This window comes from Variovorax sp. GW821-FHT09D07 (assembly GCF_059416345.1).
In genome coordinates this window covers 283,510-392,685 of record NZ_JBWKOY010000005.1, presented here as the reverse complement: position 1 = coordinate 392,685, position 109,176 = coordinate 283,510, and the positions used below count along the sequence as shown (strand labels likewise).

At 67.6% G+C, this 109,176-nt stretch carries 108 protein-coding genes and 5 tRNA genes (2 of these 113 cut by a window edge); 69 read left to right on the top strand and 44 right to left on the bottom strand.

What is annotated here, in order from left to right; genetic code table 11:
- Positions 1-2,169, top strand: the 3' portion of a protein-coding gene (locus AC07OX_RS20615) for a DUF349 domain-containing protein (protein ID WP_495261713.1). The gene continues 672 nt to the left of window position 1, outside the view; the window shows 2,169 of its 2,841 coding nt (coding positions 673-2,841); its start codon lies off the left edge, out of view; it ends in the stop codon at positions 2,167-2,169.
- 73 nt (positions 2,170-2,242) lie between these two features.
- On the opposite strand, the gene AC07OX_RS20610 is transcribed toward AC07OX_RS20615, so the two are convergent.
- The 6 genes from AC07OX_RS20610 to AC07OX_RS20585 form a co-directional block, all read right to left on the bottom strand.
- The gene (locus tag AC07OX_RS20610) at positions 2,243-2,536 is read right to left on the bottom strand and encodes a GYD domain-containing protein (RefSeq protein ID WP_070060413.1); all 294 of its coding nucleotides are present in this window, start codon (positions 2,534-2,536) and stop codon (positions 2,243-2,245) included.
- A 231-nt stretch (positions 2,537-2,767) separates the two neighbouring features.
- On the bottom strand, positions 2,768-3,559 hold the full coding sequence (locus tag AC07OX_RS20605) for a M90 family metallopeptidase (RefSeq protein WP_495261712.1): 792 nt from the start codon (positions 3,557-3,559) through the stop codon (positions 2,768-2,770).
- Positions 3,560-3,573: 14 nt separating this feature from the next.
- Entirely contained in the window at positions 3,574-4,350 is a 777-nt protein-coding gene (locus tag AC07OX_RS20600; RefSeq protein ID WP_495261711.1) for a UDP-2,3-diacylglucosamine diphosphatase, read from the bottom strand.
- 25 nt (positions 4,351-4,375) lie between these two features.
- A complete protein-coding gene (locus AC07OX_RS20595; RefSeq protein ID WP_070060416.1) occupies positions 4,376-4,888 on the bottom strand; it encodes a peptidylprolyl isomerase in 513 nt (170 codons plus the stop codon).
- Positions 4,889-4,915: 27 nt separating this feature from the next.
- Entirely contained in the window at positions 4,916-5,512 is a 597-nt protein-coding gene (locus AC07OX_RS20590) for a peptidylprolyl isomerase (RefSeq protein WP_082818298.1), read from the bottom strand.
- A gap of 97 nt (positions 5,513-5,609) precedes the next feature.
- Complete coding sequence (locus AC07OX_RS20585) at positions 5,610-6,200, bottom strand: tetratricopeptide repeat protein (RefSeq protein ID WP_062480948.1); 591 nt, start codon at positions 6,198-6,200, stop codon at positions 5,610-5,612.
- 196 nt (positions 6,201-6,396) lie between these two features.
- Here AC07OX_RS20585 and cysS point away from each other — a divergent pair, with 196 nt between their 5' ends.
- From cysS to AC07OX_RS20555, 6 genes are all read left to right on the top strand, one after another.
- Positions 6,397-7,773 (top strand): cysteine--tRNA ligase, encoded by a 1,377-nt coding sequence (gene cysS, locus AC07OX_RS20580; protein ID WP_495261710.1) that lies wholly within the window; start codon positions 6,397-6,399, stop codon positions 7,771-7,773.
- Positions 7,770-8,441 carry a DNA-3-methyladenine glycosylase family protein gene (locus tag AC07OX_RS20575; RefSeq protein ID WP_095745035.1) on the top strand — a complete coding sequence of 224 codons (672 nt, stop codon included), beginning with the start codon at positions 7,770-7,772 and terminating at the stop codon, positions 8,439-8,441. Before cysS ends, AC07OX_RS20575 begins: the two co-directional genes overlap by 4 nt.
- Positions 8,442-8,598: 157 nt before the next feature.
- Positions 8,599-9,579: an acetyl-CoA carboxylase carboxyltransferase subunit alpha gene (locus AC07OX_RS20570; protein WP_056582036.1), complete on the top strand. Its 981-nt coding sequence runs from the start codon at positions 8,599-8,601 to the stop codon at positions 9,577-9,579.
- A 20-nt stretch (positions 9,580-9,599) separates the two neighbouring features.
- On the top strand, positions 9,600-10,577 hold the full coding sequence (tilS, locus tag AC07OX_RS20565; protein WP_495261709.1) for a tRNA lysidine(34) synthetase TilS: 978 nt from the start codon (positions 9,600-9,602) through the stop codon (positions 10,575-10,577).
- Between the two features lie 55 nt (positions 10,578-10,632).
- Entirely contained in the window at positions 10,633-11,901 is a 1,269-nt protein-coding gene (locus AC07OX_RS20560) for an aspartate kinase (RefSeq protein ID WP_495261708.1), read from the top strand.
- Positions 11,902-11,928: 27 nt separating this feature from the next.
- Positions 11,929-12,021 (top strand) — tRNA-Ser (locus tag AC07OX_RS20555).
- Here the strand turns inward: AC07OX_RS20555 and AC07OX_RS20550 are convergent.
- Positions 11,989-12,369: a hypothetical protein gene (locus tag AC07OX_RS20550; RefSeq protein ID WP_495261707.1), complete on the bottom strand. Its 381-nt coding sequence runs from the start codon at positions 12,367-12,369 to the stop codon at positions 11,989-11,991. The two genes, AC07OX_RS20555 and AC07OX_RS20550, sit on opposite strands and share 33 nt — an antisense overlap.
- 922 nt (positions 12,370-13,291) lie before the next feature.
- On the opposite strand from AC07OX_RS20550, the gene AC07OX_RS20545 reads away from it, so the two are divergent.
- From AC07OX_RS20545 to AC07OX_RS20510, 8 genes are all read left to right on the top strand, one after another.
- Positions 13,292-13,615 carry a hypothetical protein gene (locus AC07OX_RS20545; RefSeq protein WP_495261706.1) on the top strand — a complete coding sequence of 108 codons (324 nt, stop codon included), beginning with the start codon at positions 13,292-13,294 and terminating at the stop codon, positions 13,613-13,615.
- Positions 13,615-13,788, top strand: coding sequence for a hypothetical protein (locus AC07OX_RS20540; RefSeq protein ID WP_495261705.1), 174 nt, complete (start codon positions 13,615-13,617; stop codon positions 13,786-13,788). Before AC07OX_RS20545 ends, AC07OX_RS20540 begins: the two co-directional genes overlap by 1 nt.
- A 333-nt stretch (positions 13,789-14,121) precedes the next feature.
- Positions 14,122-14,334 carry a hypothetical protein gene (locus AC07OX_RS20535; protein WP_495261703.1) on the top strand — a complete coding sequence of 71 codons (213 nt, stop codon included), beginning with the start codon at positions 14,122-14,124 and terminating at the stop codon, positions 14,332-14,334.
- 100 nt (positions 14,335-14,434) lie between these two features.
- Positions 14,435-14,671 (top strand): hypothetical protein, encoded by a 237-nt coding sequence (locus tag AC07OX_RS20530; protein ID WP_495261702.1) that lies wholly within the window; start codon positions 14,435-14,437, stop codon positions 14,669-14,671.
- A gap of 533 nt (positions 14,672-15,204) precedes the next feature.
- Positions 15,205-16,233: a hypothetical protein gene (locus AC07OX_RS20525; protein ID WP_495261701.1), complete on the top strand. Its 1,029-nt coding sequence runs from the start codon at positions 15,205-15,207 to the stop codon at positions 16,231-16,233.
- 1 nt (position 16,234) lies between these two features.
- On the top strand, positions 16,235-16,570 hold the full coding sequence (locus AC07OX_RS20520) for a DUF2523 family protein (RefSeq protein WP_495261700.1): 336 nt from the start codon (positions 16,235-16,237) through the stop codon (positions 16,568-16,570).
- Complete coding sequence (locus AC07OX_RS20515; RefSeq protein WP_495261699.1) at positions 16,567-17,949, top strand: zonular occludens toxin domain-containing protein; 1,383 nt, start codon at positions 16,567-16,569, stop codon at positions 17,947-17,949. The genes AC07OX_RS20520 and AC07OX_RS20515 overlap by 4 nt, the downstream gene beginning before the upstream one ends.
- 699 nt (positions 17,950-18,648) lie before the next feature.
- Positions 18,649-19,596 (top strand): rolling circle replication-associated protein, encoded by a 948-nt coding sequence (locus AC07OX_RS20510; RefSeq protein WP_495261698.1) that lies wholly within the window; start codon positions 18,649-18,651, stop codon positions 19,594-19,596.
- A gap of 174 nt (positions 19,597-19,770) precedes the next feature.
- On the opposite strand, the gene AC07OX_RS20505 is transcribed toward AC07OX_RS20510, so the two are convergent.
- Positions 19,771-20,175, bottom strand: coding sequence for a hypothetical protein (locus tag AC07OX_RS20505; protein ID WP_495261697.1), 405 nt, complete (start codon positions 20,173-20,175; stop codon positions 19,771-19,773).
- A 137-nt stretch (positions 20,176-20,312) separates the two neighbouring features.
- Between AC07OX_RS20505 and AC07OX_RS20500 the strand changes: the two genes are divergently transcribed.
- Positions 20,313-20,906 carry a recombinase family protein gene (locus AC07OX_RS20500; protein ID WP_495261696.1) on the top strand — a complete coding sequence of 198 codons (594 nt, stop codon included), beginning with the start codon at positions 20,313-20,315 and terminating at the stop codon, positions 20,904-20,906.
- 144 nt (positions 20,907-21,050) lie between these two features.
- Here the strand turns inward: AC07OX_RS20500 and AC07OX_RS20495 are convergent, their stop codons facing one another.
- The 5 genes from AC07OX_RS20495 to AC07OX_RS20475 form a co-directional block, all read right to left on the bottom strand.
- Positions 21,051-21,272: a hypothetical protein gene (locus AC07OX_RS20495; RefSeq protein WP_095745044.1), complete on the bottom strand. Its 222-nt coding sequence runs from the start codon at positions 21,270-21,272 to the stop codon at positions 21,051-21,053.
- A 30-nt stretch (positions 21,273-21,302) separates the two neighbouring features.
- Positions 21,303-21,578, bottom strand: a complete 276-nt coding sequence (locus tag AC07OX_RS20490; protein ID WP_495261695.1) for a hypothetical protein — start codon at positions 21,576-21,578, stop codon at positions 21,303-21,305.
- A gap of 130 nt (positions 21,579-21,708) precedes the next feature.
- On the bottom strand, positions 21,709-22,242 hold the full coding sequence (locus AC07OX_RS20485; protein WP_095745045.1) for a nucleoside 2-deoxyribosyltransferase: 534 nt from the start codon (positions 22,240-22,242) through the stop codon (positions 21,709-21,711).
- 59 nt (positions 22,243-22,301) lie between these two features.
- A complete protein-coding gene (locus AC07OX_RS20480; protein ID WP_495261694.1) occupies positions 22,302-22,739 on the bottom strand; it encodes a hypothetical protein in 438 nt (145 codons plus the stop codon).
- A gap of 138 nt (positions 22,740-22,877) precedes the next feature.
- A complete protein-coding gene (locus tag AC07OX_RS20475) occupies positions 22,878-23,087 on the bottom strand; it encodes a hypothetical protein (protein WP_139705507.1) in 210 nt (69 codons plus the stop codon).
- 185 nt (positions 23,088-23,272) lie between these two features.
- On the opposite strand from AC07OX_RS20475, the gene AC07OX_RS20470 reads away from it, so the two are divergent.
- Together AC07OX_RS20470 and AC07OX_RS20465 are read left to right on the top strand one after the other, a co-directional pair.
- Entirely contained in the window at positions 23,273-24,001 is a 729-nt protein-coding gene (locus tag AC07OX_RS20470; protein WP_495261693.1) for a LuxR C-terminal-related transcriptional regulator, read from the top strand.
- 65 nt (positions 24,002-24,066) lie between these two features.
- Complete coding sequence (locus AC07OX_RS20465) at positions 24,067-25,860, top strand: sensor histidine kinase (RefSeq protein WP_495261692.1); 1,794 nt, start codon at positions 24,067-24,069, stop codon at positions 25,858-25,860.
- Positions 25,861-25,878: 18 nt separating this feature from the next.
- On the opposite strand, the gene AC07OX_RS20460 is transcribed toward AC07OX_RS20465, so the two are convergent.
- A complete protein-coding gene (locus tag AC07OX_RS20460; protein ID WP_495261691.1) occupies positions 25,879-26,808 on the bottom strand; it encodes a LysR family transcriptional regulator in 930 nt (309 codons plus the stop codon).
- Positions 26,809-26,912: 104 nt separating this feature from the next.
- On the opposite strand from AC07OX_RS20460, the gene AC07OX_RS20455 reads away from it, so the two are divergent.
- The 9 genes from AC07OX_RS20455 (at position 26,913) to AC07OX_RS20415 (ending at position 34,113) form a co-directional block, all read left to right on the top strand.
- Positions 26,913-27,908, top strand: a complete 996-nt coding sequence (locus AC07OX_RS20455; protein WP_495261690.1) for a Bug family tripartite tricarboxylate transporter substrate binding protein — start codon at positions 26,913-26,915, stop codon at positions 27,906-27,908.
- 61 nt (positions 27,909-27,969) lie between these two features.
- Positions 27,970-29,190 carry a helix-turn-helix domain-containing protein gene (locus AC07OX_RS20450; RefSeq protein ID WP_495261689.1) on the top strand — a complete coding sequence of 407 codons (1,221 nt, stop codon included), beginning with the start codon at positions 27,970-27,972 and terminating at the stop codon, positions 29,188-29,190.
- Between the two features lie 46 nt (positions 29,191-29,236).
- Positions 29,237-29,935, top strand: a complete 699-nt coding sequence (locus tag AC07OX_RS20445) for a Vgb family protein (protein WP_495261688.1) — start codon at positions 29,237-29,239, stop codon at positions 29,933-29,935.
- A gap of 26 nt (positions 29,936-29,961) precedes the next feature.
- Complete coding sequence (locus AC07OX_RS20440; protein ID WP_495261687.1) at positions 29,962-30,720, top strand: DUF899 domain-containing protein; 759 nt, start codon at positions 29,962-29,964, stop codon at positions 30,718-30,720.
- A gap of 38 nt (positions 30,721-30,758) precedes the next feature.
- Positions 30,759-31,325: a hypothetical protein gene (locus AC07OX_RS20435; protein WP_495261686.1), complete on the top strand. Its 567-nt coding sequence runs from the start codon at positions 30,759-30,761 to the stop codon at positions 31,323-31,325.
- 104 nt (positions 31,326-31,429) lie between these two features.
- Positions 31,430-32,500, top strand: a complete 1,071-nt coding sequence (locus tag AC07OX_RS20430; protein WP_495261685.1) for a putative FMN-dependent luciferase-like monooxygenase — start codon at positions 31,430-31,432, stop codon at positions 32,498-32,500.
- A gap of 15 nt (positions 32,501-32,515) precedes the next feature.
- Complete coding sequence (locus tag AC07OX_RS20425) at positions 32,516-33,139, top strand: CMD domain protein (protein WP_495261684.1); 624 nt, start codon at positions 32,516-32,518, stop codon at positions 33,137-33,139.
- 7 nt (positions 33,140-33,146) lie between these two features.
- Positions 33,147-33,758, top strand: coding sequence for an alkylhydroperoxidase domain protein (locus AC07OX_RS20420; protein WP_495261683.1), 612 nt, complete (start codon positions 33,147-33,149; stop codon positions 33,756-33,758).
- 94 nt (positions 33,759-33,852) lie between these two features.
- Entirely contained in the window at positions 33,853-34,113 is a 261-nt protein-coding gene (locus tag AC07OX_RS20415; RefSeq protein WP_495261682.1) for a hypothetical protein, read from the top strand.
- Here AC07OX_RS20415 and AC07OX_RS20410 read toward each other — a convergent pair whose 3' ends face one another.
- Entirely contained in the window at positions 34,114-34,812 is a 699-nt protein-coding gene (locus AC07OX_RS20410; protein WP_495261681.1) for a TetR/AcrR family transcriptional regulator, read from the bottom strand. It abuts the gene before it with no gap.
- Between the two features lie 198 nt (positions 34,813-35,010).
- Between AC07OX_RS20410 and AC07OX_RS20405 the strand changes: the two genes are divergently transcribed.
- The 3 genes from AC07OX_RS20405 to AC07OX_RS20395 are packed head-to-tail and all read left to right on the top strand — an operon-like array spanning position 35,011 to position 39,708.
- Entirely contained in the window at positions 35,011-37,380 is a 2,370-nt protein-coding gene (locus AC07OX_RS20405; protein ID WP_495261680.1) for an FAD-dependent monooxygenase, read from the top strand.
- 24 nt (positions 37,381-37,404) lie between these two features.
- The gene (locus AC07OX_RS20400; protein ID WP_495261679.1) at positions 37,405-38,355 is read left to right on the top strand and encodes a fumarylacetoacetate hydrolase family protein; all 951 of its coding nucleotides are present in this window, start codon (positions 37,405-37,407) and stop codon (positions 38,353-38,355) included.
- Between the two features lie 39 nt (positions 38,356-38,394).
- The gene (locus AC07OX_RS20395) at positions 38,395-39,708 is read left to right on the top strand and encodes an OmpP1/FadL family transporter (RefSeq protein ID WP_495261678.1); all 1,314 of its coding nucleotides are present in this window, start codon (positions 38,395-38,397) and stop codon (positions 39,706-39,708) included.
- A gap of 10 nt (positions 39,709-39,718) precedes the next feature.
- Here the strand turns inward: AC07OX_RS20395 and AC07OX_RS20390 are convergent, their stop codons facing one another.
- The 3 genes from AC07OX_RS20390 to AC07OX_RS20380 all read right to left on the bottom strand — a co-directional run bounded on the left by AC07OX_RS20390 (position 39,719) and on the right by AC07OX_RS20380 (position 42,018).
- Positions 39,719-40,453, bottom strand: a complete 735-nt coding sequence (locus AC07OX_RS20390) for an AP2 domain-containing protein (RefSeq protein WP_495261677.1) — start codon at positions 40,451-40,453, stop codon at positions 39,719-39,721.
- 42 nt (positions 40,454-40,495) lie between these two features.
- The gene (locus AC07OX_RS20385; protein WP_095745057.1) at positions 40,496-41,206 is read right to left on the bottom strand and encodes a Crp/Fnr family transcriptional regulator; all 711 of its coding nucleotides are present in this window, start codon (positions 41,204-41,206) and stop codon (positions 40,496-40,498) included.
- A gap of 158 nt (positions 41,207-41,364) precedes the next feature.
- Positions 41,365-42,018, bottom strand: coding sequence for a hypothetical protein (locus AC07OX_RS20380; protein ID WP_495261676.1), 654 nt, complete (start codon positions 42,016-42,018; stop codon positions 41,365-41,367).
- A gap of 383 nt (positions 42,019-42,401) precedes the next feature.
- On the opposite strand from AC07OX_RS20380, the gene AC07OX_RS20375 reads away from it, so the two are divergent.
- Positions 42,402-43,427, top strand: coding sequence for an AraC family transcriptional regulator (locus tag AC07OX_RS20375; RefSeq protein WP_157755034.1), 1,026 nt, complete (start codon positions 42,402-42,404; stop codon positions 43,425-43,427).
- Positions 43,428-43,718: 291 nt separating this feature from the next.
- Complete coding sequence (locus tag AC07OX_RS20370; protein ID WP_495261675.1) at positions 43,719-44,507, top strand: winged helix-turn-helix transcriptional regulator; 789 nt, start codon at positions 43,719-43,721, stop codon at positions 44,505-44,507.
- 8 nt (positions 44,508-44,515) lie between these two features.
- Here AC07OX_RS20370 and AC07OX_RS20365 read toward each other — a convergent pair whose 3' ends face one another.
- Positions 44,516-44,875, bottom strand: a complete 360-nt coding sequence (locus tag AC07OX_RS20365) for a c-type cytochrome (RefSeq protein ID WP_495261674.1) — start codon at positions 44,873-44,875, stop codon at positions 44,516-44,518.
- 173 nt (positions 44,876-45,048) lie between these two features.
- On the opposite strand from AC07OX_RS20365, the gene AC07OX_RS20360 reads away from it, so the two are divergent.
- Positions 45,049-45,729 (top strand): hypothetical protein, encoded by a 681-nt coding sequence (locus AC07OX_RS20360; protein WP_062481152.1) that lies wholly within the window; start codon positions 45,049-45,051, stop codon positions 45,727-45,729.
- A gap of 16 nt (positions 45,730-45,745) precedes the next feature.
- On the opposite strand, the gene AC07OX_RS20355 is transcribed toward AC07OX_RS20360, so the two are convergent.
- The 4 genes from AC07OX_RS20355 to AC07OX_RS20340 are packed head-to-tail and all read right to left on the bottom strand — an operon-like array spanning position 45,746 to position 49,207.
- The gene (locus tag AC07OX_RS20355) at positions 45,746-46,552 is read right to left on the bottom strand and encodes a PPK2 family polyphosphate kinase (protein WP_495261673.1); all 807 of its coding nucleotides are present in this window, start codon (positions 46,550-46,552) and stop codon (positions 45,746-45,748) included.
- A gap of 48 nt (positions 46,553-46,600) precedes the next feature.
- Positions 46,601-47,068: an RNA-binding S4 domain-containing protein gene (locus AC07OX_RS20350; RefSeq protein WP_062481157.1), complete on the bottom strand. Its 468-nt coding sequence runs from the start codon at positions 47,066-47,068 to the stop codon at positions 46,601-46,603.
- 19 nt (positions 47,069-47,087) lie between these two features.
- A complete protein-coding gene (locus tag AC07OX_RS20345; RefSeq protein WP_495261672.1) occupies positions 47,088-48,506 on the bottom strand; it encodes a sensor histidine kinase in 1,419 nt (472 codons plus the stop codon).
- A gap of 20 nt (positions 48,507-48,526) precedes the next feature.
- Positions 48,527-49,207 (bottom strand): response regulator transcription factor, encoded by a 681-nt coding sequence (locus AC07OX_RS20340; protein ID WP_487847105.1) that lies wholly within the window; start codon positions 49,205-49,207, stop codon positions 48,527-48,529.
- A 132-nt stretch (positions 49,208-49,339) separates the two neighbouring features.
- On the opposite strand from AC07OX_RS20340, the gene AC07OX_RS20335 reads away from it, so the two are divergent.
- The 4 genes from AC07OX_RS20335 (at position 49,340) to AC07OX_RS20320 (ending at position 53,075) form a co-directional block, all read left to right on the top strand.
- Positions 49,340-50,299, top strand: coding sequence for a Bug family tripartite tricarboxylate transporter substrate binding protein (locus tag AC07OX_RS20335; RefSeq protein ID WP_070060440.1), 960 nt, complete (start codon positions 49,340-49,342; stop codon positions 50,297-50,299).
- Positions 50,300-50,441: 142 nt separating this feature from the next.
- Positions 50,442-50,993: a tripartite tricarboxylate transporter TctB family protein gene (locus tag AC07OX_RS20330; protein WP_495261671.1), complete on the top strand. Its 552-nt coding sequence runs from the start codon at positions 50,442-50,444 to the stop codon at positions 50,991-50,993.
- Positions 50,994-51,008: 15 nt separating this feature from the next.
- Positions 51,009-52,532, top strand: coding sequence for a tripartite tricarboxylate transporter permease (locus tag AC07OX_RS20325; RefSeq protein ID WP_095745061.1), 1,524 nt, complete (start codon positions 51,009-51,011; stop codon positions 52,530-52,532).
- A 207-nt stretch (positions 52,533-52,739) separates the two neighbouring features.
- Complete coding sequence (locus AC07OX_RS20320) at positions 52,740-53,075, top strand: DMT family transporter (RefSeq protein WP_369632617.1); 336 nt, start codon at positions 52,740-52,742, stop codon at positions 53,073-53,075.
- 30 nt (positions 53,076-53,105) lie between these two features.
- Here the strand turns inward: AC07OX_RS20320 and AC07OX_RS20315 are convergent, their stop codons facing one another.
- Genes AC07OX_RS20315 through AC07OX_RS20300 form a run of 4 tightly spaced genes read right to left on the bottom strand, consistent with a single transcriptional unit; the run spans position 53,106 to position 59,639 of the window.
- Positions 53,106-56,216, bottom strand: coding sequence for an efflux RND transporter permease subunit (locus AC07OX_RS20315; RefSeq protein WP_495261670.1), 3,111 nt, complete (start codon positions 56,214-56,216; stop codon positions 53,106-53,108).
- A 20-nt stretch (positions 56,217-56,236) separates the two neighbouring features.
- Positions 56,237-57,424 carry an efflux RND transporter periplasmic adaptor subunit gene (locus AC07OX_RS20310; RefSeq protein WP_495261669.1) on the bottom strand — a complete coding sequence of 396 codons (1,188 nt, stop codon included), beginning with the start codon at positions 57,422-57,424 and terminating at the stop codon, positions 56,237-56,239.
- On the bottom strand, positions 57,421-58,914 hold the full coding sequence (locus tag AC07OX_RS20305; RefSeq protein ID WP_495261668.1) for an efflux transporter outer membrane subunit: 1,494 nt from the start codon (positions 58,912-58,914) through the stop codon (positions 57,421-57,423). The genes AC07OX_RS20310 and AC07OX_RS20305 overlap by 4 nt, the downstream gene beginning before the upstream one ends.
- Positions 58,911-59,639: a TetR/AcrR family transcriptional regulator gene (locus AC07OX_RS20300; RefSeq protein ID WP_307693801.1), complete on the bottom strand. Its 729-nt coding sequence runs from the start codon at positions 59,637-59,639 to the stop codon at positions 58,911-58,913. The genes AC07OX_RS20305 and AC07OX_RS20300 overlap by 4 nt, the downstream gene beginning before the upstream one ends.
- 128 nt (positions 59,640-59,767) lie before the next feature.
- Between AC07OX_RS20300 and AC07OX_RS20295 the strand changes: the two genes are divergently transcribed.
- From AC07OX_RS20295 to AC07OX_RS20250, 10 genes are all read left to right on the top strand, one after another.
- A complete protein-coding gene (locus AC07OX_RS20295) occupies positions 59,768-61,309 on the top strand; it encodes a sigma-54 interaction domain-containing protein (protein WP_062475896.1) in 1,542 nt (513 codons plus the stop codon).
- Entirely contained in the window at positions 61,306-61,572 is a 267-nt protein-coding gene (locus AC07OX_RS20290) for a hypothetical protein (protein WP_070060447.1), read from the top strand. The genes AC07OX_RS20295 and AC07OX_RS20290 overlap by 4 nt, the downstream gene beginning before the upstream one ends.
- 156 nt (positions 61,573-61,728) lie before the next feature.
- Complete coding sequence (locus tag AC07OX_RS20285; RefSeq protein ID WP_070060448.1) at positions 61,729-62,916, top strand: substrate-binding domain-containing protein; 1,188 nt, start codon at positions 61,729-61,731, stop codon at positions 62,914-62,916.
- A gap of 176 nt (positions 62,917-63,092) precedes the next feature.
- Entirely contained in the window at positions 63,093-64,547 is a 1,455-nt protein-coding gene (locus AC07OX_RS20280; RefSeq protein WP_495261667.1) for an extracellular catalytic domain type 2 short-chain-length polyhydroxyalkanoate depolymerase, read from the top strand.
- Positions 64,548-64,596: 49 nt separating this feature from the next.
- Positions 64,597-65,361 (top strand): ABC transporter ATP-binding protein, encoded by a 765-nt coding sequence (locus tag AC07OX_RS20275; RefSeq protein ID WP_062475886.1) that lies wholly within the window; start codon positions 64,597-64,599, stop codon positions 65,359-65,361.
- The gene (locus AC07OX_RS20270) at positions 65,358-66,086 is read left to right on the top strand and encodes an ABC transporter ATP-binding protein (RefSeq protein ID WP_095745068.1); all 729 of its coding nucleotides are present in this window, start codon (positions 65,358-65,360) and stop codon (positions 66,084-66,086) included. The genes AC07OX_RS20275 and AC07OX_RS20270 overlap by 4 nt, the downstream gene beginning before the upstream one ends.
- Complete coding sequence (locus AC07OX_RS20265; protein WP_493192483.1) at positions 66,083-67,063, top strand: branched-chain amino acid ABC transporter permease; 981 nt, start codon at positions 66,083-66,085, stop codon at positions 67,061-67,063. The genes AC07OX_RS20270 and AC07OX_RS20265 overlap by 4 nt, the downstream gene beginning before the upstream one ends.
- 13 nt (positions 67,064-67,076) lie before the next feature.
- Positions 67,077-68,144, top strand: a complete 1,068-nt coding sequence (locus AC07OX_RS20260; protein WP_493192482.1) for a branched-chain amino acid ABC transporter permease — start codon at positions 67,077-67,079, stop codon at positions 68,142-68,144.
- Positions 68,141-69,058: an alpha/beta fold hydrolase gene (locus AC07OX_RS20255; RefSeq protein WP_493192481.1), complete on the top strand. Its 918-nt coding sequence runs from the start codon at positions 68,141-68,143 to the stop codon at positions 69,056-69,058. Before AC07OX_RS20260 ends, AC07OX_RS20255 begins: the two co-directional genes overlap by 4 nt.
- A gap of 52 nt (positions 69,059-69,110) precedes the next feature.
- Positions 69,111-69,617 carry a DUF1993 domain-containing protein gene (locus AC07OX_RS20250; protein ID WP_493192480.1) on the top strand — a complete coding sequence of 169 codons (507 nt, stop codon included), beginning with the start codon at positions 69,111-69,113 and terminating at the stop codon, positions 69,615-69,617.
- Positions 69,618-69,623: 6 nt separating this feature from the next.
- Here the strand turns inward: AC07OX_RS20250 and AC07OX_RS20245 are convergent, their stop codons facing one another.
- Together AC07OX_RS20245 and hemH are read right to left on the bottom strand one after the other, a co-directional pair.
- Positions 69,624-70,475: a class I SAM-dependent methyltransferase gene (locus AC07OX_RS20245; RefSeq protein ID WP_495261666.1), complete on the bottom strand. Its 852-nt coding sequence runs from the start codon at positions 70,473-70,475 to the stop codon at positions 69,624-69,626.
- Complete coding sequence (hemH, locus tag AC07OX_RS20240) at positions 70,472-71,503, bottom strand: ferrochelatase (protein ID WP_495261665.1); 1,032 nt, start codon at positions 71,501-71,503, stop codon at positions 70,472-70,474. Before hemH ends, AC07OX_RS20245 begins: the two co-directional genes overlap by 4 nt.
- 15 nt (positions 71,504-71,518) lie before the next feature.
- On the opposite strand from hemH, the gene AC07OX_RS20235 reads away from it, so the two are divergent.
- Positions 71,519-72,250: an HAD family hydrolase gene (locus AC07OX_RS20235; RefSeq protein WP_492685523.1), complete on the top strand. Its 732-nt coding sequence runs from the start codon at positions 71,519-71,521 to the stop codon at positions 72,248-72,250.
- Between the two features lie 3 nt (positions 72,251-72,253).
- Here AC07OX_RS20235 and AC07OX_RS20230 read toward each other — a convergent pair whose 3' ends face one another.
- Entirely contained in the window at positions 72,254-72,559 is a 306-nt protein-coding gene (locus AC07OX_RS20230; RefSeq protein WP_062475864.1) for an NIPSNAP family protein, read from the bottom strand.
- Positions 72,560-72,667: 108 nt separating this feature from the next.
- On the opposite strand from AC07OX_RS20230, the gene AC07OX_RS20225 reads away from it, so the two are divergent.
- Positions 72,668-73,309, top strand: a complete 642-nt coding sequence (locus AC07OX_RS20225) for a LysE family translocator (RefSeq protein WP_062475861.1) — start codon at positions 72,668-72,670, stop codon at positions 73,307-73,309.
- Positions 73,310-73,327: 18 nt separating this feature from the next.
- Here AC07OX_RS20225 and AC07OX_RS20220 read toward each other — a convergent pair whose 3' ends face one another.
- Genes AC07OX_RS20220 through hpnC form a run of 4 tightly spaced genes read right to left on the bottom strand, consistent with a single transcriptional unit; the run spans position 73,328 to position 76,736 of the window.
- The gene (locus AC07OX_RS20220; protein WP_095745072.1) at positions 73,328-73,636 is read right to left on the bottom strand and encodes a hypothetical protein; all 309 of its coding nucleotides are present in this window, start codon (positions 73,634-73,636) and stop codon (positions 73,328-73,330) included.
- A gap of 4 nt (positions 73,637-73,640) precedes the next feature.
- Positions 73,641-74,906: a hydroxysqualene dehydroxylase HpnE gene (gene hpnE / locus AC07OX_RS20215; RefSeq protein WP_495261664.1), complete on the bottom strand. Its 1,266-nt coding sequence runs from the start codon at positions 74,904-74,906 to the stop codon at positions 73,641-73,643.
- 19 nt (positions 74,907-74,925) lie between these two features.
- Positions 74,926-75,765 carry a presqualene diphosphate synthase HpnD gene (hpnD, locus tag AC07OX_RS20210; protein WP_062475853.1) on the bottom strand — a complete coding sequence of 280 codons (840 nt, stop codon included), beginning with the start codon at positions 75,763-75,765 and terminating at the stop codon, positions 74,926-74,928.
- On the bottom strand, positions 75,762-76,736 hold the full coding sequence (hpnC, locus tag AC07OX_RS20205) for a squalene synthase HpnC (protein ID WP_495261663.1): 975 nt from the start codon (positions 76,734-76,736) through the stop codon (positions 75,762-75,764). The genes hpnD and hpnC overlap by 4 nt, the downstream gene beginning before the upstream one ends.
- Positions 76,737-76,755: 19 nt before the next feature.
- Between hpnC and AC07OX_RS20200 the strand changes: the two genes are divergently transcribed.
- The 13 genes from AC07OX_RS20200 to AC07OX_RS20140 all read left to right on the top strand — a co-directional run bounded on the left by AC07OX_RS20200 (position 76,756) and on the right by AC07OX_RS20140 (position 91,840).
- On the top strand, positions 76,756-78,678 hold the full coding sequence (locus AC07OX_RS20200; protein ID WP_495261662.1) for a potassium transporter Kup: 1,923 nt from the start codon (positions 76,756-76,758) through the stop codon (positions 78,676-78,678).
- A 109-nt stretch (positions 78,679-78,787) separates the two neighbouring features.
- Positions 78,788-79,990 carry an efflux RND transporter periplasmic adaptor subunit gene (locus AC07OX_RS20195; RefSeq protein WP_495261661.1) on the top strand — a complete coding sequence of 401 codons (1,203 nt, stop codon included), beginning with the start codon at positions 78,788-78,790 and terminating at the stop codon, positions 79,988-79,990.
- Positions 79,987-83,157: an efflux RND transporter permease subunit gene (locus AC07OX_RS20190; RefSeq protein ID WP_495261660.1), complete on the top strand. Its 3,171-nt coding sequence runs from the start codon at positions 79,987-79,989 to the stop codon at positions 83,155-83,157. Before AC07OX_RS20195 ends, AC07OX_RS20190 begins: the two co-directional genes overlap by 4 nt.
- Before the next feature lie 204 nt (positions 83,158-83,361).
- Positions 83,362-83,448 (top strand) — tRNA-Leu (locus tag AC07OX_RS20185).
- A 26-nt stretch (positions 83,449-83,474) separates the two neighbouring features.
- Positions 83,475-84,788, top strand: a complete 1,314-nt coding sequence (tig, locus tag AC07OX_RS20180) for a trigger factor (protein ID WP_153284507.1) — start codon at positions 83,475-83,477, stop codon at positions 84,786-84,788.
- A gap of 123 nt (positions 84,789-84,911) precedes the next feature.
- A complete protein-coding gene (clpP, locus tag AC07OX_RS20175; protein ID WP_062475843.1) occupies positions 84,912-85,520 on the top strand; it encodes an ATP-dependent Clp endopeptidase proteolytic subunit ClpP in 609 nt (202 codons plus the stop codon).
- A 110-nt stretch (positions 85,521-85,630) separates the two neighbouring features.
- A complete protein-coding gene (gene clpX, locus AC07OX_RS20170; RefSeq protein WP_062475840.1) occupies positions 85,631-86,899 on the top strand; it encodes an ATP-dependent Clp protease ATP-binding subunit ClpX in 1,269 nt (422 codons plus the stop codon).
- Positions 86,900-86,914: 15 nt separating this feature from the next.
- On the top strand, positions 86,915-89,356 hold the full coding sequence (lon, locus tag AC07OX_RS20165) for an endopeptidase La (protein WP_139703709.1): 2,442 nt from the start codon (positions 86,915-86,917) through the stop codon (positions 89,354-89,356).
- A gap of 61 nt (positions 89,357-89,417) precedes the next feature.
- Positions 89,418-89,493: transfer RNA gene (locus tag AC07OX_RS20160), tRNA-Gly, on the top strand.
- Positions 89,494-89,556: 63 nt separating this feature from the next.
- Positions 89,557-89,630: transfer RNA gene (locus AC07OX_RS20155), tRNA-Cys, on the top strand.
- A 98-nt stretch (positions 89,631-89,728) separates the two neighbouring features.
- Positions 89,729-89,820, top strand: a tRNA-Leu gene (locus AC07OX_RS20150).
- Positions 89,821-89,843: 23 nt separating this feature from the next.
- A complete protein-coding gene (locus AC07OX_RS20145; protein ID WP_495261659.1) occupies positions 89,844-90,491 on the top strand; it encodes a DUF6806 family protein in 648 nt (215 codons plus the stop codon).
- A gap of 32 nt (positions 90,492-90,523) precedes the next feature.
- Positions 90,524-91,840, top strand: coding sequence for an MFS transporter (locus AC07OX_RS20140; RefSeq protein WP_495261658.1), 1,317 nt, complete (start codon positions 90,524-90,526; stop codon positions 91,838-91,840).
- A gap of 15 nt (positions 91,841-91,855) precedes the next feature.
- Here the strand turns inward: AC07OX_RS20140 and AC07OX_RS20135 are convergent, their stop codons facing one another.
- The 6 genes from AC07OX_RS20135 to proV all read right to left on the bottom strand — a co-directional run bounded on the left by AC07OX_RS20135 (position 91,856) and on the right by proV (position 98,613).
- On the bottom strand, positions 91,856-92,644 hold the full coding sequence (locus AC07OX_RS20135; protein ID WP_495261657.1) for a PA3715 family protein: 789 nt from the start codon (positions 92,642-92,644) through the stop codon (positions 91,856-91,858).
- Between the two features lie 16 nt (positions 92,645-92,660).
- Positions 92,661-93,470 (bottom strand): glutamate racemase, encoded by an 810-nt coding sequence (murI, locus tag AC07OX_RS20130; protein WP_495261656.1) that lies wholly within the window; start codon positions 93,468-93,470, stop codon positions 92,661-92,663.
- Positions 93,467-95,020 (bottom strand): fumarate hydratase, encoded by a 1,554-nt coding sequence (locus AC07OX_RS20125; RefSeq protein WP_056581571.1) that lies wholly within the window; start codon positions 95,018-95,020, stop codon positions 93,467-93,469. Before AC07OX_RS20125 ends, murI begins: the two co-directional genes overlap by 4 nt.
- Positions 95,021-95,123: 103 nt before the next feature.
- Positions 95,124-96,134 (bottom strand): glycine betaine/L-proline ABC transporter substrate-binding protein ProX, encoded by a 1,011-nt coding sequence (proX, locus tag AC07OX_RS20120; RefSeq protein ID WP_495261655.1) that lies wholly within the window; start codon positions 96,132-96,134, stop codon positions 95,124-95,126.
- A gap of 22 nt (positions 96,135-96,156) precedes the next feature.
- The gene (gene proW, locus AC07OX_RS20115; RefSeq protein WP_495261654.1) at positions 96,157-97,338 is read right to left on the bottom strand and encodes a glycine betaine/L-proline ABC transporter permease ProW; all 1,182 of its coding nucleotides are present in this window, start codon (positions 97,336-97,338) and stop codon (positions 96,157-96,159) included.
- A gap of 21 nt (positions 97,339-97,359) precedes the next feature.
- On the bottom strand, positions 97,360-98,613 hold the full coding sequence (gene proV / locus AC07OX_RS20110; protein WP_062475815.1) for a glycine betaine/L-proline ABC transporter ATP-binding protein ProV: 1,254 nt from the start codon (positions 98,611-98,613) through the stop codon (positions 97,360-97,362).
- 558 nt (positions 98,614-99,171) lie between these two features.
- Between proV and fumC the strand changes: the two genes are divergently transcribed.
- The gene (gene fumC, locus AC07OX_RS20105; RefSeq protein ID WP_495261653.1) at positions 99,172-100,569 is read left to right on the top strand and encodes a class II fumarate hydratase; all 1,398 of its coding nucleotides are present in this window, start codon (positions 99,172-99,174) and stop codon (positions 100,567-100,569) included.
- Between the two features lie 64 nt (positions 100,570-100,633).
- Here the strand turns inward: fumC and AC07OX_RS20100 are convergent, their stop codons facing one another.
- Complete coding sequence (locus AC07OX_RS20100) at positions 100,634-101,251, bottom strand: NAD(P)-dependent oxidoreductase (protein ID WP_492685534.1); 618 nt, start codon at positions 101,249-101,251, stop codon at positions 100,634-100,636.
- 107 nt (positions 101,252-101,358) lie between these two features.
- On the opposite strand from AC07OX_RS20100, the gene AC07OX_RS20095 reads away from it, so the two are divergent.
- The gene (locus AC07OX_RS20095; RefSeq protein WP_095947779.1) at positions 101,359-102,270 is read left to right on the top strand and encodes a LysR family transcriptional regulator; all 912 of its coding nucleotides are present in this window, start codon (positions 101,359-101,361) and stop codon (positions 102,268-102,270) included.
- Here the strand turns inward: AC07OX_RS20095 and AC07OX_RS20090 are convergent.
- Entirely contained in the window at positions 102,267-102,902 is a 636-nt protein-coding gene (locus AC07OX_RS20090; RefSeq protein ID WP_095947778.1) for a YqhA family protein, read from the bottom strand. The genes AC07OX_RS20095 and AC07OX_RS20090 overlap by 4 nt on opposite strands.
- A 153-nt stretch (positions 102,903-103,055) precedes the next feature.
- Here AC07OX_RS20090 and acs point away from each other — a divergent pair, with 153 nt between their 5' ends.
- Positions 103,056-105,053: an acetate--CoA ligase gene (gene acs / locus AC07OX_RS20085; protein ID WP_159271966.1), complete on the top strand. Its 1,998-nt coding sequence runs from the start codon at positions 103,056-103,058 to the stop codon at positions 105,051-105,053.
- A 199-nt stretch (positions 105,054-105,252) separates the two neighbouring features.
- On the top strand, positions 105,253-105,753 hold the full coding sequence (locus AC07OX_RS20080) for a Signal transduction histidine kinase (RefSeq protein ID WP_070060479.1): 501 nt from the start codon (positions 105,253-105,255) through the stop codon (positions 105,751-105,753).
- 30 nt (positions 105,754-105,783) lie between these two features.
- On the opposite strand, the gene AC07OX_RS20075 is transcribed toward AC07OX_RS20080, so the two are convergent.
- On the bottom strand, positions 105,784-106,089 hold the full coding sequence (locus AC07OX_RS20075) for a c-type cytochrome (protein WP_062482639.1): 306 nt from the start codon (positions 106,087-106,089) through the stop codon (positions 105,784-105,786).
- A 107-nt stretch (positions 106,090-106,196) separates the two neighbouring features.
- On the opposite strand from AC07OX_RS20075, the gene AC07OX_RS20070 reads away from it, so the two are divergent.
- Both AC07OX_RS20070 and AC07OX_RS20065 read left to right on the top strand, forming a co-directional pair.
- Positions 106,197-106,454, top strand: coding sequence for a TIGR04438 family Trp-rich protein (locus AC07OX_RS20070; protein ID WP_062482640.1), 258 nt, complete (start codon positions 106,197-106,199; stop codon positions 106,452-106,454).
- A gap of 46 nt (positions 106,455-106,500) precedes the next feature.
- Complete coding sequence (locus tag AC07OX_RS20065; protein WP_159277140.1) at positions 106,501-107,319, top strand: DUF3592 domain-containing protein; 819 nt, start codon at positions 106,501-106,503, stop codon at positions 107,317-107,319.
- Positions 107,320-107,326: 7 nt separating this feature from the next.
- On the opposite strand, the gene ilvD is transcribed toward AC07OX_RS20065, so the two are convergent.
- Positions 107,327-109,021 (bottom strand): dihydroxy-acid dehydratase, encoded by a 1,695-nt coding sequence (gene ilvD, locus AC07OX_RS20060; RefSeq protein ID WP_369632648.1) that lies wholly within the window; start codon positions 109,019-109,021, stop codon positions 107,327-107,329.
- A gap of 105 nt (positions 109,022-109,126) precedes the next feature.
- Here ilvD and AC07OX_RS20055 point away from each other — a divergent pair, with 105 nt between their 5' ends.
- Positions 109,127-109,176, top strand: partial view of a LysR family transcriptional regulator gene (locus AC07OX_RS20055; protein WP_447743754.1) — the beginning only. 892 nt of this gene lie beyond the right edge of the window; 50 of the gene's 942 nt are visible here — the first part of the coding sequence; its start codon is at positions 109,127-109,129; its stop codon lies off the right edge, out of view.

Genomic DNA, 109,176 nt, shown 5'->3' with positions numbered 1-109,176 from the left:
GCGCAGGCCGTGGCCGCGGCCGCCGATGCCGCCGCGCCGCTGCCGCCCGTGCCCGTCTGGGCCGACGAACTGCGCGCCGCGCGCGGCGAAGTGGTGGCGCCCAAGCCCGCCGCGCCCGCTCGTCCCGCCGCACCCAAGGTCGACCCGGCCGTGCGCGCCGCGGCGCAAGACGCCGTGCAGGCCGCCCTCGCCAAGCTCGAACAGGAAACCGCCGAAGGCCACGGCAAGGCCAGCGCCGGCGCCGCCGCTGCGCTGCGCGCCGTGCTCAAGGAGCACGGCAAGCTGGTCGACGCGCCGCTCGAAGCCCGCGTGCACGCCGCGCTGGTCGCCGCTGGCGAACTCGAAGGCTGGCAGCGCTGGAGCGCCGACAAGGTGCGCGAAGACCTCGTCGCCAAGGCCGAAGGCCTGCTCAAGCGCCCCGAAGGCCAGGCCCTTGGTGGCCGCAAGATGCAGGAAACCCTGCGCGCGCTGCGCGACCAGTGGAAGCAGGCCGACCAGGGCGGCGTGCCGAACCACGCGCTGTGGAAGCGTTTCGACGAAGCCTGCAACGAAGCCCACAAGGTCGTCGAGGCCTGGCTCGAGAAGGTGCGTGCCGATGCCGCCGAACACCGCGCCCTGCGCGTCGCGCTGATCGAAGAGGTCAAGGCCTGGGCCGCCGCGCATGCCGGCGCCACCGACCTGAAGGCGCACAACCGCGCGCTGCACCAGTTCGCCGACCGCTGGCGCGATGCCGGCCACGTGGGCGAGAAGGTGTTTGCCGAGCTGCAACCGCTGTGGAACGAAGCCTTCGGTGCTGCCCGCGCACCGTTCGAAACCGCGCAGAAGGCCAGCGTCGAACGCCGCCAGGCGATGATCGCCGAGGCCACTGAGCTGGGCGCCCAGCCGATGCTGCGCATCGACGCCGTGAAGGCGCTGCAGCAGCGCTGGCAGCACGAGGCGCAGAGCGTGCCGCTCGACCGCCGCCACGAACAGAAGCTGTGGGACGCGTTCCGCGCACCCATCGACGAAGCCTTCAACCGCAAGACGGTCGAGCGCGAAAAGGCATCGGCCGCCATGAGCGAGCACGACCGCCATGTGCTCGAAGCCTCCAAGGCGCTCGACGCGGCCAATGCCGGCGGCGACGCACAGAAGATCCGCGCCGCCATCGCCGGCCTCGAAGCCGCACTGCGCGGTGAAGTGCCCGCACCGGCACCCGCCACCACGAGCGACGGCCCCTCGGTCGGCGCCACCGGTGTCGAAGCCCCCGGCCAGGCCGCGGCCGAGTTCGGCGAAAGCGCCGAGCAGACGCCGGGTTCGAGCGATGCCGAAGCCACGCCGTCCGCACCCGCGGCAGCAGTGGCCGACGCGCCCGACCTGGTCGCTCCCGCAGACGGCGCCGATGCTTCGGCCCGCAGCGACAGCGCCGCGCACGAAGCCGGTGAGGCTGCGAGCGTCGCACCGGCCGCGCCGCCGAAGCCCGCACCCAAGCCCGTGGTCGCCATGCGTGGCGACGACCGGCCCAGCAGCAAGAAGGCCGAAGCCGCACCGGCCGCTCGCGGCACGGGCCGCTTCGGTGATCGCCGCGACGGCGGTCGCCCCGGAGCCGGCGGCCCCGGCCGTCCGAACGACCGCGGCGGCCCGCGTCCCGATGCCCGTGGTGGCGATCGCGGCGCACCGGGCGGTGGCCGTTTCGGCGACCGTCCGCCACGCGAAGACCGCGGCCCGCGTCTGGGCGATGCCGCCTTCCGCGCCCAGCGCGAGGCGCTCGAGCGTGCCGATATGGCGCTGCGCAAGCTGGCCGCGCAGGCCCACGGCGAAGCGCTCACGCAGGTGCTTGGCGCCTGGGAGCAGCGCGATGCCGCCCGCCTGCCGAGCGTGCAGGAACTGGGCCGTGCCGTGACGCCGGCCGTGCGCACCCAGTGGTCGCAGGCCGTGGGTACCGCACCGACGGCCGCCGCGAGCGATGCCGCCGAAGCGCTACTGCGTCTGGAGATGGCCGCTGAAGTGCCGACGCCCGCCGAGCAACTCGACGCACGCCGCGCGCTGCAGCTCAAGCTGCTGACGAAGCGTGGCGATCCGACGCCGGCCCAGACCTGGGGTCAGGACGCCGGCAAGGTGCTCGCCGCCGCGCACGACGCCGCCACCGCGCGCCGTCTGCAGAACGCGCTGAAGGCCTTGCTGCGCAAGTAAGGCGCCTGCGCGCGTTCATGTGAAAGGAGCCCGCCGCGTGCGGGCTTTTTCATGCGTGTCGACCCGTCCCGGCTCAAGGCAGCCTGGCCAGGATCTTGTCCATTTCTCCGGCGGTATAGGCGCGCAGGGAGCGCGTGCGCACATTGCCCTGCATGGCGATGGCCAGGCTGAATGCACAGAGCGCCTGCTCGTCCTCGGACTCCAGCACGCAGACCACATCGCAGTCGCCCATGGTCCAGAAGATCTCGCGCATGTTGACGCCGAGCTTCTGGGCGGTTTCCTTGGCGGCGGCAGCGCGTTTGGTGGTTTCCTTGACGCTCTGGATGCCCTTGTCCGTGAAGCTCAGCATGCCGATATAGGTCACCATTTTCTGCTCCTGTGTTGTTATCCGCGGGGGCGAATCACATGAAGCAACGCCGCCCCCGATGGCGACGCTCCAGGTCATCAGGCGCGCAGCGACGCTGTGGAGGGCGATGGCCGCAGCGATGCTACGCCGGGGGCCTGCAAAGGCAAGGCGCTCCCGATCAGCGCCTACTCAGGACGAGGTATGCGGACCGCGATCGCGCGCGCAAGCAAGGAAACCAGATGTGAGGGGCGGTCAGGCCTGCGTAGGCCGAAAGAACGCATCGAAGAGAACCAGCACCGCCGGGAAGTCCCGCGCGAAGTTCGGCCGGTTCACGAAGTAGGCCTCGCAGGCCACCGCGAAGAACTCGCTGATCGAGGTCGCGCCGTAGTCGTCGAGCCAGGGCGGTTCGGCGCCGAAGCGCTCGGCGAGGATGGTCTTTTCGCGGAAGTCGTCGTAGGCCGGCTGCAGCACGGCCATCCAGGCCGCACGCGCCTCGCGCGCGCTGCGCCGGCCCATGAAGCCGGCCGGCAGCGGCGGGCAGCCGTCGGCGATGCCGTTGCGCATGTCGATCTTGTGGGCGAACTCGTGGATCACGACGTTGTAGCCGCCCTCGCTGCTGACGCTGCTCGCGAGCACGTCCTGCCAGCTGAGCATGACGGGGCCCTGGTCCATCGCCTCGCCGGCGACGACCTCTTCGTACTCGTGCACGACCAGCGCGTCATCGACGACCTTGCGTGGCGCCACCACCTCGGACGGATGCACCACGATGCCGACGAAATCGTCGTACCAGTCGAGCCCGTCCTTCAGGTGCAGCACCGGCAGCACGGCCTGCGCCGCGATGGCTAGCGCCACCTCGTCGGTGATGATGAAGCCCTGCGTGCCATGGAATTCCTTGTCCCGCAGGAACTCGGCCGCGAGCGTGCGTAGTTGTTGCTGCTGCGCGGGCGGCAATTCGCCCAGGAAGGCGTAGCGCGTGAGCGTGGCGCGCCAGGCAGCGTCGGGAATCGGGGGCAGGGTGCGCAGCCGGCGCAGCCACTTGAACATCGGTGGCGGTGCGGCTAGCGCAGGTCGACGCGCTGTGCGCCGGCGGCCGACAGGCACAGCAGTTGCGCACGCGGCGGATGAGCCGCAACGTCCCAGTCGCTCAGCACGATGCGACGCAGGCCATGGCCCAGGTCGTGCACCGCGGGGCGGTGGGTGTGGCCGTGGATCAGCGCGCTGGCGCCCGCGTGTTGCAGCCATTGGCGGGCCGCGTCGGCGTCCACGTCGGCCCAGAGGGTCGAGGGATCGCGCTTGCGGTCTTCGCTCTGTGCGCGGATGGCGCGGGCAAGCGCGCGGCGCTCTTCCAGCGGGCGCGCAAGGAACGCGGCCTGCCATTCGGGCGTGCGCACCTGGGCGCGAAACTGGAGGTAGTCGGTGTCTTCGAGGCAGAGGGCGTCGCCGTGGCTCAGCAGCCAGCGTTCACCGTGCAGCACCAGCACGGTGGGGTCGTCGAGCAGCGTGAGACCGCATTGCGCGGCAAAGGCCTTGCCGACGAGGAAGTCGCGGTTGCCGTGCATGAAGAACACGGGCATGCGCTGCGCCGTACGCTGCAGCAACTCGACGCATTGCGCCTCGAAGCCGGGCTGGTCGGCGGCATCGTCGCCCACCCACACCTCGAACAGGTCGCCGAGGATCACCAGCGCATCGGCCGGCGTGGTCTGCAGGTAGCCCTGCCAGGCCTCGAAGGTGGCCAGCTCGCTGGCCTGCAGGTGCAGGTCGGAAATCAGGTCGACGGTGCGCCACGCGGGCGGCGCCACCAGCTCGGAGAAAGCCGGGTTCGCCACCGGGGTCATGCCGCTGCGCCGTGCCTGAGGTGCATCACTCGACAGTGACGACTGCCTTTTCGATCACGACGTCCTCGAGGGGCACGTCGTCATGGAAGCCCTTGCGGCCCGTCTTCACGGCCTTGATCTTGTCGACGACATCGGTGCCGCCCGTGACCTTGCCGAACACCGCGTAGCCCCAGCCCTGGGCCGAGGGGGCGGTGTGGTTCAGGAAGCCGTTGTCGGCCACGTTGATGAAGAACTGGGCGGTGGCCGAGTGCGGTGCGCTCGTGCGGGCCATGGCCACGGTGTAGTTGGCGTTCTTGAGGCCGTTGTTGGCTTCGTTCTCGATCTCGGCGCCGGTGGGCTTTTGCTTCATGCCGGGCTCGAAACCGCCGCCTTGCACCATGAAGCCGGGGATCACGCGGTGGAACACCGTGTTGTCGTAGTGGCCCTTCTTCACGTACTCGATGAAGTTGGCGGTCGACTTCGGTGCCTTCACGCCGTCGAGTTCGAGCGTGATGACGCCGTAGTTCTTGATGTGCAGTTCGACTTGGGGGTTGCTCATGAGTTAGCTCCTTCTTCGGAAACGGGATTACTTCGCCAGCGTGGCGGACTTGATGGTGAGGGTTTCGACGGGCACGTTCTGCATGCCGCCCTTGTTGCCGGTCTGCACGGCGCGGATCTTGTCGACCACGTCGGTGCCGGCGACGACCTTGCCGAACACGGTGTAGCCGTAGCCGTCGGGGTTGGGCGCGTTGAGCGAGTCGTTGTTCTTCACGTTGATGAAGAACTGCGAGGTGGCCGAATTGGGGTTGCCGGTGCGGGCCATCGCGATCGTGTACTTGTCGTTCTTCAGGCCGTTGTTGGCCTCGAGCGGGATCGGCGGGCGCGTGGGCTTTTGCTGCAGGTCGGCCGTGAAGCCGCCGCCCTGGATCATGAAGCCGTCGATGACGCGGTGGAACACCGTGCCGTCGTAGTGCTTGTCCTTGACGTACTGCAGGAAGTTTTCGACCGTCTTGGGGGCCTTGGCCGCATCGAGCTCGACCACGATGTCGCCCGCCGAGGTGGCGAGCTTGACGCGCGGCGCGGCCTGCTGGGCGTGCGCGCCGGCGGCGGCGCCGAAGGCCAGGGCCGCAGCCAGTGCGAGGGCGCCGCGGCGGCTGAAACGGGAAAGTGCAGAGGTCGTCAAATGAGGCTCCGTGTGCGGGTGGAGGGGAGGGCGGTGGGCCTGCGTTGGCGCAGGTTGGGAGGCAACTGTGTGCGCACCGCCGGATTGCAAGAGGCTGTTACTTGGTCGTGCGGCCCACGGGCTTGCGCACTTCGGGCGGCGCGGCCGGCAGCACGGCCGCATCGGCCGCGGCCTTGGGCGTGAAGATCTGGCGGATCAGCGCGAGCTTGGGCGCGACGCTCGCGTTGGTGGTGGCGAACTGCTGGGCGCGCTGGTATTCCTGGGCCGCCAGGCGCGCGTACACGTCGCCGAGGTTTTCGTGCGCGGTGGCGTAGTTGGGGCTGAGCTTGAGCGCGGTTTCGAGTGCGGCGCGGGCCTGGTCGAACTTGCTCTGCGACGCGTACAGGGCCGCGAGGTTGTTGTAGGGCTCGGGCAGTTCCGGGAAGTCCTGCGTGAGCTGCGTGAACGCGGTGATCGCGTCGGCGGTCTTGTTCTGCTCGGTGAGGATCACGCCGCGCAGGAAGCGCATCTGCGGGTCGCGCGGCTTGCCGGCGATGTAGGTGTCGGCCTTGGCCAGCGCCTCGGCGGACTTGCCCTGGCGCAGCAGGAGGTTGACGTCGTCGTAGTCGTTGGCGTGCGCGGCGAAGCCCCACAGACCGAACAGCAGTGCAAAGGCGATGGGGAGTCTGGAGAACGCGGCGTGCTTCATGAAGCCTCGGCAGGATTGGGGGAGAGCGGGGGCCTGGAGAACACCCGGATGCTGCGCGGCGGCAGCCGTTTATACTGCGTCGCATTGTAGCCGAGGGGCCACGTCGAACCCCTCGTAGCCACGCCCCCCGTCACCCCTGAAATACACCGTTGTTCGCCCGTACCGCACGTGCGCGAATCAACGCTTTCCGAGTCCCATGAGTCTGCGCATCTACAACACGCTGTCGCGTGAATTGGAGGATTTCTCCCCCCTGCAACCTGGACAGGTTCGCATGTACGTGTGCGGCATGACCGTCTATGACCTGTGCCACATCGGCCACGCCCGCATGATGATGGCGTTCGACGTGGTGCAGCGCTGGCTGCGCGCCAGCGGCTATGCCGTGACCTACGTGCGCAACATCACCGACATCGACGACAAGATCATCGCCCGCGCGGTCCAGCGCGGCATCACCATCCGCGCGCTGACCGACGAGGTGATCGCGGCCATGCACGAGGACATCGGTGCGCTGCGCATCGAGCCGCCGACCATCGAGCCGCGCGCCACCGAATACGTGCCGCAGATGCTCGGCATCATCGAGACGCTGGAGCGCAAGGGCCTGGCCTACCGCTCGGACAACGGCGACGTGAACTACGCCGTGCGCAAGTTCCCGGGCTACGGCAAGCTCTCGGGCAAGTCGCTCGACGAACTGCATGCCGGCGAACGCGTCGCGGTGCTCGACGGCAAGCAGGACCCGCTCGACTTCGTGCTCTGGAAATCCGCCAAGCCGACCGAGCCCGACGACGCCAAGTGGGACAGCCCCTTCGGCACCGGCCGCCCGGGCTGGCACATCGAGTGCTCGGCCATGAGCTGCGCCACGCTCGGAGAGACCTTCGACATCCACGGCGGCGGCGCCGACCTGCAGTTCCCGCACCACGAGAACGAAATTGCGCAGAGCGAAGGCGCCAACGGCAAGCCGCTGTCGCGTTTCTGGGTGCACAACGGCTTCGTTCGCGTGGACAACGAGAAGATGTCCAAGAGCCTGGGCAACTTTTTCACGATCCGTGAAGTGCTGCAGAAGTACGACGCCGAGAGCCTGCGTTTCTTCCTCGTGCGCACGCATTACCGCAGCGCGCTGAACTACAGCGACGCGCACCTCGACGACGCGCGCAACTCGCTCAAGCGCCTGTACACCGCGCTCGACCTGGTGGCGCCCGCGACCGTGGCCATCGACTGGACGCAGCCCCACGCGGCGCGTTTCAAGGCGGCGATGGACGAAGACTTCGGCACGCCCGAAGCCATCGCCGTGCTGTTCGAGCTGGCCGGCGAAGTCAATCGCACGAAGTCCGCAGACACCGCGGGCCTGCTCAAGGCGCTGGCCGGCACGCTGGGCTTGCTGCAAGGCGATCCGAAAGCGTTCCTGCAAGCGGGCACCACGCTCGACGAAGCCACCATCCAGGCGAAGATCGATGCACGCGCGGCGGCCAAGGCGGCGAAGAATTTCGCCGAAGCCGATCGCATCCGCCAGGAACTCCTCGAGCAGGGCATCGTGCTCAAGGATTCGCCCACGGGAACGACCTGGGCGGCTGCACAGTGAACGGAACGACGAACCCCGTACCCGCCACCCAGCAGACCAGCGTGCGCATCTACACGCCGGACTATTGGGAGGAAGCCTGCAAGCACCTGGCCAAGAAAGACCGCGTGATGAAGCGGCTCATTCCGAAGTTCGGCGAGGCCTGCCTCGAATCGCGCGGCGACGCCTTCACCACGCTGGCGCGCAGCATCGTGGGCCAGCAGATCTCGGTGAAGGCCGCGCAGTCGACCTGGGACAAGTTCGCGGCGCTGCCGCGCAAGCTGACGCCGGCCAACGTGCTCAAGCTCAAGGTCGACGACATGCGCGGCGCCGGGCTGTCGGCGCGCAAGATCGAGTACCTGGTCGACCTGGCCCTGCATTTCGATTCAGGCACCGTGCACGTCGACCGCTGGAAAGACATGTCGGACGAGCTCATCATCGAAGAGCTCGTGGCCATCCGCGGCATCAGCCGCTGGACCGCCGAGATGTTCCTCATCTTCCACCTGATGCGCCCGAACGTGCTGCCGGTCGACGACCAGGGCCTGCTCAACGGCATCAGCGTGAACTATTTTTCGGGCGACCCGGTCAGCCGCAGCGATGCCCGCGATGTCGCCGTGGCCTGGGCGCCGTATTGCAGCGTGGCGACTTGGTATATTTGGCGATCGCTGGACCCCGTGCCGGTCGTTTACTAAGGATCACCCCCAGGCTTCGCGCACTTCGTGTCGCTTCGCCAACCCCCTTCGAGGGGGCAACACCGGAGGCCCGGCAAAGCCGGTTCCTCGGTGTTTCTGGAATAAATGCAAAAGAGCCGGATGGCCGGTCAATTGATGAAATAAACAGGAGAAGACGTTGGCGAAACGAACCTTCCTCGACTTCGAGCAGCCCATTGCTGAACTCGAAACAAAGATCGAAGAACTGCGTTATGTACAGACCGAATCGGCGGTCGACATCTCGGAAGAAATCGATCAGCTCGGCAAGAAAAGCCAGCAGCTCACCAAGGACATCTACAGCGACCTGACGCCCTGGCAGATCACCAAGATCGCACGGCATCCGGAGCGCCCGTACACGCTCGACTACGTCAACGAAATCTTCACGGACTTCGTCGAGCTGCATGGCGACCGCCATTTCTCGGACGACCTGTCGATCGTCGGGGGCCTGGCGCGCTTCAACGGCGTGCCCTGCATGGTGCTCGGTCACCAGAAGGGCCGCGACACGAAGGAGCGCACCGCGCGCAACTTCGGCATGAGCAAGCCCGAGGGTTACCGCAAGGCGCTGCGTCTCATGAAGACGGCCGAGAAATTCAAGCTGCCGGTGTTCACCTTCGTCGATACGCCCGGCGCCTACCCCGGCATCGACGCCGAAGAGCGCGGCCAGTCGGAAGCCATCGGCCGGAATATTTTCGAGATGGCGCAGCTCGAGGTACCCATCATCGTCACCATCATCGGTGAAGGCGGTTCGGGCGGCGCGCTGGCCATTTCGGTCGGCGACCAGCTCGTGATGCTGCAGTACTCGATCTACTCGGTGATCAGCCCCGAAGGCTGCGCGTCCATTCTCTGGAAGACCAGCGACAAGGCGCAGGAAGCCGCAGATGCCCTGGGCATCACGGCGCACCGCCTGAAGGCGTTGGGCCTGGTCGACAAGATCGTCAACGAACCCGTCGGCGGCGCACACCGCGACCATCGCCAGATGGCCGCGTTCCTCAAGCGCGCGCTCAACGACGCCTTCCGCCAGGTCAGCGATCTGAAGACGAAGGAACTGCTGGACCGTCGCTACGAGCGCCTGCAGAGCTACGGCCGGTTCAACGACACCAAGGCCGACAACAGCCGCTGAGCGGCTTTCCCTTTTCCATCATGAGCGAAGCCTTCGAACGCGCCATGGCCGCGTTCGAACCGGCGAGCCTGCCGCTGGCCATCGGCTTCAGCGGCGGCGCGGATTCGACCGCCTTGCTCGCGGCCTGCGCGGCGCGATGGCCGGGGCAGGTGATCGCCTTCCATGTGCATCACGGCTTGCAGGCGGCGGCCGACGACTTCGAGCGGCAGTGCGCGCAGGTCTGCGAGCGCCTGCGCGTGCCGCTGGTGACGCACCGGGTCGACGCACGGCACGCGTCGGGCGACAGTCCCGAGGATGCGGCGCGCCGTGCGCGCTACCAGGCGTATGCCGCCATGGCGCAGGCCGATGGCGCGCGGCCCGCGGTGTCGTCCATCGCACTGGGGCACCATGCCGATGACCAGGTCGAGACGCTGCTGCTGGCGCTGTCCCGCGGCGCCGGCCTGCCGGGCCTGGCCGCCATGCCGGCGCATGCGGTGCGCGACGGATTGAACATTCATCGGCCGCTGCTCGCGGTGCCGGCGGCCGACATCCGCAGCTGGCTGGCGCAGCAGCAGTTGCCGTGGATCGAAGACCCGAGCAACGCCGACGCGCGCTACACCCGCAACCGCATCCGCGCCGTGCTGCTGCCTGCATTGGCAGAAGCCTTTCCGCAGTTCCGCGCCACCTTCGCCCGCAGCATCGGCCACGCGGCGCAGGCCCAGCAGCTGCTGGGCGAACTGGCCGCGCAGGACCTTGCCGCGGTGGGCGGGCCGCCGCAGATCCGGCCGCTGCAGGCGCTGTCCCGCGCGCGGCAGGCCAACGTGCTGCGCCACTGGCTGATGCAGTCGCACGGCTGCGCTCCGAGCGCGGCGCAGCTCGACCAGCTGCTGGACCAGGTCCGCGCCTGCACCACGCGCGGTCACCGCATCCACCTCAAGGTGGGCGCGGGCTTCGCCGAGCGCAGGGGAGAGCGGCTGCATTGGTACAATGCCCCGCCCTCGCTGAAGACTTCGCTCTGACGGCTTGCAGGGCGCCGCTTTCCAGGCGGCCCTTTATCTTTCTCTGATTTCATCCATGGCATTGATCGTTCACAAATACGGCGGCACGTCGATGGGCTCGACCGAGCGCATCCGCAATGTCGCCAAGCGCGTCGCCAAATGGGCGCGTGCGGGTCACCAGATGATCGTGGTGCCCAGCGCCATGAGCGGCGAAACCAACCGCCTGCTCGGTCTTGCCAAGGAGCTCTCCCCGGGCAAACCCGGCGTGGCCTATCACCGCGAACTCGACATGCTCGCCTCCACCGGCGAACAGGCATCGTCGGCACTGCTGGCCATGGCGCTGCAGGCCGAGGGCGTGGAGTCGGTGAGCTACGCGGGCTGGCAGGTGTCGGTGCGCACCGACAACTCGTACACCAAGGCCCGCATCGAGAGCATCGACGACGCCAAGGTGCGCGCCGACCTCGCGGCCGACCGTGTCGTGGTCATCACCGGCTTCCAGGGCGTGGACGACGAAGGCAACATCACCACGCTGGGCCGTGGCGGCAGCGACACCTCGGCCGTGGCCATCGCGGCGGCCATGAAGGCCAGCGAGTGCCTGATCTACACCGACGTCGACGGCGTCTACACCACCGACCCGCGTGTCGAGCCCGATGCGCGCCGCCTGACCACCGTGAGCTTCGAAGAGATGCTCGAGATGGCCAGCCTGGGCTCCAAGGTGCTGCAAATCCGCTCGGTGGAATTCGCCGGCAAGTACAAGGTGCCGCTGCGTGTGCTTTCGAGCTTCACCGCATGGGACATCGACATCAATGAAGAGGCCAAGTCCGGCACGCTGATCACTTTCGAGGAAGACGAAAACATGGAACAAGCCGTCGTATCCGGCATCGCATTCAATCGCGACGAAGCCAAGATCTCGGTGCTCGGCGTGCCCGACAAGCCGGGCATCGCGTACCACATCCTCGGTGCCGTGGCAGACGCCAACATCGAGGTCGACGTGATCATCCAGAACCTCAGCAAGGACGGCAAGACCGACTTCAGCTTCACCGTGCATCGCAACGAGTTCGCGCGCACGGTCGAACTGCTCGAGTCGAAGGTGATGCCCTCGCTGGGCGCCACCGAAATCGTGGGCGACACCAAGATCTGCAAGGTCAGCATCGTGGGCATCGGCATGCGCAGCCACGTGGGTGTGGCGAGCAAGATGTTCCGTGTGTTGAGCGAAGAGGGGATCAACATCCAGATGATCTCGACCAGCGAAATCAAGACCTCGGTCGTGATCGACGAAAAATATATGGAATTGGCAGTGCGCGCACTGCATAAAGCGTTCGATCTGGACCAACCGAGCGCTTAAGTAATGGCATAATTGCGGTTGCTTTCAGGAACTGTGACCGAGTGGCCGAAGGTGCTCCCCTGCTAAGGGAGTATGGGGTGTAGAGCCTCATCGAGGGTTCGAATCCCTCCGGTTCCGCCAAAATGAAGAAGCCCCGTTGATCGTTGGATCGGCGGGGCTTTTTTCTTGCTCCGGGAATGCTGCCAGCATGGCTCTGAAGCCATCGGCGGCTTTTTTTTCGTCCGCGTTTTCGGACTGCTCAAGGTCTTCCGCCATCGCGGCAATGAATGCCCGCGTTGGGTCTTCGCCTAGTACTGCCCGTAGCTTCCCTCGCACTCGCCAGTTACATGGGCGCTTTCCCTGTTTCATCTGTATCAGCGTGGGAGCGGTCGTTTCCAGTAGGGCGGCAAGCTTGACTTGGCTACCTGCGACAGCAGCAGCGGCTTCAATCAGCTCGGCGACAGTAAGGGGTGTTGCAAGTTGCGACATGGTGATTTATGCTTGGGGTGTTGCAGTTTGCTATAGGTTGCAGATTGCTCATTTTAGGAGCCGCGCCCGAAAGGGCTACTGCCAGAAGCAGCGGTTCCGTCCACAGGAGCCGGCATGCACCAAATCTCTTTCGCTGCGTTCGCGCAACGTCCCCTCTGTCCTCCCCCACCTGCTTCGGCTAACGGCTCGGTTCTGAGCTTGCCGGCTCCTGCTGAGCCCGGGGTGGGGGTGGACACCCCTCCGGAGTTCGATGGGGTTTTCACGCTCTTTCGCCGTGTTGCGGGTGATCACCTGCACGGTGGTTGGGAGGGCGATTGGGGTAGCGACTGGCAGGTGTACGGCTGTGCGCTCGATGCGCCAGCGTTCGTTCCGACTGGTTCGCATGTGTCGTGTGGGTACGGGACTCCCGTGCGTTGGGTCATGGCCGATGGCTATGGGAGTCGTGGGTGATGGCCACGGAGTTGCCGTTCTTCCCTCTGCCGATCCACGAGCCCATGTACTGCGCGTGTGACTACGCGGATGTTGATGAGGCTGACTTCTGTTTGAAGTGCCCGTATCGCTCTGAGCATCTCGATTCCGCGCGACGTGAGCGTGCTGAACGCCTGCGTGTGTGGCTTGAGGCCGAAGGGGGGGATCGGTGATGGCCGCCGTGAAGCCGCGTATTCGTCGTGATCGTGTCGCTCGTATCGATGGCCGTAGCTGGCTGGGCTGGCGCTGTGACGGTGGCGGTTGCACGGGGTTCGCCGCGATTCCTTCGGCTGCTTACGCCATGTGGCGATTCGAGCGGGAGCAACAGGAAAAGAGGCAGCAGGCCCGGGTACGCAAGTCCGCGACTCGCTAGCTCGTAGCCCTCTTGCCGAGGGCTTCCGGCTGGCACGTCGCCAGAGTCTTGCCGCGAAACGCGGTCATCTAGGAGCACCACATGTCCCAATTCAGTTCCATCATCGAAGTCCTCGCCGTCGAGAACGAGGAGCGTGTCTCGAAGCGCACGCAAAACAAGTACACCCATTTCGCCGCTCGCTGTGTGCTGCGCAACGACAAGAACGAGGTGGTTACGGTCGGCACGCTGCGTAGCGATCAGATCCTTCCCGAGCTGCGCGATCAGGTGAAGGTCGGGCTCTTTGCCGCAACGTTTTCCCTGCGTGTCGCCGACTGGGGTGAGTCCAAGGGCGACATCGTGTCCGTGCTCACGGGCTTCATGCCTGCTCAAGCGCGCGTGCCACAGCAATCGAAGGCAGGGGCCTGATGTTCACCCCCGAGCACGTCATGGCCGCTGCACTGCTTGGCTTGCTGCTCGGGCTGGGCTTCTGCGCCTTCGCGTGGTGGTCCAGCGAGCACGCTGAGCGCCGCATGCGCATTGAGCGCGCTCGCCGTCGCAATCACGCCCGGGTGCCCCTCATGCAGTGGGTCGAGTTGTGATCCGCTACTTCTTCCGTCGAGTCGTTGGCGCGATCGCATCGCGGCTCGTCGGTCTTCTGTTCAAGCTCTTCAAGTGATTTCAGTGGATAGCCCTCCAACGTCGTGAGACGCCGAGGGTCTTCCGGTGCAATCCCGAATTTTTCGGAACACCTCGTAGGAGGTCGCTATGCATGACGATGACCATGGTCTTGACGTCTACATGGAGTGCCCCGGTTGCGATGCGGATATCCGCTATGAGGACTGGGAAAGTATCGATGGGCTCGATGGTGCTGCGCAGTGCCCCGAGTGCGCGTATGTCGCTCGCCTGGACGAGTTGTTCGGCTAGGAGGGGTGATGCGTTACCTCGTGTGCACTGTTGATGCGACGCCATGCCCACCGGAAAGCGTGCAGGCCGTGACGTTCGCTGAGACGGTGGACCTGTCATCGATGGGGGTCACCCCTGAGATGTTCCTGAAGGTCTACGCGATGGGCTTTGGTGGGGTGATGACCGCATTCATGCTGGGCTATGTGCTTGGCGTGGTGCTTGGGTTGATACGGAAGGCGTGAGTGGTTTTAGCCGGTAGCCGGCCAGCGTTGTGAAACGTCGTCGGCCTCCGGGTGCAACCCCGAATCTCTCGGGACACCGCTTTCTAAAGGAAATGTTCTCATGAACAAGATCAAGACCGTTCTGTCCAATGGCTACGCTCGTGCTGTTGCCATCGTCGGTGGTGCACTGCTGGCCTCGCCCGCGTTCGCGCAAACCAGTCCGTGGGACGCCTTTTTCGATGCCGTGGACTTCTCGGGCGTGTCGGCAAAGGTGATCGCTGGCGGCCTGCTCATCGTGGGCATTGCCGTGGCCTACAAGGGTCCGGACCTCGCCAAGCGCCTCGTTCGCAAGGCCTAAGGGGTCGTCATGCTTAGCGGTGCTTTGGTGTTGGTGTTCTGGGCGTCAGTGCTGGCCCTTGGCACCGCTAGCGGCATTGCGTTCGTCCTGGGTGTGAGGGCGGCGCAATGAGGGCTCTATTTCCTCTTCTGTCGTTGCTGCTTGCTGTGTCTGCTGGTGCGGCACCGATCAACAGCGGCAATATCGGTCGTGCTGGCATTACCCAGACTGGTCGTACGACCACGGTCACGCCTGGAGCTCCTCCGGTGAACAGCGGTGGTAGCACCATCCCGATCTCGCCCAATTACGGTGGTTGGACAGAGGCGGGAAACTATGGTGTCCCCCCGTCGTCTACGGGTCCAACGGCGGGCATTAACTTCAATGGGAAATTTATCGTTGGCGGGTCGGACGGGAAGGTGAGCTACCCAGCGTCTGGTAGTTTTTCTATTCCTTGGGGCACTGTTGCGCCTGTTGCTGCTGGCGTCGTATGTGCATTTGCGACGGCTGGCGTTTGCGGAGTGGCTAGTGGTGTTGCCGCCGCTTCGCCGTACATCATGAATTGGCTCGAAAGAGGGGGCATGGCGCGTAATCCGGAGACGGGTAATGTCGAGCGTCCCGATGCTGACCCTTCTTGGCCGCAGTCTGACGGGTACATGGTGGGATTGAGAGCGACACCGGGGGGCGTGTACCAGACGACGCAGCAGGCCTGTCAGGCTTTCGTAGAGTCGATCCGGACGCGGTTCAACGCGCCCGATGCGCAGATCACACAGTGCACAGCGCCTACGGGTTTCAACCTTGATGGCACTGTAGTGGTTAGCTTCAACGGCGCGTCGAGCCCGATCTATCGCGACGCAGTAAGCAATTGTCCCGGAGGCTGGTACATCACGCCGAATGGCTGTGTGTCGGGCGCGAACTTGCCGAAGGTCGTGGTGGGTCGAGACGATCTGATTGAACGCCTTGGCAAGGTCAGGCCCGATCCGCGAGTATGGGGAGAGACGCTAGCGCGTGGTGGTGAGATTCCCTTTCCTAATCCGACTATTACTGGGCCGTCGTCCATTCAGGGGCGTGAGACCGTCAGGCAAAACGCTGATGGCACCCGTGATGTGTCGCGCACCACTTACAACTTCACGACCAACGGCAATCAGATTACGAATACGTCGAATGTCACGACGACGAATCACTTCAACAGCTCAAACGTCCAGACGGGGACTACTACTACGACGACAACGCCTGTCGAGGCCGAGCCGGGAGCGAATGAGGAGGAGACAGCGCCGGTGGACACGCCTCTGGGCGCACTCCCAAAGCTCTATGAACGCAAGTATCCGGATGGCTTGGTTGGTATCTGGAACGAAAAGAAGTCACAGCTAAAGCAGTCTCAGCTCTTCAGCCTGCCGAGTCAGCTACTGCCTACCGGCATTGCTGGGGGCAGTTGCCCCAGTTGGACTATCCCACTCGACATGGCGGGCTTTCACGACTGGGGCATGGCTGACCTTACGGTGCCCTGTTGGGTGTACGACGTGGTTAAGGCCATCGTCTTGATCGGCGCGGCGATCCTTGCGCGCGCACTGATTTTCGGAGGTTGAGATGGCTGCTGCGTTCACGATGCTGCTTTCGAAGCTTGCGGCCATCGTTGAGTGGTTTGGCAAGCTCGCGGTGGCAGTCTTTCAGGCGGCATGGGACTTCATTCGCGATGCGGCCTGCTGGCCGTTCGAGCAGGTCATGGAGATCGTCGTCAGCGCTGTGCAGGCTGTGGACCTGACGCCTGTCACCTCATCGCTTCAGAGCTGGGGCACGTTGCCCGGTGAGATCCTCAACATGCTCGGCTTGCTCGGGGTTGGTCAAGCGGCGGCGATCATCGTTGCGGCTATCGGCATCCGCCTCGTTCTTCAATTGATTCCGTTCACGAGGCTTGGCTCATGATTAATGGCCTGGAAGGCATCCCCGGATCGGGGAAGAGTTTTGAGGCTTCGGTTTTTCAGGTGCTGGATGCGCTCAAGCGCGGTCGCAAGGTCATCACGAATTTGCCCTTGGTGTTCCATGCCTATGCGGCCATTGATCCGGTCTATGGCGATCTGCTAGAGCTGCGCTACACGCCCGCGCCCGTTCGCGGCACATGGGATGCCGAGCGAGTTGACCCTGTGACGGGTGATGGTCAGGCGTTTCAGCTGTTTGCTGATGGGCGTGTAGAAAAGGCTCCTGAAGGCACGAGGGTCTTCGGCCACGTGTGGGACTACTGGTCCGACTGGAAGCATCCAAAGACAGGGCAAGGGCCTCTCTTCGTGATCGATGAGGCTCATGTGGCGATGCCGCGCATTGGTACGTCAAAGGAGGTGATCGAGTACTACAAGCTGCATCGGCACTTCAACCACGACATCTTGCTTTGCACGCAGCGATTCAGGGCGATGTGTCAGGACATCGCCGAGATCATGGCGATGGTCATAAAGGTCCGCAAAGCTGACATCTTGGGTCGTCCTGACAGCTACATCCGGAAGGTGTATTCGGGCTACCGGGGTGCGGTGTTGCAGACTTCGGAGCGCAAGTATCAGCCGGAGTTCTTCTGCCTCTATAAGTCGCACACTCAAGGTGGTGCTGCCCTTGAAGCTGGCGTGTCTGACGTGCAGCCGTTTCTCACGAAGTGGCGGCGCATGTCGTGGGCGCTGTACGCCGTCATTGCGGTGGTCACGGTCTGGGCGTGGTGGCCTGCGAGGGATATGGATAAGCAGGCCAAGCTTCACGACGGGAGGTCGGTCGCCGATATCGCAGTGCCAAAGGGCGCGCCGTTTAAGCCCTGTGTGGATGGTGCCGTTTGGAAAAACGATGAGTGCGTCAAGATCACTGTGGAGACAACGGGCGTTGTCCCTAGTGCGCCGAAGCCCGCCACCGAGGCCCAGTCGGACGCCGGCGCTGTCGAGCCGTTGAAAGACAAGCGGATTCACCTCACGGGCCGCATTCGTATGCATGGCAAGACCATCTATACGCTGGCGATCAGCGATGGTGGTCGCCGCTTCCTCGACACGACAAGCGAGGAGCTCGAGGAGGCTGGGTATCGATTGGAAGCGCTCGGCGCCTGCATGGGGCGGTTGAGCTATGGCTCGAAGGTGTACCCGGTTAGTTGCGATGCGCCGCAGCTCGCAGTGGGCACCGAGCGTGCACCTGTGGTGGTTGCCGTGCCCGGTGTGCAGGGGCAGCCGCAGGTGGCTTCGGCAGGGCAATCGTCGGCTTCGCATGTGGTCGCCATCGAGGGCGGTGGGTTCCGTGATCCGTTGCGTGCTGGTGCGGCCAGTGCCGTGAGCCGCTGAGACGCCTCCTGCCGTGATCTATGCGTACTACGGCCGCCCCGGCTGCGGGATGCTCCTTACGTGCCCCTGCGCCAGCGCTCGCGCTACTGCAAAGCCATCGTCGAAGCGCAGCGCAGACACCTCTATGACTGACGTTGTGTGCTCACGTGCCCCGGCCTCGATGCCCAACGTGAAGCAATACGCCCGCGGCTGCGGGCTCCTCTCTTGTGCATCGTCGCCGGCGTCCGCGCCAGTGCCGAGCGAGGAGGGGCCCCGCCTCGCGGGGACACCGAGCGACGCGCGCAGCGCGGCGCTAACTTGTTCTTAGAACACTTTGGAACACAGCACATGGCTCGCCAATATCGGGGTCCTCGTGGGGCCTATCAAAGAACCATCGGACGCATGTCCGATGTAGCTCGTATCCGCATGGCGAAGGGGTGGACGCAGAGTCGTCTTGCGGAGGCTGCTGGCTGCTCGGAACGTGCTGTGCGTGAGCATGAGCGCTATGACTGGCCCAACGGCAAAGAGGCTGGGCGCTTGCTGCATCGGCAATTGCTGGATGCGCTTCGATGAGATCTCTTCGTGCCGGTTTCAGATCCTGGCTTTGAAACCGGCAGGGACGGCCGTAGCTTCCGGTTTCAGGCCGGCGCGGTCAAAAAAAGACCCGGCGACGCGTCAACGTCCCGGGTCCGGTTGGCACAGAAACTTTAGGAGAACACCATGCCAATGGAGCGGTATGTTAATGGGATCAAGTTCGAAGGGAAAGTGGTCCCCGATAAGTGGGTGATCCGTACATGGGAGTGCAACGGCGTCATGGAGCGCAGTGCTACCCCTTATGTCGCGTGGTCTGAGGTCTACAACCACGGCTTCAAGCTGGATGGCTGGGAGCCCGGCGACGACCACGTGTTCGACGGTCTGCCCGGTTCGTTGGTCCTTGACAAGCACGAGCAGGAGCTTGCCCTCAAGAGGGCGGCCAAGGACGCCGAGGAGCAGGCTGAGCGTGATGCTGCTGTGTTGCGCAAATCGGCTGCGCGCTCGAAGACAACGGCGCGGCGCGGCATCATCACTGAGTGCTTCGATCAGATGATGACCATCACGTACAAGCGCAACCAGCCGGACCGCACGCTCTGCAAAAAGCACTTCAAGGAATGGGTGCGCCGCATGAAGCGTGCGCTCGGTGGGCAGTTCCGCTACGTCGCTGCATTCGAACCACAGGAGCGGGGCTCAATGCACGTCCATCTCGCATGCCACAAGCTGCAAACCTTCGTGACTCACAAGGGCCAAAAGATCAAGAGCTACGAGCTTGGCACGCGCATCTGGCGTGATGTTGTTGGGGACCTCGGCGGCTTGTGCTTCCTTGGTGGCAAGGACAAATTCGGTCGTCCCCGCCGGCACAGCATGAGCTTGGCCAAGATGGCGGCCTACGTGTCGAAATACATCCTCAAGGACTATGAGGACGTGCCCAAGCACGAGAACAGGTTTAGCCGGAGCATCGGTGTGGTCGACGTGCCGATTGAGTCCATGGTGGTCGATTGCGAGTTCGCCGACCTCATCGGGCTCGTCTACGAATACCGCCAGGGCGATTCGGTGCTGGCGCTGCGTCCGGGGCGGTTCAATGACCGTCTGTGGTTCTGCAAAGAGTCATCCCCGCCGCCTGTGCTGCACTAACGACGGGGCGATAATTGGCACATGGCTCGCTTCGCTCAATGGCTTCTTCGCGTGAACCCTCGCCCCGGGTTTCTGCTGAGTGGCGTCGTCTGGCTCTTGTGGCCGGAGGGGCGTCGTGCCTACGAGCTAATGATGCGCCGAGGCCGCTGAGGGCCTTGCTGCGGGCCCGGGGGGCTATTGCAGGCGGCAGTTGTTGGCGCGTAGCTGGGAGCGGATCGCAATGGTCCGCTTTTGATCTTGGTTGACTGTATCCACAGGTTGCCAGTAGCCCTTGCTGTACCTGCCTTCGATCTCGTTGAGCTCGTTGATCAGCCTTCCGCAGAGTTGTTCTGTGCCTGCTGCCTGGGCGTTCGCGCTTGCGCTGCTGCCGCTCCGGTTCGTGTTCCTTTGGGCTTGCTCCACCTGTTGGTCGAAGGGCACGTCTGCGACGTGTTCGATCCTTTCGATGAAGGCGTTTCTGCTGCTACAGGTCCCGTCCGTCCAGAACGTCGAGCCGTTGTAGGCCTTGCAGAGATAGATCGTCGCTGCATGCGAATGGCTGGCGACGATGAGGGCGATGGCAAGCAGATGCTTCTTCATGTTGCCAAATGTACTAGGCTGGCAAAACAAGCGCTTTGCGGGCTGGTGGCCGGCGCTGCTGGGCCTAGGCGCGTTGGGATTGGGCGTTTCAAACCGGAGGGAGGTCGCGCCTGTGATCCCGCCTCGCGAGGCGATTTATGACGATGTACGGGTATGCGCGTGTGTCTACGCGCGAACAAGAAACACACCTTCAGCTTGATGCGCTGAACAGGGCCGGGTGTGAGGTCATCCTTCAGGAAAAGGCCAGCGGTGCGTCGCAGAGGGGGCGGCCTGAGTTGGCCCGCTGCTTGTCGTTGCTGTCTCGGGGGGACGTGCTGGTGGTCTACAAGATCGACCGCATTGCTCGGAGTCTCTTCGACCTGTTGGACATACTGCGGCGGCTGGAGAAAGTGGGGGCCACGATCAAGAGCGTGACTGAGCCGCTGGATACGACAAACAGCATGGGGGTCTTTGTCGTGCAGATGCTGGGCGCGGTGGCGCAGCTGGAGCGGTCGATGATTAGGGAGCGATCGATTGCTGGGCAGATCGCGGCACGGGAGCGTGGCAGGGAGCCTGGGCGAGTGCGGAGCTTGGTGGCAGAGGTCGAAGCTCAGGTGGTTGCTGAATATCGGGCCGGCGGGGTGACGTACCGCGAGTTAGCCAATCGCTACGGTGTTTCTGAGTCCGTTGTGAAGCGTGCTGTGTACCGCGTCACGAAGGGCGCGGATCACCTCAAGCGTGGCAAGGTGTAGGGGCGTAAACATCCGGTTCCGCCAGGATTGGCTTCCTGATCACCTTGCAGTGATCAAACAGCCCAAAAGAGCCCCGCCAGTCGGGGCTTTTTTTGCGTCTGCTCGCAATGCGTGGCTGCCCGCCGAAAAGGCGAGGCGATGTCTTCAGGACGGCTGCGGTTCGAGCGCGGACAGCGTCGCGATTGGCGCTGCGCCCACATGCAGCTCGCAAGGATCGCAAGGCACCGCAATCTGCCGGCCGTCGAAACGCACCCGCACATGCGGATAGGTCGCCCCGGTGATGGTGCCGAGTCGGCCTTCGCAGACGACGCGATCGCCGCGACGGAACGACCGGCCGAACCGGAGCTTGATTTTTTCAAAACTCATTTCAGTGTCTCCTGGGTGTGCATCCGATGCTCAGCGCACCGGGTCGGATTCGAGCGGTGGCCGCACCAGCGTCGCGGCCGTGTCCTGCAGGATCAGCGCGTGATCCGGGTCGTGGCCGAGGTAGGGGCTGATCAGCAACTGGCCGATCAGCCGGTCGAAGTGGAACCGGACCTTGGCCGGCTCGGGGTGCGCGGCGTACAGCGCGCGCAGCATCGAGACGACGGCGCTGGTCTGCGTGGTCAGGACCTCCATGGAACCCAGGCGGCCCGCCGCTTCGAAAACTGCTTGTTGATCTGAGGGGGGCATCCGGGCCTCCTTTTTGGGGCGTTGGTATGTCCAACGCAAAAAGAGGCTGAAAGGCTTACTTCGAGGGGCTTGCTCCCCAGAATTGGTGATACTCCACCTTTGATTTGTGACTTATTTCACGAATTCGGACTCACTGGCGCTGGGCGGGCGCAGACCCCAGCACCTCGGCCAGCACCCGCAAAGCGTCGGTCGCCAGGTCCGCAAAGCGCACCGAGCAGGCCAGCATCAGGTTCAGCGGCAGCCCGAAATCCTCGATCAGCGTGCCCTCGGGGTCGCGCAAGCTGCCGTCCGGGTCGCGGCCGACGACGCCCGCCGTGGCGGCGCGCTGCGCATAGGTGCCCGGCGGAACGCCGTAGGCGGCCACCGGAAGGCCCAGGGCAATGGCCACGCCGACCTCGAACACCGTGCCCGAGTCGGGCTCCAGCCCGCGAAACGGCGCGAGGTTGGCAATGACGCCGTCCGCCGACCGCAGCAGCTTCATGTTTTCCTCGTAGATCCGGCGCGCGGGGTCGGGGCCGGCCGCCTTGCCGTCGAACGGTGGCACGGCCGTCATGCCGAGCGCGTCGCAGGCCAGGGCCAGCGCGGCAAAGTACTGCGCGGCGTCGGGCCGGAACACGTCGGGGCCGGCAAGGTAGACCCGTGGACGCGTGGAAGAGGAGGGCATCTGTCGAGTATGCGACCGCCCCCGGCCAGCGCCAACGGGAAGCGCTGCGACCAGGTCGGCTACTTCTTCATCGCCTTGACTTCGGCCATGCCCTTGCTTTCGTCGGCCTTGGCCTGCTTCACGCAGGTCGACTTGGCCTCGCCCTTCTGGTCGTCGCATTTTTCCTTGGCGACGCTGTAAGCCACTTCGACCTTGGCTTCGGCCACCTTGCGCGCGTTGCCGTCGCTGGGCTTCATCTTCTGGTCGAGTTCGGCCTTGGCGATCTTTTCCTTGCCCTTGGCTTCCTCGACGCAGACGTCCTTGGCGTTGTCCTTCATGGCATCGCACGCGGCGCGGTCGGTCTTGTAGTCGGCCGAGATCTTGTCGCGGGCTGCCTTGTATTCGGCGACCGCCGGGTCGACCGTGGCCGCGGGCGGCGGGTTCACCTGCGCTTGCGCCGACACGGCCGTGAGACAGGACACGGCAGCGGCGCACATCCACATGAGCTTTCTTTGCATGGTCATCTCCTTGAAGACGCCGGCGGTTGCTTCATTGCGACCAGCGCAAGAGAACCGGCGCCCGAAAACGATCCTAGGAACCGACGGCGCGACAGCGGTAGGACGCCTCGCGAAGCCGCCGTCAGCGCATGCTGACGCTCAGTGGCCTTCTGTTGTAGTGCCGTGCGCGCGCATCTCGCTGCGCAGGGCGCGCTGTCCCGAGGCCAGGGCGAGCTCGTAGCTCTCGACCGGGTCGAAGGCGCAGCGAAGGACGGTGGGATGCGCACCGTCGGTGTCGGTTTCGAGCAGCCGCCAGACAAAGGATCCGGGAGCCGGCTCGTCGATGATGAGTTCGATCGGATGTGTCATGGCCCCACCATGTCCGCTCGCGTGGTGCCTGTCTGTAGGCGAAGGCCGACCGATGCCGCGCCGTGCCACCAGAACCCCCAGATCTGGTGATGGCCGCAGCGCCGCCGCGAGGGGACACTGCAGCCTCGCGCGCGAAGCCTGGGTGATGATTCGGGCATGCTTCCCACCTTGTCCGAACCGTCCTGATGTCCGCTTTCTCTCCCCAGCCCGAAGGTCCGGCGATGACGCCGCCGCCCAGCCCCGACCTGCCGGCGCCCGTGCTCATCGTCGAGGACGACGCGCTGATGCAGCGGCGCATCGTCGGCATCCTGAACCAGCTGGGCTACGGCAACGACGTGCTGGTGCTCGCGGCCACGCTGGCCGATGCGCGCATCGAACTCGCGCGCCAGCCGTTCGCGCTGGCGCTGGTCGATTTGGGCCTGCCCGACGGCAACGGCGTGGAGCTGATCGCGCAGATGAGCGCGCCGACCGGTGCGGCCATGAGCGCGGACGACGGCCCTGGCATCCTCGTGATCTCCGCCTGGAGCACCGACGACCTCATCCTCAACGCGCTGCGCGCCGGCGCCACCGGCTACGTGCTCAAGGAGCGCGACGACCTGGAGCTGCTGCTCTCGATCCGCAGCGTGCTGCGCGGCGGGGCGCCGATCGATCCCTTCATTGCACGCCGCATCCTCGACCTGACGCAGGCGCCGCCCGCCACGCCGGGGCGCGTCGGCGAAGATGTGCTGACCTCGCGCGAACTCCAGATCCTCCAGCTGGTTGCCGAAGGCCTGACCAACCGCGAGATAGCCGAGCAGATCTTCCTGTCGCGGCACACCGTCGAATGCCACATCAAGAACATCTACCGCAAGCTCACCGTTTCCTCGCGCACGCGCGCCGTTTTCGCAGCGCGTTCGCGTGGCTTGCTGGCCTGAGCCTGTGGTGGTTGTTCGCGCACACGGCATGGGCGGTCGAGGCGTGCGCGCCGCACATCGACAGCGTGCGAGCCGTGCGCGCCACCGCCGGCGCGGGGCCTGAAGCACCGCCGCCCATCGACGGCTGGCAGCCGGTGGCGCTGCCCGACCACTGGGCCGAACGCTGGCCCGGCTTCGAGGGCATCGCGTGGTACCGCATCGACTGGCAACGCCCCTGCGCGGGCCGCGACGACGCGCCGCAGCTGGGCGTGGCCTTCGACTACCTGAGCATGGCCGGCGCGATCTCGCTGAACGACAACCTGCTCTGGCGCGATGCCAGCCTGGTCGAGCCGCTGAGCCGCAGCTGGAACACGCCGCGCGTCTTCTTCCTGCCGGCCGCGGCGCTGAATCCCGGCACCAACACGCTGTGGGTGCAGGTGGTGGGCGGCAGCATGTATGGCTCGGGGCTGGGTCGCGTGGTGCTCGGCCCGGCGGACGCGGCGGTGGTGTACCACGACGAACGCCGCCTGTTCGCGCGCGTGCTGCCCGCGGTCAACCTCGTCATCTCGATCACGCTGGGCTGCTTCTTCCTCGTGCTGTGGCTCATGCGGCGGCAAGAGGTCGCCTACGGCTGGTACGCGCTCAGCGCCATCGCCTGGCTGGTGTTCGCGAGCAACACCGTCGTCAGCACCTTGCCGTGGCCGTTCGCCTCCACCGACGCCTGGTCGCGCTGGATCACGGCCTGGATGGTCTTGTATGTGAGCTGCTTCTGCATGTTCATGTGGCACTTCGGCGGCCAGCGCTTTCCGCGGCTGAGCCGCGCGCTGTGGGCGGTGGCGGCGCTGGCCGTGGTGGCGATCGCGCTGCTGCCGCAGCCTGCGCTGTCGGTCGCGACGCTGGCGGTGTTCGTCGTGTATTCGCTGCTCTTCATGGCCGTGTGCGTGCAGTTCATCCTGCGCGCGCTCGACACGAAGAAGACCGAGCACCTGCTGCTGGCCCTGTGCGCCTTCGGCTTCCTGGTGGCTGCGGTGCACGACGCGCTGATGATCCTGCGCGTCATCGACGACCGCTTCGGCTACACCGTGGTCACGGCGCCGCTGATCATGATCGGCATGTCGCTGATCCTGGCGGGTGGCTTCACGCGCAGCCTGCGCCGCGTCGAGAGTTTCAACGACGAGCTGGCGCGCGAAGTGCGCGGGGCGCGCACCGAGCTGGCCGACACGCTCAGCCGCGAACATCGCCTGGAGCTCGACAACGTGCGGCTGCACGAGCGCCTGAGCGTGGCGCACGACCTGCACGACGGCCTGGGCAGTTCGCTGGTGCGCTCGATCGCGCTGGTGGAGCAGTCAGGCGAGGCGCTGCAGCGGCCGCAGTACCTGTCGATGTTCAAGTCGCTGCGCGACGACCTGCGCCAGATCATCGACACCCACAGCGGCGGCGCGGCCCCGGTGGCCGCCACGCCCACGCAATGGCTGGCGCCGATGCGCCACCGCTTCGGCCGCCTGTTCGAGGAGATGGGCGTGCGCAGCCACTGGCAGACGCCCGCGGCCTGGCCCTGCGCGCTGTCCGCGCGCCAGGTGCTGGGCCTCACGCGCCTGCTCGAGGAGGCGCTGGCCAACGTGGTGAAGCACAGCCGCGCGCGCACCCTGCGCGTGCAGCTGCTGGCCGACGGCGAGGCGGGCGTGCTGCTGAGCGTCGAGGACGATGGCGTGGGCTTCGATGCGGTGGCCATGACCTCATCGATCGGCGGACTGGGCCTGCGCAGCATGCAGGCGCGCATGACGCGCATCGGCGGCACGCTGCAGATCGATGCGGGCGATGGCGGCACGCGGTTGGCGGCGAGGGTGCAGGCACCCGTGGCAGGCGCTGGCAGCAGCTGAGGCGCGCTGCGCACGTGATCAGCGTGCCTTTCGGAACGCGCGCACCTCGGGCGCCGGGTGGTCTTCGATGTGCTGCAGCAGGAAGTCGAGAAACTCCTGCGCCGACGGCGAGAGCCCCCGGTCCTTGTTGAGCCACACCTGGAACTTGCGGCTGAGCACGGGCGTGACGAGCGGGCGGAATTCGAGTTGCTGGCGCTGCAGCAGCACGCCCGCATAGGGCAGGCAGGTGGTCACGCCCAGCCCGTGCTCGACCATGCTCAGGGCCGTCGTCAGGAAGGCGACTTCATGCGTCGGGCTGAACTCCAGCCGGCCCGGCGATGCATACAGCTCGGCGCTGAGCAGCTGCGTGTACTCGCCCTGCAGCAAGATCACGGGGTAGCGGACCAGGTCGCTCCAGGCGACCCTTTGCTTTTTGGTGAGCGGATGCCCCGGGGGCAGCACCGCCAGAAAGGGCAGGGTGAAGAGCGTGCGCGCCACCACGTTGGCCGGCGCGTCGCGCTCGGGGCCGATGGCCAGGTCCACGTCGCCGTTGATGAGCCGGCCCAGCACGCTTTCCACCATCGAGTCCTGCAGACGCACGCGGATGCCGGGGTACTTCAGGGCGAAGGCGGCCATGATTTCCGGCATGACCGTGCACGCCATCACCTGCGGCACCGCGATGCGCACGGTGCCGGTGCGCAGCTCGCGCAGGTCGGACACCGCATCGAGCGCCATGCCCAGGTCCTGGAGGATGCGCTCGGCCATCGGCAGGAAGACCTCGCCCGCGCTCGAGAGCTGCAGCCTGCGCGTCGTGCGGTGAAGCATCTGCACGCCCAGGTTCGACTCCAGGTCCTTGATGAGGCCGCTCAGCGCCGACTGCGTGATGTGCAGCCGCAGGGCCGCCTCGGTCACGCTGCCGGCGCGGGCCACCGCGATGAAGGCGCGCAATTGGCGCAGCGTGACATTCATCGGTTTGTCCGATAAGTGGGAAAGAAATATCTGATTGAACCATGAATGAAGCTCGCATCCAATCGCAGCGCCATCACAACAACCACTGCCAGGAGACATCGTTCATGCCCGTTTCTCATCGCCTTGCGCGCCGCACTTTCCTTTCGCTCGCGGCCGCCGCCCTTGCTTTCGCAGGGGCCCCCGCGCAAGCGCAGGCGCAGGCCTTTCCGTCCAAGCCGATCAAGTGGATCGTCGGCTACCCCGCCGGCGGTGGCAGCGACTTCCTGGCCCGCACCATCGGCGCGCAGATGTCGGTCCAGGCTGGCCAGCCGGTGATCGTCGACAACCGGGCAGGTGCCGGCGCCATCATCGGCGCCGAGGTCACGGCCCGGTCGCCGGGTGACGGCTACACCGTGTTCACGGCCGACAACGGCGTGCTCGTGTACAACCCCGCGCTCTACAAGAAGCTGCCCTATGCCGTCGACCGCGACTTCGCGATGCTCGGCCTGATGGCGCGCACGCCGCTCGTGCTGGTGGCGGCGCCCTCGACGAACCTCAAGACCATCGGCGCCCTGATGGAGCAGCTCAAGAGCAAGCCGGGCACGCTGTCGTACGCCTCGCCGGGCAACGGCAGCCCGCACCACCTGGCGATGGAACTGTTCCTGAGCCGCAGCGGCCTGTCGACGATGCATGTGCCGTACCGCGGCGCCGCACCTGCGCTGCAGGACGTGATGGGCGGGCAGGTGCCGTTGATGGTGGTGGACACCTCGTCGGGGCTCAGCGCCATCCAGTCGGGCAAGGTCATTCCGCTGATGGCGTTCAGCGCCAAGCGCCTGCCGATCCTGCCCGCCGTGCCCACGGTGGGCGAGCAGGGCTTCAAGGATTCGGAGGCCTACGCATGGCAGGGGCTGGTTGTGCCGGCCAGCACGCCCGCCGCCATCCAGGAGCGCCTTTCCAAGGAGATGCAGGCCGCGCTGGCCAACGAGAGCGTGCGCAAGAAGCTTCAGGAAGGCGGCTGGGAGCCGGTGCCGAGCGACAGCGTGCTGATGAAGACCTACGCCTTCGCCGAGACCAAGAAGTGGCACGCGCTGATCCGTGAGCGCGGTATCTCGCTGGACTGACGACACCGCCTCGTGAGGGGGCGGGCCGCAGCGCACCGGCGGTGTTGTAGCCTGTCGCCCCATGGATTCCCTCATCGCCGCCTCCGCGCGCGCGCTCGCTGCCGGCGACGCGCTGGGTGCCCTCAAGCGCGTGGCCCTGCGCGACGACCCGCCGGCGCTCGCGCTGCGCGGCATCGCCATGGCCCAGCTGGGCGAGCACCCGCGTGCGCGCGAGCTGCTGCGGCGGGCCGCGAGCGGCTTCGGGGCGCACGAAGAACTGGCGCGCGCACGTTGCGTCGTCGCCGAGGCCGAGGTGGCACTCGCGATGCGCGACCTGGGCGGTTCGCCGCGCGCGCTGATCGCGGCGGCGGCCACGCTCGAGGCGCGCGACGACCTGGCCAATGCGCTGCAGGCGCGGCTCATCGCGGCGCGCCGGTTGCTGCTGCTCGGCCGGCTCGACGAGGCCGCCGCCGCGCTGTCGCTGCTCGACGGGCACAGCCTGCCGCCGTTGCTGTCGGCGGTGGCCGAGTTGGCATCGGCGGAACTGGCCTTGCGTTCGCTGCGCACCGCCGCGGCACGCGCGGCGCTCGACCGCGCGCACGACGCGGCCTGGCGCGCGCGCGTGCCGGCGCTGCTGGCCGAAGTGGCGGAAGCGCGCGCCGCGCTCGAACGTCCCGCCGCACGGCGCATCGCTGCCGGCGGTGAACAGGCCCTGCGCCTCGATGAGGTCGAGGCGCTGCTCGCATCGGATTCGCTCGTCGTCGATGCCTGCCGCCGCGGTGTCGGAGGCGGCGACACCTGGCGTTCGCTCGCACGCCGGCCCGTGCTGTTCTCGCTGGCGCGTGCGCTGGCCGCGGCCTGGCCCGGCGATGTCGACCGAGACACGCTGATCGCCGACGCCTTCCGCACCCGCGACCCCGACGAAACGCACCGCACGCGGTTGCGCGTCGAGATCGGCCGGCTGCGCGCGCTCGTCAAGCCGATGGCGCGCATCGAGGCCACGCCGCAGGGCTTCATCCTCCAACCTCTGGATGCGCGTCTGGTGGTGGTGCTGGCGCCGCCCATCGACGGCGAACAGGCTTCGCTGGTGGCATTGCTGTCCGACGGCGCAGCCTGGTCGACCTCGGCGCTCGCACTGGCCCTGGGTGCGAGCCAGCGCACGGTGCAGCGGGCGCTGGCCGAGCTCGAGGCCGAACGGCGCGTGCGCGCCATCGGGCAGGCCAGGGCGCGCCGCTGGCTGGCCCCGCCGCTGGCGGGATTCACGACGATCTTGTTACTCCCCGCTGCGCTGCCGATTGAATAGAGTCGGGCTCATGCGCTACCCCGTGGCGCACCTACAGGAGCCCACCATGAGCAGCAGCAACAGCAGTCAGAGCAAGAAGGCCGGCAAGGACCGGTTCGAAGGCGCGGTGCAGGCCGCGCAGATCGTGCGCGAGTACGGCCCGTTCGAAGGCGTGGAGCGCATCCACGGCGTGACGCACGACGGCCACCAGGTGTGGGCCGCCACCGGCGGGCAACTGGTCGCCTTCGACCCCGCGAGCGGCAAAGCGACACGTCGCATCGACGTGGCGTGCGACGCCGGCACCGCCTTCGATGGCTCCTGCTTCTATCAGATCGTCGAGGCGCGCATCGACAAGATCGATGCCGCCACCGGCAAGGTGCTGGCCTCGATTCCCGCGCCTGGCAACGGCTCCGACTCGGGCCTCACCTGGGCCGAAGGCAGCCTCTGGGTGGGCGAGTACCGCGACCGCAAGATCCACCAGATCGACCCGACGACGGGCGCGATCCGCCGCACCATCGAATCGAACCGCTTCGTCACCGGCGTGACCTGGGTCGACGGCGAACTCTGGCACGGCACCTGGGAAGGCGACCAGAGCGACATCCGCCGCATCGACCCCGCCAGCGGCGACGTGATCGCGCGGCTGGAAATGCCCAGCGGCGTCGGCGTGAGCGGCCTGGAGTCCGACGGCGCGGGGCTCTTCTACGCCGGCGACGGCCGGGCCAGCAAGGTCCGCGCGGTGCGGCGCCCGAAGACGGCCACGGCCTGAACGAAACGCAAGCCAAGGAGCACACCATGAACACCCCAGTGAATCACCCCGTCGTGACCCCCGAGCGCTGGATCGATGCGCGCAAGTCGTTGCTGGCGCGCGAGAAGGAACTGACCCAGCTGCGCGACCGGATCGCCGAGGAGCGCCGCGCGCTGCCTTGGACCCGCGTCGAGAAGGCCTACGTCTTCGACACCCCTCAGGGCCGTCGCCCGCTGGCCGACCTGTTCGAAGGCCGTCGCCAGCTGCTGGTGCAGCACTTCATGTTCGGCCCCGACTGGGAGCAGGGCTGCCAGAGCTGCTCGTTCATGGCCGACCATTCCGACGGCATGCGCGTGCACCTCGCGCACCGCGACGTCACGCTGGTGGCTGTCTCGCGCGCGCCGCTGGCCCGCATCGAGGCTTTCCGCCGTCGCATGGGCTGGCAGTTCGCCTGGGTCTCGTCGCACGACAACGACTTCGACCACGACTTCGGCGTGAGCTTCACGCCCGACGAAATGGCCAGCGGCGCCGTTGCCTACAACTACGTGAAGCAGCCGTTCCCGAGCGAGGAGGCGCCCGGCGTCAGCGTGTTCTTCAAGGACGACGCCGGCGACGTGTTCCACACCTACTCGACCTACGGTCGCGGCGTGGAAGTCATGATGGGCACCTACAACATGCTCGACCTCGTGCCCAAGGGCCGCGACGAGCACAACCCGTCCTACGCGATGGACTGGATCCGTCACCACGACCGCTACGAGCCCGCGCCCGTTGCGGCGGCCGGTGGTTGCTGCCACGCGCAGTCCTAAGAAGAACGCGCGACCCGGCGTGTCGATCGGTCCGCACCATGGCAAGCCTCTGGCCCTGGCTGGCGGTGGCGGGAATGGGCGTCCTGCACGGCCTGAACCCCACCACCGGCTGGATGTTCGCCGCCGCGTGGGGCCTGCGTTCGCAAGACCGGGCGCAGGCGCTGCGGGCGCTGTGGCCGATCGGTGTCGGGCACGTCGCCTCAGTGGCGCTCGTGGTCGTTGCGGTGGCCTTCGGCCTGTCGATGGACCGGGGCCTGCTGCAGTGGCTGGCCGGCGGGCTGATCGCGGTGGTCGCGCTCGTTCACCTGTCGGGGCACCTGCCCGCCATGGCGCGTGCGCCGGCGGGGCACGCGGGGCTGGCGCTGTGGTCCTTCATGATGTCCACTGCGCACGGTGCCGGCCTGATGCTGGTGCCGGCGCTGATCCCGCTGTGCATGGGCGATGCGTCGAAGGGCGCGATGAGTGGTTCGCTCGTGCTGGCGCTCGTCGCCGTCGCGCTCCACACGGCGGCGATGCTGGCCACCACCGGGCTGATGGCCGTCGGCGTCGGGGCGGGCGTGGGCTGGCTGCGGCGCCTGGTGCGCCGGCCTGCCGCCCTGCGCTGAAACTCCGATGCGCGCAAAGCGCATAAGCAAACGCGAAAACCGGCGTTCCATTCGAGCGGCCTGCGGCGCAACACTCGAAGGCTCTCGACCCCACAGGCCTTCGGATGCCCGGTACCTTCACTCCCCCGCGCAAGCGGCTCGGCTTCTTCAGCCGGCTGCTCGACGATGCCCCCGCCGCCGAGCGCTACCGCCTCGTCACTGCGCAGATCGCCCACGCCGAGGCCTTCGGCTTCGATTCCGCCTGGGTGGCGCAACACCATTTCCATGAACACGAGGGCGGCCTGCCGTCGCCCTTCGTCTTCCTTGCCCACGTGGCCTCGCGCACGCGGCGCATCCGCCTGGGCACGGGCATCGTCACGCTGCCGCTGGAGAACGCGGTGCGAACGGCCGAAGACGCGATCGTGCTGGACCTGCTTTCGGGCGGCCGGCTCGAAGTGGGCGTCGGCACGGGCGGCACGCCGGCGTCCTTCGCGGCCTTCGGGCTGGACAGCGACGACCGCGCAGCGCTGTTCGAGCGGCAGCTCGCCACGGTGCGCGAGGCCTGGGCCGGCCGGCCGCTGCCCGGCGGCGACACGCTGTACCCGGCGGGTGCGCAACTGCTCGGCCGGCTCTGGCAGGCCACGTTTTCGGTGAGCGGCGGCACGCGCGCGGGCACGGCCGGCGACGGGCTGATGCTCTCGCGCACGCAGCCACGCACTGCGCAGGCGCCCGATGCATCGCTGGCCGACCTGCAGGACCCGATCATCGACGCCTACCTGGCCGCGCTGCCGCCGGGGCGCACGCCGCGCATCGTGGGCTCGCGCAGCGTGTTCGTGGCGGACACCCGCAAGGAGGCGCTGCGCCTGGCCGAGACAGGGCTGCGCCGTGCGGTGGTGCAAGCCGCCGCCACGGGGCAGATCGGCCTGGCCGACCGCGTCCGCGCCGATGCGCCGCTCGAGCAGCTGATCGCCGCGTACGACGTGCATGTCGGCTCGCCCGGCGACGTGATCGCCTCGCTGCGCGCCGACCGCACGCTCGCGCGCGTGACCGACCTCGTGTGCCAGGTGCATTCGGTCGATCCGCCGCACGCAGCCATCCTGCGTTCCATCGAACTGACCGCCACGGTCGTCGCACCCGCCCTGGGCTGGGCGCGCGACACGGGCGCGCCGGACCTTCAATCGCTTGCGCTTCTCTAGGCTGTTGTTTCTTCTATGAATGCCGTTGTTTCTTCTTTTCCCGTTCCCGAAGCTGTTGACGTGATCGACCAGCTGGTGGGCATTGCGCCCGGCAGCGCGCTCGATCGACTGCGTGCGCAGCGCGAGCAGGCGCGCACGCAGGCACAGCAGAGTTATCTCGCGCTGTTCGCGCCGGTTGAACCCGTGGCCGGTCACTTCGAGATCGCGGATCGTTTCGCCATAGCGGCCTTCGTCGCTGGATTGCACAAGCAGCCCGACGTGGCGCGCTTTTATGCCGAGGCCTTGGCGGGGCAGGGCGTGGCGCAGGCCATCGAGGCGGAGGTCGCACGCGGTGCTGCCCAAGGGCCGTATGGCCGTTATCCGGAAGGTCCGCTGAGCGTGGAAGACGCGGACGGCCCGGTCTACGCCGTCGATGCGGCGCAGCGCGCGGTGCTCGGCGAGCGGCTGTCGGCCGGCCTCGCGCATGCGCACCTGCTGGTCTTCCACCCGCGCGACGCCAGCCCGGCGGCACTTCAGGCGCTGCTCGACGCGGGATGGCGCACCACGGAGATCGTCACCTTGTCGCAGCTGGTGGCGTTCCTCGCGTTCCAGATCCGCGTCGTCATCGGCCTGCGCGCGCTGGCCATCCCTTCTGCATGAGCGCCCCATGAGCAAAGAATCGACCCTGACCCATCCCCACAACACGCATCCGCGCAGCTTCACGCAGGCGCAGCTCGAATGGTTGCCCTGGCTCGAACCGCTGCCCGAGGACGAACTGACCGAGCGCCACTACGCGGGCCTCGTCGATGCGTCGCGCGCCAAGTCACCGTACTTCCGCCTGCTGGCGCGCGACCCCGACATCCTCGGCGCGCGCACGCGCACCGACAAGGACATCTTCTACAACCCCGACGCCGGCCTGCCGCGCGCCGAGCGCGAGCTCTCGGCCGCCGCGGCCTCGCGCTTCAACGGCTGCATCTACTGCGCTTCGGTGCACGCGCGCTTCGCCTCGCATTTCTCGCAGCGCGCGGACGACGTGCAGCGCCTGCTCGACGAGGGCGTGCAGGCCGAGCTGGGCGCGCGCTGGAATGCGATCGTGCAGGCGTCGGTCGCGCTGTCGGGCACACCGTCGACCTTCGGGCCCGCGCACGTCGACGCCTTGCGCGCGCAGGGGCTGGACGACCTGGCGATTGCCGACGTCGTGCACGGCGCGGCCTTCTTCAACTGGGCCAACCGCCTGATGCTCTCGCTGGGCGAACCGCAGGCGCCTGCGGCCGCGTAGGCCCGCGCGGCCGCGCGCAGATTTGTTGCGGCGGCAAGTGAGCGGGATCACAGTCGGGCGTGCGGCGTGCCCGTGGGTCGGCACGATGACCCGCATGCACACCGACGCTCCTGGGTACGCAACGACACGCCACGGCCGCGCGCCCGCGCCCGGGCCGTCTTTCGGCAATCCCTTCATCCGCTGCCGATGCGGACTGGCCGGGCTGGAGCGCATCCACCGACGGTCGTGGATGAAGTTTCTGCCCGGCCTGCGCTTCTATCGCTGCAGCAGTTGCGGCAAGCCGCAGCTGGCGCCGAAGCGCGCGGTGCGCGACGCGGTCATTGCGCACAGGAGCGAGCAACAGAACCAGCGCTAGCTAGCGGCTTTTCTTTCCGGGGTCAGTCAGCATCCCATTCAGCAGCAGGTCGATGGTCTGCTCGGTGTGCTGCGCGGCCTGCTCGGGGCTCATCGGATCGACGTCGTAGAGCCGCTTGATCAGGTGCATGGACGACTGCACCGAGGTCAGCAGGCTCGTCATCATGACGCTCGCGTAGGCGCGCGGGTAGGGCTTGATCAGGCCTTCCGCCTGGCATTCGGCGAGCAGCGCGTCGAGCAGTTCGTGGAACGGCCGCATGTAGTGCTCGATGATCCAGTCCAGCCGCGGCCCGGCCTGCGCCACCTCGCGCAGCACCAGCGAATGCGCGGCGGGGTGCAGCACGTTGATGATGGCGAACACCCGCAGCGCGCTGCGCAGCTTGGTGAGCGCATCGGCCGTGTCCTCGTCGACCTGCATCGCGTCGATGGACGCCATCGCCTCGGTGTAGGTGCTCTCCACCACGGCGCGCCACAAGCCTTCCTTGCCGCCGAAGTGGTAGTTGAGCAGCGGCTGCTTCACGTCCGCGCGCCGTGCAATGGCGAGCACCGACGTGCCCTCGAAACCCTTCTCGGAGAACTCGACGATGGCCGCGTCCATGAGGCGCTGCCGGCCTGAGGTGTCGGCCGCAGGTTCCGTGGCCTCGGTGCGGGCAGGGGCGGGGGTGCGCTTCGGGGCGGTCTTGCCCGTGGGAGTCTTCATGGATGGCGTGCGCCGGCGGGCCGTGGCTGGTTGACGATGGCCGCATTGTCCAACAGTCGCGCGCACCGGTCGGCCGGCCGATGTGTGTGACTTATATAAGTATAAACACGCATCTTGCATTGACTTATATTTGTATAAATTCGCGTGCATGGCAGCCGTTGGTGCTGCCGAAGGTCGAGAGAGCCACAGATGCACGTGTTGGAAGTTCCCGTTTTGATCGTCGGTGCCGGGCCCGTCGGGCTCACGATGGCGGCCCTGCTGGCCGACCAGGGCATTGCGTCGCTGCTCGTCGAGCAGCGCGACGGTCTGCACCAGGCGCCGCAGGCGCATGTCATCAGCGCGAGGACGCGCGAAATCCTGGCCAGCCTGGGCATTGCCGACGAGGCGCTGGCGCGCGTGACCACGCCGCCGGCCGATGCGCGCTACGTGACCTGGCGGCGCAACCTCGCCGAGGAAGACATCGCGCGCATCGAGATCGGCGGCGAGGCGCGCTTCGTGCAGCTCGATTCGGTGAGCGGCAAGCGCAGCGCGAACGTGCCGCAGCACCACCTCGAGCGCGTGCTGTTCGACGCGCTCGCCGGCCGCACCCACTGCGAGACGCGCTTCGGCCAGACCTGGCGCGGGGCGGAAGAAGAGGGCGACTGCGTCGTCTCGCACATCGAGGACGCGGCGAGCGGCGAGGTCTATGCCGTGCGCAGCCAGTGGCTGCTGGCGGCCGACGGTGCGAGCAGTTCCGTGCGGCGGGGCGCAGGCATCGCGATGGCCGGCGACACGAACCTGGCCCACATGGTCACGGTCAACTTCGAGGCCGACCTGCGCCCGCTTGTGAAGGACAGCCCGTCGATCCTGTTCTGGACCCTGTCCGCGAAGGCGCCCGGCACCTTCATCGTCCACGACGCGGCGCGCTACGCGGTGTTCATGACGCCGTACTTCCCGCCGCACGAGCAGCCCGCGGACTTCCCGGTCGCCCGCTGCGAGCGCATGCTGCGCGCGGCGCTGGGCACGGCCGAGGTGCCGTTTCGCATCACCTCGCTGTCGCACTGGACCATGCAGGCGCACGTGGCCGACCGCTATCGCCAGGGCCGCACCTTGCTGGTCGGCGATGCGGCGCACCGCTTTCCGCCCACGGGCGGGCTGGGGCTCAACACGGGCATCGCGGACGCGCACAACCTGGCCTGGAAGCTGGCGCTGGTCATGCAAGGCCGTGCGGATGCGGGCCTGATCGACACCTACGGTGCGGAGCGCCGCCCGGTCGCTGTGGCGAACTGCGAGGCCAGCGTGAAGAACTTCCACAAGATGCGCGAGGTCACCGCGGCCATGGGCATTGACGACCGCCGCCTGCCGCTGCTGGGGCGCGTGCGTTCGAGTGCGCCGGCGCGTGCGTTGCCGGGCGTGGTGCGCTCGGCGCTCGGTGGCCTGTTCGTGGCACCGGTCGAATGGCGCACGCGCCGCATCGCGAAGGCTGCGTCCGTGCGCTGCGCGGCCATCCGGCAGCAGGTGCAGCGCGCCGCCGAAAGCCAGATGGCGCACTTCAGCACGGTGGGTCTCGACCTGGGCCATGCCTACCGGGGAGCGGCCGTGTGCGGCGACGGCACGACCGCGCCGGTTGCGCCAGACCCCGTGCGGGACGTGTGCCAGTCGCTCACGCCCGGCGCGCGCTGGCCGCACTTTCACCTCGCCCCCGATGCCGGCGTTGCGTACCGCACCAGCTCGCACGAGCTTCTGAGGCCCGGGCACTTTCTCCTGGCGGGCATGGGCCGCCACGGCGCGGCCTGCGAACGGCTGGTGGCGTCGCTGGGCCTGGCCGTCGTGGGCGTGAACCTGGACCTCGCCGCCTCGCACAAGGCGCTCGCGCAGCTGATCGCCTGGAACGAAGGCCGGGCCGACGCCACGCTCCTGGTGCGGCCCGACGGCCACATCGCCTGGCGCAGCACCACGCCGCAACCGCCGAGCCCGAGCGATGTGGCGGCGGTGCTGCGCGCCATCCTGCAGATCAACCTTTCCCAACCAACCCCTCGACCCCAAGGACATGCAATGACGAACCCCATGGACCGCTTTCCCCTTCCTTCGCCCGACCCGCAGGCGAGGTCGCCGCGCAAGCTCGCGCACGTCGTGCTGGCGACTCGCCGCTTCGACGAATCGATCCGCTGGTGGAGCGTGGTGCTCGGTGCGCGCACGATGTTCCGCAACGAGATGCTGTGCTTCCTGAGCTACGACGACGAGCACCACCGCGTGGCGCTGATCAACGCGCCCACGCACAGCGCCGGACAGGCCCAGACCGCGGGCGTGGACCACGTCGCCTTCACCTACGGCACGCTCGACGACCTGCTGCACACCTACGCGCGGCTCAAGGGCCACGACATGCAGCCGGTGTGGAGCATCAACCACGGGCCGACCACCTCGCTGTACTACCTCGATCCCGAGGGCGTGAAGGTCGAGCTGCAGGTCGACAACTTCGAGAGCGCGGCCGAACTGGACGCGTGGTTCCGCGCCGGCGATTTCGCCACGAACCCGATCGGCGTGGAGTTCGATCCCGAGGTGCTGCTCGCACAGCATCGCGCGGCCTGACGCGCACGCAAGGAGAACCACCCCATGCGCCTGTGCACTTTCTCGACCGATGCGTTCTCGCGGCACGTCGGCCTCGCCTTGCCGGACCAGCGGCTGCTCGACGTCAGCGCCGCGTTGCCCGGCGATCCGCGCTTTGCCACGTTGCTGGACGTGATCCAGCATGAAGACGACACGCTGCCGATGCTGCGGGTATTGCTCGCTTCGACGCAGATGCCGCAAGGCTGCCTGCATGACCTGAAGGACGTGCGGATCGAGCTGCCTTACCAACCACCGCAGATCCGCTGCTTCAGCGTGTACGAACAGCACCTGAAGAATGCCTTCCGGCAGGTCGCCGCGAACGTCTCGCCGGCGGCCGGCGCGCCGGCGTGGGCGATGCAGATTCCGGCCGCCTTCTACGAGACACCCGTCTACTACAAGGGCGTGCGGCTCAACCTGTCCGGCCCGGGTGCATCGGTGCAGCGGCCCGCGCCGGGCACGATGCTCGACTACGAGGCCGAACTGGCCGTGGTGGTCGGGCGCGGCGGCAAGAACATCGCGGCGTCCGCGGCCATGGCGCATGTCTTCGGCTACGTCGTCTTCAACGATTTCTCCGAGCGCGCGCAGCTCATGAAGGAACTGCGCAGCGGCGTGGGCACCGGGCCGGCGAAGGGCAAGGACTTCGACGGCAGCAACAGCCTGGGGCCGTGGATCGTCACGGCCGACGAGATCGCCGATCCGCACGCGCTCGACGTGACGGTGCGCGTGAATGGCCAGCTGCGCGGGCAGGGCAGCACCTCGGGCATGACGCACCGCATCGATCGCATCCTGAGCTTCGCGTCGCAGAACGAGACGCTGCATGCGGGCGAGCTGCTGGCCACGGGCTGCGTGCCCGAGTGCGCGGGCGTCGAGCACTGGCGCTTCCTCGACGACGGCGACCGCGTGGAAGTCGAGATCGCGGGGCTCGGCGTGCTGGAGAACACCGTCATCGCCGCCTGATCGCCTGCACGCTCAAAGAAAACAACAACGGAGACAACGATGACAACGACATGGCGGACCCTGGTGTCCGCGGCGGCGCTGTGCCCGGCGCTAGCCGCGGCCGACAACGGCTACTTCCAGATTGGCTACGGCGCGGAGGCGCGCGGCCTCGCGGGCGCAGCGGTCGCATCGACCCGCGACGCCTTCGGCGGCGCGAGCAACCCCGCCACCACGGTGTGGGTCGGCGACCGGATGGAAGGCAACTTCATCGCCACGCGCGGCGACACGCAGATGGTGCGCACGGCGAACATGCTGCCGCCCACCGCCGGCTTGCTCGACACGCGCACCGACAGCCTCGGCCGCTGGGAGCCGCTGGCCGAACTGGCGATCAGCCGCGTGATCGCGCCGGGGCTGTCGGCAGGCCTCGTGGCCTACAGCAACGGCGCCGGCACCTACTTTCCCGCCGACAGTACGCCGTGTCCGTCGCCCGGCGGCGCGGTGCAGCGGGCGAACGCGGCCTGCGGCACCGGGCGCAGCATCACGACGATCAAGCAGCTGACGGTGGCGCCCACGGTGTCGAAGCAGCTGGGCGAGCGCTGGTCGGTGGGCGCCTCGCTGCTGCTCACGGCGCAGCAGTTCAAGGCCGAGGGCGTGCAGCCGCTGGCACCCCAGTCGGCGGCGCCGCAGCACCTGAGCAACCAGGGCGTGGCCTCGTCGTTCGGCGTGGGCTTTCGCATCGGGGCGTACTGGCGCGCGAGCGACACGCTGAGCCTGGGCGCTGCATGGTCGCCGCGCACGCGCATGGGCCGCATCAAGGCCTACGAGGGCTTGCTGGCCGACCATGGCCGGCTCGATGTGCCGATGAACCTGCTCGTCGGGCTGCAGTGGTCGCCGACCGAAGCGCTGTCGGTGCTGCTGGACTACCAGCGCATCGGCTATGCGGGCGTGGCAGGGCTGGGCAACCGGCCCTTCGATGGTTCGGTGCTGCGTGGTGCGGCGGGTGGCCCGGGCAATGGCTGGAAGGACATGAACGTCGTCAAGCTCGGCGTGCGCTACCAGGCCACGCCGGCCCTGCGCCTGTCCGCGGGCGTGTCGGCGAACAGCGCCGCCTATGCGGACGCGGCCACCAGCGACAACCTCAATTCGCCGTCCACGTTCCGCCGGCACTTCACGCTGGGGCTGGGCTATGCGAGCTCGGCGCGCACCGAGTGGTCGGTCTTCTATTCGCTGGCGCCGGCGCACCGCACGAGCGGACCTTCGGCGCTTGCCGCTGCCGTGGGCGCACAGCTGAGCGGCGTGTCGAACCCCTGGGGCCGCGAGAGCCTGGCCACGCGCCAGCAGAGCCTCGGCGTGCAGTACGCGGTGCGTTTCTAGGAGGCCGGGCTCAGGCGTCGTCGTCCGACGTCTTCGCCTGCAACTGCTGCTGGCGTTCGGCAATCGCCATGTCGCGCGCCACCTCGTAGCCGAGCGTGCGCACCGAGAACGAGCGGCTCACGCTGCCCTTGCCCGCCGAGTAGGTGATCGCCACCCAGTAGCCGGGATGGCCCGCGCGCGGCGTCTTGAATTGCACGCCGCTGACGCCGCTTGTGTTGTTGCGTCGCACGATCTCCGACTTCGAGCGCTTGGGCGGCAGCGCCGCTTCGTCGTCGGGCGGCGGGCGCCGGCGGATGGCTTCTTCGGCGGGGTGCAGCCGCGCGAGGCCGACCATGCGGCCGAGCTGGCGTTGCCGCTCGCCGATGGCATGCGCGCGGGCCGCGGGCCCCCAGTCGGCCAGGTCGAATTCGGCGCGCAGGATTTCCTCGTTGCCGAGGTAGGTCTTGGCCAGCCAGGCCACCGGCTTGCCTTGCGCGGACAAGCGGCTGAAGACGCCGGGCTCGCCCGTCTTGTTGTTGCTGCGCAGGGTCTGCGCGCGGTCCTTGCGCGCGACCGGCGGATGCTCCTTCACTATGGTGTCGCGCCAGGCCTGGGCGCGTCGCAGCGCCTGCTGGGGGCCGCCGTAGCTGGCGTGGCCGAAGAGGCGCGCGTAGCGCACGCCGTTTCGCACGAGCGACACCTCGAAGCCCCAGGGGCGGGGCGAAATGCCATACATGTCGACGGGGTTCGGAATTCCTTTGGGCATCGTCGGTGCTGTCCTTGTGTCAGGGCCGATGAAGGCGGCGTGTCATGGCGCTTCGGGGCTGTCGCCGTTCCAGGCGCAGAGTTCGTCGGAGAGCTCGTGGGCGTCCGGCGGCAGGCTGCCGAAATCGGTCGAGGCGAAGGTCGGCGGCACGTGCACGCCCTGGTCGTCGCGGCGCACCAGCCCGCGGCTTTCCATGTCGCGCATGGTCTTGTTGACGACCTCGCGCGAGAGCCCCGAGTACGACGCGATCACCGCCTGCGTGATGCGCTTGTCGTAGCCGCCGGTGGCGGCCGGCGCCAGCTGCGTCAGCTCGTGCAGCACGCGGCTCACGAGGCTTTCGGACGACAGCGACGAGATGCGGCGCAGCTGCCCACGCACCATGGCGACGCGCTTCATCGCGATCTCCAGCAGGCCCATGGTCACCTCGGGGTACAGCGCGCACAGCCGGCGCACCGCGGCCACCGGCAGGTGGTAGACGGACGAGGGCAGGGCGGCCACCAGCGTCGAGGTGGCCTGGTAGCTGTTCTCGCCCAGCGAGGGGCCGAGAAAGAAATCGCCCCGGCGGATGAAGTCGGTCGTCACGTCCCTGTCGACCGCGCGCAGCAGGCCCGTGGCCACGCAGTAGATGCGGTCGGTGTGCGTGTCCGCCTGCAGCACGATCTCGTTGCGCCGGTAGGAATGCAGCGCGCTGCTGCGAATCAAGGCGGCGCGCTCGTCGGGCGGCACGCTGGCGATCAGGGGATGGAGATACATGGCCAAGGGGGTTGCGAGACCATCGGCGGTTCGTTCTCATGGGCGAATCCACGGGCGGCGGTCAAGGAACAGGACGGTGCGGCGCCCCCGGGGCGACTCGCCATCGGGCGCCCCTTCGCCGGGCCGGGCTGCGACGGGCTGAAGACGGCAAGGCCATCTCAGCCGGGCTGGAGCTGCGCGAACAGCGTGTCGATCCGGGCCCGTTCCTCGGCGCCTCGCAGACAGCGCTCGCGCAGCCACAGGGCATCTCCCTGTCGCGCAATGCGCAGGTCGTACACGTGCTCGATGTCGTCCACCACGACGTCGCTCGCAGGCCGCACCCTGGCCGTGGGCGCGGGATGCGGTTGTGCGGCCCACAGCGCCAGTTCGATCTCGGCCGGGCTCATCGGCCCGCTGTCGCGCAGTGCGATCCAGTCGGCATGCAACTGCGGCTGCGCGGCGATGCCCTTCACGAGGATCGGCTCGCGCCCGAGCGCGGCCAGCAGGTCGTCCAGCTGCGCGTGGCGGGTTCGCAGCAGAAAGCAGTCGTCGCGCAGGCAGCTCAGGTCGGTGTCGCCCGACGGCGGGAAGGCCGCGAGGAGTCGGCGCCGGATCTCGCGGCTCACGCCCGCCGCCACCTCCGGGCCGTCGGTGTCGGCCAGTTGCGCCAGGTTGGCGATGAAGACCAGCGCACACACCCGGTCCGCCGGCGGCGGGGGAGAAGCAGGCCGCACCACTTCGGCATCGCGGCGCAGCGCCGGCAGGCAGGACGCCAGCGCTGCGCGCCATCGCGTGCCGAAAGGTTCGAGTTCCGTGAAAAACAAGGCAGCCATTTCATCCCCAGTAGAGAGAGTTCCGGTTGACGTTCGATCCGAAGGAATGCTACGAATCGCGCCCTTCTTTGACATTCGCTTTCGCGGCGCGGATGTGTCGCGAGTCACATCCGGATGCAATTGCCCGCCGCGAGCGCCGGCCGAAGGGCGAAGCGGGCCCGGACCGGCTCGCCGACCGGCGATCGGCAAGGCCTGGAACCGTGGCTTGCGCCATTGGGCGCGGTGCGTCATCCCCCCGAACACCCGGGCTGTTATCTCTGTTATCGTTTGTAAAAATTATCCGAGGTCCACGCGGACCTGTCAGGAAAAAATCGGGAGTTCCCGTTCGTGACCCGCGGCTTCTGGCGTGGCGCCGGCTGCATGGAGGAAGAGGGGCGTGCCGCATGTCCGACACCGACAGTCGCATCCAGCGCTTTCACACCGGCATGGTGTCGCGCAAAGACGGGTTCGCCTTCTGGGCCGACGAGATCGGCCCGCACGTGGGGCGGCTGGACAGCCCTGAGCGCAGCCACTTCCAGCAGGAACTCACCATCGTCGACACGGCCGGGATGGCCTTCATGCGCGTGCACGGCAGCGGCGCGACCATCGAGCGCACGGGCCCGAGCCAGCTCATGGGCGCCGAGGTCTATCCCTATCACCTGCTGATCAAGCTCGACGGCGGCCTGGCCATCAGCGAGCAGCGCCAGCGCATCGAACTGGCTGCGGGCGACATGGTCCTGATCGACTCCTGGCAGCCGCTGCGCCTGCGCTCGACCGAGGCCACCAACTCTTGGACGCTGGGCCTGTCGGAAGCGGTGGTGAACCGCTGGCTGCCGCATGCGGACCAGTCCACCGACCTGCGGCTGGCCGGCGCCAAGGGCTGGGCCGGGATGCTGTCGGGCTACCTGCGGGCGCTGGACGTCGAGCACCTGTGCAGCATCCAGAGCCCCGCGCAGCGCCAGCTGCTCGGTGAGCACCTGATGTCGATGCTGTCGTTCTCGCTGGAACAGAACGGGCTGAGGGCGCAGCCGGGCGCGCTGGGCGAGCGCGTGTCGCCGCGCGACGGCGACCTGCACGCCCGCATGCGGGCCTGGATTCGCGAGCACCACGCCGACACCGAGATCGACGCGCAGAAGCTGGCCGCCAGCTTCAACGTGTCGGTGCGCTACGTGCACAAGGTGTTCGCCAAGGCCGGTCGTGGCATGACCTTTCTCGAGACCCTGCAGAACGACCGGCTCGAGGCCGCGGCCCGCATGCTGCGCAGTCCCGAGGGCGCGCGCAGGTTCGTCGCCCAGGTCGCCTACGACTGCGGCTTCGCGGACCCGGCCTATTTCGGCCTGGTCTTCCGCAAGAAGTACGGCTGCACGCCGCGCACCTTTGCCCTGCAGCAGGGGCAGGCCGCGGCAGACGGCACGCTGCTCGTCAGCTGACCGGCGCGCCGCCGGCCCGGCCGCCCTGACCGGTGGATGGGTGCATGGCGTGTCCGCCGTGCCCGATCCTCATATTTCTGTTCTCTTCATTCATACCTGTGAAATTTATTTGGGAATAGATTCACTTCCCAAGGAATTGCGCCGGCTGGAAATGCATTCGTAAAAAAATGCGTCTGCCTTCAACAATTCAGAGCAATTTATTCCTGAAGGGTTGAATGATGAAAGTCGATTTCCCCGCCAACGGGGCAAAAATAGAAGTTTGTGACGCCACGGTGTGCAAGGTAATTTTCAATGTTTGAGCAAAACTCCCCGCACATTGCAGTGTTGGACCCCTCTCCCCGAACGCGGTGGCACGCCAGTCGTGCCGTCAAGATGCTGGGTTATACGCCCGTCGCATTTGCGCATGTCGACGAATTGATTTCGCTGGTGGCGCCAAGCGGTAATTTCGAGGCGCTGCTGCTTTCAATTCCGTCGGCGCCCGACGACGTGCAAAAACTCGTGGGCCAGGTGCGTGAAACGCTGCGCTACCACACGCCATTGATCATGAGCGCGCGCAAGCGGCAGATCCGCGGGTTGTCGCTGTTGCACGCCGGCCCCGACGACGCCGTGCTGCCGGAGCCGTCGACCTTCGAGGAGATGTACTTCATGCTCGAATTCTTCCTGCGCCAGCGCAATCGGCCGGTGGTGCCGCGCAGCCTCGACTGGCAGGAATTCAGCCTGTTGTCGCCGTTCGACATGGTCGACGTGGCCGGCACCGAGATTCGCCTGACGCCGATCGAATTCGACCTCGCGGCCGAATTCTTCCGCCACATGAACCGGCCGCTGGACCGGGAGCACCTGGAAATGATCGGCTGGCAAAGCGGTGTGGCCGCCGGTTCGCGCACGTTGGACGCCAACGTGTCGAAGCTGCGCCGCAAGCTCGGGTTGTATGTCGACCAGCCGCACGGCCTGTCGTTGCACGCGGTGTGGGGCATGGGCTATCAATTGAGCCAGCTGGGCAAGCGCGAGGCGCCCGGCACCTGGACGTTCCCGGCGGATTTCCGGGTGGCGTCGGCCGCGCCGTCGCAGCTGTCGACCTGAGCTGCGATTCAGCGCGCGGGTGGCTGTTGCGGCTGCGCCAGCACCCAGCGCGCGAGCACCTGCGCGTCGGCCTCCGACACCAGCGACTGGCGCGGCATGATCACGCGGCCCCAGGTGCCGACGCTGCCGTTGCGGATCTTGTCGGCCAGGCGCGCCGGTGCGGCGGCGTCGCCCCGGTAGCGCTCGGCGATCTGCGCGAACCCCGGCCCGACCTGCTTGTGCACCAGGCCATGGCAGGCCATGCAGGCGTTCTTGCGGGCCAGGTCGACAGCGGAAAGTTGCGGCTGCTGGGCTGCGGCACCGAAGGATGCGGTGGCGAGTGCGATCGAGAGAAAGTGGGGAGCGGAAAGCCGGGGAATACAGGGCATGGAGGGGAAACCGGGGAGGGGTGAAAACTGTACCTTGCCCTGTCGCAGACCCCGGATCGCCGCCCGAATGCCCCGTCTGGAGGTCGTCTCTCATTCGCGACAAGTCGATTCAAAAGTAACTATATGTATGGTTAAATCCCTCGCAACTACCGCGAAGAGGACGAGGGATTCCCATGAAGCTGCCGCTCAGCATTGCATTGGCCACCGTGGTTCTGGCCGGATGCGCCAGCGCACCGCCGCCCGGGCCCGGCCAGGGCACCGGCATGTCGTACGTGCCGATGGTGGCCATGGAAGGCGTGGACAAGGTGCGCTACGACAGCGACGTGGCCGACTGCCGCACGGCCGCCACCCGCATCACCGCGCGCAGCGAATCGGGTGACGCCATGTGGGCCGCGCTGGGCCTGGGCCTGATCACGGTGCATGGCCAGGGCATCGTCGCCGCGGCCTCGTACACCGGCATCAGCGCCGCCGTCATCGACTGGAACACCCGCCCCAGCAGCGCGCTGATCGCCGAGCACCAGCAGATCGCCATCGTCCATTGCATGGCCAAGCGCGGCTACCGCAACCTCGACCCGAACGTGCAGGACACGTTCTACGGCAACACTTTCAACCCCGTGCTCGCGCTCAAGCCGCGCCGCACCGGCATCGACACCTACAACGTCGAGCGCCTGGCCAAGGCCGGCCGCTGCAACGTGCAGCCGCGCGCCGAGCTGACGGCCAAGGGCCCGGGCTACGAGAGCTACAGCGTGCCGTGCACCACCGGTGTGGCCTGGGCCGTGCGCTGCGAGTTCGGCAACTGCCGCGTGCTGGCGCAGACGCCGATGCGCCCCACGGCGCCCGTGCGCCGCTCCTGAGCCGGACTTTCCCGGCTCACTTCACGACCATGCCCTTGAGCGCCGGGTCCGGCGGCGGGGGCTTGAGCTTCATCTCGCGCAGCGTCTTCACGAGCAGCTGCGCGATCATCATGTTGCGGTGCCGCTTGCTGTTGGCCGGAATCACGTGCCACGGCGCGTGGTCGCTCGAGGTGGCGGCCAGCGCGTTCTGATAGGCCTTCTGGTAGTCGGCCCACTTGGTGCGCACCTCGAGGTCGCCCATGCTGAACTTCCATTGCTTGCCGGGCGTGTCGATGCGGGCCTGCAGCCGCTCGCGCTGCTCGTCCTTGTCGATGTGCAGCATGCACTTGACGACGACGGTGCCGGTCTCGGTGAGCAGCCGCTCGAAATCGTTGATCTGCGCGTAGCGGCGGCGGGCCTCGTCGCCGTCGATCCAGCCTTCGACCACGGGCACCAGCACGTCCTCGTAGTGGCTGCGGTTCCACACCATGATCTCGCCGGTGCGCGGCACGGCGGCATGGCAGCGCCAGAGGTAGTCGTGCGCGCGTTCGTCTTCGCTGGGCGCCTTGAAGGCCGTCACCCGCACGCCCAGCGGCGAGGTGCGCGAGAACACCCAGCGCACGGTGCCGTCCTTGCCGCTGGTGTCCATGCCCTGCAGCACCAGCAGCACCTTGCGCCGGCCTTCGGCGTGCAGCACGTCCTGCAGTTCGTCGAGCTCGACGGCCAGGGTGTCGAGCTCGGCGCGCTGGGCCGACTCGTCACCCGTGAGAAAGGGCGAATCGTCGGGGTCGATGCGCGAGAGCTTGAACTTGCTGCCGACGCGGTACTTCTTGAACTTGGACATCTGCGGACGCTCCGTCAAAAAAGAAACGAAGCCCGCAGGGTACGCGAATCAGCGCTGCGGGCGACCGCGCGGCGGCGGGTGGTCGTCGTCGCCGTTGCTTTCGTCGATCGACGCGCTCCAGCGGTTGTCCCACTCGGCCTGGTGGCGCACGCCGTCGATCTCGCGCCGGTCGCGCTTGGTCGGGCGGCCCTGCTCGATGGCCAGGGCCGGCTCGCTGCCCATGCGGCGCTGCTCGCGGAAGGCGGCCTGCGCCGCCAGGCTCTCGGGCGTTTCCTCGTACAGCTGCTGGGCCACGGGCGCCGGGCCGCGCTGGCCGCTGAGGCCGCGCACGGTCACGGTCCGCGTGAGCGGGCCCAGGCGCATCGCGACGGTGTCGCCGGCCTTGACCTCGCGCGAGGCCTTGGCGACCTCGCCGTTCACCTGGATGCGGTTCTTGCCGATTTCGTCCGCGGCCAGCGAGCGGGTCTTGAAGAAGCGGGCGGCCCAGAGCCACTTGTCGATGCGCAGACGGTCCATGAAGGTCGGAAAAGAAAGGTCAGCCATTGTGGCGCGACAGCGGCAGCCGCACCACGGCGTCGAGCCCGGTCACGCGGTCGGCGCCGCCGGGGTTGGGTACCGTGCGGTTGTCCAGGCCGATGCGTCCACCCAGGGCCAACACGATCTCGCGGCAGATCGCCAGGCCCAGGCCCGAGCCGCTCGCGGTGTTGCCCGCCGAGAAGGGCGCGAACAGGCGCTGGCGCAGCTCGGCGGAAATGCCCGGGCCGTCGTCGCGCACGGTGAGCACGGCCTCGTCGCCCTCGGCGTGCACGCGCACCGAGAGCGGCGCGCCGGCGGGGCTGTGCTTGATGGCGTTGTGCAGCAGGTTGCGCGTGAGCTCCTGCAGCATCCACTGGTGCGCGCGCACGGTCACGGCGTCGTCGGCGGCCAGCTCGAAGTCGAGCGCCTTGTCGGCCACCAGCGGCGACAGGTCGAGCGCGATGTGGCGCACCACGTCGCCCAGGTCGAGCAGCGCCGACTCGGGCTGCTGGCGCAGCTGCTCCACCTTGGCCAGCGACAGCATCTGGTTGGCCAGCGTGGTGGCGCGCTCGACGGTCTGGCTGATTTCGACCAGTGCCTGCTCGGGTGCGACGTCGCCGCGGCGCGCCGACTGCACCTGCGCCTTCAGCACCGCCAGCGGCGTGCGCAGCTGGTGGGCGCTGTCGCGCACGAAGCGCTTCTGGTGGTCGAGCAGGCGCTGCAGCCGGCCCATGACCTCGGTGGTGGCGTCGATGAGCGGGCGCAGCTCGGCCGGGGCGCCGGGCGCGTCGATGGGCGAGAGGTCGTCTTCGGGGCGCCGCTCGATGGCTTCGCCGAGCTCGCGCACCGGCCGCGTGGCGCGCTGCACCACGACCACGGTGACCAGCGCGATCACGCCCATCAGCAGCAGCTGGCGCCAGAGCATGTCGAGCAGCAGCTTGCGCACGAGTGTTTCGCGCAGCTCCAGCGTCTCGGCCACCTGCACCACGGCCATGCCGCGGCCGCGCGCGCTGGCCACCGGCTGCAGCATCACGGCGACGCGCACCGGCTGGCCGCGGAACTCGGCGTCGTAGAAATCGACCAGCGCCGCGTACGCCCCGCGGTCGGGGATGCGCCCGCGCCAGAAGGGCAGCTCGGCGAAGCCCGAGACCATCTCGCCGTCGAGCGCCGACACGCGGTAGAACAGCCGGCTGCGGTTGTCGGCCTCGAAAGCCTCGAGCGCGGAGTAGGGCACGATCGCGCGCAGCCGCGCCATGTCGTCGTAGCCTTCCACGTCGAGCTGCTCGCCGATGGTCTTGGCCGAGGCCAGCAGCGTGCGGTCGTAGGCGGTGGTGGCGGCCGCCAGGCTCTGGCGGTACAGGCTCACGCTGTTGATCACGACGAACACCGCCACCGGCACCAGGATGCCCAGCAGCAGACGCGCGCGCAGGGACGACATCGTGCGCCGCAGGGCCGCCCTCAAGCCTCGGCCCGCAAGAGATAGCCCAGGCCGCGCATCGTCATCAGCACGGTGCCGGTGCCCACCAGCTTCTTGCGCAGGCGGTACACGACCACCTCGATGGCCTCGTACTGCACCTCGGATTCGCCCGGGAACACCAGCTCGAACAGGCGCTCCTTGGTGACCGCGTGGCCGGGTTTCATCATCAGCGCCTTGAGCAGCGCGAGCTCGCGCGGCGTGAGCTCGAGCAGTTCCGAGCGGTGGTAGACGGCGCCGTTGTCGGGCTCGAAGCGCAGGCTGCCGACCTCCAGCGGGTTCAGCGTCGGGTCGGGCCCCGCGCTCAGGCTGCGCCGGCGCAGCGCGCGGATGCGGGCCTCGAGCTCGTCCAGGTCGAAGGGCTTGGGCAGGTAGTCGTCCGCGCCGGCGTTCAGGCCCATGATGCGGTCGCCCACCGTGCCGCGCGCGGTCAGCAGCAGCACCGGCGTGCGTAGGCCCTCGGCGCGCGCCTGGGCCAGCACCTGCAGGCCGTCCACGTGCGGCAGGCTCAGGTCGAGCGCGACCACGTCGGGCTCGACGGCGCGCCACTGCGCGATCGCCTGCGCGCCGTCGCCGCAGATGCGCACGTCGATGCGGCGTCGCCCGAGGGTGCGCTGCAGGGTGATTTGCATCGAGGGGTCGTCTTCGACGAGCAGCAGCTTCATACGGGCAGGGGTCGGTACTTCGGTGTTTTCCCCAGTCTGGTGGACAGCCAACTGACAGCGGGGCGGCGCATGATAGCGGCTCAGGTCCAAGTCAGGTTCCATCCGTTCCCAAGTTCTCAGGAGACACCAACGATGCGTCGCGATACCTTTTTGAAGTCCCTGGCCGCACTGGCCGCTGCCGGCGCCTTGCCGCTGTCGGCGCGCGCTGCCGCCAACGTCAAGATGATGATCCCGGCCAACCCGGGTGGCGGCTGGGACACCACCGGCCGCGCGCTGGGCAAGGCCCTGACCGACGCCAAGGTGGCCGACACCGTCGCCTACGACAACAAGGGCGGCGCTGCCGGTGCGCTGGGCCTGGCCCAGTTCGTCAACGGCTCCAAGGGCGATGCCAACGCGCTGATGGTCATGGGCTCGGTCATGCTGGGCGGCATCATCACCGGCAAGCCGCCGGTCAACCTGTCGCAGGCCACGCCCATCGCGCGCCTGACCACCGAATACAACGTGTTCGTGCTGCCGTCCAACTCGCCCTTCAAGACCATGAAGGACGTGGTCGAGCAGCTCAAGAAGGACCCGGGCAGCGTCAAGTGGGGCGGCGGTTCACGCGGCTCCACCGAGCACATCGCCGCGGCCATGATCGCGCAGAAGGTCGGCGCCGATCCGTCCAAGATCAACTACGTGGCCTTCCGCGGAGGCGGTGAAGCCACCGCCGCCATCCTGGGCGGCAACGTCACCATCGGCGGCAGCGGCTACAGCGAGTTCGCCGAGTACATCGCCGCCGGCAAGATGAAACCCATTGCTGTCACCTCCGCCCAGCGCCTGCCGGGCATCAACGTGCCGACCCTGAAGGAACAGGGCATCGATGTCGAGATCGGCAACTGGCGCGGCGTGTACGGCGCGCCCGGCATCTCGGCCGAGCAGCGCAAGGCCCTGACCGACATGGTGCTGGCCGCGCTCAAGAGCCCGTCGTGGGCCGAGTCGCTCAAGAAGAACGACTGGACGCCGGCCGTGCTGTCGGGCGATGCCTTCGCCAAGTTCGTCGACGACGACTTCGCCAGCCTGCGCGCCATCATGGCCAAGTCCGGCATGGTCTGAGTTTGAGTCGCCCCCAGGCTGCGCGCACTTCGTGTCGTGCACGCCAACCCCCTTCCGGGGGCAACACCCGCGGCCCGGCAAAGCCGGTTTGCGGTGTTTCTGGAAGGGGCCTTCTTTTTCCCCACGACTGCGGGAGCAAAAAATGACAACTCCAGAATCCTCGGTCTCACATTCCGCTGAGGCCACCTCCGGCGCGGCCCGCTGGCCGCAATACATCGTCGGCCTCGGCGTGCTGCTGACCGGCGCCGCGCTGGCCTTCGGCGCCATCGGCATTTCTTCCGAAGCCGGCTACGGCGGCGTCGGCCCCAACTTCCTGCCCTGGATGGTCTCGATCGTCCTGATGGTCTGCGGCGCGTGGATCACCTGGGAAGCGTTCAGCGGGGGCTTTCGCGAGCTCGACGCGCCCTCCGGCGCCGACACCGCCTACTGGCCCGGCTTCATCTGGGTGGCGGCGGGCCTGCTGCTCAATGCGGCGCTCATCACCAGCATCGGCTTCATCCTGAGCTGCGCGCTGTGCTACCTGCTGGCCGTGCAGGGCCTGCGCCGCGCCGCCGGGCAGGCCAAGGTCAACGCACCGGCCACCTGGGTCACCGACTTGGTGACGGGCCTGGCGATCTCGGCCCCGGTCTTCTGGATGTTCACCAAGTTCCTGGCCATCAGCCTGCCGGGTCTCACCAGCACCGGCTGGATCTGAGCGGAGCCACGCCAAATGGATATCTTCAACGCACTGATGACCGGCTTCGCGGCCGCGATCACCCCCATCAACCTGCTGTGGTGCCTCATCGGCTGTGCCCTGGGCACGGCGGTGGGCGTGCTGCCCGGCATCGGCCCCGCCGTGGCGGTGGCGATGCTGCTGCCGATCACCGGCAAGGTCGACATCACGGCCTCGATGATCTTCTTCTCGGGCATCTACTACGGCGCCATGTACGGCGGCTCGACCACCTCGATCCTGCTGAACACGCCCGGTGAAACCGCCAGCATGGTCACGGCGATGGAGGGCAACAAGATGGCCAAGAGCGGCCGCGCGGGCGCCGCGCTCGCCACCGCGGCCATCGGCTCCTTCGTGGCCGGCACCATCGCCACCGTGGTCGTCACGCTGTTCGCGCCCTTCGTGGCCGACTACGCCGTGCGCCTGGCGGCGCCCGAGTATTTCCTGCTGATGCTGCTGGCCTTCACCACGGTGAGCGCGGTGCTCGGCAAGAGCACGCTGCGCGGCATGACGGCGCTGTTCGTCGGCCTGGCCATCGGCTGCGTGGGCCTGGACCAGATCACGGGCCAGGGCCGCTACACCGGCAACATGCCCGAGCTGCTCGACGGCATCGAGATCGTGCTGGTGGCGGTGGGCCTGTTTGCGGTGGCCGAGGTGCTGTACGCCGTGCTGTACGAAGGCCGCGTGGTCGAGGGCCAGAACAAGCTGACCCGCGTGCACATGACCGGCCGCGACTGGAAGCGTTCCATTCCCGCCTGGCTGCGCGGCGCGGCCATCGGCACGCCCTTCGGCTGCATTCCGGCCGGCGGCACCGAGATCCCGACCTTCCTGAGCTACGCCACCGAGAAGAAGCTCGCGAAAGACCCGCAGAACAAGGCCGAGTTCGGCACCACCGGCGCCATCGAAGGCGTGGCCGGCCCCGAGGCCGCCAACAACGCCACCGTGACCGCCGCGCTGATCCCGCTGCTCACGCTGGGCATTCCCACCTCGAACACCACGGCCATCATGCTGGGCGCGTTCCAGAACTACGGCATCCAGCCGGGCCCGCAGCTGTTCACCACCTCAGCCGCGCTGGTCTGGGCGCTGATCGCCTCGCTGTACATCGGCAACCTGATGCTGCTGGTGCTCAACCTGCCGATGGTCGGCCTGTGGGTCAAGCTGCTCAAGATCCCGAAGCCGCAGCTGTACGCCGGCATCCTGATCTTCGCGACCGTGGGTGCCTACGGCATGCGCCAGAACACCTTCGACCTGTTCCTGCTGTTCGGCATCGGCCTCCTGGGCGTGGTGATGCGGCGCTTCGACTTCCCGACCGCCCCCGTGGTGGTCGGCATGATCCTCGGCCCGCTCGCCGAAGCCAACCTGCGCAACGCGATTGCCATGGGGCAGGGCAGCCCGATCGTGTTCTTCCAGCGCCCCGAGTCGATCGTGGTGATCATCGCCATCGTCGCCGTGCTGGTGCTGCCGCGCTTGGCCAAGCGCATGAGCGAACGCAAGCTGAAGCGATTGGCGCAGCTGGACGCCTGACGCAACCGACCTTCTTTTGCGGTTCACATGCCGCGGGCGATTGGCGTCCGCGGCATTTTTTTGAATGCGCCTGCGGCGCCAAGGGGCTTGACTGCGCAGTCATCACCGCGCCGCCGCATGTCCCCAGAATGGCGGCTTCGTTCGGGGTACCGCTTGCATCGCCCGCATTCCATGCCCGGTACGGCAGGGGTGTGACGAGGTATTCCCATGAAGAGTCCACAGACTCTGGCCTGGCTGCTGCTCGCGGCCAGCGTGGCGGCGGAAGTCGCCGGCACCATCGCCCTTCGCCATGCCGAAGGTTTCACCCGCCTGTTGCCATCGCTGCTCACCGCCGCCTGCTATGCCGGCGCGATCTGGCTCATGTCGCTCGCGGTGCGCGTACTGGATGTGGGGCTGGGCTACGCGGTCTGGGCCGGTGCCGGCACCGCGCTGATCGCGGTCGCCGGCATGGTCTGGTTCGGTGAAGCGGTCACGCTGACGCGCGTGGTCGGCCTGCTGGCCATCGTGGCGGGCGTGGTGGTGCTGAACATCGAGGCGCGGTAGCGGGTTCACCGCTGCGCGCGCTCAGGGGTCTCAGCGCTGCGGCGCCTCGACCAGGTCGTCGTCGATGTGCGGATCGGCCGGCTGTCCGCGCACTTTGCGCACAGTGCGGCGAATCCAGTGCTCGATGTCGTCCACGTAGGTGAACACGGCCGGCACCACCAGCAGGCTTAGCACCGTGGAGGTGATCAGCCCGCCGATCACCGCCATCGCCATCGGCGAGCGGAAGCTCGAGTCGGCGGTGCCGAAGCCCACGGCAATGGGCAGCATGCCGGCGCCCATGGCGAGCGTGGTCATGATGATGGGCCGGGCGCGCTTGTGGCAGGCGTCGCGCAGCGCGTCCCAGCGGCTCATGCCGTGGTCGCGGCGCGCCACGATGGCGTACTCCACTAGAAGAATGGAGTTCTTCGTGGCGATGCCCATCAGCATGATCAGGCCGATCAGCGAGGGCATCGACAGCGCCTTCTGGCCGATCAGCAGGCCCACGAAGGCCCCACCCAGTGCGAGCGGCAGCGCGCACAGGATGGTCACCGGGTGCAGGAAGTCCTTGAACAGCAGCACCAGCACGATGTAGATGCACAGCACGCCCGTGAGCATCGCCAGGCCGAAGCTGGCGAACAGCTCGGTCATCACTTCGGCGTCACCCACCTCGGCGATGCGCACGCCCGGCGGCAGCTTCTGGATCGAGGGCAGGGCCTCGACGGCGGTCTTGGCGTCGCCCAGGCCCACGCCCGACAGCTCGATCTCGAAGTTGACGTTGCGCGAGCGGTCGTAGCGGTCGATGACGGCCGGGCCGCCTTCCATCGTGAGCGAGGCCACCTGGCTCAGCATGACGGGGCCGCGCGCGCCCGGCACCGACAGGCGCCCGATGAGGTCGAGGTCTTGCCGTGCCGAGTCTTCGAGCTTCACCACGATCGGCACCTGCCGCTGCGCGAGGTTGAGCTTGGCCAGCGCCTGGTCGTAGTCGCCCAGCGTGGCCACGCGCAGCGTCTCGGCGATGGCCGAGCTGGTCACGCCCAGGTCGGCGGCGCGCGCGAAGTCGGGCCGCACGGCGATCTCGGGGCGGATCAGGCTCGCGGTCGAGGTGATGTTGCCCAGGCCGGGAATGGTGCGCAGGTCTTTCTCGACCGCGCCCGCGGCGGCCGACAGCGCCTGCGGGTCTTCGCCCGTCAGCACCAGGATGTACTTCTCGCCCGAGCCGCCCAGGCCCACGGTGCTGCGCACGCCGGGCAGGGTTTCGAGCGCGGTGCGGATCTCTTTCTCGATCACCTGCTTGCGCGGCCGGTCGCCGCGCGGGTCGAGCTGGATCGTCAGCGTGGCCTTGCGCGTCTCGGGCGTGCCGAAGTTCGCGAACGGGTCGCCGCCCGCGCTGCCGCCCGCCACCGTGGTGTAGACGCTCTTCACGTGGTTGATCTTCATCACGCGGCGGCGCGTTTCCTCAGCCGCGGCCGTGGTCTGCGCCAGCGTAGAGCCCGGCGGCAGCGACAGGTAGACCTGCGTCTGCGAGTTGTCGTCGGCCGGAATGAAGCCGGTCTTGAGCAGCGGGATCATCGCCAGCGAGCCGAAGAAGAAGAGGGTGGCCATCACCATCGTCTTGAAGCGGTGGTGCGTGCTCCACTCCACGGCGCGCATGTACCAACGCAGCCAGCCGGGCTCCTTCTCGGCGCCGACGATCGGCTTGAGGATGTAGGCCGCCATCATCGGCGTGAGCACCCGCGCCACCACCAGCGAGGCGAACACCGCGAGCGAGGCGGTCCAGCCGAACTGCTTGAAGAACTTGCCGGCCACGCCGCTCATGAAGGCCGTGGGCAGGAACACCGCGATCAGCGTGAAGGTGGTGGCGATCACGGCCAGGCCGATTTCGTCCGCCGCCTCCATGGCCGCCTGGTAGGGCGACTTGCCCATGCGCAGGTGGCGCACGATGTTCTCGACCTCCACGATGGCGTCGTCCACCAAGATGCCGACCACCAGCGAGAGCGCGAGCAGCGAGATCACGTTGACCGAGAAGCCCAGCAGGTACATGCCGACGAAGGCCGGAATCACCGACATCGGCAGCGCCACCGCCGAGACGAAGGTGGCGCGCCAGTCGCGCAGGAAGAGCCACACCACGATCACCGCGAGGATGGCGCCCTCGTACAGCAGGTGCAGCGAGCCGTCGTACTCTTCTTCCACCGGGTCGACGAAGTTGAAGGCTTCGGTCAGTTCGATGTCGGGGCGCTGCACGCGCAGGTCGGCCAGCGCCTTTTGAATGGCGCGGCCCACTTCCACTTCGCTGGCACCGCGGCTGCGGGCCACTTCGAAGCCCACCACCGGCTTGCCGTTGAGCAGTGCCGCGGCGCGTGGCTCGGCGATGGTGTCGCTGATGCGCGCCACCTGGTCCAGGCGGATGCGGCGGCCGTCGCTCAGCGCGATCTGCATGTCGGCGAGCTGGTCGGCCGACTGCACGGTGGCCATGGTGCGCACCGGCTGTTCGCTGCCGCCCAGGTCGATGCGCCCGCCGGCGCTTTCGGTCTGCACCTGGCGCAACTGGCGCGAGATGTCGGCCGCCGAGGCGCCCAGCGCCTGCAGCTTGGCCGGGTCGAGGTCGATGTGCACCTGGCGCGTGACGCCGCCCACGCGGTTCACCGCGCCCACGCCGGGCAGCGCGAGCAGCTTCTTGGTGATGTCGTTGTCGACGAACCAGCTCAGCGCCTCGTTGTCCATGCGCGACGAGGCGATGGTGAAGGCCAGCACCGGCTGCGCCGCGAAGTCGAGCTTGGTGACGACCGGGTCGCGCACGTCGGCGGGCAGGTCGGCGCGCACCTTCTGGACGGCCGAGCGCACGTCGTCCACGGCCTCCTGCACGGGCTTCTCGAGGCGGAACTCCACGATGAGCGTGGCGGCGCCGTCCTGCACCTTGGTCGTGATGTGCTTCAGGCCCTGGATGGTGGCGATGGAGTTCTCGAGCTTGCGCGCGACGTCGGTCTCCAGCTGCGAGGGCGCGGCGCCCGGCAGCGAGGCCGAGACGGTGACGGTCGGCAGGTCGATGTCCGGGAAGTTCTGCACCTTCATGGCGTTGAACGACAGCAGCCCCCCGAAGGTGAGCAGCACGAACAGCATCACCGCCGGAATGGGGTTGCGTATGGACCAGGCGGAAACGTTCATGGCGTGTTCCTTGTGCTTGCTTATTTAGGCGAAGGGGCGGATGCCCCCGCCTTCGCCGGGGTGGCGGACGCAGGCGTCGCCGCGGGCGTGGCGTCCACCACGCGCACCAGGTCGCCGTCGTTGAGGAAGCCCGCGCCCTGCACCACGATCTGCACGCCCTCGGGCAGGGCGCTGGTGATCTCCACGCGGTCTTTCAGGCGGCGGCCGGTCTGCACCTTGAGCTGCGCCACCCGGCCGTCGGGCAGCAGCGTGAAGACGTTGTTGAAGCCGTCGCGCGGCACGATCGCGCTTTGCGGCACGGTCGGCGCGGAACTGCGGCCGAGTTCGAAGTCGCCGCGCGCGAACATGCCGGCCTTCACGCCGGTGTTCTGCTGCACGTTGGGCAGGTCGACGTAGACCAGCGCCGCGCGCGTCTGCGGATCGACCGTGGGCGCGATGCTGCGCACGGTGCCCTTCACCTGCGCGCCGCTGGCGCTGACCACGAAGGCCGGCGTGCCCACGGCGACGCGGCCCAGCTCGGCCGAGGTGACTTCGGCGCGCCATTCGAGCCGGCCCTGGCGGATCAGCCGGAACAGCTCGGTGCCGGCGCCCACCACGCTGCCCACCGTGGCGGTGCGCGCGGAGATCACGCCGTCGTCGGGTGCCAGCACCTGCGTGTTGCGCCCGCGCACCTGCTGCGCGGCCAGCACGGCCTCGGCCGCTTCGGCGCGCGCCTTGGCGGTCTGCTCGGTGGTCTGGTACTGGTTGATCTGCTGCTGGCTCAGCGCGCCCGTGGCCTGCAGCGTGCGGGCGCGCGCGGCGTTGCCGGCGGCGTCGGCGGCCGAGGCGCGGGCCTCGGCCAGCGAGGCGCGTGCCTGCGCAATGTCGGCCTGCACCGTCTCGGGCGAGAACACCGCGAGCACCTGACCCTTCTTCACGGTGTCGCCCACGTTGACGCGCACCTCGGCCAGCTTCAGGCCGTTCGATTCGGAGCCGATCACGGCCTCCTGCCAGGCCGCCACGTTGCCGTTGGCGGCCAGCGTGACGGTCAGCTCGGTGGCCTCGGGTTTGGCGACCGAGACGGTCAGCGCGGGGCGCTGCGCGGGGCCCTTTGCGGCGGGTGCGGCCTTGTCGTCGGCCGACTTGCGGGTGAGCCACAGGCCTGCGCCAACGACGACGATCAGCGCCAGCAGCGCGAGGACAAGGGTGGAACGCTTCATTGTTTTCATGGCGACGTCGCGACCTTGGCGGCCGGGGTGGTGGTCATTGGGGACGATGCTTCGGCGGGGCGGCTCCAGCCGCCGCCCATCGAGCGGTACAGCGAAACCCAGGCTTCGGTGCTCTCGCGCTGCAGCGAGACGCGCGCGGTCTGCGCGGCGAACAGCGTGCGCCGCGAGTCCTCGAGTTCGAACAGGCTGGCCAGGCCGCTGCTGTAGCGGGCCTGGGTGGCGTCAAACGAGGCCTGGTAGTTCTTCACCGCGCTGTCGGCGTCGGTGCTGCGCGCGGTGGTGGCGTCGAGGTTCACCAGGGCTTCCTCGACCTCGCGCACCGCCTGGCGCACGTTGGCGCGGTAGAGCGACACGGCCTCGGTGTAGCGCGCCTTGGCCGCCTCGGCGTTGGCCGCGCGCGCGCCGCCGTCGAGCAGCGGCACGGTGAGCGACAGCGGCCCGACCGTCCAGGTGTCGAGCGATTCGCGAAAGCCGCTGGTGCGGATCTGCATGCGGCCGATCGAGCCCGAGAGCGTGAGCTTGGGATAGCGCTCGGCCTCGGCCGAGCCCACCTCGGCGCTGGCCGCGGCCACGCCGAGTTCGGCCGCGTACACGTCGGGCCGCTGCGAGAGCGCCTGCGCCGGCACGCTGGCGATGGCGCCGACCACCGGCAGCGCACGGTGCGTAGGCGAGGCCGCGAGCTTCTGCGCCAGCGTGGGTTCGTCGAGCCCGCTGAGCGCCACCAGCGCCTTGCGCTGCACCGCGCACAGGGCGCGCTGTTGCGTGAGGCGGCCCGAGGCGTCGGAGGCGCTGGCACGCGCCAGCGCGGCGTCGGCCGGCGCGGTGAAGCCGGCGCGCGCCGACAGGTCGGTGAGCCGCGCCGTTTCGCCGCGCGACTTGGCATCCGATTCGGACACGTTCAACTGCTGCTGGCAGGCGCGCTCGGCGAAGTAGGCGTTGGCCGTTTCGGCCGCCACGGCCACGCGGGCGTCGTGCCACTTGGCGGTGGCGCTGTCCAGCTTCTGCTGGGCCGCATCGCGGTCGGCGCGCAGGCGGCCGAACAGGTCGATCTCCCACTTCGACTGCAGGCCGGCCTGCAGCGTGGTGACCGGCGCGGCGGCGGCGCTGCTGCTGCCACTCGAAGAACCGCCCGATCCGAACGACGAGCCCGAAACTCCGCGGCTGGCCGACGCCGTGCCGTCCAGGCTGGGCAGCAGCGCCGCGCCGGCCTGCACGCGCGTGGAACGCGCCTCGGCCACGCGCGCCGCGGCGCTCGCGAGGGTAGGGCTGGCGGTTTCGGCGGCGGCGATCAGCTCGACCAGCAGCGGGTCGTCGAGCTGGCGCCACCACTCGGCCAGCGCGGCGAGCGAGCCGCCGTGGGGCAGGGGCGCGTGCCACTGCGCGGGGAAGGGCGCCTGCACCGAGGCGGGCGGGCGCGTCAGGCCGCAGCCGGCAAGGCCGAGGCCCAGCGGCAGGCTCAGAACAAGGGCAATCCGTCGGAGTCGTCTCATGGCTTCTTTCTCTGCTCGGCGGCCACCTGGCGGCGGCGTGCGGTTTCGGCCTGGACCAGCGCCATCGCGTAGCCCGTGAGCCGGTCGGCCCAGGTGTCGATGGCGCGCGGCGTGCGCAGCAGCGACGGGCGCAGGGCCTCGATGAAATCCTGGCTCACGTACAGCTGCATCGACAGCCCGGTGATCGCGAAGGTCAGGCGGTGGATGTCGTCGTCCGCGCGCTCCACCTGCAGGTGGCGGCACAGCAGCTCGACGATGGCGCGGTGCGGGCCCTTGATGTCGCGCTCCAGTTCCTTGGCCCACTGGCTGGTGGGCTCCAGCATCTCGCGCATGTGCAGCTGGATGCACTGGCGCACGATCTCGCCCTGCTTGAGCGGATCGATCATGGCCGCCATGCAGATGCGCAGCGTGTCCTCGAGCGACTGGCCGGGCACGTTGCAGGCGGCCACCAGGTCGTTCGAATCGCTGCCCATCGGCTCGTTGAAGGTGGCGGAGTACAGCCCCTCCTTGTCGCCGAAGTAGTAGCTGATGGCCGAGACGTTCACGCCGGCCTCGCGCGCGATCTCGCGGATCGAGGTCTTGGCGAAACCGTTCTGGGCGAACAGCCGCAGCGCGGTGTGCAGCAGGCGGTGGCGCGCCTCGGCGCCGTCGCTGCGGGGGGCGCGGCGCGGCGATGGAACGGGCGTTGGCGTTGGCGTGGGGGGGAGGGGGTCCCTGGCGTTCATCGGCGCGATTAGAGCATGATTGAAATCAAACGATTGATTTACTTAAGGCTTGCTGAAGGCTTTTGTTTTTGGTTGCATGTGGGCCTGCGCGCGGCAGGGGCGGGGGCCGCACACAGTACGATCCGCGCATGTCCGTCGCTCCCTCCGCCGCCGCACCGCCGCCCGCCTTGCCCCTGGACGCCGAAGGCATCCTCGCGCTCGCCGCGCGCTCGATGTTTCATCTGTTTTCGAGCATCAGCCAGGGCATGTTCCTGGTCGACCGCAGCGGGCGCATCGTCTGGGTGAACGAGGGCTACCGCCGCTTCCTGCCGGCGCTGGGCTTTTCGTCCATCGACGAGTTCATGGGCCACATGGTCGAGGACGTGATCCCCAACACCATGATGCGCCGCGTGCTCGAAACTGGCGAGCCGATCCTCATCGACCTGCTGACCAACAAGGCCGGCACCTTCGTCGTGAGCCGCATTCCGCTGCGCGAGGAGCGCGAAGACGGGGAGGGCCTGGGCAAGGTCATCGGCGCCATCGGCATCGTGCTGTTCGACCAGCCCGAGACCACGCTGCAGCCGCTCATCAGCAAGTTCGCGCTGCTGCAGCGCGACCTCGACGACGCGCGCCGCGAGCTGGCCAGCCAGCGCAACAACCCGCTGTACCAGCACGCGCCCGACGGCCAGCGCCGCTCCAAGTACACCTTCGCGAGCTTCATCGGCAGCAGCCCGGCGGCCGTGGAGGTGAAGCGCCACGCGCGCCGCGCCGCGCAGTCCACCAGCCCGGTGCTGCTGCTGGGCGAAACCGGCACCGGCAAGGAGTTGCTGGCGCATGCGATCCATGCGTCGTCCACGCGCGCCAAAGGGCAGTTCGTCAGCGTCAACATCGCGGCCGTGCCCGACACGCTGCTCGAGGCCGAGTTCTTCGGCTTCGCCCCCGGCGCCTTCACCGGCGCCGACAAGCGCGGGCGCGAAGGCAAGTTCAAGCTGGCCGACGGCGGCAGCCTGTTCCTCGACGAAATCGGCGACATGCCGCTGGGCCTGCAGGCCAAGCTGCTGCGCGCGCTGCAGGAGGGCGAGATCGAACCGCTGGGCTCCAACAAGCTGATTCCCTTCGACGCCCGCGTGATCGCCGCCACCTCGCGCGACTTGCCTGAGCTGGTGCGCCGCGGCCTGTTCCGCGAAGACCTGTACTACCGCCTCAACGTGCTGCCGCTGCGCGTGCCGCCGCTGCGCGAGCGCCGCAGCGACATCCCGGCGCTGGTCGAGGCGCTGGGCGAAGACATGGCGCTGCGCAGCGGCGAGGCGCCGCCCGAGCTCACGCCCGACGCGCTCGCGCTGCTGGCCGGCCAGCACTGGCGCGGCAACATCCGCGAGCTGCGCAACGTGCTGGAGCAGGTGACGATGCGCAGCGACTCGCAGCGCATCGACGCGGCGCAGCTCGAACGCATCCTGCGCGAGGCGGGGCTGGAGCAGATCGAGGCGCCGGACACCTCGCACAGCCTGCGCGACGTCGACCAGGAGGCCGCGCTGCTGCGCCCACTGTCGCAGCAGGTGGCCGAGCTGGAGCGCAAGGCGATCGCCGCCGCGCTCGAAAGCACCGGCGGCAACAAGCTCGCGACCTCGCGGTTGCTGGGCATCTCGCGCGCCACGCTGTACGAGCGCATGACGGGGATGGGACTGTCATGAGCGTGAAAGCGCTGCGTTCCACCTTCGGCCCGAACTGCCATTGGTGCGGGCTACCGATGGACTTCGATGAGCCGCACGGTCGGCCCGAGTCGGCCACCATCGAACACCTGCTCGACGCCACCCTGGGCGGCGTACGCCAGCAGAAGCACCGGCGCCTCGCGCACGCGGTGTGCAACCACACGCGCAACGAGCTGCGGATGCGGGCCGAGCGCGAGTTCGAAAGCTGGCTCGCGGCACGCCGCGACTCTGCTGGGAAACCCTGACTGATCAACAGACAGTTGTCTGAAAAAAAGACAACTCGAATGCACTGAAATCAGGCGAAACCGGTTGCGCCCGAATGAGGAAGCCTTTGTTATCAATGGCTTAGGCGGGTGGCACGAACTGTGCAATATTCAGTCACCTTTATCAGGAGACAAGACATGCACCGTCGCCACCTCATCGCCCTGGCCGCCCTGGGCGCCACCGTTGCCACCATGCCCGCCTGGGCCCAATCGAACGAGATCCGCATCGCCCACGTCTACAGCAAGACCGGCGCGCTGGAGGCCTACGGCAAGCAGACGCAGACCGGCCTGATGATGGGCCTGAACTACGCCACCGGCGGCACGATGATGGTCAACGGCAAGAAGCTCGTGGTCATCGAGAAGGACGACCAGGGCAAGCCCGACCTGGGCAAGTCGCTGCTGGCCGCCGCGTACTCCGACGACAAGGCCGCGCTCGCGGTCGGCCCGACCGCTTCGGGCGTGGCGCTGGCCATGCTGCCGGTGGCCGAGGAGTACAAGAAGATCCTGATCGTCGAGCCGGCCGTGGCCGACTCGATCACCGGCGACAAGTGGAACAAGTACATCTTCCGCACCGGCCGCAACTCGAGCCAGGACGCCATCTCCAACGCCGTGGCCATCGACAAGGCCGGCGTCACCGTCGCCACGCTGGCGCAGGACAACGCCTTCGGCCGCGACGGCGTGAAGGCCTTCGGCGCCGCGCTGAAGAAAGCCAAGCTCGCGCACGAGGAGTACCTGCCGCCCGCCACCACCGACTTCACGGCCGGTGCGCAGCGCCTGATCGACAAGCTCAAGGACCAGCCGGGCCGCAAGATCATCTGGATCGTCTGGGCCGGCGCGGGCAACCCGTTCAAGATCGTCGACCTCGACCTGAAGCGCTACGGCATCGAGATCGCCACCGGCGGCAACATCCTGCCGGCCATGGCGGCCTACAAGTCGCTGCCGGGCATGGAAGGCGCGGCCTACTACTACTTCGGCATCCCGAAGAACCCGGTGAACGAGGCCATGGTCGCGGCCCACTACAAGGAATTCAAGACGCCGCCGGACTTCTTCACGGCCGGCGGTTTCTCGGCCGCGATGGCGGTGGTGACGGCGCTGAAGAAGACCAACGGCGACACCGGCACCAACAAGCTCATCAGCACCATGGAAGGCATGAGCTTCGACACGCCCAAGGGCAAGATGACCTTCCGCAAGGAAGACCACCAGGCGATGCAGTCGATGTACCACTTCAAGATCAAGGCCGACCCCGCGTTCGCGTGGGGTGTGCCGGAGCTGGTGCACGAAATCAAGCCCGAAGAGATGGACATCCCGATCAAGAACAAGCGCTGATCACGGCGCTGATCGCCCCCTGAACCCGCGGCGCGCATGCAGGCGCCGCCCCCTTTTCGCCCCGGATGGCCGCCGGGCGAAGCGCCAGCCTGCGTCCGCGCCAGCTGTCGTGTGCCACGGTCAATTCGTCAGTCTGCAAGCAAGCGTTCGATCAAACACAACAGAAGGAGACAGCGATGCCAGCGATGCGATGGAACAACTGGAAGGGGTTTGCCGCAGCAGCGGTGATCACGGCGGCGGCGCAGGCCGCGACGGCGGCCGTGCCGCTGCCGGCCCTGGGCGCCAACCCGGCGGAGGTGAGCGTGTCCGGCCTGTCGGCCGGCGGCTTCATGGCGGTGCAGCTGCACGTGGCCTACTCGGCCACCTTCAAGCGCGGCGCGGGCGTGGTCGCCGGCGGTCCGTACTACTGCGCCGAAGGCTCGGTGGTCAATGCCACCGGGCGCTGCATGACGCACAGCACCAGCATCCCGGTGTCGACGCTCGTGAGCACCACCAACAGCTGGGCCGCCAGCGGTGCGATCGACCCGGTGTCGAACCTCAGCAATTCCAAGGTCTACCTGTTCTCGGGCACCTCGGACAACACCGTCAAGCAGCCGGTGATGGACGACCTGAAGACCTACTACCAGAGCTTCGTGCCGGCCGCCAACACGGTCTACAAGAACAACCTCGGCGCGGGCCACGCGATGGTCACCGACGACTACGGCGGCGCCTGCAGCACCACGGCCGCGCCGTACATCAACAACTGCGGCTTCGATCTCGCGGGCGAGATCCTCACGCAGCTGTACGGTCCGCTGAACCCGCGCAACAACGGCGCGCTGGGCGGCACCTTTACCGAGTTCAACCAGTCGGAGTTCGTCACCGGCCACGGCGTGGCCGCCACCGGCTGGCTCTACGTGCCGCAGGCCTGCACCACCACCTCGTGCCGCGTGCACCTGGTGCTGCACGGCTGCAAGCAGAACTACACCGACGTGAGCGACCAGTACGTCAGGAAGACGGGCTACAACCGCTGGGCCGACACCAACAACATCATCCTGATCTACCCGCAGACCAGCACCGCGGCCACCAACAGCTGCTGGGACTGGTGGGGCTACGACAGCGCCAACTACGCCAAGAAGTCGGGCCCGCAGATGGCCGCCATGAAGGCCATGATCGACCGCGTCACCGGCTCGGCCGGCGGCGGCGGGCTGCCGGCGCCCACCGGCGTGGGCACCTCGGGCGCGACCAGCAGCAGCATGGTGATCGGTTGGGCCGGCGTCTCGGGCGCCAGTGGCTACAACGTGTACCGCGGCGGCAGCAAGGTCAACGCTTCGCCGGTGGCCGGCACCAGCTACACCGACACCGGCCTGGCCGCGTCGACCAGCTACAGCTGGACCGTGGCCGCGTTGAACGCGAGCAACGTCGAAGGCGCGATGTCGGCGGCCGCCACGGGCGCGACCACGGCGGGCCCGGGCGGCGGCGGAACCTGCTACACCGCGAGCAACTACGCGCACACCATGGCCGGGCGCGCCTATGCGCTGTGGGGCCTGACCTATGCCAACGGCTCGGGCCAGTCGATGGGCCTGTGGAACATCTACGCCATGACCACGCTGAAGCAGACGGGCACCAACTACTACGTGATCGGCACCTGTTGAGGCCGTTCACCCTGCACTGATTTTTTCGATTCGCAAGGACCTTTCCACAATGCTTGAGACCCGGGATCTGACCATCCGCTTCGGAGGGCACGTGGCCGTCAACAGCGTGAGCTGCGCATTCGCGCCAGGCACGCTGACGGCCATCGTCGGCCCCAACGGCGCGGGCAAGACCACTTACTTCAACCTGATCTCCGGGCAGCTCAAGGCCACGGCCGGCACGGTGTCGCTCGACGGGCAACCGTTGTCGCACCTGTCGCCGTCGGCGCGCACGCACGCCGGGCTGGGGCGCGCGTTCCAGCTCACCAACCTGTTCCCGAACCTCACGGTGCTGGAGAACGTGCGGCTCGCGGTGCAGGCCACGCGCGCCGGCGCGCACCGCCACGGGCTCAACCTGTGGAGCATCTGGAGCGATCACAAGGCACTGACCGAGCGCGCCGAGCAGATCCTGGCCGACGTGGCGCTGGAGCCGCGCGCCCACGCCACCGTGGCCAGCCTGCCGCACGGCGACCAGCGCAAGCTCGAGGTGGCGCTGCTGATGGCGCTCGAACCCAAGGTCTTCATGTTCGACGAGCCCACGGCCGGCATGCACGCGGCCGAGGCGCCCGTCATCCTCGACCTGATCCGCAAGCTCAAGCAGGACAAGACCAAGACCATCCTGCTGGTCGAACACAAGATGGACGTGGTGCGCGAACTCGCGGACCGCATCATCGTGCTGCACAACGGCACGCTCGTGGCCGACGGCGAACCGGCCGAGGTGATCGCCTCGCCGGTGGTGCAGGAGGCCTACCTGGGCATCGCGAAGGAGGCCGCATGAGCACAGAAAATTTGCTGACCCTGGAAGGCGTGCAGACGCACATCGGGGCGTACCACATCCTGCACGGCGTCGACCTGGCCGTGCCCAAGGGCCAGCTCACCATGCTGCTGGGCCGCAACGGCGCGGGCAAGACCACCACGCTGCGCACCATCATGGGCCTGTGGCATGCGTCGCAGGGCAGGGTGCAGTTCGCCGGCAAGGACATCACGGCCCTGCACACGCCGCAGATCGCCGAGCTCGGCGTGGCCTACGTGCCCGAGAACATGGGCATCTTCTCCGACCTCACGGTGAAGGAGAACATGGTGCTGGCCGCGCGCGGCGCCAAGAACGCCGACGCCATCGACGACACGCGGCTGAAGTGGATCTTCAAGCTCTTTCCCGCGGTCGAGAAGTTCTGGAACCACCCGGCCGGCAAGCTGTCGGGCGGACAGAAGCAGATGCTGGCCGTGTCGCGCGCCATCGTCGAGCCGCGCCAGCTGCTCATCATCGACGAGCCCAGCAAGGGCCTGGCGCCCGTGATGATCAACAACATGATCGAGGCCTTCGGCGAGCTCAAGGCGAGCGGCGTGACGATCCTGCTGGTCGAACAGAACATCCACTTCGCCCAGCGCCTGGGCGACACCGTCGCGGTGATGGACAACGGCCGCGTGGTGCACAGCGGCTCGATGGCCGCGTTCTCCGCCGATGCGCAACTGCAGCAATCGCTGCTCGGACTCGCCCTATGAAAATCGACTTCGACTGGAAGCCACTGCTTCTTGCCCCCATCCTTGCGCTCGTCGCGTTGCCGCTCACGGGCTCGGTCTCGACCTGGCTCACGCTCACGGTGGCGGGGCTGGCGATGGGCATGATCATCTTCATCATCGCCTCGGGCCTCACGCTGGTGTTCGGCCTGATGGACGTGCTCAACTTCGGCCACGGCGTGTTCATTGCGCTGGGCGCCTTCGTGGCCAGCAGCGTGCTCGGCCTCATGGGCGACTGGACCGGCTCGGGCGAGCTGTGGCGCAACCTCGTGGCCGTGTTCCCGGCCATGCTGGCCGCGATGGCGGTGGCCGGCGCCATCGGCCTGGCCTTCGAGCGCTTCATCGTGCGGCCGGTGTACGGCCAGCACCTGAAGCAGATCCTCATCACCATGGGCGGCATGATCATCGGTGAGGAGCTCATCAAGGTGATCTGGGGTCCGGCGCAGATTCCGCTGCCGCTGCCCGAGGCGCTGCGCGGCTCGCTGCTGGTGGGCGATGCGGCCATCAGCAAGTACCGCCTGCTCGCGGTGGCCGTGGGCGTGGTGGTGTTCGGCGTGCTCGCCTGGACGCTGGGCCGCACCAAGATCGGCCTGCTCATTCGCGCTGGCGTGCAGGACCGCGAGATGGTCGAGTCGCTGGGCTACCGCATCGGGCGCCTGTTCGTGGGCGTGTTCGTGGTGGGCAGCGCGCTGGCCGGCCTGGGCGGCGTGATGTGGGGCCTGTTCCAGCAGAACCTGGTGCCGCAGATGGGCGCGCAGGTCAACGTGCTGATCTTCATCGTGATCATCATCGGCGGGCTGGGCTCGACCGGCGGGGCGCTGCTGGGCGCGCTGCTGGTGGGGCTCATGACGAACTACATCGGTTTCCTGCTGCCCACGCTCACGCAGTTCGCGAGCATCTTCCTCATGGTGGCCGTGCTGCTGTGGCGCCCGCAGGGCGTGTACCCCGTGGCGAACCGTTGAGGAGAAAGCCGTCATGTTCCTGAAACGACTTCTTTCCAACGACATGCCGAAGAGCCGCCTGCTGGCGTTGCTGCTGCTGGCCCTGTTCCTGGCGCTGGCCTTCGCGCCGTTCCTGTTCCCGGGCGTGAAGGCGCTCAGCGTCGCGGCCAAGATTCTGGTGTTCGTGGTGCTGGTCGCGAGCTTCGACCTGCTGCTGGGCTACACCGGCATCGTGAGCTTCGCGCACACGATGTTCTTCGGCATCGGCGCCTACGGCATCGCCATCTCGGCCTCGCGGCTGGGGCCCAACTGGGGCGCGGTGCTGATGGGGCTGGGCGCGTCGCTCGCGATCTCGCTTGTACTCTCGCTGGCCATCGGCCTGTTCTCATTGCGGGTGCGCGCGATCTTCTTCGCGATGATCACGCTGGCCGTGGCCTCGGCGTTCCAGACGCTGGCCTCGCAGCTGTCGGACTTCACCGGCGGCGAAGACGGCCTGACCTTCAAGCTGCCCGAGCTGATCTCGCCGAGCTTCGAGTTCGCCGAAGAGCCGTTCCTCGGCGTCTCGCTCGACGGGCGGCTGCTGTGCTACTACCTGCTGTTCGTGGCGGCGGTGGTGCTGGTGCTGGCAATGCTGCGCATCGTGAACTCGCCCTTCGGCCGCGTGCTGCAGGCCATCCGCGAGAACGAGTTCCGCGCCGAGGCGATCGGCTACCGCGTGGTGGTGTACCGCACCACGGCCGCCGTGCTGTCGGCGCTGTTCGCCACGCTGGCCGGCGCGATGCTCGCCATCTGGCTGCGCTACAACGGGCCGGACACCTCGCTGAGCTTCGAGATCATGATCGACGTGCTGCTCATCGTGGTGATCGGCGGCATGGGCACGATCTACGGCGCGGCCATCGGCGCGGTGCTGTTCGTGGTAGCACAGAGCTACCTGCAGGACCTGCTGCGCCTGGGCAACGAGGCCGCCAGCGGCCTGCCGTGGCTCGCGGCGCTGCTGTCGCCCGACCGCTGGCTGCTGTGGCTGGGCGTGCTGTTCGTGCTGTCGGTGTACTACTTCCCGACCGGCATCGTCGGCAAGCTGCGGGCGAGGGCGGCGAAATGAGCGACGGCAAGAACAACAGCACCATGACGCCGTCATCGCACATCTCGCCGACATCGCACTACGCGCAACTCGCAGGCCGTGAAATCCACTGGCTCGATTGGGGCGCGGCCAACGCCCCCGTCGTCATCGCCTGGCACGGCCTGGCGCGCACCAGCCGCGACATGGACGAGCTGGCGCAGCACTTCGCCGCGCGCGGCTTTCGCGTGATCTGCCCCGACACGTTGGGGCGCGGCCTGAGCCAGTGGAGCCCGTCGCCCGACGACGAATACACGCTCGCGTTCTACGCGCGCCTGGCCAATGCGCTGTGCGACGAGCTGCGGCTGGGCCGCGTGCACTGGGTGGGCACCTCGATGGGCGGCGCCATCGGCACGGTCTGCGCCTCGGGCCTGTTCGAGCCGCGCATGAAGGCGCGCATCGCCAGCCTCACGCTGAACGACAACGCGCCGCAGCTCGCGCAGGCCGCCATCGAGCGCATCCGCGCCTATGCCGGCGACCCGCCGGCCTTCGCCACGGTGGCCGAGCTGGAGGCCTTCTTCCGCACGGTCTACAAGCCCTACGGCTGGCTCAGCGACGCGCAGTGGCGCCGGCTGACCGAAAGCTCCACGCGCCGCCTGGCCGACGGCCGCGTCACGCCGCACTACGACCCGGCCATGGTCAAGCAGTTCAGCGCGCACGACAACGATTACCTGATCTGGCCGCACTACGACGTGATCGAGGCGCCGGTGCTGTGCCTGCGCGGCGCCGAGTCCGACCTGGTGCTGCCCGAGGTGATCGACGAGATGCACCGGCGCGGGCCGGGCGCGGCCGGGCGCCTGCAGGTGATCGAGGTGCCGGGCTGCGGCCATGCGCCCGCGCTCAACGTGCCGGAACAACTGGACCCGATCGAGGGGTTTATCCGCGCGGCCGGTCGTTGAAGGCAGGGCGCGATCACAATCGCGCCGACTTCAACTCCAAGATCACCTCGCCATGGCCCTCTCGATGTACGACCTGTCCGTGCCGGTTTTCACCCGCGGACTCGGCCAGCTGACCCACCTGCTCGACAAGGGCCTCGCGCATGCGAAGGCCCAGGGCATCGACCCGGCGACGCTGGTCGACGCGCGCCTCGCGCCCGACATGCTCACGCTGGCCGGCCAGATCCAGCGCGCGAGCGACGCCTCCAAGCTGGGCACGGCGCGCATCGCGGGCATCACGGCCCCGAGCTTTCCCGACGAGGAAAAGACCTGGGACGACCTGCTGGCGCGCATCGTGAAGACGCAGGATTTCCTGGCGAGCGTGGACCGCACGCTCATCGACGGCCACGAAGAACGCCCCGTGACCATCAAGGCGCGCGAAGGCGAGGCGCACTTCACCGCGCAGCGCTACCTGCTGCAGTTCGCGCTGCCGAATTTCTTCTTCCACGTGACCACCGCCTACGACGTGCTGCGCCACAAGGGCGTGCCCATCGGCAAGCTGGACTACCTCGGCCGCTTCTGAGTTCGCTCAGGCGCGGCGGGCCGCCAGCGCGTACATCAGCGGAATGCGCGGCATGCCTTCGGGCGGGGCCATGCGCCGTCCGCCCAGCTCGCGCATGCCCTCGAAGGGCTTCCAGCCGTTGGTGTACGGGTACTCCTCGAAACGCTCGATGGCCAGTCCCGCCTGTGCGAGCGCGGTCGTCACCTGGCCCACGCCCCAGGTGAACTCGAAGCTCGGATGCGGGTTGCGAAAGCCTTGCACGCCGGGCACCGGCCGGTCGTCGGGCACGAGGCCGTCGCCCGATTCGGCCACGTAGTCGCCCACGCCTTCCTCGGGCACGGGCGCGTCGTTGAAGTAGTCGTAGTGGAACTTCCACTGCGGGTCGAACACCAGCGCGAACGGGTGGAACTCGACGATCACGAAGCGACCGCCGGGTTTCAGCAATTGCGCCACGCCGCGGGCCCAGGCGCCGATGTCGGACAGCCAGCACAGCGTGCCGTACGAGCAGAACACGAGATCGTGGCGCTCGCCGCGCGCGGCGGCGGCCTCGAAGTAGTCGTAGACGTCCGCGCGTTCGAAGCGCGCCGCAATGCCCGAATCGGCCGAGAGCCGGGTGGCGAAATCGATGGCCTCGTCGGAGATGTCGACGCCGGTCACGCGGGCGCCGCGGCGCGCGATGCTCAGGCTGTCCTGGCCCGCGTTGCACTGCAGGTGCAGCACCGAGAGGCCGTCCACGTCACCGAGCAGGGCGCTTTCCTCGGGGAACAGCGTGGAGCCGCCCGCGCGGAAGAAGGCGGCCTGGTCGCCCTTGTGGCTGTTGTGCGCGACCGTGGCGGCGTTCCACGACTGGCGGTTGGCTTCGTGCAGGTCTTTCTTCATGGCGTGGTCGCGTCGGGTCGGGTGGGCCAGCCCGCCAGGTGGCGTTCGGCGATGCCCGTGAGCGCGGTGATCCACGCCGGGCTGTCGTTGAGGCAGGGGATGTAGCCGAAGCGCTCGCCGCCCGCGTGCAGGAAGGCTTCGCGGCCTTCCATCGCGATCTCTTCGAGCGTCTCGAGGCAGTCGGCCGGAAAGCCCGGGCACACCACGTCGACGTGCTTCACGCCGCTGGCGCCGAGTTCGCGCAGGGTGTGCTCGGTGTAGGGCTCCAGCCACTTGGCGCGGCCGAAGCGCGACTGGAAGGTCGTGCGGTACTGCGTGGACGCCAGGCCCAGCCGTGCCGCGAGCAGGCGCGCGGTCTCGAGGCACTGCGCCTCGTAGGGGTCGCCCAGCGCGATGTTGCGCGCGGGAATGCCGTGGAAGCTCATCACCAGCAGCTCGCCGCGGCCCTCGGTCTTCCAGTGCTTCTCGATGCCTTGCGCGAGCGCCTCGATGTAGGCGGGGTCGTCGTGGTACTGGTTGACGAAGCGGAACTCGGGCACGTGGCGCTGGCGGCGGCTCCAGGCGTTCACGGCGTCGATCACGCTGGCCGTGGTGGTGGCCGAGTACTGCGGGTAGGCCTGCAGCACCAGCACGCGCGTCGCGCCCTCGGCCTGCAATGCATCGAGCCGCGAGGCGATCGACGGGTTGGCGTAGCGCATCGCGTCGCGCACCGTCACGCGGTGGCCGCGTTCGCCGAGCCAGCCGGCCAGCAGGGTGGCCTGCTTCTGTGTCCAGACCTTGAGCGGCGAGCCCTCGGGCAGCCAGATGCTGGCGTACTTCGCGGCCGACTTCGCGGGCCGCGTGCGCAGGATGATGCCGTGCAGGATCAGCGCCCACAGCGCCCTGGGAATCTCGACCACGCGCGGGTCGCCCAGGAAGTCGGCGAGGTAGGGGCGCACCGCGGCGGCGGTGGGCGCATCGGGCGAACCGAGGTTGCACCAGAGCACGGCGGTGCGGTCGTTCTTGCGGTCATCAGGGGCGAGAGGCATGCGATATTCTCAGGTATGAATTCCGCTTCCCCGGCGCCCGGCGGCGCCACGCCGCTCGACATCTCGCGCATCTCGGCGATCACGCTCGACTTGGACGACACCCTGTGGCCGATCTGGCCGACCATTGAGCGGGCCGAGCGCGTGCTGCACGAATGGCTGCTGCGCGAGGCGCCCAAGACGGCCTCGCTGCTGCTCACCCCGGGCGTGCTGCGCGAGCTGCGCGAAGCCACCGCCAAGGAGCGCTCCGACCTTGCGCACGACCTGAGCGCGCTGCGCCGCGAGTCGATCCGCACGGCGCTCGTGCGCGCGGGCGAAGACCCGGCGCTGGCCGACCCGGCCTTCGACGCCTTCTTCGAAGAGCGCCAGCGCGTCACGCTGTACGACGACGCACTGCCGGCGCTCAAGTGGCTCAGCGAGCGCTACCCGCTGGTGGCGGTGTCGAACGGCAACGCCGACATCCACAAGACCGGCGTCGGCCGGTGGTTCCGCACTGCCTTCAATGCACGCGCCTTCGGCAGCGGCAAGCCGCACGCGCCGATCTTCCGCGCCGCGGCGGCCTCGGTCGGCCTGCTGCCCAAGGACGTGCTGCACGTGGGCGACGATGCCGCGCTCGACGTGGTGGGCGCGCTCAACGCCGGCATGCAGGCCGCGTGGCTGGTGCGCGACGAACGCCCGTGGGAGCACGGGGCGCGCCCGCAGCTGATCGTGCCCAACCTGCACGCGCTGTGCATCGCGCTGGGCGCTTGAAGGTCAGCGGAATACAGGTCGGAAAAAGCTGCGTTCGTAGCTGACGATGCAGCGGGTCTCTTCGGCGTACCGGAAGGCGGCCTGGCAGTCGGCGTCCTGCATCGAGTCGGCCCGGTAGGTTTCGTACGCGGCCAGGCTCGGGAAGCTGAACATCGCCAGCGCCACGTTGTTCGCGCCTTCGGACGGCAGGAAGTAGCCGTGGTGCTGGCCGCCGAACTTCTCGACCAGCGGAATCCAGAGCTTGCCGTAGTGCTCGAATTCCTTGAGCTTGAAGGGATCGACGATGTAGCGCAGGTAGCAGGTGATCATGGGTGAGGAGCGTCAGGGGACTATCGGCGCGGCCCGAGCGGCGCGCGGCTGCCCGGACTATAGTTTTGCGACGGCCTCCTTTCATTGCTTTCGCGCGAATTTCCTTCCATGCATCTCTCCACCTGGCTCCTCTTTTGCGGCGTGACCCTGGTCGTCGCCTTCACGCCCGGTCCGGCCGTGCTGCTCGCGGTCTCCAATGCCATCTCCGTCGGCCCGCGCCGCGCGATGATCAGCTCGCTAGGCAACGCCTGCGGGCTCTTCCTGGTCTCCGCCGCCGCGATGGGCGGGCTGGGCGTGGTGCTCAACACCTCGGCCACGGCCTTCATGGTGCTGAAGGTGGCGGGTGCGGGCTACCTCGTGTACCTGGGCATCCGGCAGTGGCGCAGCCGCACGAGCGTGTTCGCCGAGCTGCAGCCGTCGGCCGCGCCGGCGCCTTCGCGTTCCGCGCGCCGGCTGTTCGGGCATGGCGTGACGGTGGCGCTGACCAACCCCAAGGGCATCCTGTTCTTCTCGGCGCTGTTCCCGCAGTTCCTCACGCACGACGCGCCGATCCTCACGCAGTTCGCCGTGCTCACCACGACCTTCGCGGCGGGCTCGGTGCTGGCGCATGGCTCGTACGTGCTGCTGGCGCGCCTGCTGAAGAAGCAGTTCGCGAACCCGAAGCGCGCGCAGCTGTTCAACCGCGTGTCGGGCGGCGCCTTCGTGCTGCTGGGGTTGAGCCTGCTGCGGCTGCGCAACAAGACGGCCTGAGAAGGCCGCCGACTTTCTTCAGTCGAGCCCGAAGCGCTCGCGCAGCGCCGCGCAGAAATCGGCGGTGCCGCTGAGCGAGAGCGTGAGGGTGTCGAGGCGTGGGTTGTCTTCCCGCGTGCGCTGCACGTCGCAGTCCCACACCGCACCGTCGTCGAGCGCGCCGCGCGCACCGGGGAAGGTGGCCTCGGCCCAGGCCAGCACCTGCGCGATCTCGGCTTCCACCTCGGGCGTGCGCTCGGGTGGGGTCGAGGCCATGGCGTCGAAGGTGCCGTGGTCTTCGGTGTCTTCGCTGTAGTCGAAATCGAGGTAACGCAGGGTCGTGGTCATGGGGTCACGGCGTGGCAAGTGCGCGCGCGACGGCCAGTCCGTTGAGGACCGCACCTTCGAGCGTGGCGGGATAAGGGCCTTCGGTGTAGTCGCCGCAGGCCTGCAGCCCCGGCGCGATGGCGGCCGGCGGGCGGGCCAGGCTAGGCGTGCAGGCGAAGGTGGCGCGTTTTTCGACCACGGTCTGGATCGGCGTGAGCCCCGGTTGGCCGAGCTGCGTGCCGGCTTGCGCGAGCACCTGTTTCTCGAGCGTCTCGCGCGGCGTTTCGTTGGCGCTCACGACGAAGGCGAGCATGCCGGCGGGACCGCCGAGCTGGCCGCGATCGAACACGAACTGGGCCGGTGCGCTGCCCGGCTGGCTGCGCAGCGCGAGCATCGGCTCGGCCAGCGGCGCGGCGCCGCGCACGTAGACCGTGGCAATCGCCTCGAAGCGCAGCGATTCGGTGACGTTGCACCAGCGCGAAGCGGCCGGCAGGCCGGTGGCACGCACGAGGCGTGCGGCGTCCCAGGGCGCGCAGGCCAGCACGGCCTGGTCGAAGACCTCGTCATCGACGCGCCACCGGTCGCCCTCGGGCGCGATGGCGCGCACGCGGTGGCCGATGCGCGCGGTGGCGCCGTGCCGCGCGAGCCAGGCCAGCGCGGCATCGGGCAGCAGGGCGCCGAGGTCCACGCGCGGCAGCAGCAGGTCGGCACCGCCGCGCCCGCTGAACAGCGCGTCATGCAGCACGCGCAGGAACACCTGGCCGCTCGATTGCGGCACGGGCGTGTTGAGCGCCGAGACGCACAGCGGCTCGATGAGTTCGTGCATCACGCGCGGCGTGAGGCCGGCGCACAGCGTGGCAACGCTGGTGCCAGGCGCGCAGCGAAAGCCCGCGAGGCGCCAGCGCACGGCGGTGGCCAGCAGCGCGGCCTTGTCGCGCCACGTCCAACCGCGCGCGGTGAAGATGCCGATGAGCAGGTCGAGCGGCGGCGGCCGGCCCGCGGGCAGCTGCAGCCCGCCGCCGTCGGCAAAGCGCAGTGACAGCGGCAGGCGCTGCAGGGCCGAGTCGACATCGACCCCCACGTCGCGCATGAGCGCCAGCGTGGCGGTGTAGGCGCCGATCAGGATGTGCTGGCCGTTGTCCAGCGCCATGCCGTGCATGTGATCGACCCGCCGCGCCCGCCCGCCGGCCATCGGCGCGGCTTCGAACAGGGTGACGGCGTGCCCGAGGCGCGTGGCCTCGACGGCGCAGGCCAGGCCGGCCCAGCCGGCGCCGATGACGGCGAGCCTCATGGGCACGAAGGGTGGGGCGTCATATCCGGCCCAGCGCCTGGACCTTCCAGGCCAGCCAGAACTTGCGCACGGGCGTCAGGCTGATGCGCTGGTTCAGTACCTGGAAGTCGTCGCGCTCGATTTCGCGCAGCAGCGTGCGGTAGATGCTGGCCATCATCAGGCCGGGCTTCTGGGTGCGGCGGTCGGCCAGCGGCAGCAGGGCCAGCGCTTCGTCGTAGGCGGCGTGGGCGCGCTGGGCCTGGAACTTCATGAGCGCGACAAAACGGTCGGAGTGCACGCGGTTCAGGATCTCGTGCGCCTTCACGTCGAACTGCTGCAGCTCGTTGACCGGAAGGTAGATGCGACCGCGCAGCGCGTCTTCGCCAACGTCGCGCAGGATGTTGGTGAGCTGCAGCGCCAGGCCGAGCTTGTGGGCGTAGGCGGTGGTCTGCGGATCGGTCTGGCCGAAGATGCGCGCCGCGACTTCGCCGACCACGCCGGCCACCAGGTGGCAGTAGCGCGCGAGGCCGGGAAAGTCGAGGTAGCGGGTCTGGTCCAGGTCCATCTGGCAGCCGTCGATCACTTCGTTGAGCTGGCGCGCCTCGATGCCGTAGGTGGCGGCATGCGGCATGAGCGCCTGCATGACCGGGTGGCGCGGCGTGCCGGCAAAAGCCTGGGCGACCTCGGTGCGCCACCAGGCGAGCTTGGTGGCGGCCACGCCGGGGTCGGAGACCTCGTCGACCACGTCGTCGACCTCGCGGCAGAAGGCATAAAAAGCCGTGATCGCGGCGCGCCGCGGCTTGGGCAGGAACAGGAAGGCGTAATAGAAACTGCTGCCCGAAGCGGCGGCCTTGTCTTGCACGTATTGCTCGGGATTCATCGGGGAGGCGCTGCTTTCATGGGCCGTGATTGTCTCCGCATCCGCCATGCCTTCCAGAGCAGCACGGGTGCGTCGGCCTTGCCGACGGTGGGGCGCTGCGTGAAGGTGTCGAAGCCCAGGTCCTCGATCTTGTCGAGGATGCGCAGCCCGCCCTGCACGACCAGGCGCAGCTCCCAGCCCACGCGGCCCGGCAGGCGGTGCACGAGCGGGGCGCCCTCGGTCATGAGCTCGCGCGCCCAGAAGGCCACCACTGCTATCAGATTGATAGCTTCCTGCGGCGGCGGCGCGGAAGACAGCGGCGCGAAGACCTTGAAATGCTCGGACGTCAGGCCGCGCCGCGCGCAGTCGGTGCGCGGAAAGTAGAAGCGCCCGCGCGGCAGGTCGACGCTCGGGTCCTGCCAGAAGTTGATGAGCTGCAGCGCGCTGCAGATGGCGTCGCTCTGGGCCAGCGCCTGCGCATCGGTCACGCCGTACAGGTGCAGCAGCAGCCGGCCGACCGGGTTGGCGGAGCGGCGGCAGTAGTCGAGCAGCTCGGCGCGGTCGGCGTAGGTGCCGCGATCGCGGGTTTTTTCGATGTCCTGCATGAAGGCGCTGAGCAGGTCGGCGAGCAGGTCTTCGGGCAGGCGGTACTGGGCGATGGCCCAGGCCAGCGGGCCGAACACGTGGGGCCAGCGCGAGTCGGGCAGCGCGTCGCCGCGCGCGGCGGCGGCCAGTTCCTCGCGGTAGGCGCGCAGCTCGGCCAGGCGCGCATCGGGCGAGGCGTCGCCCTCGTCGGCGATGTCGTCGGCGGTGCGCGCGAAGTGGTAGATCGCGGCGATCGGCGGGCGCAGGTGCGGCGGGCACAGCCACGAGGCCACGGGGAAGTTTTCGTAATGGGCCGGCGCGGCGGCATGGGGGGGAGTGGCGGACACGCCACGATTGTCGGCGACGTCATGTCCGGGCACTATGCTCGTGGCGTCGCCACTTTCCATCTCTCTTTCGCCCATGACGATGAAAGCAACTGCCGCGGCTTCCGGGACTTCGCTTCCCGCTTCGGGCGACGCGGCACATCCGGCCGGGCCGGGGCTGATGATCGCGGCGCTGGGCGTCGTCTTCGGCGACATCGGCACCTCGCCGCTGTACGCCTTCAAGGAGACGATGAACCCCGAGCACGGTGTGCCGTTCTCGCCCGACGCGGTACTGGGCCTGCTCTCGCTGATCTTCTGGGGCCTGATGTTCGTGGTGACGCTCAAGTACGTGGTGTTCGTGCTGCGCGCCGACCACGACGGCGAGGGCGGCATCCTGGCGCTGCAGGCGCTGGCGCGCAACGCCGTTTCCGGCCCGAAGACCCGGCCCTGGGTGTGGCGCGGGATCGGGGTCCTGGGCCTGGTGGGCGCGGCCATGTTCTACGGCGACAGCCTGATCACGCCGGCGATCTCGGTGCTGTCGGCGGTCGAGGGCCTGGAGGTGCAGGCGCCGGTGCTGCAGCGGGTGGTGATCCCGATCACGCTGGCGATCCTCGTCGGGCTGTTCATGGTGCAGAAGAAGGGCACGGGCGTGGTCGGCAAGATCTTCGGGCCGGTGATGCTGCTGTGGTTCCTGGTGTTGGGCGTGGCGGGGCTGTGGCAGGTGCTGCAGCAGCCGCAGGTGCTGGCGGCGCTCGACCCGCGCCGGGCGGTGGGCTTCCTGGTCGAGCACCGGGCGCAGTCGCTGGCCGTGCTGGGCGCGGTGTTTCTGGCGTTCACGGGCGGGGAGGCGCTGTATGCCGACATGGGGCACTTCGGCGCCAGGCCGATCCGTCTCGCGTGGCTCTTCATCGCGCTGCCGGGGCTGGTGCTCAACTACTTCGGGCAGGGCGCGCTGGTGCTGGCGAACCCGGCGGCCATCGACAACCCGTTCTTCCGGCTCTTTCCGTCATGGGGCGTGCTGCCGATGGTGGTGCTGGCCGCGATGGCCACGGTGATCGCGTCGCAGGCGGTGATCTCGGGCGCCTTCTCGCTCACCGCGCAGGCGATGCGCATGGGCTACCTGCCGCGCATGCGCGTGGTGCAGACCTCCGGCACGGCCATCGGGCAGATCTACGTGCCAGCGGTCAACTGGCTGCTGATGGTCGGCGTGCTGCTGCTGGTGCTGGGCTTCCGCAGTTCGGGCGCGCTGTCGGCGGCGTACGGCATCGCGGTGTCGATCACGATGGTGACGACCACGCTGCTGGCCGGCATCGTGGCCTGGGGCCTGTGGCGCTGGAACAAGGTGGCGGTGGCGGTCGGCGTGGCGGCCTTCGCGGCGGTCGACCTGACCTTCGTGGTGTCCAACAGCCTGAAGGTGGCCGAGGGCGGCTGGCTCACGCTGGCGGTGGCGGCCGGGGTGATGGTGCTGTTCACCACCTGGGCCAAGGGCCGGCGCCTGGGCCTGGAAGCGGCGGCGGCCGACAGCCTGCCGCTGCGCCCCTTCGTCGAGTCGCTGGCGCTGAACATGCCGCACCGGGTGAGCGGCACGGCCGTGTTCCTGAACCCCGACGCCACGGCGGTGCCGCACGCGCTGCTGCACAACCTCAAGCACAACCAGGTGCTGCACGAGCAGGTGATCGTGCTGCGCGTGCTCTCGTGCGACACGCCGCGCGTGGACGCGCGCCTGCGCATCGAGGCCGAGCAGCTGATGGCCGGCATCTGGGTGGTCACCGCGCGCCACGGCTTCATGGAGCGCGCCGACGTGCCGGAGTTCATCCGCATCCTGGCCTACCAGAAGACCCTGGCCATCGACTCGATGAAGACCTCGTACTTCGTCTCCCGCGCCTCGGTGGGCGAGGAGAACCTGCCGGGCATGAACCCGGTGCGACGGGTGCTGTTCGGCTGGCTGCAGCGCAACGCGGGCCGGGCATCCGATTACTTCGAGCTTCCCGACAACCGGCTGGTGGAAATGGGGCAGAGAACTTAGCGTGAACGTGGTCAACTGACCGGCGGGTCATTGACACTGTTTAACGTTTACCCTAGATTACTAACCGGTGGGTCATTAATGGCCCGGTTCCTTTCTTCTTGGGTGTCTCATGACCGCCTCCGCCGCCTCACTCCGTGCCCGCAGCGCCGCCTGGCTGCTGCTTCCTGCCATCTTTCTGGCCGGCTGTTCGCCGAAACCGCCTGCCCAGGAGCCCGTGAGGGCGGTCAAGTTCGTGACCGTCGGCACCAGCGACTACGACGCCCAGCCCGAGTTCTCGGCCGAGGTGCGGGCCCGGGTCGAATCGCGCCTGGGCTTCCGGGTGGCGGGCAAGATCACCAAACGCCAGGCCGAGCTCGGCCAGCGCGTGCAGGCCGGCCAGGTGCTGGCGCAGCTCGATCCGCAGGACTACCGCCTGGCCGCCGAGGCCGCCCGCGCCCAGCAGGCCGCCGCACTGACCAACCGCGACCTCGCGGCCGCCGACCTGAAGCGCTACACCGAACTGCGATCGCAGAACTTCATCAGCGGCGCCGAACTGGAACGCCGCGAAACCACCTGGAAGGCCGCCCAGGCGCAGCTTGAACAGGCCCAGGCGCAACTGGCCTCGCAAGGCAACCAGGCCAGCTACACGACGCTGGTGGCCGACGTGGCGGGCGTCATCACGGCCATCGAGGCCGAGCCGGGCCAGGTGGTGCAGGCCGGCACGCCGGTCGTGCGCATCGCCCAGGACGGCGCGCGCGACGTGGTGTTCGCGGTGCCTGAAGACCGCGCCGCGCTGATCAAGCCCGGCTCGCCGGTCGCGGTGCGCGGCTGGTCCGGCGGCGAGGTGCTGCAGGGCCAGGTGCGCGAGGTGGCGGCCAGCGCCGACGCGGTCACGCGCACCTACTCGGTCAAGGTGTCGATCGACGCCGCGACCTCGCCGGCGCTCGGCGCCACGGTCTACGCCAGGCCGCAGGCCCTGGCCCGCACCGACGTGGCGGTGATCAAGCTGCCGACCAGCGCACTGCGCCAGGAAGGCAAGGGCTCGGCGGTCTGGGTGCTCGACAAGGACAGCATGACCGTGCGCTCGCAGCCGGTGCAGGTGGTCACGGCCGACGGCAATGAGGCCGTGATCGGCTCAGGCCTGTCGACCGGGATGATGGTCGTGGCCGCGGGCGTGCACGTGCTGTCGCCGGGGCAGAAGGTCACCATCTACCAGTCGAAGGAGGCCATGGCGGCCGCCGCCAATGGCCAGCAACAGGCGCAGGCGAAGCAGCAGGCCGTCGAGGCCGTGGCCGCGACGAAGAAGGAGATCGCAACGGGTGCCGCCAAATGACGGAAGGCCCAGCGACCCCTGCGACAACCCCGGCGTCCGAGTACAAGTCGCCCGGCTTCAATCTCTCCAAATGGGCGCTGGACCACGCGCCCCTCACGCGCTACCTGATGGTGGTGCTGATGGTGCTGGGCGCCTTCGCGTACTTCCAGCTCGGCCAGGACGAAGATCCGCCGTTCACCTTCCGTGCGATGGTGGTGCGCACCTACTGGCCCGGCGCCACCGCGCAACAGGTGGCCGAGCAGGTCACCGACAAGCTGGAGCGCACGCTGCAGGAAGCACCGTACGCCGACAAGATCCGCAGCTATTCCAAGCCGGGCGAGTCGCAGATCATTTTCCAGATCAAGGATTCGTCGAAGGCCGCCGAGGTGGCCAACGTCTGGTACACGGTGCGCAAGAAGATCGGCGACATGCGCGGCACCTTGCCCGCGGGTGTGCAGGGGCCGTTCTTCAATGACGATTTCGGCGACGTCTACGGCGTGATCTACGCGCTGGAAAGCGAAGGCTTCAGCTACGCCGAGCTCAAGACGCTGGCCGACGACGTGCGCCAGCAGCTGCTGCGCGTGAAGGACGTGGCCAAGGTCGACCAGTTCGGCGTGCAGGACGAAAAGGTCTTCATCGAGATCTCGCAGAAGCGCCTGGCCCAGCTGGGGCTCGACTTCAACGCCGTGCTGGCCCAGCTCGGCTCGCAGAACGCGGTCGAAAGCGCCGGCACGATCCAGTCGCCGCTGGACGTGGTGCAGGTGCGCGTGGGCGGCCAGTTCACCAGCGTCGAGCAGCTGCGCGAGATGCCGATCCGCGGCAGCTCGGGCAATCAGATCAAGCTCGGCGACATCGCCGAGATTCGCCGTGGCTACGTCGATCCGCCGGCCGTCAAGGTGCACCACCAGGGCAAGGAAGTGATCGCGCTCGGTGTGTCGATGGCCAAGGGCGGCGACATCATCGCGCTGGGCAAGGCGCTCAAGGCCACCACCGCCACCATCGACCAGCGCCTGCCGGCCGGCGTGAAGCTGGCACAGGTGCAGGACCAGCCGGTGTCGGTGGCCAGCTCGGTCAACGAATTCGTCGGCGTGCTCATCGAGGCCGTGGCCATCGTGCTGGCCGTGAGCATCATCGCGCTGGGCCTGCACAAGGGCGGGCGCTTCGGCTGGTACATCGACATGCGCCCGGGGCTGGTGGTGGCCATCACCATTCCGCTGGTGCTGGCCGTGACCTTCCTGGCCATGAACTACTTCGGCATCGGGCTGCACAAGATATCGCTGGGGTCGCTGATCATCGCGCTGGGCCTCCTGGTGGACGACGCGATCATTGCCGTGGAAATGATGGTGCGCAAGATGGAAGAGGGCTACGACAAGGTCCGCGCCGCCACCTTCGCCTACGACGTCACGGCCAAGCCGATGCTCACGGGCACGCTCATCACGGCGGCGGGCTTTTTGCCGATCGGCATCGCCAAGTCGGTGACGGGCGAGTACACCTTCGCGATCTTCGCGGTGACGGTGATTGCGCTGGTGCTGTCGTGGATCGTGTCGGTGTACTTCGTGCCGTACCTGGGCACGCTGCTGCTCAAGGTGAAGCCGCACGACCCCGATGCGCCGCCGCACGAGCTGTTCGACACGCCGTTCTACAACAGCTTCCGCCGCGCCGTGAACTGGTGCGTGCAGCACCGCTGGCTGACCATCGGCGCCACCGTGCTGATCTTTGCGCTGGGCATTGTCGGCATGGGCAAGGTGCAGCAGCAGTTCTTCCCCGATTCGAGCCGGCCCGAGATCATGGTGGACATCTGGTTCCCCGAAGGCACCTCGTTCGCCGCCAACGAAGAGGTGGCCAAGCGCGTCGAGCAGCGCGTGATGAAGGAAGAGGGCGTGAAGACCGTCAGCACCTGGATCGGCTCCGGCGTGCCGCGCTTCTACCTGCCGCTGGACCAGGTGTTTCCGCAGACCAACGTGTCGCAGCTCATCGTGCTGGCGCAGGACCTGAAGGTGCGCGAGCGACTGCGCCTGCGCCTGCCCGCCTTGCTGGCCGAGGAGTTCCCCGAGGTGCGCGGCCGCGTCAAGCTGCTGCCCAACGGCCCGCCGGTGCCGTACCCGGTGCAGTTCCGCGTGATCGGCACCGAGCCCGCCCAGCTGCGCGCCCGCGCCGACGAGGTGAAGGCCGTGCTGCGCGAGAGCCCCAACATGCGCGGCGTGAACGACAACTGGAACGAGTCGGTCAAGGTGATCCGCCTGGAAATCGACCAGGCCAAGGCGCGTGCGCTCGGCGTGACCAGCCAGGCCATCGCCCAGGCCTCGCGCACCATGTTCAGCGGCACCACGGTCGGCCAGTACCGCGAGAACGACCTGCTGATCGACATCGTGCTGCGCCAGTCGGCCGACGAGCGCGAGGCCATCTCGGACATCGGCAATGCCTACATCCCGACGACCACGGGCCGTTCGATCCCGCTCACGCAGATCGCCCGCCCGGTGTTCACCTGGGAGCCCGGCGTGATGTGGCGCGAGAACCGCGACTACGCGATCACCGTGCAGGGCGACGTGGTGGAAGGCCTGCAGGGCGCCACCGTGACCGAACAGCTGCTGCCGAAGCTGCGCCAGCTCGAAGCCGGCTGGCATGCGGCCGGGCAGGGCGGCTATCGCATCGAGGTGGCGGGCGCCGTGGAAGAAAGCTCCAAGGGCTCTGCCTCGATCGTGGCAGGCGTGCCGATCATGCTGTTCCTGGTGTTCACGCTGCTGATGCTGCAGCTGCACAGCTTCAGCCGCTCGCTGCTGGTGTTCATCACCGGTCCGATGGGCATCGCCGGCGTGGCCGCCGCGCTGCTGCTGCTGAACCGGCCCTTCGGCTTCGTGGCGCTGCTCGGCGTGATCGCGCTGATGGGCATGATCCAGCGCAACGCCGTGATCCTGATCGACCAGATCGAGCTCGACCGCGCCGCCGGCGTGCCGGCCTGGGACGCGATCGTCGAGTCGGCCGTGCGGCGCCTGCGCCCCATCGTGCTGACCGCCGCGGCGGCGGTGCTGGCGATGATCCCGCTGTCGCGCAGCGTGTTCTGGGGGCCGATGGCCGTGGCCATCATGGGCGGGCTGATCGTGGCCACCGTGCTGACGCTGCTGGCGCTGCCGGCCATGTACGCCGCGGCCTTCCGAATCAAGCGGGAGCCGCAAACCGCTGCTGCCTGAAAAGGCGCTTTTCACGGGCCGTTGTCGTGCGGCCCGTATCCCTTGCGCGAGAGTGGGTGAAATCCCCCAAAGGGGGAAGCCGGAAGGCCCCCATTCTTGCGTTTAAAATGCGCGGTTGACCGATTTCAGGCGGACGGTCTTGGGCCAGCGGTTTTCCGCAGCGCCGAGGCCGTCCGCCTTTGCATTCACCTGAAATTTGGCATCGCGCGGGTGGCGAAATTGGTAGACGCACCAGGTTTAGGTCCTGACGTTCGCAAGAACGTGCCGGTTCGAGTCCGGCCCCGCGCACCAGCCACACCCCTCACAAGGAAGACACCATGACCGTGAACGTTGAAACTCTCGAGAAGCTCGAACGCAAGATCACGCTGACCCTGCCGGTCGGCACCATCCAGAACGAAGTCGATTCGCGCCTCAAGAAGCTCGCGCGCACCGTCAAGATGGACGGCTTCCGTCCCGGCAAGGTGCCGATGAACGTCGTGGCCCAGCGCTACGGCTACTCGGTGCACTACGAAGTCATGAACGACAAGGTCGGCGAGGCCTTCTCGCAAGCCGCCAACGAAGCCAAGCTGCGCGTCGCCGGCCAGCCCCGCATTACCGAGAAGGAAGAGTCGCCCGAAGGCCAGCTCGCCTTCGACGCGGTCTTCGAAGTGTTCCCCGAAGTCAAGATCAACGACCTGTCGGGCGCTGAAGTCGAGAAGCTGTCGGCCGAAGTCGGTGACGAAGCCATCGACAAGACCCTGGACATCCTGCGCAAGCAGCGCCGCACCTTCGCCCAGCGCGCCCAAGACGCCGTGGCCGAAGACAACGACCGCGTGACGGTCGACTTCGAAGGCAAGATCGACGGCGAGCCCTTCCAGGGCGGCAAGGCCGAAGACTTCCAGTTCGTCGTCGGCGAAGGCCAGATGCTCAAGGAATTCGAAGATGCCGTGCGCGGCATGAAGTCCGGCGACAGCCGCACCTTCCCGCTGTCGTTCCCGGCCGATTACCACGGCAAGGACGTGGCCGGCAAGCAAGCCGACTTCATGGTCACCGTGAAGAAGATCGAAGCTTCGCACCTGCCCGAAGTCAACGAACAGCTGGCCAAGTCGCTCGGCATCGCCGAAGCCACCGTGGAAGGCCTGCGCGCCGACATCAAGCGCAACCTCGAGCGCGAAGTGAAGTTCCGCCTGCTGGCCCGCAACAAGAACGCCGTGATGGACGCCCTGGTGGCCAACGCCGAACTCGACCTGCCGAACGCCAGCGTGCAGTCGGAAGTCGCCCGCATGATCGAAGGCGCCCGCGCCGAGCTCAAGCAGCGCGGCATCAAGGACGCCGACAAGGCCCCGATCCCCGAAGAAGTGTTCCGCCCGCAAGCCGAGCGCCGCGTGCGCCTGGGCCTCGTGGTCGCCGAGCTGGTGCGTGCCAACGAACTGCAGGCCAAGCCCGAGCAGATCAAGGCCCACATCGACGAGCTGGCCGCCAGCTACGAGAAGCCGCAAGACGTCGTGCGCTGGTACTTCAGCGACAACAACCGCCTGGCGGAAGTCGAAGCCGTGGTCATCGAGAACAACGTGACCGACTTCGTGCTGGGCAAGGCCAAGGTCAACGAAAAGTCGGTGTCGTTCGACGAACTGATGGCGCAGCAGCAGTAAGCTGGTTTCCGTCGCTGCATGCAGCAACGCCGATGGGGCTTGTGCTTTGCGGCACGAGCCCCATTTCACTCAGGCGTACAGTTCAATCAGAGCGAACGAATCCATTTTCCGGAGAGCAAATTCATGAGCGCACAGGAAATTCAAGGCCTCGGCATGATCCCGATGGTCGTCGAGCAGTCGGGCCGCGGCGAGCGGTCGTATGACATCTACTCGCGTCTCCTCAAGGAACGCATCATCTTCCTGGTGGGCGAGGTCAACGACCAGACCGCCAACCTCGTGGTGGCCCAGTTGCTGTTCCTCGAGAGCGAGAACCCGGACAAGGACATTTCGTTCTACATCAACTCCCCGGGCGGCAGCGTGAGCGCCGGCATGGCGATCTACGACACGATGCAGTTCATCAAGCCGTCGGTGTCGACCATGTGCCTGGGCTTCGCGGCCAGCATGGGCGCCTTCCTGCTGGCGGCCGGCGAGAAGGGCAAGCGTTTCTCGCTGCCCAACTCCAAGATCATGATCCACCAGGTGCTCGGCGGCGCACGCGGCCAGGCCACCGACATCGAAATCCATGCGCGCGACATCCTGCGCACCAAGGACCAGATGAACCGCATCCTGGCCGAACGCACTGGCCAGCCGCTGGAAAAGGTCAAGTCGGACACCGAGCGCGACTATTTCCTGACTGCCGACGAGGCCAAGGATTACGGCCTGGTCGACCAGGTCGTCTCCCAGCGCGGTTAAAGCCGCCCGGCGCCGCGGGCGCCAGAATGGCAAAAACGGCGTTTCCCACACGGGAAACGCCGTTTTTGTTTAGTTATCATTGTCCATACCCTGTCACGAGGCAAAAGTCCATGGCCGAAAAAAAAGGCACCTCCAGCGAAAAAACGCTTTATTGCTCGTTCTGCGGCAAGAGCCAGCATGAGGTCAAGAAGCTGATCGCGGGCCCTTCGGTCTTCATCTGCGACGAATGCATCGACCTGTGCAACGAGATCATCCGTGACGAGCTGCCGGCCGGTGAGGAAGCGCGCGACGCGCGCAGCGACCTGCCCACGCCGCTGGAGATCAAGACCAACCTCGACAACTACGTGATCGGCCAGGAGCCGGCCAAGCGCATGCTGTCGGTGGCGGTCTACAACCACTACAAGCGCCTGCGCCACAAGGAAAAGAACACCAAGGGCGACGAGGTCGAGCTCAGCAAGAGCAACATCCTCTTGATCGGCCCCACGGGTTCGGGCAAGACGCTCCTGGCGCAAACGCTCGCGCGCATGCTCGACGTGCCCTTCGTGATGGCCGACGCCACCACGCTGACCGAAGCCGGCTACGTCGGCGAAGACGTCGAGAACATCATCCAGAAGCTGCTGCAAAGCTGCAACTACGAGGTCGAGCGCGCCCAGCGCGGCATCGTCTACATCGACGAAATCGACAAGATCTCGCGCAAGTCCGACAACCCCTCGATCACCCGCGACGTGTCGGGCGAGGGCGTGCAGCAGGCGCTGCTCAAGCTCATCGAAGGCACCATGGCCAGCGTGCCGCCCCAGGGCGGTCGCAAGCACCCGAACCAGGACTTCCTGCAGATCGACACGACCAACATCCTGTTCATCTGCGGCGGCGCCTTTGCAGGCCTCGAGAAGGTCATCGAAAACCGCACCGAGGCCTCGGGTATCGGCTTCGGCGCCGCAGTAAAGAGCAAGGCCCAGCGCAGCATCACCGAGGTGTTCCGCGAAGTCGAGCCTGAAGACCTGATCAAGTTCGGCCTGATCCCCGAACTCGTGGGCCGCATGCCCGTGGTCGCCTCGCTGGCCGAGCTGAGCGAAGACGCGCTGGTTCAGATCCTGACCGAGCCCAAGAATGCGGTGGTGAAGCAGTTCACCAAGCTGCTGCAGATGGAGGGCGTGGACCTCGAAATCCGTCCCGCGGCGCTCAAGGCGATCGCACGCAAGGCGCTGGCCCGCAAGACCGGTGCGCGCGGCCTGCGCTCGATCCTTGAACAGTCGCTGATCGACACCATGTTCGAATTGCCGAACGCGACCAATGTCGACAAGGTGGTGGTCGAGGAATCGACCATCGACGAAAACAAGCCCCCGCTGCTCGTGTACCGCGAAACGGCGAAAAAGGCCTAAAGGACAAGGACGCTCATGTCTGGTCATACCCCATTGCCCCCCGAAGCCCTCGACCTGCCGCTGCTGCCGCTGCGGGACGTCGTGGTGTTTCCCCACATGGTGATCCCGCTCTTCGTGGGTCGCCCGAAGAGCATCAAGGCGCTCGAGCTGGCGATGGAGGCCGAGCGCCGCATCATGCTGGTGGCCCAGAAGGCCGCCGCCAAGGACGAGCCCTCGGTCGAGGACATGTTCGAGGTCGGCTGCGTCTCGACCATCCTGCAGATGCTCAAGCTGCCCGACGGCACCGTGAAGGTGCTGGTCGAAGGCCAGCAGCGCGCCCGCGTGAACCGCATCGATGACGGCGAAACGCATTTCTCGGCCAACGTGACGCCCGTCGAGGCGCCCGAAGGCGGCGAGAAGGGCACCGAGGTCGAGGCGCTGCGCCGCGCGGTGATGCAGCAGTTCGACCAGTACGTCAAACTGAACAAGAAGATCCCGCCCGAGATCCTCACTTCGATCTCGAGCATCGACGATGCCGGCCGCCTGGCCGACACCATCGCTGCCCACCTGCCGCTCAAGCTGGACAACAAGCAGGCCGTGCTCGACCTGGACGACGTCAAGGCGCGCCTGGAAAACCTGTTCGGCCAGCTCGAGCGCGAAGTCGACATCCTGAATGTCGACAAGAAGATCCGTGGCCGCGTGAAGCGCCAGATGGAGAAGAACCAGCGCGACTTCTACCTCAACGAGCAGGTCAAGGCCATCCAGAAGGAGCTCGGCGAAGGCGAAGAGGGCGCGGACATCGAGGAGATCGAGAAGAAGATCAAGCTCGCCAAGATGTCCAAGGAAGGCCTGAAGAAGGCCGAGGGCGAGCTCAAGAAGCTCAAGCTCATGTCGCCCATGTCGGCCGAAGCCACGGTGGTGCGCAACTACATCGACGTGCTCATCAGCCTGCCGTGGAGCAAGAAGACCAAGATCAAGCACGACCTGGCCAATGCCGAGGCCGTGCTCAACGCCGACCACTACGGCCTCGAGAAGGTCAAGGACCGCATCCTTGAATACCTCGCGGTGCAGCAACGCGTCGACAAGGTGAAGGCACCCATCCTGTGCCTCGTGGGCCCACCGGGTGTCGGCAAGACCTCGCTGGGGCAGTCGATCGCGAAGGCGACCGGCCGCAAGTACACCCGCATGGCGCTGGGCGGCATGCGTGACGAAGCCGAGATCCGCGGCCACCGCCGCACCTACATCGGCGCGCTGCCGGGCAAGGTGCTGCAGGGGCTGAGCAAGATCGGCACGCGCAACCCGCTGTTCCTGCTGGACGAAATCGACAAGCTGGGCACTGACTTCCGCGGCGACCCGTCGAGCGCGCTGCTCGAAGTGCTCGACCCCGAGCAGAACCACACCTTCGGCGACCACTACGTGGAAGTCGACTTCGACCTGAGCGACGTCATGTTCGTCGCCACCTCGAACTCGATGAACATCCCGCCGGCGCTGCTGGACCGCATGGAAGTCATCCGCCTCTCGGGCTACACCGAAGACGAGAAGACCAACATCGCGATCAAGTACCTGCTGCCCAAGCAGATGAAGAACAACGGCGTGAAGGACGACGAACTGGCCGTCACCGAAGCCGCCGTGCGCGACATCGTGCGCTACTACACGCGTGAAGCCGGCGTGCGTTCGCTGGAGCGCGAGCTGTCCAAGATCTGCCGCAAGGTGGTGAAGGGCCTGCTGCTCAAGCAACTGACGCCCAAGGTCACGGTCGACGGCGAGAACCTCAACGAGTTCCTCGGCGTGCGCAAGTACAGCTTCGGCCTGGCCGAGAAGCAGAACCAGGTCGGCCAGGTGGTCGGCCTTGCGTGGACCGAAGTCGGCGGCGACCTGCTGACGATCGAAGCCGTGACCATGCCCGGCAAGGGCGTGATCAGCCGCACCGGTTCGCTGGGCGACGTGATGAAGGAATCGGTCGAGGCCGCACGCACCGTGGTGCGCAGCCGCTCGCGCCGCCTGGGCATCAAGGACGAGGTGTTCGAGAAGCGCGACATCCACATCCACGTGCCCGACGGCGCCACGCCCAAGGACGGCCCGAGCGCGGGTGCGGCGATGACGACGGCCTTCGTGTCGGCGCTCACGGGCATCCCGGTGCGTGCCGACGTCGCGATGACCGGCGAGATCACGCTGCGCGGCGAAGTCACCGCCATCGGCGGCTTGAAGGAAAAGCTGCTGGCCGCCCTGCGTGGCGGCATCAAGACCGTGCTGATCCCCGAAGAGAACGCCAAGGACCTGCAGGACATTCCCGAGAACGTGAAGAACGGCCTCGAGATCGTGCCGGTGAAGTGGATCGACAAGGTGCTCGAGATTGCGCTCGAGAAGATGCCCGAGCCGCTGTCCGACGAAGAGGTAGCCGCTTCGGCTGCTGCGGTGGCCGAACTGGCCAAGCAGCGCGCTGGAGCGCCGGCCGTCGAAGGCTCGGTGAAACATTGATCGATTGATTGCAGAACTTGTGAAGCCTCAAAAAACTGGTATATAATTTGAGGCTCGAAACGCGGGAATAGCTCAGTTGGTAGAGCGCAACCTTGCCAAGGTTGAGGTCGAGAGTTCGAGACTCTTTTCCCGCTCCAGTTTTGAAAAAGGGAAGCAAGCAGCTTCCCTTTTTTTCGCAGTTCGATTTCGTTATTCAGCGTGGCGCGATAGCAAAGCGGTTATGCAACGGATTGCAAATCCGTCTAGCCCGGTTCGACTCCGGGTCGCGCCTCCACCCTCTCGTCAAGACCGATCGGCTCCGATACACAAGCCCCGCCAACCGACGTTGCCGGGGCTTGTTTCATTTGGGTTATCGTCGATGTTCAACCCGAGGCCCGGATGGTGAAATTGGTAGACACATCGGACTTAAAATCCGCCGCTTCCTTAATCGGGGCATACGGGTTCGACCCCCGTTCCGGGTACCACCATATTTACAAGGGAGTATTTGATGCCTCGCTACAACGCTCCATTTGAGATCCATGTGCATGGCGATGTGCCGCTGCGCTCGGACGTGAGCTTCGAGCAGATCCAGGAGGCGCTGCGGCCGCTCTGGAAATACGCAGGCGCCAAATCGCTGGCCGACGGTGCCACCAGCACCTACGAAGAAGAACCCGGCATCCGCTTCGAGCAGAAGGACCACACGCTGCAGATCTGCTGGACCGTGCCGGGCGACGAAGACTTCCGCCAGGCGCTCGACGAGATGTGCATGGGCTTGAACGAACTCTCCGAGCGCGGCGCCGCGATCGAAGTCACCTTCTACGACACCGATTTCGACGAGGAAGAGGGCGACCCTGACGAAGAGTCGCGCGACGACTTCCTGATGCTGTTCGTGGGTCCCAACCCGGCCGCGATCATGCAGGTGCAGCGCGACCTGCTGGTCGAAGACGTGGTCAACCTCATGGAACGCCACTTCGACGGCGCCGAGCTGGGCGGCGTGGTCGCCGAGATCGATCGCCTCTTCAGCGACCGCTTCGACGCCCTCGTGAACTCGCTCGAGATCGGCAAGCGTCCGCGCGGTGCCGGTGGCGCCGGCGGCGGCAGCGGCGGCAGCGGTGGTGGCCACGGCGGTGGTCGTCGTCCGCGCCACCTGCACTGATCCTTCGGCTTCCCGCCCGGTCCTAAGGCCGCATGGCCCTGTTCCCAGCCTCCGCGTTGCGCCCCGGCGTGCGCAAGCGCGAGGTGTTCGGCTGGGCGATGTACGACTTCGCCAACTCAGGCTACACCACGGTCGTGATCACGGCGGTGTTCGCCGCCTACTTCGTCGGCGGCATCGCCAAGGGCGCGCCATGGGCCACCTTCGCGTGGACCGCGGCCCTCAGCACCTCGTACGCCATCGTGATGCTCACGATGCCCGCCATCGGCGCCTGGGCCGACCTGCGCGCCGCCAAGAAGCGCGTGCTGGTCATGACGACCACGGGCTGCGTGCTCGCCACGGCGGCTCTGGCGCTCACGCCGGGCTTCGCGGGCGGCCCGATGGGCGTTGCGCTCGCGATGGCGCTGGTGATCGTCTCCAACGCGTTCTATTCCTACGGCGAGTCGCTGACTGGCGCTTTCCTGCCCGAGCTGGCAACGGCCGAGGGCATGGGCAAGGTGAGCGGCTGGGGTTGGGCCTTCGGCTATGTCGGCGGCATGCTGGCGCTGGGGTTGTGCCTGGCGTACGTGCTGTGGTCGCAAGCGCGCGGGCTGCCGGCAGCGCACTTCGTGCCGGTCACGATGCTGATCACGGCGGCGATCTACGGCGTGGCCGCCTGCGTCACCTTCGCGCTGCTGCCCGAACGCGCCGTGCCGCAGGCCAGTCGTGGCCAGGACAGCGCCTGGCGGCAATTGCGCACCACCTTCCAGCAGGCCCGCGCCTACCGTGACTTCATGTGGCTGCTGGTCTGCACCGTCTGCTACCAGGGCGGTGTGGCGGTCGCGATCACGCTGGCGGCGATCTACGCCGAGCAGGTGATCGGCTTCGTCGCGAGCGAGACGATGGTGCTGATCTTCGTGCTCAACGTTGCGGCGGCGGTCGGAGCCTTCGCCTTCGGCTACGTGCAGGACCGCATCGGCCACAAGGTGTCGCTGGCCGCCACGCTGCTCGCGTGGATCGCGGTGTGCGTGATTGCCGCATGGGTCACGACCAAGGGCGGCTTCTGGTGGGCCGCCGCCATCGCGGGGCTGGCGATGGGCTCGAGCCAGTCGGCCGGGCGCGCGATGACGGGTTACCTCGCGCCGCCACAGCAACTGGCCGAATTCTTCGGCCTCTGGACCTTTGCCACGCGCCTGGCCAGCATCATCGGCCCGCTGAGCTTCGGCGCCATCACCTGGGCCACCGGCGGCAACCAGCGCATCGCGATCCTCTCGACCGCGGTGCTGTTCATCGGCGGGCTGTTGCTGCTGCTGCCGATCGACATGCAACGCGGCCGTAGGGCTGCGCTGCACGACAAGGCTGCTGCGCGATAGCGGCGCCCCGGCGCCTCAGGGCGTCTGCTGCAGCGACTTCGGCACCTTGAAGCGCTCGCCGTCATAGCGCAGCGTCACGGTGCTGAACTTGGCGGGCAGCGCTTTCTCGACGCAGCCCTGGTCTTCCTGTTCCTGCGCACGGCTTTGCACCAGCGTGCGCGACAGCTGCAGGTCGGCCAGGCCGTTGCTCGTGGTGCGGGCGACCGACAGCATGGTGCGCAGCTTCTCGAAATGACCGGTGCAGGTGGCGTCCCAGCCGCCGTTGTCGTGGTCGAGCTCGATCTCCTGCAGCACCTGCTGCAGCTTGTTGCCGCGCTGCACGTACAGGCGCACGGTCTCGCTGGCCTGCGGGCCCGAGGTCGGGCTGTTGCCGCGGTAGCGCACGCGCAGGCCGAAGGCGCGCGTGTCGGCCGACAGCACGTAGCGCGAGGTGTCGACGCGAATCTCCTGGATTGCGGTGGTGGCGTCTTCGTCGAGCGCCTCGGGCAGGAAGATCCGCCCGATCACCGTGTCGCGGTCGGTGTTGCCGTTGTCGGGCCGCTGGATCAGCAGCAGCGCCAGGTCGAAGACCTTGGCGCCCTTGTCCGTGGTTTCGCGCGGCATGGGCAGCACCACGATGCTGCGACCGGGAAACGCCGGCCAGACTTTGCACGCGGCCAGCCGTTCGTCGAGGGGCTGCTTCGGATAGAGCTTGGCGTGCATGCGCTCGGCCAGCCCGCTTTCGCAGGCGGCGTGGCCCAGGCCGGCGGCCGAGGCCAGGCCCAGCAGGACCAGTGCATGACGCAGGAAGAAGAGGGCGCGCATGGCGGGTGAGTGGATGTCAGGCAGCGTTCGCCGCCGACACCGAAGCGCCTCGCGCGCGTGCAGGCAGCCAGCGCGCTGCGGCGGCTTCGAGCACCGCCAGGTCGCCGCTGCTCTCGAGCACCAGCGCTTCGCTGCCACCGTCGGCCAGCCGGCCGAGCGACGCCAGCACGCGGCGCGTCTGCTGCGCGACCGGTGCGCCGGTGTCGATGAAGCGCAGCGTCGGCGGTGCGTGGCGCTGCAGTTCGTCTTTCACGAGCGGATAGTGCGTGCAACCGAGCACCACGGTGTCGACCTCGCCTGGCCCGTCGCCGAAGGGGCCTGCTTCCGCCATGTAGCGCTCGCACAGCGCGGCGATGGTGGCGCTGTCAAAGCCTTCGATGGCCTTCACGAGGCCGTCGCACGGCACGGGCCGCACGGTCGTCGCGCCTGCAAAGGAATCGCGCAGCGCTGCATACCGGGCGCTGGCCAGCGTGCCGCGCGTGGCCAGCACCGCGATGTGGCCGGTGCGGCTCGTCGCCACGGCGGGCTTGAGCGCCGGCTCCAGGCCCACGATGGGCAGTGCGGGGAATTCGGCGCGCAGCACGTGGATCGCCGCCGTGGTGGCCGTGTTGCAGGCCACCACCAGCGCCTTGATGTCGTGCGCGCGCAGCAGGTGTTCGACCACCTGGCGCGAGTGCGCGATGACGTAGGCGTCGCCGCGCTCGCCATACGGCGCATTCGCGGTGTCGGCGAAGTAGACGAAGCGTTCCGTCGGCAGCTCGGCCTGCAGCGCGGCGAGCGTGCTCAGCCCCCCGACGCCGCTGTCGAACACGCCGACCGGGTTCAAGCGACTTCCAGCGGAATGGTCTTGAACTCGCCGCTGGCGATGCGCTTTTGCCACTCGGCCGGGCCGGTGATGTGCGCGCTGGTGCCGCCGGCATCGACCGCCACCGTCACGGGCATGTCGACCACGTCGAATTCGTAGATGGCTTCCATGCCCAGGTCCGCAAAGCCCACGACCTTGGCGGTCTTGATGGCCTTGCTCACGAGGTAAGCGGCGCCGCCCACGGCCATGAGGTAGGCGCTCTTGTGCTTCTTGATGGCCTCGATGGCGACCGGGCCGCGCTCGGCCTTGCCGATCATGGCGATCAGGCCCGTTTCGGCCAGCATCATCTCGGTGAAGCCGTCCATGCGCGTGGCGGTGGTTGGGCCGGCGGGGCCCACGGCTTCGTTGCCGACCGGGTCGACCGGGCCGACGTAGTAGATGACGCGGTTTGTGAAATCGACCGGCAGCTTCTCGCCCTTGGCCAGCATGTCCTGGATGCGCTTGTGCGCGGCATCGCGGCCGGTGAGCATCTTGCCGTTCAGCAGGATCGTGTCGCCCGGCTTCCAGCTCGCCACTTCGGCCGGCGTGAGCTTGTTCAGGTCGACGCGCTTGCTCTTCTTCTCGTCGGGTGCCCAGTTCACGTCGGGCCACAGGTCCAGCGACGGCGGATCGAGGTAGACCGGGCCGCTGCCGTCCATCACGAAGTGCGCGTGGCGCGTGGCGGCGCAGTTAGGGATCATCGCCACGGGCTTGCTGGCCGCGTGCGTGGGGTACATCTGGATCTTGACGTCGAGCACGGTGGCCAGGCCGCCCAGGCCCTGCGCGCCGATGCCCAGGGCATTGACCTTCTCGAACAGCTCGAGGCGCAGCGCCTCGACCTTGGTGAGCTCGGCGCCCGAGGCGGCCTTGGCCTGCAGCTCGTGCATGTCCAGGTCGTCCATCAGGCTTTCCTTGGCCATCAGCGCGGCCTTCTCGGCGGTGCCGCCGATGCCGATGCCCAGCATGCCGGGCGGGCACCAGCCGGCGCCCATGGTCGGCACGGTCTTGAGCACCCAGTCGACCACGCTGTCGCCGGGGTTCAGCATGACCAGCTTGCTCTTGTTCTCGCTGCCGCCGCCCTTGGCGGCCACCGTCACCTCGACGGTGTTGCCGGGAACGATCTCGGTGAAGATCACCGCGGGCGTGTTGTCCTTGGTGTTCTTGCGATCGAACTGCGGGTCGCCCACGACCGAGGCGCGCAGCGTGTTGTCGGGGTGGTTGTAGCCGCGGCGCACGCCTTCGTTGATGGCGTCGTCCAGCGAACCGGTGAAGCCGCCCCAGCGCACGTCCATGCCCACCTTGAGGAACACGTTGACGATGCCGGTGTCCTGGCAGATCGGGCGGTGGCCCGTGGCGCTCATCTTGCTGTTGGTCAGGATCTGCGCAATGGCGTCCTTGGCGGCGGGGCTCTGCTCGCGCTCATAGGCCTTGGCCAGATGGGCAATGTAGTCCGCGGGGTGGTAGTAGCTGATGTACTGGAGCGCGGCGCTGATCGATTCGATCAGGTCGGCCTGCTGGATCGTGGTCGTCATGGTGGGGAGTCTTCTTGGAGGGGGAACGCCCTCGATTATCTCAGCCACCAATACCGCAGGCCGGCGCCGGGCGAAAGGGCGCCGGCGCGGGGGTGAGGCCGTGTTACCGGGCCGCGGCGCGCGCCTGTGCAATCCAGCCGTCGAAGGTCGCCTGGTGCACCCGAATCCACCCGTCGGTGTGGCGCGTCACGTCCTGCATGCTGTTGGCGCCTTCGCTCATGCGCAGGTTCTGTGCGTTGATGTCGCTGATCGGCAGCTTCATCACCTCGAACAGGCGGCCGGCGGCGGGGTTCTTCTCGATGAAGGCCCGGTTGGCGACGATGCGCTGCTCGTTGGCCAGGAAGCCGTAGTTGCGGCCATTGGGCAGCCGGGTGTCGACCTGCGCGCCGGCCTGCGCGGGGGAGAAGGGCACCTGCAGCCAGACCACGTCGGCGCCCGGGCGCAGCACGGCGCTGACCCAGTAGGGCGTCCAGGTGTAGTAGAGGATCGGCTTGTCCTGCTTGAAGCGCGCGATGGTGTCGGCCATGAGCGCCGCGTAGCTGCCCTGCTTGTGGGTCACGCTGTCGCGCAGCTGGTAGGCGTTCAGGTGGTTTTCGATGGCCAGTTCGCAGCCCCAGCCGGGGTTGCAGCCGGTGAGGTCGGCCTTGCCGTCGCCGTCGGCATCGAACAGCTTGGCAATCGCCGGGTCTTTCAGCTGCGCGATGCTCGTGATGTTGTATTGCTCGGCGGTCTTGCGGTCGATCAGGTAGCCCTGCACCGCGCCGTCGGAGTACGTGCCCTGGCGCCACAGCTTGGCGTCGCCGCCGCTGTTCTTGTAGAAGTCGGCGTGCAGCAGGCTCCAGTGGTTGGCCATGAAGGTGGCGTCGCCATTGGCAATGGCCAGGTGCTCGGTGGCGGGCTCCAGGTCTTTCATCGGCTCGACCTTGTAGCCGAGCTTCTCGAGCGCGCGCATCACCAGCAGCGTCTGGAAGGCTTCCTCGGCGAGCGAGCTTTTCAGCGGTTGCACGGTGATGCCCTGGCCGGGCAGGTCGTTGGCGGCCTGTGCGGTCGCACCGAAGGCGACGAAGCCCAGTGCCAGGAGGCCGCGGGCGAAGAAGAGGCGGGTGGTCTTCATGCGTGGGTGTCCTCCGTGATGGTCAGTGCGCTTGCGCGGAAAGGGCGGGCACGGCGTCGTCGGCGTGCGAGCCGCGCGAGGGCGTGCCCACGAGGCGCTGCAGCAGGCGCAGCGCGAAGCCGGCCGGGCCGGTGTGCCACCAGCGGTGGCCGGCGCTGCGGCGCGACTTGCCCATGGCCTGCGTCAGGCGGTCCAGCGTGATCGCCAGCAGCACGATGCCCAGGCCGCCGACGGTGGCCAGGCCCATGTCGAGCCGGCCGATGCCGCGCAGCACCATCTGGCCGAGGCCGCCCACGGCGATCATCGAGGCGATCACCACCATCGACAGCGACAGCATCAGCGCCTGGTTGATGCCCGCCATGATCGACGGCATGGCCAGCGGCAGCTTCACCTTCACGAGCATCTGCCAGGGCGAGGCGCCGTAGGCGCGCGCGGCTTCGATGAGGTCGGGGCGCACCTGGCGCAGGCCGAGGTTGGTCAGGCGCACCAGCGGGGCGAGCGCGAAGACGATGGTCACGATCACGCCCGGCACGTTGCCGATGCCGAACAGCATCACCACCGGCACGAGGTACACGAAGGCCGGCGTGGTCTGCATGGCGTCGAGCACCGGGCGCATCACGCGCTGGGCCCGGTCGCTGCTGGCCAGCAGCACGCCCAGCGGCAGGCCGATGACCATGCAGAACACCAATGAGGTCAGCACCAGCGACAGCGTGACCATCGCTTCGGGCCAGATGCCCAGCACGGTCACCAGCATCAGCGACACGACGGTGCCGATGGCCAGCGCGCGGCCGGTGAACTGCCAGGCGAGCAGGCCGATGAGCGCAATCATCGGCAGCGCGGGCAGGGCGGTGAGCAGGCCCTGCACCGAGTTGAGCGTGCTGTCGATCGGCAGGCGCACGGTCTGGAAGAAGGGGCGAAAGTGTTCCACCACCCAGCCCAGACCCTGGTTGATCCAGGCCTCGACGGGCAGCGAGCCGTCCCACAGGCGGTGCAGTGCGAAGCCGTTGGTGGCGGTGTCGGCTTGCCCGGCGAGGGCGTGCGCGGTGTTCGCCGGGGCGTCGAGCCAGGCGCTGGCGGCCGAGGTGTCAGGTGCGGCCGAGATGGCTTCCCACGGATCGAGGGCGGGGGGCGCGGCGGGCGTGTCCAGGACGGGGGTGTCCAGCAGGGGCGCGTTCAGGTCGGAAGGCAATGTGGTGTCGTTCATCGTTCAAGGTCCTTCGTGAATTCAGTGCGGCTCGGCGGCGAGTGCGGGCGCGGCATGCGGCGAGACGGGTTCGATCGGCGGCGTGTCGCGGTCGAGGAAGCGCAGCAGCGTCGTCTTGCTGATCGCGCCGCAGAAACGGCCGTCACCGGCCACGACCGGCAGTGCGCAGGGCGCCTGCGCGAGCTGGCCGATCAGGCCGGCCACGGGGGCTTCGGCGTCGATGCGCGGCAGGTCCTCGAGGAAGGCGTGCTGCAGTCCGAGCGGACCCGAATGCCCGTCGAGCGCACCGCGCAGCGTGTCCGCCGACACCACGCCCAGGAAGCGCTTGGTCGGGCTGGTCACGTAGGCGAAGTCGCGGTCCTGGTCTTCGAGCAGCTTGAGCGCCGCGCGCGCGCCGCGCTCGGGGTGCTCGCACACCACGGTGAGCGACTTGCGCGCGATGTCGGCCGCCTTGAACACCGCCGCCGCGTCCACGCCGCGCACGAAGCTGCGCACGTAGTCGTCGGCCGGGGTGCGCAGGATCTCGTCGGGCGTGCCGACCTGGATCACGTGGCCGTCCTTCATGATCGCGATGCGGTCGCCGATGCGCATGGCTTCGTCCAGGTCGTGCGAGATGAAGACGATGGTGCGGCGCTGCACCTGCTGCAGCCGCAGCAGCTCCGACTGCATCTCGGTGCGGATGATCGGGTCGAGCGCAGAGAAGGCCTCGTCCATCAGCAGGATCGACGGGTCGGACGCCAGCGCGCGCGCCAGGCCCACGCGCTGCTGCATGCCGCCCGAGAGCTCGTCGGGGTAGCTGTCGCCCCAGCCCGAAAGGCCCACTTGCGCGAGCGCCAGGTCAGCCTGCGCGAGGCGGTCTTTCTTGCGTGTACCCGACAGCTCCAGGCCGAAGGCGGTGTTCTCGCGCACCGTCATGTGCGGCATCAGCGCGAACGACTGGAACACCATGCTGATGTCCTTGCGGCGCAGCGCGCGCAGCTTGCTGTCGGAGTGCTCGTTGATGTCGGCGCCGTCGATCACGATGCGCCCGGCGGTCGGCTCGATGAGCCGGTTGAGCAGCCGCACCAGCGTCGACTTGCCCGAGCCCGACAGGCCCATGATCACGAAGATCTCGCCGGCCTGGATCTCGAAGGTGGCATCGAACACGCCGATCGACTGACCGGTCTTCGCCAGGATTTCCTTCTTGGAAAAACCTTGGCGGACCAGCTCGAGGGCTTGTTCGGGCGAGTCGCCGAACACCTTGAAGACATGGTCGATGAGAATTCCTTTGGCCATATGCCGGGGCTCCTTGAGTGAAGGGTGGACACAGCACCGCCCCGGAGGGCGGCAACGGCCACGCCATCAGCCCGATGAGGGAGCTGCCCGACAGCGCGCATGAAGATTGCGCATGCGCATGCAATGGCCCGGCGAGCCCCGAGGGCTGCCGACAGGCACTGAAGACGACTTGGCGACGAAGCCAGTGCCCGCCGGATGCTTCATTCGCAGACAACGGGCCTGGTCGAGGGGCGCCGCCTGGATGAGCGTGACGTGGCAATGGGGCCGGAAAAAAGATCCGGCCGGTTTGCCGGGCTGGGCCCGGCGTGAAGGGCCTTGCACCGCGACGGGATTCGCTGATCCGCGAGTAGTGCAAGGGTGACCAACATGACTTGTTGGTCGTCGGAAGCCGCTAATTATAACTTTTTGGCATGACGCGAGTCAACCCACGGGCGTATCGTGTCTGTGGGACCCGGGCGAAAGGCCTCGTCAGATGCGAGCCATTCTTATTGAGACCATACTCGGCACCGCGCCCGGTGAGCGGGCGCAACCATCCAAGACTGTGGAGCCATTTTTCTCATGACGACTTCTCCCAAGACCCGTGCCGAGCGCGACACCTTCGGCCCGATCGACGTGCCGGCCGACAAGCTGTGGGGCGCGCAAACGCAGCGCTCGCTGCAGAACTTCGACATCTCCGGCGAGCAGCAGCCGCGCGAGATCATCAAGGCGCTGGCCCAGGTCAAACGCGCATCGGCCGTGGTCAATCACGCGCTGGGCCTGCAGGACGAGAAGAAGACGAACGCCATCGTGGCCGCGGCCGACGAGGTCATCGCCGGCAAGCATCCGGGCGAGTTCCCGCTGGTGGTCTGGCAGACCGGCTCGGGCACGCAGAGCAATATGAACGTCAACGAGGTGCTGGCCAACCGCGCGAGCGAAATTCTCGGCGGCGAGCGCGGGGAAGGGCGCCTCGTGCACCCGAACGACGACGTGAACCGCAGCCAGTCGAGCAACGACGTGTTCCCCACCGCCATGCACGTGGCGGCCGTCGAGGCCATCACGCACAAGCTGCTGCCCGCCATCGCCAAGCTGCGCGGCACGCTGGCGAAGAAGGCTGAAGACTTCGCCGACATCGTGAAGATCGGCCGCACCCACCTGCAGGACGCCACGCCGCTCACGCTGGGTCAGGAGTTCTCGGGCTACGTGGCGCAGCTGGCGCACGGCGAGGCGCACGTGCGCGCCGCGCTGCCGCACCTGTGCGAACTGGCGCTGGGCGGCACGGCCGTCGGCACCGGGCTCAATGCGCCCAAGGGCTATGCGGAGCAGGTCGCGGCCGAGCTGGCGAAGCTCACGAACCTGCCGTTCGTCACGGCGCCGAACAAGTTCGAAGCCATGGCCAGCGTCGATGCGCTGGTGCATGCCCACGGCGCGCTCAAGACGCTCGCCGCCAGCATGAACAAGATCGCCAACGACGTGCGCTGGCTCGCGAGCGGCCCGCGCAGCGGCATCGGCGAGCTGAGCATTCCCGAGAACGAACCCGGCTCGTCGATCATGCCGGGCAAGGTCAACCCGACGCAGAGCGAGGCCGTCACGATGCTGGCCGCGCAGGTGTTCGGCAACGACGTGGCCATCAATATCGGCGGCGCCTCGGGCAACTTCGAGCTGAACGTGTTCCGTCCGATGGTGGCCCACAATTTCCTGCAGAGCGTGCGCCTGCTGGCCGACGGCATGGTGAGCTTCAATGACCACTGCGCCGTGGGCATCGAGCCGAACCGCGAACGCATCACGGAGCTGGTGCAGCGTTCGCTGATGCTGGTGACGGCGCTGAACACGCACATCGGCTACGACAAGTCGGCGTACATCGCGAAGAAGGCGCACAAGGAAGGCACGAGCCTGCGCGAGGCGGCGATTGCGTCGGGGCACCTGACGGCCGAGCAGTTCGATGCGTGGGTGGTGCCGGAGAACATGACCGGTCGCTGATTCGTTCGGTAGCCCTCATGAAAAAAGGACCCGCGAGGGTCCTTTTTCGTTGCCGGCCGATCGATCAGTAGCCGATCGTGTAGCGCTGGCGCGAGTGCGCGGGCTTCTCGAGCTCGTCGATGAACGCGATCGCGTAGTCCTCGAAGGAGATCCAGCTGCGGCCTTCGGCGCTCACGAGCAGGTCGTCCTTGCCCAGACGGAACTTGCCCGTGCGCTCGCCTTCGACGAATTCGGCCGAGGGCGACAGGAAGGTCCAGTCGAGGTCCTTCTCGTTGCGCAGCGCGTCCAGGAACACGCCGCCAGCCGTGGCTTCGGCGCGGTAGGCATCGGGGAAGTTCGGCGTGTCGATCACCTTCAGGCCGGGCGCTGCGAACAGGCTGCCGGCGCCGCCGACCACCAGCAGGCGCTTCACGCCCGCGCGCTTCACGGGCTCGATGACGGCCGCGGGCGGCACGGTGGCGAAATGCGCCGCGCTGAACACGGCGTCATGCCCGGCCACGGCCTTTTCGAGGGCGGCGGCGTCGAGCGCGTCGACATCGACGGTCTTGACGTTGGCACGGCCGGCCAGCTTTGCGCTGGCATGGCGGGCGATGGCCGTCACGGTGTGGCCGCGGCGCAGCGCTTCTTCGAGAAGGCGGCCGCCGGCACGTCCGGTGGCGCCGAGGATGGCGATGTGGCTCATGAGGGACTCCAGTCAAAAGTTGGGAAGGGGATGAACCGCATCTTAGGTTTCTGGTTTCGAAAGAAATACCTCGAATTCCGCGCTTCTTTATTCCTAAAATCGTTCGAATGGACCGATTGAACGCAATGCGGGTGTTCGTGACCGTGGTGGACGCGGGCAGCCTCTCGGCCGCGGCCGACAAGCTCGACCTGTCGCGCCCGGTGGTCACGCGCTATGTAGCCGAACTGGAGCAATGGACCGGCGCACGCCTGCTGCACCGCACGACGCGCCGCCTGAGCCTCACGGCGGCGGGCGAGGAGCTGCTGCCGCGCTGCCGCCAGGTGCTCGAACTCGCGGGCGACATGCAGGCGGCGGTGCGCCACCCGGCCGAGGCGCCGAGCGGGCAGCTGCGCATCACGGCCAGCACCTCGTTCGCGCAGGCGCAGCTGGCCGGCGCGGTGGCCGACTACGTGCGGCGCTACCCGGGCGTGGCGGTCGACCTGGTGCTGCTCGACCGCGCGGTGAACCTGGTGGACGAGCGCATCGACCTCGCCATTCGCGTGTCGTCCGAGATCGATCCGAACCTCATCGCACGCCGGCTCTCGGTGTGCCGCTCGGTGGTCTGCGCGACGCCCGATTACCTGAAGGCGCACGGCCAGCCGCAGCGCGTGGAAGAGCTGGCGCAGCGCAACTGCCTCACGCATTCGTATTTCGGTCGCAGCCTGTGGAATTTCACGCGCAAGGCCGACGGCCTGCCGGTCTCGGTGGCCGTGGCCGGCAACCTCTCGACCAACGACGCGGCCAGCCTGATGGCGTTGGCGCGGGCCGGGGCGGGCATCGCGATGCTGCCCACCTATCTGACGTCGGGGTTGCTGCAATCGGGCGAGCTGGTGTCGCTCTTTCCCGATCACGAGCCGCAGGTGCTGGGGGTGTATGCGGTGTACGCCTCGCGCAAGCACATGCCGTCTGCGCTGCGCACCTTGCTCGATTTCCTGGCCGAGCGCTTCACCGAAGTGCCGGCCTGGGACACGCCTTCCTAGTGGTGGGCGTTGGCGGCGGCCGCCTCGTTCATCAGCTTGTCGGTGTACGCGATGGCCATGGCCGAGAACAGGAACGCGATGTGGATCACGGTCTGCGCGATCAGCACCTTGTCGGTGTAGTTGTCCGCGTTGATGAAGGTCTTGAGCAGATGGATCGAGCTGATGCCGATGATGGCGGTGGCCAGCTTCACCTTGAGCACCGAGGCGTTCACGTGGCTCAGCCACTCGGGCTGGTCCTGGTGGCCTTCGAGGTCCATGCGGCTCACGAAGGTCTCGTAGCCGCCCACGATCACCATGATCAGCAGGTTGGAGATCATCACCACGTCGATCAGCGCCAGCACCACCAGCATGATCACCGTCTCGTTGAGCGAGCCGACGGGGGCGGTGGTCTTGTAGCCGATGCTCGCGATCAGGGCCTGCAGCGCGTCCTTGTTGCCGAAGGCGGCTTCGACGAGGTGCAGCAGCTCGACCAGGAAGTGCACCACGTACACACCCTGCGCCACGATCAGCCCCAGGTACAGCGGCAGCTGCAGCCAGCGGCTCGCGAAGATGAGCCGGGGCAGGGGCTTCAGCGGGGAACTGCGCGCTGGTACGGGCGCGTTCCGGGCGTCGAAAGGATCGGGGGCGGACATGGGGAGTAAGAAGACAGGTGTAAAAAGTCGGGCGATTCTAGAGGTCTCCCAGTGACGCACTCGTGATAACCCTGCGAACTAACATCGACCCCGTCAGTGGCCCGTAAGTGCGTGCCCCGACATTACGGCCGCATTCAATCAGGAGACAAGAGCATGAGCAGCGCATCGAAGAACATTGAATCCGTCCTGGTCGAGAACCGCGTGTTCCCGCCCGACGCCCGCGCCACCGAAGGCGCCCGCATTGCCGGCATGGCCGCCTACGAGGCGCTGTGCAAGGAAGCCGAACAGGACTTCGAAGGCTTCTGGACCCGCCTGGCCAAGGACAACCTGCAGTGGACGAAGCCCTTCACCCGCACCCTGGACGAATCGAAGGCGCCGTTCTACGAATGGTTCGGCGACGGTGAACTCAACGCCAGTGCCAACTGCTTGGACAAGCACATCGGCACCCCCGTCGAGAACAAGACCGCCATCGTCTTCGAAGCCGACGACGGCGCCGTCACCCGCGTCACCTACAAGGAGCTGCTGGCCCGCGTGAGCCAGTTCGCCAACGCGCTGAAAGCGCAGGGCATCCGCAAGGGCGATCGCGTCATCATCTACATGCCGATGACCATCGAGGGCGTGGTCGCCATGCAGGCCTGCGCGCGCATCGGCGCCACCCACAGCGTGGTGTTCGGCGGCTTCTCGGCCAAGGCGCTGCAGGAACGCATCATCGACGCGGGCGCCGTGGCCGTCATCACCGCCAACTACCAGCTGCGCGGCGGCAAGGAACTGCCGCTGAAGGCCATCGTGGACGACGGCATCGCACTGGGCGGCTGCGACACGCTCAAGACCGTGCTCGTGTACGAGCGCACGCCCACCGCGTGGAACCGCGTCGAGGGCCGCGACAAGACCTTCACCGAAGCGCTGGCCGGGCAGAGCACCGAGTGCGCGCCCGTGCCGGTCAATGCCGAGCACCCGCTGTTCATCCTCTACACCTCGGGCTCCACCGGGAAGCCCAAGGGCGTGCAGCACGCCACCGGCGGCTACCTGCTGTGGGCCAAGCTCACGATGGACTGGACCTTCGACATCCGCCCCGAAGACCTGTTCTGGTGCACCGCCGACATCGGCTGGATCACCGGACACACCTACGTCGCCTACGGCCCGCTCGCGGCCGGCGCCACGCAGGTCGTGTTCGAAGGCATCCCCACCTTCCCGCATGCGGGCCGCTTCTGGGAAATGATCCAGAAGCACAAGGTCTCGATCTTCTACACCGCGCCCACCGCCATCCGCTCGCTCATCAAGGCGGCCGAAGGCGACGAGAAGGTGCATCCGAAGAACTGGGACCTGACCAGCCTGCGCATCCTCGGCTCGGTCGGCGAGCCGATCAATCCCGAAGCGTGGATGTGGTACCACCGGAACATCGGCGGCGAGCGCTGCCCGATCGTCGACACCTTCTGGCAGACCGAAACGGGCGGCCACGTCATCACGCCGCTGCCGGGCGCCACGCCGCTGGTGCCGGGCTCGTGCACCTTGCCGCTGCCGGGCATCATGGCCGCCATCGTCGACGAGACGGGCAAGGACCTGCCCAACGGCGCGGGCGGCATGCTGGTCATCAAGCGACCCTGGCCCTCGATGATCCGCACGATCTGGAACGATCCCGAGCGCTTCAAGAAGAGCTACTTCCCCGAAGAGATGGGCGGCACGATTTACCTCGCCGGCGACGGCGCAGTGCGCAGCGCCGACCGCGGCTACTTCCGCATCACGGGCCGCATCGACGACGTGCTCAACGTGTCGGGCCACCGCCTGGGCACGATGGAGATCGAATCGGCGCTGGTGTCCAAGACCGACCTCGTGGCCGAAGCCGCGGTGGTGGGCCGTCCCGACGACGTGACGGGCGAGGCCGTGTGCGCCTTCGTCGTGCTCAAGCGCGCCCGCCCGACCGGCGAAGAGGCCAAGCAGATCGCGAATGAGCTGCGTGCGTGGGTCGCCAAGGAAATCGGCCCCATCGCCAAGCCCAAGGACATCCGCTTCGGCGACAACCTGCCCAAGACGCGCAGCGGCAAGATCATGCGGCGCCTGCTGCGCAGCATCGCCAAGGGCGAGGCGATCACGCAGGACACGTCGACGCTCGAAAATCCGGCGATCCTCGACCAGCTATCCGAGACGAACTGAACCACGGGATTGGCCGAATCCGGCCATTCCGGAACAGTTGTCACGAACCTGCTGTACAGAGGTGTAGGACATGGCCGTTTGTGCGGCCATGTGCACCAAAGCGGCCTCCTGGCTGAGGTAAAACCGATGTCGTCACCGCGCGCCACGACAGGCGCGCGGCTTTTGTCATCGTGATCGGTTGTTTGCAAGGAGGCGCCACATGGGCGTGAGATCCGCTTTTCTTTTTGTCATCGTGCTGCTCATCGCGGGGCTTGCCGCGCTGAACTGGGGCACGTTGTCGGCACCCACCGACGTGTGGCTGGGCTTCATGAGCGTGTCGGCGCCGCTGGGGCTGATCATGCTGGGGCTCACGGCCGTGCTCGCAGCCTTCTTCCTCGTGTACGTGCTGTACCTGCACAGCTCGGTGCTGCTGGAGACCAAGCGCCACACGAAGGAAATGCAGACCCAGCGCGACCTCGCCGACAAGGCCGAGGCCTCGCGCTTCACCGAGCTGCGCAACTTCCTGGAAGCGCAGGAGAAGCAGCACATGTCGCACAACGCAGACCGGCACACGGCGCTGCTGGCGCGCATGGATCAGCTGGAAAGCGCGGTCAAGCTGCGTTCGGACCAGACCGACAACACGGTGGCGGCGCACATCGGGCAGCTCGAGGACCGCATCGAGCGCCGTCCGCTGCCCAGCGACATCAACCCGAGCATCTGACCGGACGTGTCGCGCGCTTCGTTTCTCTGATTACTTCGTCGACAACACCCAGGCCGCGAGCTTCTTCGCATCGGCTTCGCTGACCTGGTTGTTGGCCGGCATCGGCACCGGGCCCCACACGCCCGAGCCGCCCTTGATGATCTTGGTGGCCAGCGTGTTGGCTGCGCCCTTGTCGTCCTTGTACTTGGCCGCGATGTCCTTGAACGACGGCCCGAGCACCTTGCGTTCGACCGCGTGGCAGCTCATGCAGTTCTTCGACGTGGCAAGGGCCAGGTCGGCAAAGGCGGGCGCCGCGAGGCCGAGGCCCAGGGCTGCCATCAACATCGTTCTTTTCATGGGGACTGTTTTCGTAAGGGCTGAGTTACATTCGATCCAACGCGATTGTAGGTAGCGCGGTGCACACGCACCGGCGGCGATACCGACCAACTCGGAGGGTATTCGCGATGTGGTTTCTGCTCTTGGGCCTGCTCGGTGTAGCCCTCAAATATTTCGAAGTGGGAATGGTCGCCGGCTGGAGCTGGTGGATCGTGCTGAGCCCGTTCGCGCTGGCGCTGGCCTGGTGGGCCTGGGCCGATTCGTCGGGCTATACCAAGCGCAAGGTCATCGAGCGCGAAGAGCGGCGCAAGCAGGCGCGCATCGATCGCCAGAAGACCAACATGGGCCTGCGCACCAGCAACGGGCAGCAGCGCCCGCGCCGCTGAACTCACGGCTCCGTCACCCGCGTCGCATGCCGACAGGACGCGCGCCATGGACGACGAAGCCGCCACCCACGCCTTGCTCGTCTTCGGGCTGTCGCTGCTGGTCGGGCCGGCCGTCGGCGCGCTGGTCGGGCGTTTCAAGACTTTTTTCTGGGGCGCAGGCATCGGCGCCTTGCTGATCGGCTGCGCCGGCCTGTACGGCGCGGTCACGGTGGGCTGGCAGCGCTACCAGTCGATCGCGGGCACGGCCAGCACGCAGGGCAGCCTGGTCGAGTTCGTGGAAGAGCGCAGCAAGGACAGCAAGGGCTACGTCACCACCACGCGCGCGCCCCTCGTCGAATACACCGCCGCCGACGGGCAGAAGCGCCGCGTCAAGGGGCTCGGCGGCAGCCTGTCGGACAAGGAATGGGGCGATGCGGTCGAGGTGCGCTACAGCACCGCCGACCCGGCCCAGGCGCTGGTGGCCGACTTCCAGAACATGTGGGGCATCGTCTGGGGGCTCGGCCTTTTCGGCGGCTTTCCGACGATGTTCGGCCTGTTCTTCACCGGCATGGCGCTCAAGGAGGGTCGCAGGGGCCGGCCGGCGCCGGTGCGCGAGCCGACGCCCACGCAGAAGAAATGGCGCACGCGCGGCACGGTGCTGGCCAACGTGGTGTTCCTGGCCGGCTTCGCGCTGGTGTTTCTCTATCCCGACGACAGTGCGATGAAGCAGTTCGGTGCGGGTTTTCTCACCATCGGCGCGGGGGCGCTGCTGCACTTCGTCGTGCAGAGCTTTCCCCCGGCGATGGATTTCGAAGCCCGGGCCATCTTCGCGATCGTCGGCCTGGGCTTTGCTGCCTTCGGCTACGGCGCGTGGATGATGGGCTGATGCCGTCTTAGAACTTGTCGAGCACCGCGCCCGAGCTCGCGCTCGAGGCATTGAACGCGAACTTGGCCTGCACGCCGCGCGTGTAGCGCGGGGCCGGCGGCGTCCAGCCTTCGCGGCGCTTGGCGAGTTCGGCTTCGGGCACGTTGAGTTCGAGCTTCAGTTCGTGCGCGTCGATGGTGATCGAGTCGCCTTCGTTGACGAACGCGATGGTGCCGCCCGCCGCCGCTTCGGGTGCGACGTGGCCGACCACCATGCCCCAGGTGCCGCCCGAGAAGCGGCCGTCGGTGATGAGGCCGACGCTTTCGCCCAGGCCCGCGCCGATCAGCGCGCCCGTGGGGGCCAGCATTTCCGGCATGCCCGGGCCGCCCTTGGGGCCGAGGTAGCGCAGCACCATCACGTCGCCCGCCACGATCTTGCCGGCCAGGATGGCCTGCAGCGCCGACTGCTCGTCGTCGAACACGCGCGCCGGGCCGGTGATGACGGGGTTCTTCAGGCCGGTGATCTTGGCCACCGCGCCTTCGGGCGACAGGTTGCCCTTCAGGATGGCGAGGTGGCCTTCCTCGTACATCGGGTTGTCGATCGGGCGGATCACGTCCTGGTCGGCACGCGGCACGTCGGGCACGTCCTTGAGCACTTCCTCGATGGTCTGGCCGCTGATGGTGATGCAGTCGCCGTGCAGCAGGCCGGCCTTGAGCAGCACCTTCATCACTTGCGGAATACCGCCGGCCTGGTGCAGGTCGACCGCGAGGTACTTGCCCGAGGGCTTCAGGTCGCAGATCACGGGCACCTTCTTGCGCATGCGCTCGAAGTCGTCGATGGACCACTCCACGCCAGCCGCGTGCGCGATGGCCAGGAAGTGCAGCACCGCGTTGGTCGAGCCGCCGGTGGCCATGATCACGGCCACCGCGTTCTCGATGGCCTTCTTGGTCACGATGTCGCGCGGCTTCAGGTCTTTCTTGATGGCCTCGATCAGCACCTTGGCCGATTCCTTGGCCGAGTTGGCCTTTTCGTCGTGCGGGTTCGCCATGGTCGACGAGTAGGGCAGCGAGATGCCCAGCGCCTCGAACGCGCTCGACATCGTGTTGGCCGTGTACATGCCGCCGCACGAGCCCGTGCCGGGAATGGCGCGCTTCTCGATCTCGTGCAGGTCTTCGTCGCTCATGTTGCCGGCGGCGTTCTGGCCCACGGCCTCGAACACGCTCACGATGTTCAGGTCCTGGCCCTTGTAGCGGCCCGGGAGGATCGTGCCGCCGTACACGTAGATCGCCGGCACGTTGGCGCGCAGCATGCCCATGAGGCCGCCGGGCATGTTCTTGTCGCAACCGCCGACCACCAGCACGCCGTCCATCCACTGGCCGCCGACGCAGGTCTCGATGCAGTCGGAGATGACCTCGCGGCTCACGAGCGAGTACTTCATGCCTTCGGTGCCCATGGCCATGCCGTCGGAGATGGTGGGCGTGCCGAACACCTGCGCGTTGCCGCCGGCTTCCTCGATGCCCGCGATGGCCGCGTCGGCCAGCTTCTGCAGGCCCGAGTTGCAGGGCGTGATGGTGCTGTGGCCGTTGGCGACGCCGACCATCGGCTTCTTGAAGTCGCCTTCCTCGTAGCCCATGGCGTAGAACATCGAGCGGTTGGGGGCGCGGCTCTTGCCTTCGGTGATGTTCGCGCTGCGGCGGTTGATCTGGATGGTCTTGGTGTCCATGGTGTCTCTTCTGTCGTGGGGAGATCGTGAGGGGAGCGCCAAGTATCGGACTTCTGATTGATTGGTTCCAATCCAATTTGAAGCATGGATTGATATGCTTGGCATATGAATGAAGCCCTCATCGACCTGCGCGCCTGGCGCCAGTTCGTGGCTGT

What these genes read in the sequence shown, in the direction of transcription:
- AC07OX_RS20610 (WP_070060413.1), bottom strand. Translation starts at nt 2,536, where the DNA reads ATGGTGACCTATATCGGCATGCTGAGCTTCACGGACAAGGGCATCCAG.
- AC07OX_RS20605 (WP_495261712.1), bottom strand. Translation starts at nt 3,559, where the DNA reads ATGTTCAAGTGGCTGCGCCGGCTGCGCACCCTGCCCCCGATTCCCGAC.
- AC07OX_RS20600 (WP_495261711.1), bottom strand. Translation starts at nt 4,350, where the DNA reads ATGACCCCGGTGGCGAACCCGGCTTTCTCCGAGCTGGTGGCGCCGCCC.
- AC07OX_RS20595 (WP_070060416.1), bottom strand. Translation starts at nt 4,888, where the DNA reads ATGAGCAACCCCCAAGTCGAACTGCACATCAAGAACTACGGCGTCATC.
- AC07OX_RS20585 (WP_062480948.1), bottom strand. Translation starts at nt 6,200, where the DNA reads ATGAAGCACGCCGCGTTCTCCAGACTCCCCATCGCCTTTGCACTGCTG.
- cysS (WP_495261710.1), top strand. Translation starts at nt 6,397, where the DNA reads ATGAGTCTGCGCATCTACAACACGCTGTCGCGTGAATTGGAGGATTTC.
- tilS (WP_495261709.1), top strand. Translation starts at nt 9,600, where the DNA reads ATGAGCGAAGCCTTCGAACGCGCCATGGCCGCGTTCGAACCGGCGAGC.
- AC07OX_RS20560 (WP_495261708.1), top strand. Translation starts at nt 10,633, where the DNA reads ATGGCATTGATCGTTCACAAATACGGCGGCACGTCGATGGGCTCGACC.
- AC07OX_RS20550 (WP_495261707.1), bottom strand. Translation starts at nt 12,369, where the DNA reads ATGTCGCAACTTGCAACACCCCTTACTGTCGCCGAGCTGATTGAAGCC.
- AC07OX_RS20545 (WP_495261706.1), top strand. Translation starts at nt 13,292, where the DNA reads ATGTCCCAATTCAGTTCCATCATCGAAGTCCTCGCCGTCGAGAACGAG.
- AC07OX_RS20540 (WP_495261705.1), top strand. Translation starts at nt 13,615, where the DNA reads ATGTTCACCCCCGAGCACGTCATGGCCGCTGCACTGCTTGGCTTGCTG.
- AC07OX_RS20535 (WP_495261703.1), top strand. Translation starts at nt 14,122, where the DNA reads ATGCGTTACCTCGTGTGCACTGTTGATGCGACGCCATGCCCACCGGAA.
- AC07OX_RS20530 (WP_495261702.1), top strand. Translation starts at nt 14,435, where the DNA reads ATGAACAAGATCAAGACCGTTCTGTCCAATGGCTACGCTCGTGCTGTT.
- AC07OX_RS20525 (WP_495261701.1), top strand. Translation starts at nt 15,205, where the DNA reads ATGAATTGGCTCGAAAGAGGGGGCATGGCGCGTAATCCGGAGACGGGT.
- AC07OX_RS20520 (WP_495261700.1), top strand. Translation starts at nt 16,235, where the DNA reads ATGGCTGCTGCGTTCACGATGCTGCTTTCGAAGCTTGCGGCCATCGTT.
- AC07OX_RS20515 (WP_495261699.1), top strand. Translation starts at nt 16,567, where the DNA reads ATGATTAATGGCCTGGAAGGCATCCCCGGATCGGGGAAGAGTTTTGAG.
- AC07OX_RS20510 (WP_495261698.1), top strand. Translation starts at nt 18,649, where the DNA reads ATGCCAATGGAGCGGTATGTTAATGGGATCAAGTTCGAAGGGAAAGTG.
- AC07OX_RS20505 (WP_495261697.1), bottom strand. Translation starts at nt 20,175, where the DNA reads ATGAAGAAGCATCTGCTTGCCATCGCCCTCATCGTCGCCAGCCATTCG.
- AC07OX_RS20500 (WP_495261696.1), top strand. Translation starts at nt 20,313, where the DNA reads ATGACGATGTACGGGTATGCGCGTGTGTCTACGCGCGAACAAGAAACA.
- AC07OX_RS20495 (WP_095745044.1), bottom strand. Translation starts at nt 21,272, where the DNA reads ATGAGTTTTGAAAAAATCAAGCTCCGGTTCGGCCGGTCGTTCCGTCGC.
- AC07OX_RS20490 (WP_495261695.1), bottom strand. Translation starts at nt 21,578, where the DNA reads ATGCCCCCCTCAGATCAACAAGCAGTTTTCGAAGCGGCGGGCCGCCTG.
- AC07OX_RS20485 (WP_095745045.1), bottom strand. Translation starts at nt 22,242, where the DNA reads ATGCCCTCCTCTTCCACGCGTCCACGGGTCTACCTTGCCGGCCCCGAC.
- AC07OX_RS20480 (WP_495261694.1), bottom strand. Translation starts at nt 22,739, where the DNA reads ATGCAAAGAAAGCTCATGTGGATGTGCGCCGCTGCCGTGTCCTGTCTC.
- AC07OX_RS20475 (WP_139705507.1), bottom strand. Translation starts at nt 23,087, where the DNA reads ATGACACATCCGATCGAACTCATCATCGACGAGCCGGCTCCCGGATCC.
- AC07OX_RS20470 (WP_495261693.1), top strand. Translation starts at nt 23,273, where the DNA reads ATGTCCGCTTTCTCTCCCCAGCCCGAAGGTCCGGCGATGACGCCGCCG.
- AC07OX_RS20460 (WP_495261691.1), bottom strand. Translation starts at nt 26,808, where the DNA reads ATGAATGTCACGCTGCGCCAATTGCGCGCCTTCATCGCGGTGGCCCGC.
- AC07OX_RS20455 (WP_495261690.1), top strand. Translation starts at nt 26,913, where the DNA reads ATGCCCGTTTCTCATCGCCTTGCGCGCCGCACTTTCCTTTCGCTCGCG.
- AC07OX_RS20450 (WP_495261689.1), top strand. Translation starts at nt 27,970, where the DNA reads ATGGATTCCCTCATCGCCGCCTCCGCGCGCGCGCTCGCTGCCGGCGAC.
- AC07OX_RS20445 (WP_495261688.1), top strand. Translation starts at nt 29,237, where the DNA reads ATGAGCAGCAGCAACAGCAGTCAGAGCAAGAAGGCCGGCAAGGACCGG.
- AC07OX_RS20440 (WP_495261687.1), top strand. Translation starts at nt 29,962, where the DNA reads ATGAACACCCCAGTGAATCACCCCGTCGTGACCCCCGAGCGCTGGATC.
- AC07OX_RS20435 (WP_495261686.1), top strand. Translation starts at nt 30,759, where the DNA reads ATGGCAAGCCTCTGGCCCTGGCTGGCGGTGGCGGGAATGGGCGTCCTG.
- AC07OX_RS20430 (WP_495261685.1), top strand. Translation starts at nt 31,430, where the DNA reads ATGCCCGGTACCTTCACTCCCCCGCGCAAGCGGCTCGGCTTCTTCAGC.
- AC07OX_RS20425 (WP_495261684.1), top strand. Translation starts at nt 32,516, where the DNA reads ATGAATGCCGTTGTTTCTTCTTTTCCCGTTCCCGAAGCTGTTGACGTG.
- AC07OX_RS20420 (WP_495261683.1), top strand. Translation starts at nt 33,147, where the DNA reads ATGAGCAAAGAATCGACCCTGACCCATCCCCACAACACGCATCCGCGC.
- AC07OX_RS20415 (WP_495261682.1), top strand. Translation starts at nt 33,853, where the DNA reads ATGCACACCGACGCTCCTGGGTACGCAACGACACGCCACGGCCGCGCG.
- AC07OX_RS20410 (WP_495261681.1), bottom strand. Translation starts at nt 34,812, where the DNA reads ATGAAGACTCCCACGGGCAAGACCGCCCCGAAGCGCACCCCCGCCCCT.
- AC07OX_RS20400 (WP_495261679.1), top strand. Translation starts at nt 37,405, where the DNA reads ATGCGCCTGTGCACTTTCTCGACCGATGCGTTCTCGCGGCACGTCGGC.
- AC07OX_RS20395 (WP_495261678.1), top strand. Translation starts at nt 38,395, where the DNA reads ATGACAACGACATGGCGGACCCTGGTGTCCGCGGCGGCGCTGTGCCCG.
- AC07OX_RS20390 (WP_495261677.1), bottom strand. Translation starts at nt 40,453, where the DNA reads ATGCCCAAAGGAATTCCGAACCCCGTCGACATGTATGGCATTTCGCCC.
- AC07OX_RS20385 (WP_095745057.1), bottom strand. Translation starts at nt 41,206, where the DNA reads ATGTATCTCCATCCCCTGATCGCCAGCGTGCCGCCCGACGAGCGCGCC.
- AC07OX_RS20380 (WP_495261676.1), bottom strand. Translation starts at nt 42,018, where the DNA reads ATGGCTGCCTTGTTTTTCACGGAACTCGAACCTTTCGGCACGCGATGG.
- AC07OX_RS20375 (WP_157755034.1), top strand. Translation starts at nt 42,402, where the DNA reads ATGTCCGACACCGACAGTCGCATCCAGCGCTTTCACACCGGCATGGTG.
- AC07OX_RS20370 (WP_495261675.1), top strand. Translation starts at nt 43,719, where the DNA reads ATGTTTGAGCAAAACTCCCCGCACATTGCAGTGTTGGACCCCTCTCCC.
- AC07OX_RS20365 (WP_495261674.1), bottom strand. Translation starts at nt 44,875, where the DNA reads ATGCCCTGTATTCCCCGGCTTTCCGCTCCCCACTTTCTCTCGATCGCA.
- AC07OX_RS20360 (WP_062481152.1), top strand. Translation starts at nt 45,049, where the DNA reads ATGAAGCTGCCGCTCAGCATTGCATTGGCCACCGTGGTTCTGGCCGGA.
- AC07OX_RS20355 (WP_495261673.1), bottom strand. Translation starts at nt 46,552, where the DNA reads ATGTCCAAGTTCAAGAAGTACCGCGTCGGCAGCAAGTTCAAGCTCTCG.
- AC07OX_RS20350 (WP_062481157.1), bottom strand. Translation starts at nt 47,068, where the DNA reads ATGGACCGTCTGCGCATCGACAAGTGGCTCTGGGCCGCCCGCTTCTTC.
- AC07OX_RS20345 (WP_495261672.1), bottom strand. Translation starts at nt 48,506, where the DNA reads ATGTCGTCCCTGCGCGCGCGTCTGCTGCTGGGCATCCTGGTGCCGGTG.
- AC07OX_RS20340 (WP_487847105.1), bottom strand. Translation starts at nt 49,207, where the DNA reads ATGAAGCTGCTGCTCGTCGAAGACGACCCCTCGATGCAAATCACCCTG.
- AC07OX_RS20335 (WP_070060440.1), top strand. Translation starts at nt 49,340, where the DNA reads ATGCGTCGCGATACCTTTTTGAAGTCCCTGGCCGCACTGGCCGCTGCC.
- AC07OX_RS20330 (WP_495261671.1), top strand. Translation starts at nt 50,442, where the DNA reads ATGACAACTCCAGAATCCTCGGTCTCACATTCCGCTGAGGCCACCTCC.
- AC07OX_RS20325 (WP_095745061.1), top strand. Translation starts at nt 51,009, where the DNA reads ATGGATATCTTCAACGCACTGATGACCGGCTTCGCGGCCGCGATCACC.
- AC07OX_RS20320 (WP_369632617.1), top strand. Translation starts at nt 52,740, where the DNA reads ATGAAGAGTCCACAGACTCTGGCCTGGCTGCTGCTCGCGGCCAGCGTG.
- AC07OX_RS20315 (WP_495261670.1), bottom strand. Translation starts at nt 56,216, where the DNA reads ATGAACGTTTCCGCCTGGTCCATACGCAACCCCATTCCGGCGGTGATG.
- AC07OX_RS20310 (WP_495261669.1), bottom strand. Translation starts at nt 57,424, where the DNA reads ATGAAAACAATGAAGCGTTCCACCCTTGTCCTCGCGCTGCTGGCGCTG.
- AC07OX_RS20305 (WP_495261668.1), bottom strand. Translation starts at nt 58,914, where the DNA reads ATGAGACGACTCCGACGGATTGCCCTTGTTCTGAGCCTGCCGCTGGGC.
- AC07OX_RS20300 (WP_307693801.1), bottom strand. Translation starts at nt 59,639, where the DNA reads ATGAACGCCAGGGACCCCCTCCCCCCCACGCCAACGCCAACGCCCGTT.
- AC07OX_RS20295 (WP_062475896.1), top strand. Translation starts at nt 59,768, where the DNA reads ATGTCCGTCGCTCCCTCCGCCGCCGCACCGCCGCCCGCCTTGCCCCTG.
- AC07OX_RS20290 (WP_070060447.1), top strand. Translation starts at nt 61,306, where the DNA reads ATGAGCGTGAAAGCGCTGCGTTCCACCTTCGGCCCGAACTGCCATTGG.
- AC07OX_RS20285 (WP_070060448.1), top strand. Translation starts at nt 61,729, where the DNA reads ATGCACCGTCGCCACCTCATCGCCCTGGCCGCCCTGGGCGCCACCGTT.
- AC07OX_RS20280 (WP_495261667.1), top strand. Translation starts at nt 63,093, where the DNA reads ATGCCAGCGATGCGATGGAACAACTGGAAGGGGTTTGCCGCAGCAGCG.
- AC07OX_RS20275 (WP_062475886.1), top strand. Translation starts at nt 64,597, where the DNA reads ATGCTTGAGACCCGGGATCTGACCATCCGCTTCGGAGGGCACGTGGCC.
- AC07OX_RS20270 (WP_095745068.1), top strand. Translation starts at nt 65,358, where the DNA reads ATGAGCACAGAAAATTTGCTGACCCTGGAAGGCGTGCAGACGCACATC.
- AC07OX_RS20265 (WP_493192483.1), top strand. Translation starts at nt 66,083, where the DNA reads ATGAAAATCGACTTCGACTGGAAGCCACTGCTTCTTGCCCCCATCCTT.
- AC07OX_RS20260 (WP_493192482.1), top strand. Translation starts at nt 67,077, where the DNA reads ATGTTCCTGAAACGACTTCTTTCCAACGACATGCCGAAGAGCCGCCTG.
- AC07OX_RS20255 (WP_493192481.1), top strand. Translation starts at nt 68,141, where the DNA reads ATGAGCGACGGCAAGAACAACAGCACCATGACGCCGTCATCGCACATC.
- AC07OX_RS20250 (WP_493192480.1), top strand. Translation starts at nt 69,111, where the DNA reads ATGGCCCTCTCGATGTACGACCTGTCCGTGCCGGTTTTCACCCGCGGA.
- AC07OX_RS20245 (WP_495261666.1), bottom strand. Translation starts at nt 70,475, where the DNA reads ATGAAGAAAGACCTGCACGAAGCCAACCGCCAGTCGTGGAACGCCGCC.
- hemH (WP_495261665.1), bottom strand. Translation starts at nt 71,503, where the DNA reads ATGCCTCTCGCCCCTGATGACCGCAAGAACGACCGCACCGCCGTGCTC.
- AC07OX_RS20235 (WP_492685523.1), top strand. Translation starts at nt 71,519, where the DNA reads ATGAATTCCGCTTCCCCGGCGCCCGGCGGCGCCACGCCGCTCGACATC.
- AC07OX_RS20230 (WP_062475864.1), bottom strand. Translation starts at nt 72,559, where the DNA reads ATGATCACCTGCTACCTGCGCTACATCGTCGATCCCTTCAAGCTCAAG.
- AC07OX_RS20225 (WP_062475861.1), top strand. Translation starts at nt 72,668, where the DNA reads ATGCATCTCTCCACCTGGCTCCTCTTTTGCGGCGTGACCCTGGTCGTC.
- AC07OX_RS20220 (WP_095745072.1), bottom strand. Translation starts at nt 73,636, where the DNA reads ATGACCACGACCCTGCGTTACCTCGATTTCGACTACAGCGAAGACACC.
- hpnE (WP_495261664.1), bottom strand. Translation starts at nt 74,906, where the DNA reads ATGAGGCTCGCCGTCATCGGCGCCGGCTGGGCCGGCCTGGCCTGCGCC.
- hpnD (WP_062475853.1), bottom strand. Translation starts at nt 75,765, where the DNA reads ATGAATCCCGAGCAATACGTGCAAGACAAGGCCGCCGCTTCGGGCAGC.
- hpnC (WP_495261663.1), bottom strand. Translation starts at nt 76,736, where the DNA reads ATGGAAAGTGGCGACGCCACGAGCATAGTGCCCGGACATGACGTCGCC.
- AC07OX_RS20200 (WP_495261662.1), top strand. Translation starts at nt 76,756, where the DNA reads ATGAAAGCAACTGCCGCGGCTTCCGGGACTTCGCTTCCCGCTTCGGGC.
- AC07OX_RS20195 (WP_495261661.1), top strand. Translation starts at nt 78,788, where the DNA reads ATGACCGCCTCCGCCGCCTCACTCCGTGCCCGCAGCGCCGCCTGGCTG.
- AC07OX_RS20190 (WP_495261660.1), top strand. Translation starts at nt 79,987, where the DNA reads ATGACGGAAGGCCCAGCGACCCCTGCGACAACCCCGGCGTCCGAGTAC.
- tig (WP_153284507.1), top strand. Translation starts at nt 83,475, where the DNA reads ATGACCGTGAACGTTGAAACTCTCGAGAAGCTCGAACGCAAGATCACG.
- clpP (WP_062475843.1), top strand. Translation starts at nt 84,912, where the DNA reads ATGAGCGCACAGGAAATTCAAGGCCTCGGCATGATCCCGATGGTCGTC.
- clpX (WP_062475840.1), top strand. Translation starts at nt 85,631, where the DNA reads ATGGCCGAAAAAAAAGGCACCTCCAGCGAAAAAACGCTTTATTGCTCG.
- lon (WP_139703709.1), top strand. Translation starts at nt 86,915, where the DNA reads ATGTCTGGTCATACCCCATTGCCCCCCGAAGCCCTCGACCTGCCGCTG.
- AC07OX_RS20145 (WP_495261659.1), top strand. Translation starts at nt 89,844, where the DNA reads ATGCCTCGCTACAACGCTCCATTTGAGATCCATGTGCATGGCGATGTG.
- AC07OX_RS20140 (WP_495261658.1), top strand. Translation starts at nt 90,524, where the DNA reads ATGGCCCTGTTCCCAGCCTCCGCGTTGCGCCCCGGCGTGCGCAAGCGC.
- AC07OX_RS20135 (WP_495261657.1), bottom strand. Translation starts at nt 92,644, where the DNA reads ATGCGCGCCCTCTTCTTCCTGCGTCATGCACTGGTCCTGCTGGGCCTG.
- AC07OX_RS20125 (WP_056581571.1), bottom strand. Translation starts at nt 95,020, where the DNA reads ATGACGACCACGATCCAGCAGGCCGACCTGATCGAATCGATCAGCGCC.
- proX (WP_495261655.1), bottom strand. Translation starts at nt 96,134, where the DNA reads ATGAAGACCACCCGCCTCTTCTTCGCCCGCGGCCTCCTGGCACTGGGC.
- proW (WP_495261654.1), bottom strand. Translation starts at nt 97,338, where the DNA reads ATGAACGACACCACATTGCCTTCCGACCTGAACGCGCCCCTGCTGGAC.
- proV (WP_062475815.1), bottom strand. Translation starts at nt 98,613, where the DNA reads ATGGCCAAAGGAATTCTCATCGACCATGTCTTCAAGGTGTTCGGCGAC.
- fumC (WP_495261653.1), top strand. Translation starts at nt 99,172, where the DNA reads ATGACGACTTCTCCCAAGACCCGTGCCGAGCGCGACACCTTCGGCCCG.
- AC07OX_RS20100 (WP_492685534.1), bottom strand. Translation starts at nt 101,251, where the DNA reads ATGAGCCACATCGCCATCCTCGGCGCCACCGGACGTGCCGGCGGCCGC.
- AC07OX_RS20095 (WP_095947779.1), top strand. Translation starts at nt 101,359, where the DNA reads ATGGACCGATTGAACGCAATGCGGGTGTTCGTGACCGTGGTGGACGCG.
- AC07OX_RS20090 (WP_095947778.1), bottom strand. Translation starts at nt 102,902, where the DNA reads ATGTCCGCCCCCGATCCTTTCGACGCCCGGAACGCGCCCGTACCAGCG.
- acs (WP_159271966.1), top strand. Translation starts at nt 103,056, where the DNA reads ATGAGCAGCGCATCGAAGAACATTGAATCCGTCCTGGTCGAGAACCGC.
- AC07OX_RS20080 (WP_070060479.1), top strand. Translation starts at nt 105,253, where the DNA reads ATGGGCGTGAGATCCGCTTTTCTTTTTGTCATCGTGCTGCTCATCGCG.
- AC07OX_RS20075 (WP_062482639.1), bottom strand. Translation starts at nt 106,089, where the DNA reads ATGAAAAGAACGATGTTGATGGCAGCCCTGGGCCTCGGCCTCGCGGCG.
- AC07OX_RS20070 (WP_062482640.1), top strand. Translation starts at nt 106,197, where the DNA reads ATGTGGTTTCTGCTCTTGGGCCTGCTCGGTGTAGCCCTCAAATATTTC.
- AC07OX_RS20065 (WP_159277140.1), top strand. Translation starts at nt 106,501, where the DNA reads ATGGACGACGAAGCCGCCACCCACGCCTTGCTCGTCTTCGGGCTGTCG.
- ilvD (WP_369632648.1), bottom strand. Translation starts at nt 109,021, where the DNA reads ATGGACACCAAGACCATCCAGATCAACCGCCGCAGCGCGAACATCACC.